General features: G+C 37.1%; 104 protein-coding genes and 2 riboswitches (1 of these 106 running past the window's edge). Of the genes, 69 read left to right on the forward strand and 35 right to left on the reverse strand.

The window, feature by feature from the left end; translation table 11 throughout:
* On the forward strand, nucleotides 1-47 hold the final stretch of the coding sequence (locus tag ACFSW4_RS03355) for a nuclear transport factor 2 family protein (RefSeq protein WP_054752061.1). The gene continues 301 nt to the left of window position 1, outside the view; 47 of the gene's 348 nt are visible here — the last part of the coding sequence; its start codon lies beyond the left edge, outside the window; the stop codon is at nucleotides 45-47.
* A gap of 306 nt (nucleotides 48-353) precedes the next feature.
* Here the strand turns inward: ACFSW4_RS03355 and ACFSW4_RS03360 are convergent, their stop codons facing one another.
* Genes ACFSW4_RS03360 through ACFSW4_RS03375 form a run of 4 tightly spaced genes read right to left on the reverse strand, consistent with a single transcriptional unit; the run spans nucleotide 354 to nucleotide 3,885 of the window.
* On the reverse strand, nucleotides 354-1,133 hold the full coding sequence (locus ACFSW4_RS03360; protein WP_377327443.1) for an energy-coupling factor transporter transmembrane component T family protein: 780 nt from the start codon (nucleotides 1,131-1,133) through the stop codon (nucleotides 354-356).
* The gene (locus ACFSW4_RS03365) at nucleotides 1,117-2,694 is read right to left on the reverse strand and encodes an ABC transporter ATP-binding protein (protein WP_377327572.1); all 1,578 of its coding nucleotides are present in this window, start codon (nucleotides 2,692-2,694) and stop codon (nucleotides 1,117-1,119) included. Before ACFSW4_RS03365 ends, ACFSW4_RS03360 begins: the two co-directional genes overlap by 17 nt.
* Nucleotides 2,678-3,283, reverse strand: coding sequence for an ECF transporter S component (locus ACFSW4_RS03370; protein ID WP_377327445.1), 606 nt, complete (start codon nucleotides 3,281-3,283; stop codon nucleotides 2,678-2,680). Before ACFSW4_RS03370 ends, ACFSW4_RS03365 begins: the two co-directional genes overlap by 17 nt.
* Nucleotides 3,284-3,297: 14 nt before the next feature.
* A complete protein-coding gene (locus ACFSW4_RS03375; RefSeq protein WP_054752059.1) occupies nucleotides 3,298-3,885 on the reverse strand; it encodes a YkoF family thiamine/hydroxymethylpyrimidine-binding protein in 588 nt (195 codons plus the stop codon).
* Between the two features lie 92 nt (nucleotides 3,886-3,977).
* A riboswitch (TPP riboswitch) is annotated at nucleotides 3,978-4,082 on the reverse strand.
* A gap of 105 nt (nucleotides 4,083-4,187) precedes the next feature.
* Here ACFSW4_RS03375 and ACFSW4_RS03380 point away from each other — a divergent pair.
* The 6 genes from ACFSW4_RS03380 to ACFSW4_RS03405 all read left to right on the forward strand — a co-directional run bounded on the left by ACFSW4_RS03380 (nucleotide 4,188) and on the right by ACFSW4_RS03405 (nucleotide 7,897).
* Nucleotides 4,188-4,826, forward strand: a complete 639-nt coding sequence (locus ACFSW4_RS03380; protein ID WP_377327447.1) for an HD domain-containing protein — start codon at nucleotides 4,188-4,190, stop codon at nucleotides 4,824-4,826.
* A gap of 67 nt (nucleotides 4,827-4,893) precedes the next feature.
* The gene (locus ACFSW4_RS03385) at nucleotides 4,894-5,406 is read left to right on the forward strand and encodes a hypothetical protein (RefSeq protein ID WP_377327449.1); all 513 of its coding nucleotides are present in this window, start codon (nucleotides 4,894-4,896) and stop codon (nucleotides 5,404-5,406) included.
* Between the two features lie 15 nt (nucleotides 5,407-5,421).
* The gene (locus ACFSW4_RS03390; RefSeq protein WP_377327451.1) at nucleotides 5,422-6,441 is read left to right on the forward strand and encodes a DUF5667 domain-containing protein; all 1,020 of its coding nucleotides are present in this window, start codon (nucleotides 5,422-5,424) and stop codon (nucleotides 6,439-6,441) included.
* 160 nt (nucleotides 6,442-6,601) lie between these two features.
* Entirely contained in the window at nucleotides 6,602-6,679 is a 78-nt protein-coding gene (locus ACFSW4_RS03395) for a putative holin-like toxin (protein WP_377327574.1), read from the forward strand.
* Nucleotides 6,680-6,912: 233 nt separating this feature from the next.
* Nucleotides 6,913-7,263 (forward strand): PadR family transcriptional regulator, encoded by a 351-nt coding sequence (locus tag ACFSW4_RS03400; RefSeq protein WP_377327453.1) that lies wholly within the window; start codon nucleotides 6,913-6,915, stop codon nucleotides 7,261-7,263.
* Nucleotides 7,253-7,897, forward strand: coding sequence for a permease prefix domain 1-containing protein (locus ACFSW4_RS03405; RefSeq protein ID WP_054752052.1), 645 nt, complete (start codon nucleotides 7,253-7,255; stop codon nucleotides 7,895-7,897). Before ACFSW4_RS03400 ends, ACFSW4_RS03405 begins: the two co-directional genes overlap by 11 nt.
* A gap of 154 nt (nucleotides 7,898-8,051) precedes the next feature.
* Here the strand turns inward: ACFSW4_RS03405 and ACFSW4_RS03410 are convergent, their stop codons facing one another.
* Together ACFSW4_RS03410 and ACFSW4_RS03415 are read right to left on the reverse strand one after the other, a co-directional pair.
* Nucleotides 8,052-8,216 (reverse strand): hypothetical protein, encoded by a 165-nt coding sequence (locus tag ACFSW4_RS03410; protein WP_279401306.1) that lies wholly within the window; start codon nucleotides 8,214-8,216, stop codon nucleotides 8,052-8,054.
* Between the two features lie 36 nt (nucleotides 8,217-8,252).
* Nucleotides 8,253-8,780, reverse strand: coding sequence for a hypothetical protein (locus ACFSW4_RS03415; RefSeq protein WP_377327455.1), 528 nt, complete (start codon nucleotides 8,778-8,780; stop codon nucleotides 8,253-8,255).
* Between the two features lie 201 nt (nucleotides 8,781-8,981).
* Between ACFSW4_RS03415 and copZ the strand changes: the two genes are divergently transcribed.
* The 4 genes from copZ to ACFSW4_RS03435 all read left to right on the forward strand — a co-directional run bounded on the left by copZ (nucleotide 8,982) and on the right by ACFSW4_RS03435 (nucleotide 12,615).
* The gene (copZ, locus tag ACFSW4_RS03420) at nucleotides 8,982-9,191 is read left to right on the forward strand and encodes a copper chaperone CopZ (protein ID WP_054752049.1); all 210 of its coding nucleotides are present in this window, start codon (nucleotides 8,982-8,984) and stop codon (nucleotides 9,189-9,191) included.
* A gap of 138 nt (nucleotides 9,192-9,329) precedes the next feature.
* Nucleotides 9,330-9,647, forward strand: coding sequence for a metal-sensing transcriptional repressor (locus tag ACFSW4_RS03425; RefSeq protein WP_054752047.1), 318 nt, complete (start codon nucleotides 9,330-9,332; stop codon nucleotides 9,645-9,647).
* 13 nt (nucleotides 9,648-9,660) lie between these two features.
* Nucleotides 9,661-12,081, forward strand: coding sequence for a heavy metal translocating P-type ATPase (locus ACFSW4_RS03430; protein WP_054752045.1), 2,421 nt, complete (start codon nucleotides 9,661-9,663; stop codon nucleotides 12,079-12,081).
* 66 nt (nucleotides 12,082-12,147) lie between these two features.
* Nucleotides 12,148-12,615, forward strand: a complete 468-nt coding sequence (locus tag ACFSW4_RS03435) for a thioesterase family protein (protein ID WP_377327458.1) — start codon at nucleotides 12,148-12,150, stop codon at nucleotides 12,613-12,615.
* A gap of 33 nt (nucleotides 12,616-12,648) precedes the next feature.
* Here ACFSW4_RS03435 and ACFSW4_RS03440 read toward each other — a convergent pair whose 3' ends face one another.
* Nucleotides 12,649-12,822 (reverse strand): YfhD family protein, encoded by a 174-nt coding sequence (locus ACFSW4_RS03440; protein WP_279401305.1) that lies wholly within the window; start codon nucleotides 12,820-12,822, stop codon nucleotides 12,649-12,651.
* 53 nt (nucleotides 12,823-12,875) lie between these two features.
* Entirely contained in the window at nucleotides 12,876-13,643 is a 768-nt protein-coding gene (locus tag ACFSW4_RS03445) for a MerR family transcriptional regulator (RefSeq protein WP_377327460.1), read from the reverse strand.
* Between the two features lie 148 nt (nucleotides 13,644-13,791).
* Here ACFSW4_RS03445 and ACFSW4_RS03450 point away from each other — a divergent pair, with 148 nt between their 5' ends.
* The 5 genes from ACFSW4_RS03450 to ACFSW4_RS03470 all read left to right on the forward strand — a co-directional run bounded on the left by ACFSW4_RS03450 (nucleotide 13,792) and on the right by ACFSW4_RS03470 (nucleotide 18,246).
* The gene (locus tag ACFSW4_RS03450) at nucleotides 13,792-14,700 is read left to right on the forward strand and encodes a hypothetical protein (protein WP_377327462.1); all 909 of its coding nucleotides are present in this window, start codon (nucleotides 13,792-13,794) and stop codon (nucleotides 14,698-14,700) included.
* A 45-nt stretch (nucleotides 14,701-14,745) separates the two neighbouring features.
* The gene (locus ACFSW4_RS03455) at nucleotides 14,746-15,441 is read left to right on the forward strand and encodes an aspartate/glutamate racemase family protein (RefSeq protein WP_054752042.1); all 696 of its coding nucleotides are present in this window, start codon (nucleotides 14,746-14,748) and stop codon (nucleotides 15,439-15,441) included.
* An 11-nt stretch (nucleotides 15,442-15,452) separates the two neighbouring features.
* On the forward strand, nucleotides 15,453-16,064 hold the full coding sequence (locus ACFSW4_RS03460; protein ID WP_377327464.1) for a hypothetical protein: 612 nt from the start codon (nucleotides 15,453-15,455) through the stop codon (nucleotides 16,062-16,064).
* A 102-nt stretch (nucleotides 16,065-16,166) separates the two neighbouring features.
* Complete coding sequence (locus ACFSW4_RS03465; RefSeq protein ID WP_054752038.1) at nucleotides 16,167-16,703, forward strand: histidine phosphatase family protein; 537 nt, start codon at nucleotides 16,167-16,169, stop codon at nucleotides 16,701-16,703.
* A 16-nt stretch (nucleotides 16,704-16,719) separates the two neighbouring features.
* Nucleotides 16,720-18,246, forward strand: coding sequence for a hypothetical protein (locus ACFSW4_RS03470; protein WP_377327466.1), 1,527 nt, complete (start codon nucleotides 16,720-16,722; stop codon nucleotides 18,244-18,246).
* Nucleotides 18,247-18,282: 36 nt separating this feature from the next.
* On the opposite strand, the gene ACFSW4_RS03475 is transcribed toward ACFSW4_RS03470, so the two are convergent.
* Complete coding sequence (locus tag ACFSW4_RS03475; RefSeq protein WP_054752032.1) at nucleotides 18,283-18,822, reverse strand: TIGR00730 family Rossman fold protein; 540 nt, start codon at nucleotides 18,820-18,822, stop codon at nucleotides 18,283-18,285.
* Nucleotides 18,823-19,020: 198 nt separating this feature from the next.
* Between ACFSW4_RS03475 and ACFSW4_RS03480 the strand changes: the two genes are divergently transcribed.
* Together ACFSW4_RS03480 and ACFSW4_RS03485 are read left to right on the forward strand one after the other, a co-directional pair.
* A complete protein-coding gene (locus tag ACFSW4_RS03480; protein WP_054752030.1) occupies nucleotides 19,021-19,419 on the forward strand; it encodes an NUDIX hydrolase in 399 nt (132 codons plus the stop codon).
* Nucleotide 19,420: 1 nt separating this feature from the next.
* A complete protein-coding gene (locus ACFSW4_RS03485; protein WP_054752028.1) occupies nucleotides 19,421-19,846 on the forward strand; it encodes a GNAT family N-acetyltransferase in 426 nt (141 codons plus the stop codon).
* A gap of 126 nt (nucleotides 19,847-19,972) precedes the next feature.
* Here the strand turns inward: ACFSW4_RS03485 and ACFSW4_RS03490 are convergent, their stop codons facing one another.
* Together ACFSW4_RS03490 and ACFSW4_RS03495 are read right to left on the reverse strand one after the other, a co-directional pair.
* Nucleotides 19,973-20,869 (reverse strand): manganese catalase family protein, encoded by an 897-nt coding sequence (locus tag ACFSW4_RS03490; RefSeq protein WP_377327468.1) that lies wholly within the window; start codon nucleotides 20,867-20,869, stop codon nucleotides 19,973-19,975.
* Nucleotides 20,870-20,937: 68 nt separating this feature from the next.
* Entirely contained in the window at nucleotides 20,938-21,234 is a 297-nt protein-coding gene (locus ACFSW4_RS03495; RefSeq protein WP_377327470.1) for a YuzF family protein, read from the reverse strand.
* Between the two features lie 164 nt (nucleotides 21,235-21,398).
* On the opposite strand from ACFSW4_RS03495, the gene ACFSW4_RS03500 reads away from it, so the two are divergent.
* Nucleotides 21,399-21,899 (forward strand): fasciclin domain-containing protein, encoded by a 501-nt coding sequence (locus ACFSW4_RS03500; protein ID WP_054752026.1) that lies wholly within the window; start codon nucleotides 21,399-21,401, stop codon nucleotides 21,897-21,899.
* Nucleotides 21,900-22,083: 184 nt separating this feature from the next.
* On the opposite strand, the gene ACFSW4_RS03505 is transcribed toward ACFSW4_RS03500, so the two are convergent.
* Both ACFSW4_RS03505 and ACFSW4_RS03510 read right to left on the reverse strand, forming a co-directional pair.
* Complete coding sequence (locus ACFSW4_RS03505) at nucleotides 22,084-22,437, reverse strand: VOC family protein (protein ID WP_054752024.1); 354 nt, start codon at nucleotides 22,435-22,437, stop codon at nucleotides 22,084-22,086.
* 77 nt (nucleotides 22,438-22,514) lie between these two features.
* Nucleotides 22,515-22,622 (reverse strand): putative holin-like toxin, encoded by a 108-nt coding sequence (locus ACFSW4_RS03510; protein ID WP_369404790.1) that lies wholly within the window; start codon nucleotides 22,620-22,622, stop codon nucleotides 22,515-22,517.
* Between the two features lie 251 nt (nucleotides 22,623-22,873).
* Between ACFSW4_RS03510 and ACFSW4_RS03515 the strand changes: the two genes are divergently transcribed.
* From ACFSW4_RS03515 to ACFSW4_RS03555, 9 genes are all read left to right on the forward strand, one after another.
* Nucleotides 22,874-24,835, forward strand: coding sequence for an aconitate hydratase (locus tag ACFSW4_RS03515; protein WP_377327472.1), 1,962 nt, complete (start codon nucleotides 22,874-22,876; stop codon nucleotides 24,833-24,835).
* Nucleotides 24,836-25,012, forward strand: a complete 177-nt coding sequence (locus ACFSW4_RS03520; RefSeq protein ID WP_279401299.1) for a hypothetical protein — start codon at nucleotides 24,836-24,838, stop codon at nucleotides 25,010-25,012. It abuts the gene before it with no gap.
* A gap of 99 nt (nucleotides 25,013-25,111) precedes the next feature.
* Nucleotides 25,112-25,588, forward strand: coding sequence for a DinB family protein (locus ACFSW4_RS03525; protein ID WP_054752022.1), 477 nt, complete (start codon nucleotides 25,112-25,114; stop codon nucleotides 25,586-25,588).
* A 169-nt stretch (nucleotides 25,589-25,757) separates the two neighbouring features.
* A complete protein-coding gene (locus ACFSW4_RS03530) occupies nucleotides 25,758-26,387 on the forward strand; it encodes a trimeric intracellular cation channel family protein (protein ID WP_054752020.1) in 630 nt (209 codons plus the stop codon).
* Between the two features lie 10 nt (nucleotides 26,388-26,397).
* On the forward strand, nucleotides 26,398-27,087 hold the full coding sequence (locus ACFSW4_RS03535) for a Crp/Fnr family transcriptional regulator (RefSeq protein ID WP_377327474.1): 690 nt from the start codon (nucleotides 26,398-26,400) through the stop codon (nucleotides 27,085-27,087).
* Between the two features lie 152 nt (nucleotides 27,088-27,239).
* Entirely contained in the window at nucleotides 27,240-27,359 is a 120-nt protein-coding gene (locus ACFSW4_RS03540) for a cytochrome c oxidase subunit 2A (protein WP_279401298.1), read from the forward strand.
* Nucleotides 27,360-27,377: 18 nt separating this feature from the next.
* Nucleotides 27,378-27,845, forward strand: coding sequence for a cytochrome c oxidase subunit II (locus tag ACFSW4_RS03545; RefSeq protein WP_377327476.1), 468 nt, complete (start codon nucleotides 27,378-27,380; stop codon nucleotides 27,843-27,845).
* Entirely contained in the window at nucleotides 27,846-29,474 is a 1,629-nt protein-coding gene (locus ACFSW4_RS03550) for a b(o/a)3-type cytochrome-c oxidase subunit 1 (protein ID WP_377327478.1), read from the forward strand.
* Between the two features lie 102 nt (nucleotides 29,475-29,576).
* On the forward strand, nucleotides 29,577-30,035 hold the full coding sequence (locus ACFSW4_RS03555) for a hemerythrin domain-containing protein (protein ID WP_377327480.1): 459 nt from the start codon (nucleotides 29,577-29,579) through the stop codon (nucleotides 30,033-30,035).
* Here ACFSW4_RS03555 and ACFSW4_RS03560 read toward each other — a convergent pair.
* Nucleotides 30,032-30,289: a hypothetical protein gene (locus ACFSW4_RS03560; protein ID WP_377327482.1), complete on the reverse strand. Its 258-nt coding sequence runs from the start codon at nucleotides 30,287-30,289 to the stop codon at nucleotides 30,032-30,034. The two genes, ACFSW4_RS03555 and ACFSW4_RS03560, sit on opposite strands and share 4 nt — an antisense overlap.
* Nucleotides 30,290-30,414: 125 nt before the next feature.
* On the opposite strand from ACFSW4_RS03560, the gene ACFSW4_RS03565 reads away from it, so the two are divergent.
* Nucleotides 30,415-31,704, forward strand: a complete 1,290-nt coding sequence (locus ACFSW4_RS03565) for a hemolysin family protein (protein WP_377327576.1) — start codon at nucleotides 30,415-30,417, stop codon at nucleotides 31,702-31,704.
* Nucleotides 31,705-31,738: 34 nt separating this feature from the next.
* Here ACFSW4_RS03565 and ACFSW4_RS03570 read toward each other — a convergent pair whose 3' ends face one another.
* The 3 genes from ACFSW4_RS03570 to ACFSW4_RS03580 all read right to left on the reverse strand — a co-directional run bounded on the left by ACFSW4_RS03570 (nucleotide 31,739) and on the right by ACFSW4_RS03580 (nucleotide 34,328).
* Entirely contained in the window at nucleotides 31,739-32,137 is a 399-nt protein-coding gene (locus ACFSW4_RS03570; RefSeq protein ID WP_054752014.1) for a hypothetical protein, read from the reverse strand.
* A gap of 128 nt (nucleotides 32,138-32,265) precedes the next feature.
* Nucleotides 32,266-33,732: a catalase gene (locus ACFSW4_RS03575; protein ID WP_377327484.1), complete on the reverse strand. Its 1,467-nt coding sequence runs from the start codon at nucleotides 33,730-33,732 to the stop codon at nucleotides 32,266-32,268.
* Nucleotides 33,733-33,947: 215 nt separating this feature from the next.
* Nucleotides 33,948-34,328, reverse strand: a complete 381-nt coding sequence (locus ACFSW4_RS03580; RefSeq protein WP_054752012.1) for a RidA family protein — start codon at nucleotides 34,326-34,328, stop codon at nucleotides 33,948-33,950.
* Between the two features lie 159 nt (nucleotides 34,329-34,487).
* Here ACFSW4_RS03580 and mbcS point away from each other — a divergent pair, with 159 nt between their 5' ends.
* Nucleotides 34,488-36,068: an acyl-CoA synthetase MbcS gene (mbcS, locus tag ACFSW4_RS03585; protein ID WP_377327486.1), complete on the forward strand. Its 1,581-nt coding sequence runs from the start codon at nucleotides 34,488-34,490 to the stop codon at nucleotides 36,066-36,068.
* Between the two features lie 101 nt (nucleotides 36,069-36,169).
* On the forward strand, nucleotides 36,170-37,162 hold the full coding sequence (locus tag ACFSW4_RS03590; protein WP_377327488.1) for a nuclease-related domain-containing protein: 993 nt from the start codon (nucleotides 36,170-36,172) through the stop codon (nucleotides 37,160-37,162).
* 239 nt (nucleotides 37,163-37,401) lie between these two features.
* On the opposite strand, the gene ACFSW4_RS03595 is transcribed toward ACFSW4_RS03590, so the two are convergent.
* Nucleotides 37,402-38,289 carry a cation diffusion facilitator family transporter gene (locus ACFSW4_RS03595; RefSeq protein WP_377327490.1) on the reverse strand — a complete coding sequence of 296 codons (888 nt, stop codon included), beginning with the start codon at nucleotides 38,287-38,289 and terminating at the stop codon, nucleotides 37,402-37,404.
* Nucleotides 38,290-38,433: 144 nt separating this feature from the next.
* Here ACFSW4_RS03595 and asnB point away from each other — a divergent pair, with 144 nt between their 5' ends.
* On the forward strand, nucleotides 38,434-40,281 hold the full coding sequence (gene asnB, locus ACFSW4_RS03600; protein WP_377327492.1) for an asparagine synthase (glutamine-hydrolyzing): 1,848 nt from the start codon (nucleotides 38,434-38,436) through the stop codon (nucleotides 40,279-40,281).
* Nucleotides 40,282-40,296: 15 nt separating this feature from the next.
* Here asnB and ACFSW4_RS03605 read toward each other — a convergent pair whose 3' ends face one another.
* A complete protein-coding gene (locus ACFSW4_RS03605) occupies nucleotides 40,297-41,397 on the reverse strand; it encodes a branched-chain amino acid aminotransferase (protein WP_377327494.1) in 1,101 nt (366 codons plus the stop codon).
* Nucleotides 41,398-41,605: 208 nt separating this feature from the next.
* Between ACFSW4_RS03605 and ACFSW4_RS03610 the strand changes: the two genes are divergently transcribed.
* The 10 genes from ACFSW4_RS03610 to ACFSW4_RS03655 all read left to right on the forward strand — a co-directional run bounded on the left by ACFSW4_RS03610 (nucleotide 41,606) and on the right by ACFSW4_RS03655 (nucleotide 51,038).
* Entirely contained in the window at nucleotides 41,606-42,355 is a 750-nt protein-coding gene (locus ACFSW4_RS03610) for a 2-keto-4-pentenoate hydratase (RefSeq protein WP_377327496.1), read from the forward strand.
* A 298-nt stretch (nucleotides 42,356-42,653) separates the two neighbouring features.
* Entirely contained in the window at nucleotides 42,654-42,968 is a 315-nt protein-coding gene (locus ACFSW4_RS03615; RefSeq protein ID WP_054752004.1) for a hypothetical protein, read from the forward strand.
* 445 nt (nucleotides 42,969-43,413) lie between these two features.
* Nucleotides 43,414-44,220 (forward strand): ABC transporter permease, encoded by an 807-nt coding sequence (locus tag ACFSW4_RS03620; protein WP_377327498.1) that lies wholly within the window; start codon nucleotides 43,414-43,416, stop codon nucleotides 44,218-44,220.
* A 5-nt stretch (nucleotides 44,221-44,225) separates the two neighbouring features.
* On the forward strand, nucleotides 44,226-45,017 hold the full coding sequence (locus tag ACFSW4_RS03625) for an ABC transporter ATP-binding protein (RefSeq protein ID WP_377327500.1): 792 nt from the start codon (nucleotides 44,226-44,228) through the stop codon (nucleotides 45,015-45,017).
* Between the two features lie 19 nt (nucleotides 45,018-45,036).
* Complete coding sequence (locus ACFSW4_RS03630; protein WP_054752268.1) at nucleotides 45,037-46,101, forward strand: ABC transporter substrate-binding protein; 1,065 nt, start codon at nucleotides 45,037-45,039, stop codon at nucleotides 46,099-46,101.
* 268 nt (nucleotides 46,102-46,369) lie between these two features.
* A complete protein-coding gene (locus ACFSW4_RS03635) occupies nucleotides 46,370-47,158 on the forward strand; it encodes an ABC transporter substrate-binding protein (protein WP_377327502.1) in 789 nt (262 codons plus the stop codon).
* A gap of 25 nt (nucleotides 47,159-47,183) precedes the next feature.
* A complete protein-coding gene (locus ACFSW4_RS03640; RefSeq protein WP_054752000.1) occupies nucleotides 47,184-47,843 on the forward strand; it encodes an amino acid ABC transporter permease in 660 nt (219 codons plus the stop codon).
* Nucleotides 47,836-48,558, forward strand: a complete 723-nt coding sequence (locus tag ACFSW4_RS03645; protein ID WP_377327504.1) for an amino acid ABC transporter ATP-binding protein — start codon at nucleotides 47,836-47,838, stop codon at nucleotides 48,556-48,558. The genes ACFSW4_RS03640 and ACFSW4_RS03645 overlap by 8 nt, the downstream gene beginning before the upstream one ends.
* Before the next feature lie 40 nt (nucleotides 48,559-48,598).
* Nucleotides 48,599-50,152 (forward strand): BCCT family transporter, encoded by a 1,554-nt coding sequence (locus ACFSW4_RS03650; protein WP_377327506.1) that lies wholly within the window; start codon nucleotides 48,599-48,601, stop codon nucleotides 50,150-50,152.
* A 112-nt stretch (nucleotides 50,153-50,264) separates the two neighbouring features.
* Nucleotides 50,265-51,038, forward strand: coding sequence for a DUF3298 and DUF4163 domain-containing protein (locus ACFSW4_RS03655; protein WP_377327508.1), 774 nt, complete (start codon nucleotides 50,265-50,267; stop codon nucleotides 51,036-51,038).
* A gap of 165 nt (nucleotides 51,039-51,203) precedes the next feature.
* Here the strand turns inward: ACFSW4_RS03655 and ACFSW4_RS03660 are convergent, their stop codons facing one another.
* The 6 genes from ACFSW4_RS03660 to ACFSW4_RS03685 all read right to left on the reverse strand — a co-directional run bounded on the left by ACFSW4_RS03660 (nucleotide 51,204) and on the right by ACFSW4_RS03685 (nucleotide 57,919).
* On the reverse strand, nucleotides 51,204-53,045 hold the full coding sequence (locus tag ACFSW4_RS03660) for an ABC transporter ATP-binding protein (protein ID WP_377327510.1): 1,842 nt from the start codon (nucleotides 53,043-53,045) through the stop codon (nucleotides 51,204-51,206).
* Nucleotides 53,035-54,765, reverse strand: a complete 1,731-nt coding sequence (locus ACFSW4_RS03665) for an ABC transporter ATP-binding protein (RefSeq protein ID WP_377327512.1) — start codon at nucleotides 54,763-54,765, stop codon at nucleotides 53,035-53,037. Before ACFSW4_RS03665 ends, ACFSW4_RS03660 begins: the two co-directional genes overlap by 11 nt.
* Nucleotides 54,766-54,972: 207 nt before the next feature.
* A complete protein-coding gene (locus ACFSW4_RS03670) occupies nucleotides 54,973-55,284 on the reverse strand; it encodes a YetF domain-containing protein (RefSeq protein WP_054751994.1) in 312 nt (103 codons plus the stop codon).
* A 75-nt stretch (nucleotides 55,285-55,359) separates the two neighbouring features.
* Complete coding sequence (locus ACFSW4_RS03675; RefSeq protein ID WP_377327514.1) at nucleotides 55,360-56,688, reverse strand: hypothetical protein; 1,329 nt, start codon at nucleotides 56,686-56,688, stop codon at nucleotides 55,360-55,362.
* On the reverse strand, nucleotides 56,681-57,247 hold the full coding sequence (locus ACFSW4_RS03680; RefSeq protein ID WP_377327516.1) for a sigma-70 family RNA polymerase sigma factor: 567 nt from the start codon (nucleotides 57,245-57,247) through the stop codon (nucleotides 56,681-56,683). The genes ACFSW4_RS03675 and ACFSW4_RS03680 overlap by 8 nt, the downstream gene beginning before the upstream one ends.
* A 75-nt stretch (nucleotides 57,248-57,322) precedes the next feature.
* Nucleotides 57,323-57,919, reverse strand: coding sequence for an HD domain-containing protein (locus ACFSW4_RS03685; protein ID WP_279401290.1), 597 nt, complete (start codon nucleotides 57,917-57,919; stop codon nucleotides 57,323-57,325).
* Between the two features lie 85 nt (nucleotides 57,920-58,004).
* Here ACFSW4_RS03685 and ACFSW4_RS03690 point away from each other — a divergent pair, with 85 nt between their 5' ends.
* From ACFSW4_RS03690 to ACFSW4_RS03735, 10 genes are all read left to right on the forward strand, one after another.
* Nucleotides 58,005-59,144, forward strand: a complete 1,140-nt coding sequence (locus ACFSW4_RS03690; RefSeq protein WP_377327518.1) for a M20 family metallopeptidase — start codon at nucleotides 58,005-58,007, stop codon at nucleotides 59,142-59,144.
* Nucleotides 59,145-59,505: 361 nt separating this feature from the next.
* Nucleotides 59,506-59,679 carry a hypothetical protein gene (locus tag ACFSW4_RS03695; RefSeq protein ID WP_377327520.1) on the forward strand — a complete coding sequence of 58 codons (174 nt, stop codon included), beginning with the start codon at nucleotides 59,506-59,508 and terminating at the stop codon, nucleotides 59,677-59,679.
* A 34-nt stretch (nucleotides 59,680-59,713) separates the two neighbouring features.
* The gene (locus ACFSW4_RS03700) at nucleotides 59,714-60,577 is read left to right on the forward strand and encodes a 5'-3' exonuclease (protein WP_377327522.1); all 864 of its coding nucleotides are present in this window, start codon (nucleotides 59,714-59,716) and stop codon (nucleotides 60,575-60,577) included.
* Between the two features lie 13 nt (nucleotides 60,578-60,590).
* Nucleotides 60,591-61,028 (forward strand): pyrimidine dimer DNA glycosylase/endonuclease V, encoded by a 438-nt coding sequence (locus tag ACFSW4_RS03705; protein ID WP_054751984.1) that lies wholly within the window; start codon nucleotides 60,591-60,593, stop codon nucleotides 61,026-61,028.
* Nucleotides 61,029-61,203: 175 nt separating this feature from the next.
* Nucleotides 61,204-61,713, forward strand: coding sequence for a GNAT family N-acetyltransferase (locus tag ACFSW4_RS03710; RefSeq protein WP_377327524.1), 510 nt, complete (start codon nucleotides 61,204-61,206; stop codon nucleotides 61,711-61,713).
* 103 nt (nucleotides 61,714-61,816) lie between these two features.
* A complete protein-coding gene (locus tag ACFSW4_RS03715; protein ID WP_054751982.1) occupies nucleotides 61,817-62,668 on the forward strand; it encodes a hypothetical protein in 852 nt (283 codons plus the stop codon).
* 72 nt (nucleotides 62,669-62,740) lie between these two features.
* The gene (locus ACFSW4_RS03720; protein WP_054751980.1) at nucleotides 62,741-63,709 is read left to right on the forward strand and encodes a ring-cleaving dioxygenase; all 969 of its coding nucleotides are present in this window, start codon (nucleotides 62,741-62,743) and stop codon (nucleotides 63,707-63,709) included.
* Between the two features lie 67 nt (nucleotides 63,710-63,776).
* Complete coding sequence (locus ACFSW4_RS03725) at nucleotides 63,777-64,499, forward strand: 3-ketoacyl-ACP reductase (RefSeq protein ID WP_377327526.1); 723 nt, start codon at nucleotides 63,777-63,779, stop codon at nucleotides 64,497-64,499.
* Between the two features lie 66 nt (nucleotides 64,500-64,565).
* Nucleotides 64,566-64,889 carry a hypothetical protein gene (locus tag ACFSW4_RS03730; RefSeq protein ID WP_377327528.1) on the forward strand — a complete coding sequence of 108 codons (324 nt, stop codon included), beginning with the start codon at nucleotides 64,566-64,568 and terminating at the stop codon, nucleotides 64,887-64,889.
* Between the two features lie 9 nt (nucleotides 64,890-64,898).
* Complete coding sequence (locus tag ACFSW4_RS03735; protein ID WP_377327530.1) at nucleotides 64,899-65,771, forward strand: EamA family transporter; 873 nt, start codon at nucleotides 64,899-64,901, stop codon at nucleotides 65,769-65,771.
* 78 nt (nucleotides 65,772-65,849) lie between these two features.
* Here the strand turns inward: ACFSW4_RS03735 and ACFSW4_RS03740 are convergent, their stop codons facing one another.
* Nucleotides 65,850-66,167 carry a YggT family protein gene (locus ACFSW4_RS03740; protein WP_279401289.1) on the reverse strand — a complete coding sequence of 106 codons (318 nt, stop codon included), beginning with the start codon at nucleotides 66,165-66,167 and terminating at the stop codon, nucleotides 65,850-65,852.
* A gap of 127 nt (nucleotides 66,168-66,294) precedes the next feature.
* On the opposite strand from ACFSW4_RS03740, the gene ACFSW4_RS03745 reads away from it, so the two are divergent.
* The 3 genes from ACFSW4_RS03745 to ytzI all read left to right on the forward strand — a co-directional run bounded on the left by ACFSW4_RS03745 (nucleotide 66,295) and on the right by ytzI (nucleotide 69,328).
* Nucleotides 66,295-67,449, forward strand: coding sequence for an acyl-CoA dehydrogenase family protein (locus tag ACFSW4_RS03745; protein WP_377327532.1), 1,155 nt, complete (start codon nucleotides 66,295-66,297; stop codon nucleotides 67,447-67,449).
* Between the two features lie 217 nt (nucleotides 67,450-67,666).
* Nucleotides 67,667-69,157, forward strand: a complete 1,491-nt coding sequence (locus tag ACFSW4_RS03750; protein WP_377327534.1) for a DEAD/DEAH box helicase — start codon at nucleotides 67,667-67,669, stop codon at nucleotides 69,155-69,157.
* 12 nt (nucleotides 69,158-69,169) lie between these two features.
* On the forward strand, nucleotides 69,170-69,328 hold the full coding sequence (ytzI, locus tag ACFSW4_RS03755; protein WP_377327536.1) for a YtzI protein: 159 nt from the start codon (nucleotides 69,170-69,172) through the stop codon (nucleotides 69,326-69,328).
* Nucleotides 69,329-69,590: 262 nt separating this feature from the next.
* On the opposite strand, the gene ACFSW4_RS03760 is transcribed toward ytzI, so the two are convergent.
* On the reverse strand, nucleotides 69,591-70,061 hold the full coding sequence (locus tag ACFSW4_RS03760; protein WP_054751972.1) for a thioredoxin family protein: 471 nt from the start codon (nucleotides 70,059-70,061) through the stop codon (nucleotides 69,591-69,593).
* Nucleotide 70,062: 1 nt separating this feature from the next.
* Entirely contained in the window at nucleotides 70,063-70,485 is a 423-nt protein-coding gene (locus tag ACFSW4_RS03765) for a disulfide oxidoreductase (protein WP_054751970.1), read from the reverse strand.
* Between the two features lie 172 nt (nucleotides 70,486-70,657).
* On the opposite strand from ACFSW4_RS03765, the gene ACFSW4_RS03770 reads away from it, so the two are divergent.
* The 3 genes from ACFSW4_RS03770 to arsC are packed head-to-tail and all read left to right on the forward strand — an operon-like array spanning nucleotide 70,658 to nucleotide 72,747.
* Nucleotides 70,658-71,002, forward strand: a complete 345-nt coding sequence (locus ACFSW4_RS03770) for an ArsR/SmtB family transcription factor (protein ID WP_054751968.1) — start codon at nucleotides 70,658-70,660, stop codon at nucleotides 71,000-71,002.
* Nucleotides 71,003-71,016: 14 nt separating this feature from the next.
* The gene (locus ACFSW4_RS03775; protein ID WP_377327538.1) at nucleotides 71,017-72,309 is read left to right on the forward strand and encodes an arsenic transporter; all 1,293 of its coding nucleotides are present in this window, start codon (nucleotides 71,017-71,019) and stop codon (nucleotides 72,307-72,309) included.
* Nucleotides 72,310-72,327: 18 nt separating this feature from the next.
* Nucleotides 72,328-72,747 carry an arsenate reductase (thioredoxin) gene (gene arsC / locus ACFSW4_RS03780; RefSeq protein WP_377327540.1) on the forward strand — a complete coding sequence of 140 codons (420 nt, stop codon included), beginning with the start codon at nucleotides 72,328-72,330 and terminating at the stop codon, nucleotides 72,745-72,747.
* Nucleotides 72,748-72,782: 35 nt separating this feature from the next.
* On the opposite strand, the gene ACFSW4_RS03785 is transcribed toward arsC, so the two are convergent.
* The 3 genes from ACFSW4_RS03785 to ACFSW4_RS03795 form a co-directional block, all read right to left on the reverse strand.
* On the reverse strand, nucleotides 72,783-73,166 hold the full coding sequence (locus ACFSW4_RS03785; RefSeq protein ID WP_377327542.1) for a hypothetical protein: 384 nt from the start codon (nucleotides 73,164-73,166) through the stop codon (nucleotides 72,783-72,785).
* Nucleotides 73,167-73,184: 18 nt separating this feature from the next.
* Nucleotides 73,185-73,721 carry a hypothetical protein gene (locus ACFSW4_RS03790; protein WP_377327544.1) on the reverse strand — a complete coding sequence of 179 codons (537 nt, stop codon included), beginning with the start codon at nucleotides 73,719-73,721 and terminating at the stop codon, nucleotides 73,185-73,187.
* A gap of 84 nt (nucleotides 73,722-73,805) precedes the next feature.
* Nucleotides 73,806-74,426, reverse strand: coding sequence for a lysoplasmalogenase (locus ACFSW4_RS03795; protein ID WP_054751961.1), 621 nt, complete (start codon nucleotides 74,424-74,426; stop codon nucleotides 73,806-73,808).
* A 111-nt stretch (nucleotides 74,427-74,537) separates the two neighbouring features.
* Between ACFSW4_RS03795 and ACFSW4_RS03800 the strand changes: the two genes are divergently transcribed.
* Nucleotides 74,538-75,035, forward strand: coding sequence for a DUF4269 domain-containing protein (locus ACFSW4_RS03800; protein WP_377327546.1), 498 nt, complete (start codon nucleotides 74,538-74,540; stop codon nucleotides 75,033-75,035).
* 11 nt (nucleotides 75,036-75,046) lie between these two features.
* Nucleotides 75,047-75,727: a class I SAM-dependent methyltransferase gene (locus tag ACFSW4_RS03805; protein WP_054751957.1), complete on the forward strand. Its 681-nt coding sequence runs from the start codon at nucleotides 75,047-75,049 to the stop codon at nucleotides 75,725-75,727.
* A gap of 31 nt (nucleotides 75,728-75,758) precedes the next feature.
* On the opposite strand, the gene ACFSW4_RS03810 is transcribed toward ACFSW4_RS03805, so the two are convergent.
* Complete coding sequence (locus ACFSW4_RS03810; RefSeq protein WP_377327548.1) at nucleotides 75,759-76,529, reverse strand: SurA N-terminal domain-containing protein; 771 nt, start codon at nucleotides 76,527-76,529, stop codon at nucleotides 75,759-75,761.
* Between the two features lie 261 nt (nucleotides 76,530-76,790).
* Here ACFSW4_RS03810 and ACFSW4_RS03815 point away from each other — a divergent pair, with 261 nt between their 5' ends.
* From ACFSW4_RS03815 to ACFSW4_RS03830, 4 genes are all read left to right on the forward strand, one after another.
* Entirely contained in the window at nucleotides 76,791-76,988 is a 198-nt protein-coding gene (locus ACFSW4_RS03815; protein ID WP_054751951.1) for a cold shock domain-containing protein, read from the forward strand.
* A gap of 84 nt (nucleotides 76,989-77,072) precedes the next feature.
* On the forward strand, nucleotides 77,073-77,540 hold the full coding sequence (locus ACFSW4_RS03820; RefSeq protein ID WP_377327550.1) for a GNAT family N-acetyltransferase: 468 nt from the start codon (nucleotides 77,073-77,075) through the stop codon (nucleotides 77,538-77,540).
* A 39-nt stretch (nucleotides 77,541-77,579) separates the two neighbouring features.
* A complete protein-coding gene (locus ACFSW4_RS03825) occupies nucleotides 77,580-78,458 on the forward strand; it encodes a GNAT family N-acetyltransferase (RefSeq protein WP_377327552.1) in 879 nt (292 codons plus the stop codon).
* A 63-nt stretch (nucleotides 78,459-78,521) separates the two neighbouring features.
* Nucleotides 78,522-78,941: an organic hydroperoxide resistance protein gene (locus tag ACFSW4_RS03830; RefSeq protein WP_054751944.1), complete on the forward strand. Its 420-nt coding sequence runs from the start codon at nucleotides 78,522-78,524 to the stop codon at nucleotides 78,939-78,941.
* Between the two features lie 96 nt (nucleotides 78,942-79,037).
* Here ACFSW4_RS03830 and ACFSW4_RS03835 read toward each other — a convergent pair whose 3' ends face one another.
* A complete protein-coding gene (locus tag ACFSW4_RS03835; protein WP_377327554.1) occupies nucleotides 79,038-79,613 on the reverse strand; it encodes a 3D domain-containing protein in 576 nt (191 codons plus the stop codon).
* A 321-nt stretch (nucleotides 79,614-79,934) separates the two neighbouring features.
* Here ACFSW4_RS03835 and ACFSW4_RS03840 point away from each other — a divergent pair, with 321 nt between their 5' ends.
* A complete protein-coding gene (locus ACFSW4_RS03840) occupies nucleotides 79,935-80,492 on the forward strand; it encodes an NADPH-dependent FMN reductase (RefSeq protein ID WP_054751942.1) in 558 nt (185 codons plus the stop codon).
* Nucleotides 80,493-80,512: 20 nt separating this feature from the next.
* Here the strand turns inward: ACFSW4_RS03840 and ACFSW4_RS03845 are convergent, their stop codons facing one another.
* Nucleotides 80,513-81,283: an enoyl-CoA hydratase gene (locus tag ACFSW4_RS03845; RefSeq protein ID WP_054751940.1), complete on the reverse strand. Its 771-nt coding sequence runs from the start codon at nucleotides 81,281-81,283 to the stop codon at nucleotides 80,513-80,515.
* Nucleotides 81,284-81,295: 12 nt separating this feature from the next.
* A complete protein-coding gene (locus ACFSW4_RS03850; protein WP_377327556.1) occupies nucleotides 81,296-82,537 on the reverse strand; it encodes a helix-turn-helix domain-containing protein in 1,242 nt (413 codons plus the stop codon).
* 106 nt (nucleotides 82,538-82,643) lie between these two features.
* A riboswitch (cobalamin riboswitch) is annotated at nucleotides 82,644-82,827 on the forward strand.
* A gap of 126 nt (nucleotides 82,828-82,953) precedes the next feature.
* Here ACFSW4_RS03850 and ACFSW4_RS03855 point away from each other — a divergent pair.
* The 4 genes from ACFSW4_RS03855 (at nucleotide 82,954) to ACFSW4_RS03870 (ending at nucleotide 86,649) form a co-directional block, all read left to right on the forward strand.
* Complete coding sequence (locus ACFSW4_RS03855) at nucleotides 82,954-83,928, forward strand: ABC transporter substrate-binding protein (protein ID WP_377327558.1); 975 nt, start codon at nucleotides 82,954-82,956, stop codon at nucleotides 83,926-83,928.
* 14 nt (nucleotides 83,929-83,942) lie between these two features.
* A complete protein-coding gene (locus tag ACFSW4_RS03860) occupies nucleotides 83,943-84,983 on the forward strand; it encodes a FecCD family ABC transporter permease (protein WP_377327560.1) in 1,041 nt (346 codons plus the stop codon).
* A gap of 13 nt (nucleotides 84,984-84,996) precedes the next feature.
* On the forward strand, nucleotides 84,997-85,761 hold the full coding sequence (locus ACFSW4_RS03865) for an ABC transporter ATP-binding protein (protein WP_377327562.1): 765 nt from the start codon (nucleotides 84,997-84,999) through the stop codon (nucleotides 85,759-85,761).
* 69 nt (nucleotides 85,762-85,830) lie between these two features.
* Complete coding sequence (locus ACFSW4_RS03870; protein ID WP_377327564.1) at nucleotides 85,831-86,649, forward strand: DUF368 domain-containing protein; 819 nt, start codon at nucleotides 85,831-85,833, stop codon at nucleotides 86,647-86,649.
* Nucleotides 86,650-86,892: the final 243 nt, after the last annotated feature.

The following is an 86,892-nucleotide window of genomic DNA, read 5'->3' on the forward strand; positions in this document are numbered from 1 at the left end:
ACGGCAAGTGGCAGATGTTTTTTCATCAAGGGACGATGACAAATTAGTACTCAACAGAAGATTATCCAATAGTTGGTGAACTAGATTCTATGCTTAGGAACGTTAACTTTAAGAGCATTCGTTGGGTGCAGACGGGACCTTATCATTGGGCTGTCGTCGCACGCAAGTCGACTTTAGAAAGTGGCCGATAAATTTTAAAAACTGACTGATATTTTTAGAAAACCGACTGATAAAATCAAAAAAGTGACCGATATTTTTGAAGAACTGAACGATAAAATCCAAAAACCGACCGATATAAGTCAAAAACTGACCGATATCAAAAGGAAAACGCGTCCGCGGACGCGTTTTTTCATTTAAAAGGTTCTTCCAAATATATTTAGATAACCTAACGTGTAAGAAAGATAGAATGCTAGAGCTAGTGCACTGACCATGGATGCAAGGAACACCCAATCTCGTTTCTGAACTCTTATATCATGATAATGTGTTCGGTTTCGGCTGCCGGTAAAACCTTTTGATTCCATTGCATTGGCGACACGTTCCGATTTTCGAATGGCGTTAGCCAGTAGCGGGATCATATAGCGTTTAAGCCGCTGAACACGTCCTTTTACCCCTTTAGTACGACTGACACCTCTAACTTGATGTGCTTGACGTAACAGGTCTAGTTCATGTTTAAACAATGGTAAAAATCTGTATCCCGCCAATATCCCGTAAGTTAATTTGGGTGGAAGTTTCAATTGTTGCATCAAACTTAACATTAGTTTAGTTGCGTCGGTTGTTAATGCAAATAGTAATGTTAGTGCAATGAAACACATCGACCTTAAAGCCAGACTAATCCCTACTTGTAAACTGCCAGTCGTAATCTCAATCCACCAAAAATGAACTAGAAGCTCGCCTCCAGCATATTTTTCATCTGTATGAAGCATCGATGTCCAAGCTAATCCAAGAGAGAACAAGGATAAGGGTATGAAGAACATAAACCACTTCTTCAAATTAATTCCTGAAAACAGAAATGTCACTACTAATAAAAACACCAAAAATACAAGTGGTGTTAATATATCAAAAGCTAAACTAAGCACGAGTCCTGGGATCACAATTGCAATGATTTTAATACTTGGGTTAATGGTTGATACCAATTGTAACCACCTCGCTTCGTTCGATCCGGTAAGGCTTGCGTAATCGGGCTTGTTTTAGAAGGTTATCATTCTTCCATAAGTCATTAGGCTTACCGTCCAATGCAATCTCACCTTGATCTAACACAATGACCCGATCAGCATATTGGTCTACTAACTCCATGTCATGAGTAACCATTGTAACGGCAGTTCCTTGCCGTTTTAATTGAGTGATTAGTTTCATCAGTTCAAGTGTAGTCGATGCATCTTGACCAAACGTTGGTTCATCAAATAATAGTAAATCAGGGTTTTCATCTAACATCGTTGCAACACTTAAGCGACGTTTCTGACCACCACTTAAAGAGAAAGGATTGCTAAACTTATGATCTGTTAGCTGAAACGTTTCTAATAACCGGTTAACGACATGTTTAATTTTATTCTCAGACAACCCATTTAACCTCATGCCGAAAGCTAACTCATCATAGACTGTATCGGCGATGAACTGATGCTCAGGATTTTGAAAAACGAATCCCGTTCGTTTTCTAAGTTCGCTTTCATTCCAGTTTTCTAATGGTAGATCTAAGAACGTCATATCGCCTCGCTCAGGCTTGAGCAGTCTCGCCATTAACTGAAGTAAGGTTGATTTCCCGGCCCCGTTCTCACCAACGATGGCGACAAGTTCTCCGCAGCGAATGTCAAAAGATATTCCATTTAGAACCTTTTTCTTTTTTCTAAAGAACGACAAGTCATTTACTGATAGGCATGGCTGTGTATTTGGCACAAACGAAGTCGGTGGTTTCTGATTAAAGAGATCATCGGATGTTTTAGGTAAAAATAATCCTTCTTCTTTTAACGTTGTGATATAGTCACGAAAAACTTTTTGAGGCTCATCGTCTACCATCAATTCACCATTATGGTTGAGAACCATCACTCGGTTCATAAGGTCAATCCAGTCATCAGCTTGGTGCTCAATAACAAGAATGCTCATATTAATTTGTTGTTGGAGTTCACCGATTAAGCCTACGAACTCCAGACTAGAAACAGGGTCGAGATTCGCCGTTGGTTCATCTAAAATTAATAGTTCAGGTTTCATTAATAAGACGGCAGCTAAGGCAATTTTTTGCTTTTGCCCGCCAGATAACTCATGGATGTTACTGTGTTTATATTCCGTCATTCCTATAAGCTCAAGCACTTCATCTATTTTTTGAATCATTTGGTTTCGAGGTACTGATAAATTTTCTAACGTAAAAGCAAGTTCATCTTCAACTTTTATCATGCAAAATTGACTTTCGGGGTCTTGGAACACAATTCCTATTCGTTGGTTCAATTCCCCTTTTTTAAATTTATCAAGATGAGTCTCTTGAAAATATAGATCGCCTGAAGCATACCCCTCGACAGTATCAGGATATAACCCATTTAAACATAACGCGAGCGTACTTTTACCTGAACCGCTTGCGCCTATTAATAAAATCGAATCACCTTCATTAATGGTCAAACTAAGGTTATTGATTACTGGTTTTTCTTGTCCTTCAAAAGAGAAGCTGAAGTTCTTGAGCGTAATTAGTGGGCTATGCGACATGATCATCACGTTTTCGCTTCTTGATCTCTTTTCCTAACGCGTAGCCTTGAAGGACACCTGTTTTCGCAAGCTGATCACTAATGAATTTACCTAAGAGGCCAGTGATGATGATGGCGCTTATGATTCGAGTGACAAATAATAAGGTTACAACCCAGTTCTCATAAGCATCAAACCCGCCTGCGAAGAAGTGGTACGGAAAGCTTAAACAAGCTGCACCCACACCAGATAACATTAAAATGTGCAGGCGATAATCTTTCCACCTTGTCGCTGCGAATGCTAACTCTGCCCCCAAACCTTGTATGGCACCAGAGATTAATAACTGAGGTCCAGTCGTTGACCCTGCTAGGACTTCAACTAATGCTGCAACCATTTCAGCTAAAAACGCCGCACCAGGCTTTCTTATAATGTAAGCGGCGATGACTGAAACAATAAACCAAATGCCATAAATGATTTCATAACCCATATCAGCAAGTCCGAACGGGGCAAAAAAGCCATATAGAACTTTTCCAACACCAAAGAATGCTAAATAAATAAACCCAAAAACAACACCTAAAATCGACATTAAAACAATCTCTTTAAGTTTCCATTGATTCATGGTTCACCTCTCCTTTAATTGTTTGATGGGCTATTAGCCGATATCGTAAATGTCATAGTCACGTGTGAAACTTCTTGTTGAACTTGGTTAAAAGATTCGCGTAACGTTTTAAAGATATTTTTAACATCACCATCTAAACGAGTGGCATAGTGTGATGCGCTCACTTTAACATCACGCTCTTTTGACAAATCGATTTGATTCATAATTTGTTCCATGTAATCTTCTCGCCCCATTGGGTATAGCGAAAACTTACATCCAGCCTTTTGCTCTAGCTCTTGGATGTTTGCTTGGTTCTGTGGTTCATTCGTCTCATCCATATAAACATCTCCAGGTGAATCCCCTGGGCAGCCAATCGAGAACGTACCACTCATGGCAACATGTTCACCTGTTTTTGCTGCGTGTAGGAAAATGGCCTCTGTCACATCAAAAATGTGAACTATTTTTCCGCGAATACACGTACTCACATCGTCTGTATCTTTCCAGACTTTTGATGTATCGACTTCTTCTAACGCCGATAAAATAATGTCGACAAATTGGTCGCTCATCGGATAAAGGGTGAACTGGCATCCCGCAATACGACTTGTTCCACATTGATTTGTCATGAAAATCTCCTCCCTATAATTTTTTTATAAATTAAAAAAACTGCACTCCCGTGGGAATGCAGTTGACCTGTACGAAAATTCACCTGTACTTCAGACAGTCTCCTACACTTCCCCACGCTAGTATTATCTAGATCGGGTTTTAAGGGTCGGGCGATTGCCCTCTCAGCCACTTGCTTGTAGCTCCCCTAGTGTTGATTCGGTTATGCAGTTTTCTTACACTTAAAAATATAACATGTAAAAATAATTTGTAAAGTTAAAAAATTTATTTAGTATTTAAAGTACAGTTAAAGGAGGGGTTACTTATGGACCCTATAAATCTTACGAGAGATTTTGTTAAAAAAGAACTGGAAAACGAGGGTACTGGTCACGATTGGTGGCACATTGAGCGTGTAACTAACTTGGCCAATCGAATAGCAGATGAAGAAAATGCTGATCCATTCATTTGTACAATGTCTGCACTTCTTCATGACCTAGCTGATGAGAAACTAAACGAATCTGAAGAAGCTGGCCTCAAACGTGTTAAAAATTGGTTAGATGATCTTAAAATTCCTCAACTACAGCAAGAGCATATTTTATACATTATTAAGACCATTTCATATAAAGGTGGCCAAGGCCCTAAGCTAACTAGTTTAGAAGCCAAAGTAGTTCAGGATGCTGACCGTCTAGACGCGATTGGAGCTATTGGAATTGCTCGTTGTTTTACTTATGCGGGTTCAAAGGGCAATCTAATACATCACCCTGATGTGGAACCTCGGGAAGGTATGACTAAAGAAGAATATAGCAAACGTGATGGAACTGCCATCAATCATTTTTATGAAAAACTCCTAAAATTAAAAGACCTTATGAATACTAGAACGGGGTATAATATCGCAAAAGAACGACATAACATGATGAAACAATTTTTAGCAGAATTTTTCGACGAATGGAGTGGAAAAAAGTAAAAAGCCCACACAAATTTTGAAGAATCCCGAAATGTATGAGTAGTTTGATTGAGGGAGAGGTACATAAATGCGTAACAAGTGGATTTATTTTTTGATTACTGGATTGATTGTTCTATCTGGTTGTGGGGCTGATGCTGAAGAAAAAAAGGATGAGCCTCAAGATAACAAAGAAGAGCAGGTAGAAAAAGACAATTCTAGTAAAGTCTTATATGAAAATGGTGCACTTATAGTTAAAGATACTTCTGGTTGGTCAGTAGGAAAAGAAGAAAAGAACCCTTTAACAGTCAGTTTCAATCACCAACACATAAAAGCAATTGTGACAATATTTGATACACAAAAAAGTTTTAATCAAATTAAAGATGAACTGATTGCAGGTGCGGGAGATGTAGAAGTGATTGAGGAAGAGGAAGATTACTTTTCCTACCAATCGAAAAATAAAGAAAGCATTAAAACAGAAGTTTATCTTAAACAAAATGGTCAGCAGACGTTGGTACTTTCTTTCTTAGCTAATAAGAATCAGTTTGATGAACTTAGTGACACCATTAAAGAATTCCAATCAGCAGTTAAATTAAAAAATTAGGAAGGGATGAGGAAATTGAAAAAGTTTTTATTTGCTCTAATAACGAGTACATTGTTAATTGGAGGGGCTGTTCAGGCAGAAGAGAATCCAACAGAAGATCAGTCTTATGTTAGTCCAGATTCAGAAGTCTACCATATGAGTCGCTTTATGGAACAAGCTGAGTATGAATTGACTGAGGACAAAACAATTAAGGCTTTGCTTCAGGATGGGTTTGCAGAAGAAAGGTTAGCAGAAATTAAAGAACTTATTGAAATGGATAGCCAAGAAGAAGTTGATGAGCTATTTAAAGAATATGAGCAGCATTTAGAAGAAATTAAGAAAAACCTTGAGGCGGCAAAGGCTGAAGGTGAAGACGTTACAGAAGTAGAAGAAACGGTGGAAAAAAATAAAGAACAGCAAGCAATTAGTCTTGAAGAACTTATAAATCATGAAGAGTTATCTCAGGAAACTAAAGACGAATTAGAACAGGTTCTAGTACAACACGACGATGATACAACAGAAGAAGAAAGTACAAGTGAAGAGGATACAACTGATGAACCTGTAGAAGAAGATGAAGAAAAAGAAAAACATGAAAGTAAAGACGAAGCAGAAAAGAAAGTTAAGGAAACTGAACGTAAGTTAGCGAAAGAAAAAGAACAAGCAACTAAAAAGTTAGATAAGGCAAAAGAAGAGGCAGATCGTGAGCTAGCTAAAGTTATCGCTGAATTAGAGCGTGAATTAGCTAAGGCTGAAAGTGAAGAAAAAGCAGAAGAAAAAATCGATAAAGCCGAGCGTAAAATTGAAAAGATTCTAAGTAAATTAGAATGGAAAACAGAAAAAGCTAAATCTAAAGCTGAAGAGAAAGCTGAGAAGGCTTTAGAAAAATTGGAAGAAAAGATAGAAGATCTAGATGAAAAAGAAGACCGTGACGATGAGGATGATCGTGAAGAAGCAGAACGCGAAGACGATCACGATGAAGAAGACAAAGAAGATAAAGACGAAGATAATGATGATGACGAAGAAGATGGCGAAGATGACGACCGTGAAGAAGATTAATGATATTAACCCTGCTAGATTATCTAGTGGGGTTTTTTATGTGAAAAATAGGTAAAGAGGTCCAGTATGTATAGTTAATTTTTAGTCAATGTTGTTAATGTACAATAAGGCTTTTAGGGTGGTGGCTCGCCCCTATTCTTACGTGGAGGGGGTGATGCCTATGACGGTGTATGAAGCCATGATGATCATGCTAGCGTTTGGATCATTGGTGGCGTTAATACTGTCAGAAAAAAAGTAACCACCCATGTGCCTGGTCAGCGTTAGGGTCGTTACGATTCTAAAAGCGAGCCGCCCCATTGAAGGGCTATTGTACGTAGCCGTTGGTGTGCTTGCACCAACGGTTATTTTTATTTTATACGAATCTGTTATTTATATTATAACCACTTATGAAAAAAAATTAAACATGTTTAACATATTACTTTGACACAAATAGTAATATGTATTATGATATAGTTCAGGAGGCGAAGTAAAATGAGTTCAAACATATCAACAGACTTGATTCGTGGTCATACGGTCACAATTATCTTAAACATCTTAAGACAAGGTGATAGTTATGGCTATGAAATATACAAGAAGATTATTGAGCTAAGTCAAAATCAATATGAGTTAAAGGAAGCAACACTGTATACAGCTTTTAGGCGTTTACAAAAAGATGGTTTAATTACGTCTTATTGGGGTGACGAAACTCAAGGCGGACGCCGTAAATATTACCGAATAACTGACGATGGCTTAAAAAAATATGAACAAAACAAAGAAGAATGGTTTTTTGCCAAAGATGTGTTAGATCAACTAATAACAGGAGGGGATTCCAATGAATCTTAATGAAGAAGTTAGAAAATATATTGATGATTTATTTAAAGATGTTGGTAAGAGTCAGCAATTATTTGATCTGAAACAAGAACTTATAACTAATATGCATGAACGAATTAAGGACTATCAAAAACAAGGCTTGTCGGATGAAGAAGCTTTTAGAGAAGCAAAGGTATCAATGGGTGATTTAAGTGGCTTAGTCGATGATATGCGTGAAGCAGGAAAAGAAGAAGCAAAAGGAGAGGTGTACAGTTCGATGACAAATCGAATTTCTACAGGTGGGATTGTCATAAGTGTGATGTTAATTTTATTTGGTCTACTCATGACTGTTAGTATGAACTTCATGGATGTACCAGGGCCAGCTAAATCAGGAACAAGTATTTTTATAGTTATTGGCGGTGCGATTTTAACCTATAGTATACTTGCGAGAGAGACAGACAAGAAGTATGCGATGAACCAAGTTCGTGCTGTGTTATATGCATTAGCCGTAGGAATTTTACTATTCGGGGCTTTTGTTGGTGTTACGTCAGGACTTGCAACTGGTGAAATGTTTATCGCATTCTCATCAAGCACCATTTTTCTTGTAATCGGGATTGGTTTATTAGTTACGTTATTGTTAACGACAAAATTCAATCGTACGAAGTAATGTCTCAATATTTTGAACTCAATGTCCTATAAAATGGCTTCAATGTCTCATAAAACGTGTTGAATACGTTTTCGACAAAACTCATGTCTCAGAAATTCAAAATATTGTCCTATAAATAATAAAAAGGCTTCCAAATTTGCTGGAAGCCTTTACTCTATGTATAATCATTTTTCTTATCAAGTAATTCAATAATCCGTTTGTTTTGTTCCACTTGTTTATGATTATAATCTCTAATCTGTAAAATCCATATGATGACCAATATTGTGAGTACAATAGGTATTAAAGTTATAATTAATCCTATAAATGAAAAACCACCCATGCTCAGTCCCTCCTCCTATGTCTATACTAGCAAATTTTAAATATCTTGACCATGATGCTCGTGTTGATTAGGGATATGCTGGTGAATTTCATCATTAGGAAATAAAAAAAATATCGTCGTAACTAAAACACATAGTAAGATTAAATAAGAATATTTTAACTCGTACTGCTTGGCAATAGAAAAAACAGTTATTCCCACCAAAAAAGCTAACCCAATCATGAGTAAGAATAGACCATCGTGCTGTTCAAACATCATAATGAGCATGATCCCCATCATCGATGCCATTAAGCCAGAGAAAAAGCCCTCAATCTGGCACTTTACTCCAAACCTCATCCCGACCCCCATGCCAACTAATGCGGATAGCACTATGGCGATTAATGTAGCCACTAATGCTTGTCCACCGAACCAAACCCATACAAGAAATCCGATGGTTAACCCATTGGACGAAGTCAGTACCATCGTTGTGATCATAGATTCCATTTGTTTGCCTGATGGATGAATAAAAAATATGATGATCAACAAATTAATTAATATAATTGCACTAGAAAAAATGACCACGCTCATAGGTGAGCCTCCTTAAATTTCATTTACTCTAATAAGATATACGCTTGTCTTTAAGTTTATGATAAAAATACTTTGAGGGGGTATCATGTAAGTAAGCTATATATTAGTTAAAGAATTATTGAGATTATTGAGCACTAACATTGAATACCTTTCGGGGGTATGATATATTGAAGTCAGAAAATACAAGAAAGGGGTTATACTATGAAAGAATTAACACTTACAGTACAAGGTATGTCTTGTGGCCATTGTGTATCTTCAGTTGAAGGTGCTTTAAAAGAATTAGATGGTGTATCAGAAGTTAACGTTAACTTAGGTGAAGGGAAAGTTGATGTTAAGTTTGACGACTCAAAAGTTTCTGTGGATCAGATGAAAGAAGCTATTGATGAACAAGGTTACGATGTCGTAGCTTAAATAGGTTCCCCGTTCAATATGAGCGGGGTTCTTTTATAAACCAATTTCTTGTATCAGAAGTTAATAAAATAAATCACCCCTTTTTTGTTGACAATATGCATTAGGGGGGTATAGTATATAACTAAGAGGTGAAAATAAATGGATCAAAAAGACGTAAAAATAGTTAATCAAGATGAACCGGTTGTTCCTCGTACGAATTCAGAAAAAGAGGGTATTAGCAACCGTTTAAAAAGAATAGAGGGTCAGGTAAGAGGGCTTCAAAAAATGGTTGAAGAAGATCGCTATTGTGTCGATGTATTAGTTCAGATTTCAGCCGTTCAAGCTGCCCTGGATAAAGTAGGTTACCAAATGCTCGAACGTCATGCGAAGATGTGTGTGACGAACGCAGTTAAGGAAGGTAACGGAGATGAATACATGGATGAACTGATGAAAGTGATCAAACAGTATTCTAAGTAAGGGAGTGAATCAGATGGCACTAGATGAGAAAGATCAAAAACAAACCCAATTAGATATAACGGGCATGACTTGTTCAGCCTGTTCGACTAGAATTGAAAAAGTTCTAAATAAAATGGATGGGGTCGATGCGAACGTAAATTTATCGATGGAAAAGGCATCGGTCTCATTTGATGAGAACCAAGCAAGTGTTCACGACGTCATTGAACGCATTCAAAAACTAGGGTATGGCGTGCAAGAAGAAAAAATTGAACTCGATATTAGAGGGATGACATGCGCGGCTTGCTCAACACGAATCGAAAAGGGCCTTTCTAAAATGGAAGGAATCTCTCAAGCTAATATTAATTTAGCCACTGAGTCCGGAACAGTTGAGTATACCCCTGGTGTGGTATCGACTGACGATGTGATCGAGAAAGTAAAGAAACTAGGATATGAAGCCGTCGTTAAACAAGATAATGAAGAAAAGGAGTCACACAAAGAGAAAGAAATTAGAGAGAAGAAAAACCTTTTTATTTTCTCTGCGATTTTATCTTTCCCATTATTATTAACGATGCTAGGTCATATGCCGATTGATTTAGGGTTTTCAGCACCAGCTTTTATTGAATACCCATGGACGCAGTTCGTATTAGCGACGATTGTTCAATTTTACGTTGGATGGCCATTTTATACTGGTGCTTATAGAGCGCTCGTTAATAAAAGTGCCAACATGGACGTATTAGTCGCATTAGGTACATCCGCAGCGTATCTATACAGCGTGGTTCAAACGTTGTTATGGCAAACGGGTACAATTGAACACGCGGAATTGTATTTTGAAACCAGTGCGATTTTAATCACACTCATCATATTAGGTAAATATTTTGAAGCACTCGCCAAAGGACGAACGACAGCAGCTATTACCAATTTATTAAAGCTACAGGCTAAAGAAGCAACAGTCCTTAGAGATGGTAAAGAGGAACGTATCCCAGTAGAACAAGTAAAAGTCGGTGATTACATCATCGTTAAACCAGGTGAAAAAATTCCAGTTGATGGTGAAGTAATCGAAGGTTCTACTTCTATTGATGAATCAATGATTACAGGTGAATCGATTCCTGTTGATAAAAGCCAGGAAGATCCAGTTATTGGTTCGACGATTAATAAAAATGGTACTATTACCATGATTGCTAAGAAAGTCGGTAAAGATACGGCACTTGCTGGCATCATTAAAATTGTGGAAGATGCGCAAGGATCAAAAGCTCCAATTCAAAGAATGGCTGATAAAATTTCAGGAATCTTTGTTCCTATAGTCGTAGGCATAGCCGTTATAACATTTTTAGTCTGGTTCTTGATTGTGGACCCAGGCGTTTGGTCATCAGCACTAGAAGCGTCTATAGCAGTATTAGTCATTGCTTGCCCTTGCGCGTTGGGACTTGCAACACCAACATCGATTATGGTTGGTTCAGGACGGGGTGCTGAAAAAGGGATTCTCTTTAAAGGCGGAGAATATTTAGAAGGGACCCAAGCCATTGAAGCCGTTTTATTAGATAAAACAGGTACAATCACAGAAGGTAAACCGCGTGTAACGAACGTTATGACTGTTTCCGGATCTGAGGATGATTTTGCTTTAGTTGCCGCAGCTGAGAAGCGTTCTGAGCATCCACTTGCAGAAGCAGTTATGGCCTATGCAACAGAACAAGACGTGGATGTTCAAGATCCAGCTACATTTGAAGCTGTATCTGGTCATGGAATTGAGGCAAGTGTGGAAGGTCATGATGTTCTAGTAGGTACAAGAAAATTATTAATGGAAAAAGGAATTAACACAGAGTTTGCCGAAGAGAAACTACAAGAGTTTGAAAAAGAAGGTAAAACATCTGTTTTAGCTGCGATTGATCGAGAGTTACGTTTCGTTATAGCAATAGCTGATACAGTTAAACCTACTTCAAAAGCAGCAATTGAAGAGCTCCAAGAAATCGGAATCGAAGTCTATATGATGACTGGAGATAACACTCGAACAGCGAAGGCGGTTGCTAGAGAAGTTGGAATTTCTGAAGAAAATGTATTCGCTGAAGTTTTACCAGAGCATAAAGCCGACCAAGTAAAAAAATTACAGGATGCTGGAAAGAAAGTGGCAATGGTTGGTGATGGGATAAATGATGCACCAGCATTAGCTATAGCGGATATTGGTATGGCAATTGGTACAGGGACAGATGTTGCCATAGAAGCAGCTGACGTAACATTAGTTGGCGGCGATTTAACCAATATATCACAAGCTGTTAGATTAAGTAAGAAAACGATGCGTAATATCAGACAAAACCTGTTCTGGGCACTCTTTTACAATAGTATGGGGATCCCAGTTGCAGCATTAGGCTTACTTGCACCGTGGGTTGCTGGAGCAGCAATGGCATTTAGTTCAGTCTCCGTAGTTTCCAACTCATTACGATTGAAAAAACAAAGAATATAATTAACATGCTTGCAGGTGGAGCCTGCAAGCATGTTTTACATCTAAAACGAAATAGGAGGAATATGAATGGCAATCCCGTTAAATTATACAGTTCAGGTTCAAGAGGGTTGGGTTGATTATAATGGACATATGAATGATGCAGAATATGCGAAAGTGTTTAGTAAAGCAGGTTTTCAGATGATGCTCAGTATGGGGATTACCAGAGAAAAATTAAATGATTATAACTATACATATTTTACTTTAGAAACTCATATTTGCTATTTAAAAGAAATCTTATTAGGTGAAAAAGTTCAATTGGAATGGCAATTAATTGATTTTGATCATAAAAGAATGCATGTATTCTTTAGAATGAAAAAAGAAGATGGTACACCTGTTGCAACGAGTGAACAAATGGTAATCGGAGTGAGTTCAGAAACCCGTAAGTCTGCTTCTTTTCCAGGAGAGTTTTTAAACTTGATTGAAGAAGCGTGGATGACACATAAGGAGTTAGACAAGCCAAAGGAAATCGGGAGAGTCATCGGTATTAAAAGGTAGAAACGCTTGGAAGAGATCCCAAGCGTTTCAATTCTATCGTTTCTGGTTCTGTTGACGTCGCTCAGCTTCTCGCGCTCTTGCTTGTGCTTCTAAGTCTTCTTGATCTGCCATTGACTGAGAAAACTCGACATCTTCAGCGCGAAGCTGATTTTTAGGCGTTTGTGCCATTGGGTTTTTGCTTTTTGTTTTGTGTTCATCTTTACCCATACGATCACCTCATTACAAAGAATTAAGGTTAGTATGTGTTAAAAAGTGATGCGTCATTCAGGGAAATTATCGCTATAAATATGCATGGCATCCCGCATAAATTCAGCTAATCCTTCACCGTACTGATCAATATTTCGTGTGAAACGTTGATCGCTAACGTACATATCCCCTAACCCTTTAAACATTTCAGGTGAACATTCATAAAAGTTGTCATGAATCAATGAATGCCACTCCCCTATAACAGTTTGAACTTCTGCATCGTTCGGTGTGTGTTCATCCATTAGGTTAGCCAATCGTTTGTAAATACTATCTGATCGCTCTTGAATGGTTTTCCAATCTTGCTTAGTATAGGCTGATGTCCGTTTTTGTGACTGTCTATAAGCATCTGTGTGACCATATTTTTCTTCAGTTTCTTTAGCGTACTTTTCTTGATGAGCATTAATCTCATCCATACTAAAATTCTCAAACATTTTCTTCTTACTCATTTTTTGATCCTCCTTTAGTGAGTAAATGGTTTCATCGACTGTTGTTAGAAGCCGTTCGAGGCGACGTTTCTTCTTTTTAAGTAAAGTTTTATGATTTTCTAATGCTTCAAGTTGGTCGAAGTTTTGGTTAATCATGATCTCCTTAATCTGATTCAGTGAAAAATCCAGCTCTTTAAAAAATAGTATTTGCTGAAGCTTTCTTAAGCTGTCGTCATCATAATAACGATAACCGTTTTTAGCTACTTTAGAAGGCTTTAAAAGTCCAATACGATCATAATGATGTAGTGTGCGCACACTTACTCCTGATAACTTTGCAACTTCTTTAACCAAATACATAACATCACCTCTGTTTTTAATATAAACTATTACGTTACGTTAGGGTCAATGAATTTGTTAGCTAATTTTAAAAGATGGTTCATTGTCAGCTCTTGAAAATGAAACTTATAAATTTATCATATATAATAAATGATAGGGAGGGGATGACATGCTCAATACGTCTTATAACCAGATAGTTAACACAGCAATGATTGGTACATACGAAAAAATTAATGTAAATGATGTTGTTTCGTTAGCACTAGATGAGCAATTAAAGCCTTCGAATGAAGATGGGGAAAGAGTGTTATTTTTAGGAATTGATCTTCAAAATGATTTTATGGAAGAAGGGGCGATAGGTGTACCTGGTGCACATCAAGATGTTGAACGGATTACTAGGTTTTTATATAACAACATGGAACGGATTACTAATATTGCTGTGTCGTTAGATACTCATGGATTGCATCAAATCTTTCATCCTACATGGTGGGTAGATCCTGAAGGGAAGCACCCTGAACCATTAACAATTATTACCACGAACGATTTAAAAGAAGATAAATGGAAACCGGTTATTAAACAAGAAGCAAGTATTGAATATGTTAAAAATTTAGAAGAAAAAGGGCAAAAAAATCTGTGCATTTGGCCTTATCATTGTATCGAGGGAACACCTGGTGCTGCTTTAGAAAATCAATTTTCAAAAATGATTCACTTTCATTCGATAGCACGTCAAACGAATGTCAAAAAGGTTGTTAAAGGTCAAGACTCCCTTAGTGAAATGTACGGTATTATTAAACCAGAATATAGTCAAAACGATCAGACTAATCATGAGTTACTTAATTATTTAGGTCAATTTGATAAATTAATAATTGCTGGAGAAGCAGAATCTCATTGTGTATATGAGTCAGTTCGACAAATTGCAGAGCACTTCTCTAATGATTTAAAATGGAAAAAGAATATTTTTGTTTTAACAGATGGAATGAGTTGCATTCCCGGATTTGAAGAAGAAAATAAAAAGGCATGGAAGGCATTATCTGACAAGTTCAATATTCAACTTGTCGAATCAACACAATTGAAGTTGTAGTTTTATGTGATTATTTCCCGGGTAATGTCGAAGAGAGGTGAGACTATGAAAACAATAGGTATAATTGGCGGAATGAGTTGGGAATCGACCGTAACTTATTACCGATTAATAAATGAAAAAGTTAATAAAGAATTAGGTGGTCTTCATTCTGCTCAAATCGTTTTATATAGTGTAGATTTTGCGGAAATTGAAGAAAATCAATCAAAAGGCGAATGGTGGAAAGCTGGAGATTCATTATGGTATGCAGCAAGATCATTGGAGTTAGCTGGTGCAGATTTTATTATTTTAGCGACTAATACGATGCACAAAGTAGTAGAAATCATAGAAGAACGTATTACGATTCCGATTCTGCATATTGCAGACGCTACTGCGCTTGCAATCTGGGAGAAGGATGTACGTAAAGTAGCGTTATTAGGTACTAAATATACGATGGAGCAGTCCTTCTATAAAAATCGTCTTGAAGAGCAAGGCCTAGAAGTGATTACTCCTGACGAAGAGCAACGCGAGAAAATTAATGACATTATATTTGATGAACTTGTTCAAGGGAAACTAAATGGAGAGTCTAAAGCTTATTATTTAGATGTCATTCAAGAGTTAGTTGACCAAGGAGCAGAAGGGGTTATACTTGGCTGTACTGAGATTGGATTGTTAATTCAAGAAGAAGACGTGAGCGTTCCTGTTTTTGATACAACTAAAATCCATGCAACTGAAGCGGCTAAAGAATCATTAAAAGATGAATAGGAGTTTAAGGATTGAGAAAGTATTTGTTATTATTGTTGCTAATTTCGTTAATGGCCTGTAGTCCAGAAGATTCAACTGAAGAAAAAGACATGAAAGTAGATGGATTAGCAACTGTCGAAGCTCTAAAAGAATTTGATACTAAGAAGGCTGCTGAACGTCTAGCTTTAGGTCCGATTTTTGAATTTGATGTAAAATTTCAAGATCCAAATGATACGAAATTGGAAGTCTGGTTAGATATTTATAAAGATGGTGAAAGACTAAATGGTAAAATGGGGCAAGTTAGGACTGAGTTTGTAGATATTAAACGAAAGTCAGAACACATTGGTTGGTCAATGATGGACCCCTTGGCAGACACTTTGGATTTAAGATTGTATAGTTATAATGCTAAAGAAAGTGGAACATATACTAGTCAACGAGAAACGATGTTGAAATCAGGGTACCCTACCTCACATAAATATTTGATTGACAGTAATATCAATCTAAAACCTGGAAAGGAATACCCTGTTGCTGCGTTTTATCAAAGTAATTCAAAAAATACGATTAGAGGCTATAATACTTTAGATCAATTAATTAAAAATAATCACGTTGTTATCTTAATGAAAGTAAAAGTTGAAGAAAAATAGGTAGTGGAGCTAACTCTACTACCTATTTTTTGTATATCTTGATATCTATGACAAGGAATTATATGTATACTTGTCGAAATGTAGGAGAGGGAGGGAAGCGGTATGGAACAAGTCATCTATTTAGTTAGGCATTGCAAGGCAACAGGTCAGGATCCAGATTGTGAGCTAACTTCGCAAGGTTATGAGCAGTCTCAACAGTTAGCTAGTTTTTTTGAAACAATAGAAGTAGATCAAATTATTACTAGCCCATATACGCGGGCTGTTCAATCCATTTTACCAACTGCAGAACAAAAGAATTTAGATATATACGTCCATGACGGGCTAAAGGAACGAGATCTAAGTAATAAAAAACTTGAAAACTGGATGGAACTTTTAGAAGCTTCTTTTCGAGATTTACATATGAAGTTATCTGGCGGTGAGTCTAGTTATGAAGCGATGCAACGATTTCTGCCAATTTTAGAAGCTATTAAACTAGGGAGAGTAAAATCAACCATACTTGTTACTCATGGCAATTTAATGACGTTAATGTTGAATCATTTTGATCGACAATATGGCTTTGAAGACTGGAAGAGCCTATCGAATCCAGATGTTTATAAGGTTACTATTGGTAGTGGATTAATAGAGAGAATTTGGCAGTGAAGAGTGGGTGTATGAAATGGATAGGCGAACGTTGATCCAATTATTAGTCGCAGCAGTGCTTCTTGGTGGTTTTTTCTTAATAGTTCAAGTAACGTCTAGTTCAGATGAAACGGAAGAAGAAATTAAAGACAAATCCGATGAGCAGAATGAACAACTGATTGACAGTGTGGAAGAACTCGCAATTGATTTAGAATTACCAAACTATAATGAGGACATGTCATTAGAGGAGTTAGAATCTCTAATAGAAATCTATAGTAACAAAATCGTCAGATTAACAGAAATGGAACATCAGTTAGATTCTAAATTTTATACTGAAACAAGAAATGACATGGAAAAAGAACGATCCGAGTTATTTAATCTTCTAAGAAAAAAACGAGATGAAGAGTTTGAATGGACAGTACTTGAAAGTAATGAGGACTTAAAAGAACATTATAACTCTATAATCCCTGGCCTAAAACGCGCAAAAAAACTAGGGGTAGTAGAAGACATCAAACAAACGTTTGTTTTAGAAGATAGTGATTATGAGTTTACGATTGATCAGGTCTGGTCCAGTTCCGAAGGTTTTTACTTACTTTATAATATTAAAGTAGGTGAAGTTCCTAAAGGTAGGTTGTTTCATTATTTACATTTGCAACAAGGAAGAAATGACCTTCGTGAATTGTGGCGTAGCAGAGAAAGTGTATATTATAATGGCCGCATTTATGGTGCTGTCAAATATTTAATGGAAAACAATAAAACTGAAGATCATGATACATTTGATATTGGAATTCAAGTGGGACAAAACCAATTACATCGTTTTCATAATAAAACAATTCCTATTAAAGAACACAAAGACATCGAAGCGAAATATAAATTCACCGTTCCGATAAAGCGCACGGTGAGCCAAAATGGTATTACTGTTACCATAGATCGTTTAGAACATCGGTTAGGTGGGAATCGGTTGTATTTAACTGCAGATGAGCACAGGATTTTTGGTATATCTGGTGAAGTTGATAACCAACGTTTTTCTAAGTTTAAGTATCAGGGTTTCAATAATGATAATGGAAACGAATTTAATCTACCCATAAAATCTTCTGATCAGCTGCCGGATCAAATGAATGTCGAGTTAAATGAATTACATTTAGTAACGGACCAAAGCCTAACATTTGAAGTAGATGCATCCAACATAGAGTACCAAGAGAAGGTGATCATTAATAAACGAATAGGTGAAGTGTTCGGATTTAGCTATTTTATTAATCATTTAGAATATAATGGTGACGGGCTATTCGTCTATTTAAGAAAAGAGAATAGAACTGGCTATCATAATTATGAAATCCCTATGCCTGTGTCTCCAAACTCTCCAGAATTTAATAACATTACTATTATTAACTCTAATGGTGAGGAAATTAAAGACCAGTACTTCAGAACAGATGTAAGGCCGCATGAGAATTTAATAGGCTTTACAATACCTAGTGATGGCGAAAAGTATCAAATTAAATTTAGCGATATATTAATCCGTACTAAGTTTTACGACAAATTTAATGTGGAAATTAAAAAACAATGAGTTTTGAGGCATTTGGCGAAGCACCAAATGCCCCCTTTATTTTTCGGTTAAAACTTCAATTAAATGCTGAGGGCTTTCTTCAATTATGATATGTTCCTTGTAATGTCGATCGGCAAAGCCTTCCTTAATCATATGGTCGAATAATTCTACAAGGGGTGAATAATAACCGTTTGTATTAAGCAAAGCGCAAGGTTTTTCGTGATAACCAATTTGCGACCAAGTAAAAACTTCAAACCACTCTTCTAGAGTACCCACTCCTCCAGGTAAGGCTACGAAGGCATCTGATAGTTGTGCCATCATAGCCTTTCGTTCATGCATGTCCTTAACAACATGTAGCTCAGTTAAATTTTGATGAGCTATTTCCACTGTTTTAAGTCTTTCTGGAATGACGCCAATAACAGTACCATTTTGTTCAAGGACACCTTCTGCAACAGCACCCATTAAACCAACAATAGCTCCTCCGTAAACAAGTTCAAGGTTATGATTAGCAAGCAATTTACCTAGCTTTTTGGCCTCTTTCATATAGGAATCATCTATTCCATGTCTTGAACCACAGAATACTGCTATACGTTTCAATTATTTCACAGCCTCTCAGTTTTTGATAATAATACTTATTCTAATTTATCCATTCATATGTAAGTTTTCAAGGTTAAAAGAATTTATGAAACAAACGTTTGTTTGAAACTAGTTTTACTTTAACAAAATGTTCATATGTATTAAATAGGAGTTTACCTGAATGGTCTCGAACGTTATATGTAAGTGAGGGGGGATCGTATGTGTAAATGGAAAGGTTCGGCAGCGGTTTGTGTTAATGAAAATCAGGAATTACTAATGATTCAGCAAGGCTTACCTCATGAAGGAAAAAGGTGGTCAGTTCCATCAGGGGGAGTTGAAACAGACGAAACATTTGAACAATGCTGCATAAGAGAAGTTTACGAAGAAACGGGCTATCACGTAGAAATAGAAAATGAACTGTTTACTAAAGACTCTGAAGTGTCGACAGTTAAATATTTCAGTGTCAATATCATCGGGGGTCAGATTAGATTGCATGATCCGGATGGACTTGTGCAAAGTGTTGAATGGAGAGATCCAAAGTTAGTACCTAAAGAGGACTTTCAGTACAAAGAAGATATTGAGTTCTTGCAAAACTATGTAAAGGAGACCGTGAAGTGACATGATTAGAAAGGCAACAATGGAAGATGTACAAGGTCTAGCAGAATTGATGAGTGAATTAGGTTATCCGACGAGTTACGAAAATATGAAGCAACGTTATTCGAAAATTAATCAACATCCTGATTACTATACGTTAGTTTACGAAATTGAGGGACAACTTGTTGGCATGACAGGTATGATTAGAGCTTTTCGATATGAAGACGATTATTCTTATGTACGCATCGTTTCAATGGTAGTTAAGGAGTTTGCTCGTGGTAAAGGAATTGGGTATGAGCTATTAAAAGCTTCGGAATCATGGGCGAAGGGACAAGGTTGTCATATGGTTACTTTAAATAGTGGTAACAGGGAAGAACGATCAAAAGCACATGAGTTTTATAAAAGAAATGGTTTCGTTGGCTCTGCAACCGGTTTTTATAAGAAATTATAAGTAAATATGATTTTAATCTGATTTGACTAAAAAATCATGGGAGCATCTAAACGAGGTCCTCCCATGATTTATGAAATTTATAAGTTTTGACCATAATCATCCAGTCAATCTTGAATTAAATTCACCTCACAAACCAGCCTTCTTTTGCAACCGTTTTGAAATTTCAAGGAAATCTTCGTATGAGATTCCTGGAGCAAATGTTTCTTCTGCTTCGGGATACTCCGGAACAGGTGCCCCTTTTGGTGCTCCTTGAATGACCTCAAGTGGTAAGCCATCTTCCGGGTGGTCACCTTTCCATATTTGGACAACATCTTTATAATCCTGGTCACTAAAAGTATATAACTTTCTACCTTCCCCAGCATCTTCCCATTTTCGTGCTGCATCAAATTTTCTGTTACTTAAATTTGGGATTGGAACCATTTTCGTCATATCTACCCCTGTAAGAATCTCAAGTGCTTTAGCGTATGCAACGATATGCACTCCTCCACGGACTAATAAATAACCAATCATTTCTCTAGCAACTGGATGTTCTGTCATTTCGTAAACTCTCATTTTATGTGTTCTAGCTCCAATCTCAAGGAAAAAGTTATGAAGCAAATCCTGTACGAGATTCCCGCTTTTAAATGTGTAATCACCTGTCCAAGCTGCCCCCATCGAGTCAAAAGGTCTTGCCATTTGATCTGTAGCAATAAAGTGATAAGTATTACGTTTGTCCTTTCCATCACGCATAGGTGTTTGATCAGGTTCTTCAGGGTAAGTAGATCCTACAAGCATTAAATTTATTGTGTGAGAAACTAACTCTACGTGCCCAAACTCTTCTCCTGTAATACTACATATGAGGTCATAAAATGGTTTAAGCTTTTTACTTTGTCTGAAACCAAATGATTGGAACATATAATTATTTAAAGTCGACATTTCTCCAAATCGACCACCAAGTAGCTCTTGTACAGCTGCGGCAGCATTAGGATCTGGCTGGTCGGGCTTTGGTAATTCAATCGCAATACGGTCAAACCGTTTAATCATTGGTACCCCTCCTTTAGTAGTCATACCATTAGTAAGTTTATGAGTGAGGAGGGTTGTATTATCAATAATTATTTGGAGTCATGAAATTGAGTTGGCATGACCCAACTAATTTCCTGTATGCGAACAAAGTATATGTTTCCGCTAATTTCTAAAGCTATATGGTCAATTTTTACATCGATTAATTGTCCACGTAATGCTCCTTTGTCTGTTTCAACGACAACATGTTGATTGATTAACGATATTAATGTTTGGTACATAAAAGGTTCAAATAATGTAAATAATTGAATTTGATGATTATCAGCTTGACTTGGCAATTGAGGTTGATTACCCCACGAAAAACCTTGGTTACCATAATACATACTCATACTAATCCTCCTAAATAAATTGCTTTTTTATTTTATGATGATGCATACCCGGGAGTGATTGTTTAACCGTATGTAAAAATTTCCACTATTATTTTTGGATAGATTCATTGATTTAACAAATACTACCTTCCAGTCAATGAACTATCTAAAGGAGGAAATAGTATATGAAACGGAAATGGATTGTATTAAGTGTTTTAACGCTTTTCATAGTGAGTTCGTTCTCTTTAGGCGCTTTAGCTAAAGATCAATCAGTAACTGAAAAAGATATTGTGGATACAGCCATTGACTCAGGCGACTTCACAACACTGGTTGCTGCATTAGAAAAAGCCGGTTTAGTTGAAACTTTAAAAGGAGAAGGACCATTTACAGTTTTTGCTCCGAATGATGAAGCATTTGAAGCACTTTTAAATGAACTTGATATTACAGCTGAGGAATTATTAGCTAGAGAAGATTTAAAAGATATTCTTTTATATCATGTAGTAGAGGAAAAAGTTATGTCAGAGAGTCTAGAAGATGGCATGGAAGTAAAAACGTTATCTGGTAAAACTGTGAAAATTTCACTAAATCCAACTCAAGTTAATGAGTCAAAGGTTATTTTAGCTGATGTTGAAGCTTCTAATGGTGTTATTCATGTCATTGACAAAGTTTTAATTCCTGAAAACTAAATAGTTATAAAACTGAGAAAACAATATAATTAACAAAAATCCAGACTGTTCATTTATTGGCCTGGATTTTTGTTAGTTTTAAGTAATATTGCTTGTCAAAATACTTACTTTTTATGAGTTCAAGTCTATTCAGTTAGTTTCAGTTAAAATCTTAAATCATCTAGGATTTATACAGTGCAGTGTACTATTTTACCTTAGAAAACTCTAATAACTCTATATGATTACCATCTGGATCTTTAAAAATGGTGTAGCGACCTGGCGGGCAAGGTTCTACGTCAAGTAGAAATGGTACTTCTCTAGATTGTAAGTCACTCATATCTTTCTCCAAATTTTCTGATTGAATGGCAAGAACAACGTTATTACCTGACTCTAAATCATGATGTTCTTCTAAAACAATTGGTATGTTGGAATGCTTTAAACTTACGATGGTATCTCCGTAATATTGATCAACTTCAAATCCTAAAACTTCCGTATAAAAGTAAACAGATTTCTCCAAGTCTTTTACTCGAATTGTCATTACGCAAACTTGATTTAGCATTTAATACATCTCCCTTTATTTTTCAACCTAAATTATATAATTCAACAATAATGGTGTATGACCTTTAAGAATGTGCATTATTTTTTCTTTGTGATTGCTATAATAATTTGAACAATAAGTGATATTAATCCTACGATAAAGGATCCAAAGGCGAACAATATTAGGATGTATCCCGGTCCGTCCATAAGAACACCTCCAAATTATTCCACTAAATGACTGGTTGTCCACATTATAAAACACGAACACATGTTCGTAAACTATTTTTGAGAAAATCCTACAATGTCACTATTTTTCGGTGTAAATTTATAAGATTTGCATAAAATATAAATTGTTATATAGACTGTATGGTTTGATTGATCTTGTTTATGGGTAAATTTTACATAGAAGCGTTTATAAAACGTGGATATGTACGGATAATTTGGAAAGGAGTTTTCAAATGAAATTGAATGTAGCTCAGAAGTTAATTAAAGAACATCTAGTTTCAGGTGAAATGAAACCAGGTACGGAAATTGGTTTAAAAATTGATCAAACATTAACTCAGGACGCAACAGGAACTATGGTGATGCTTGAGTTAGAAGCAATGGGCGTGGATCGAGCAAAAACAGAAGCCTCAGCTCAATATGTAGACCATAACTTAATTCAATCAGATCACCGTAACCCTGATGACCACCTATTTTTACGTAGTGCAGCTAAAAAGTTTGGACTTTATTTCAGTCGTCCTGGTAACGGTGTAAGTCACCCTGTCCATATGCAAAAGTTATGTATGCCAGGTCGCACATTATTAGGCTCAGACAGTCACACGTGTGCTAATGGTTGTATGGGTATGTTAGCTATGGGAGCTGGTGGTATTGATGTTGCCATGGCTATTGCAGGAGAACCATTTTATGTGAAAATGCCTGAAGTCTGGGGTGTGAAGCTAACAGGTAAACTACCTGATTGGGTAAGCGCTAAAGATGTTATTTTAGAAATGCTTCGCCGTCACGATGTTAAAGGTGGCGTAGGAAAGATTATTGAGTACTATGGTCCTGGTTTAAAAGATTTATCAGCGATGGACCGACACGTTATTGCGAATATGGGAGCTGAGCTCGGAGCAACTGCTACCGTGTTCCCATCTGATAAAGAAGTTAAGCGTTTCTTGAAACAACAAGGACGCGAAGACGATTGGCAGGAGCTTACGGCAGATCGCGGAGCCACATATGATTTACACGATGAGATTGATTTATCATCATTAGAGCCTCTAATTGCTAAACCATCTAGCCCGGGTAATGTCGTACCTGTGAGTGAAGTTGCTGGAGAGTCTATTTATCAATCTTATATTGGTTCTTCGGCGAACCCTGGTTATCGTGATTTTGCCATTGCAGCTGAAATCGTGAAAGGTAAGCAAATCGCAAACGGTGTATCCTACGATATTAACCCTTCTTCTCGTCAGATTCTAACTCAACTAGTTGAAGAAGGTCATATTGCAAGTTTACTTAGTGCAGGTGGCCGTCTGCACCAAGCTGGATGTAACGGTTGTATCGGAATGGGGCAAGCGCCTGCATCAGGTCGAAACAGTTTAAGAACAACACCACGTAACTTCCCAGGTCGCTCGGGTACTAAAGAAGATAGCGTGTTCTTATGTAGTCCTGAAACTGCTGCCGCGTCAGCTTTAACAGGTGTTATTACCGACCCTAGGACTCTTGAAATGGATTATCCAACAATTAAAGAACCTAAAGTGAATTTCGATAAAGAACAAGGTATGTTAGAAGAACCAATTGATCCAGCTGAAGGTTTAAATGTAGAGCTTGAAAAAGGGCCTAACATTAAATCAATCCCTGATTTATCCCCAATCGAAGATAATTTCGAAGTACCTGTATTACTTAAAATGGGTGATAACATTTCTACAGATGAGATTTTAGCTGGTGGTTCACGCGTCCTACCATATCGTAGTAATCTACAAAGAATTAGTACTTTCACTTTCGAAATTGTAGATGACACCTATTATGAACGGGCAATGAAACAAAAAGATGAAGGTGGGCACGCAGTCGTAGCTGGTCACAACTACGGTCAAGGTTCTTCACGTGAGCACGCAGCTTTAGCTCCGCGTTTCTTAGGATTAAAAGCTGTTCTAGTTAAAGACTTCGCGCGTATTCACTTACAAAATTTAATTAATTTTGGGGTGCTACCTATTCAATTTGTTGATGAACAAGATTATGAAAAGCTTGAAAATGGTGACGTGCTCGTGTTTGAAAGCGTAAGGGATAAAATTCAAAATGATAATGAATTTGAAATTGGAATAAAAGGTAAAGATGAGAAAATCCGAGTGAAACACGGATTAACAAGCAGACATCTGGACATAATATTAGAAGGTGGAGTGATTAATTGGATCAAGAATAAACAACAAGAAAGTGGGGTATAAATGGGATCACAAGAGCACAGATGTAAAGCTTGTGAAGGTAGCGGCCTATTAATGGATGATGAGGAATGGCATTACACTTGTACAGTCTGCGGCGGAGATGGATATGTCTCGGATTATGAGAGCCGGGAGGAAAACCGCATCAGTAATGTCGATGAGAATAATCGAATATTAGACTAACATTCAGAGCTGTCCCTTTTTGAAAAGGGGCAGTTTTTTATGTGTTAAGAAGGGATATTTATATTTGTATAGAATAATGAATTAAAAAGGAGTGAGTGCATGAATGTAAAAGTAGCACTAACTGAAGAGTCGGTCATTAAACATTTTAAATTATGGAGAAGTTGGGTGATTGGACTCGTCGAGCGTATACCTGAAGAACGATTTGATGAAGTCCCAAAACCATTTCGGAACAACATTCGCTGGAATGCAGGTCATTTGGCAGCAAACTTGGATTCGAAGTTGTGTTGGGTCTTAAATGATGAGCCTCGCGTCCCAAAAATTTATCAAGATATGTTCGACCGAGGTACAAGTCCTTCTGAATGGACGACTTCACCACCTTCTAAAGAGGAAATTTTAAAAGTGCTTGAGCAGCAATTAGATGAAGTTGAAGAGCGTGTAAATGGGAAGTTAGACATGGAGCTACCAGAGGAATTTATAGGTATGCAAACGTTAGGAGAGGCATTAGAATTCTTCGCGGCCCACGAGGCACTTCATTTAAATACGATGAATACAATGCGAAGGATGCTAAAAAAGTGAATTTATATGCCACGCGTTTTTGCGTGGTATTTTTTATGAGGGAAATTATTCAAATTTATAAGGAAATTTATAATTTTATGAGGAAAAATTCAATTTAATAAGTAATTTTTCGTATATCAAACAAGATATATTTTGTTATGATAGTTTTGTACCAAGTGGGGGTGCAAAGATGACCTGGGATATTTTAAATATTATTGGTACGATGGCATTTGCGATTAGTGGTGCCATTGTGGCCTTAGAAGAAGAATATGATTTATTCGGAGTTTATCTATTAGGGTTCGTAACGGCATTTGGTGGCGGGACGTTTAGAAATCTTTTACTGGATTTGCCTATTTCTGATATATGGAATCAAAGTATGCTTTTTACGGTCGCATTTATTACCATGACACTTTTATTTTTCATTCCATTTCATTGGGTGTTAGGTTTTAAAAGATTGTGGGGAGTGTTTTTCGATGCGATTGGTCTTGCCACCTTTGCAGTACAAGGGGCATTATTTGCCGTTATGGCTGGTTATCCGATGAGTGCTGTGATTGTAGGTGGCGTTTTAACAGGGACAGGTGGGGGCATGATTCGCGATTTATTAGCAGGTAGAAAACCACTTGTTCTGCATCAAGAGATCTATGCGATGTGGGCAGTCATCGGTGCAATGGCGATTGGTTTTGGTGTTGCTGATACCATGTGGCAATACATTCTACTCATTGTTGGAATTGTATCGCTAAGGATGTTATCCGTTATTTATGGGTGGAGCTTACCGACCCGATTTGATTGGTTAAAACAGTTACGAAAGCTTAAACGTTAGGAGGAGTTTGGTGTTTCGTTCAGAAGCTTTTTTTAGACAGTTTCCGATTTTTACAGAACTCACTGAAGAAGAACTAACTAGATTAAGACAGATTTCAATTGAGCGTAATCTTGAGAAAGGAACCACGTTGTTTCGTCAAAATGACCAGCGTCATTCTGTTTATTTTATACGAACGGGTTTAATTAAAGTGTTTAAGGTGGACCAGGAAGGGACTGAGCAAATCGTCAATGTTTTACATTCAGATGAAATGTTTCCTCATGTAGGTTTTTTTGATGAAACGCCTTATCCTGCTACTGCTATTACTTTAACAGAGGCGAAGGTTGTATGTGTGCCAATTGAAGAATTTGAGCTGTTATTAATGGAAAAGCCAGGTATGGCAATCAAAGTAATGAGAGTGATTGGTAAGAAGCTGTTAGAGCTTCAAGAACGCCTTCAATCGATGCAGACGCAGGATGTGTTTCACCGTATTGTGATGGAACTTATTAGATTCACAAATGAACTAGGCGTGAAGAAATCGACAGGCGAGATTTATTTACAATTACCGATCACAAATTCAGAATTAGCGAGCATGATTGGGGTGTCTCGTGAGACAGTTAACCGAGCATTTAATCGACTGAAGAAAGAAGATATTATAACTTACAATCGTAAAGAAATACATATATTAGACATTGAAAAACTTAAAACCTATTGGATTCATTAGCGCCATTCATTATGGCGTTTTTATTTTGGATTAAATGTGAAATATTTCACAAAAACGTCAACAATTTATTTCAGATTTGTGATTTGAATCACAAACTTTAGATGTTTTTACCAATAAGATAAAAGTAGAAATAGAGATAAGGAGGGCTGCCGATGAAGAATTTAAAACATGACCACGAGAAATTGTATGGCGCTTTCGTTTCTGTGTTATTAGTTGGGGCATTTATAGTCGGATCTTGGCTGTTTATTTATTATCTTTTCATTACGCGTTAATTCTAAGGGGGGATTTATATGCACATGCACAAGTTAGAAAGGGTTTGGCTTATAATCGGTGTATTAACGTTAATTGCCTTTTTATCGACAGTAGGCTATCAGGCATTTGCTTCTGGTCATGCACCGCCGAGTGATTTAACAAAAATTGACCCTGAAAAAGTTCACGATACGCCTCCGTTTGATGAACCAGGGTTAAAACAAATTGGGGACAACGAATACGAATTAGTGATGGTGCTTCAGTCATTTGGGTTTACACCAAATAAAGTTGAAATTCCACAAGGTGCAACCGTAAAATTCATTGTAACGTCTGTGGATGTTGTACATGGCTTTGAAATAGCAGGAACAAGGGTTAATATGATGGTCACACCAGGGCACGTGAACTCTATGACTTATAAGTTTAATGAAAAAGGTGAATACCTCATTTTATGTAACGAATATTGTGGAACTGGCCACCACGTGATGAGTGCCCAACTGGAGGTGAAGTAGATGAATATATTAGATCGCAAGTTAAGTATGGCTCACTTTTATATCGCTTTTTTTGCAATTGCAGTCGGAGGACTGTTCGGATTACTTCAAACATTAGTCAGAAGTGAAATGATTACATTACCTAATTCAATCAATTACTATCAAATCTTAACAGCCCACGGGGTTCTAATGGCAATTGTATTTACTACTTTTTTTATCTTTGGATTTTTATACGCTAGTGTAATTAAAACGACCGGCGCTTTTAGTAATGGGAGAAGACGGGCAGCATGGATCGGCTACTGGATGATGGCTATTGGTATGGTGCTTGGTGTCATTATGATTATGCTTGGTGAAGCGACTGTGCTTTATACGTTTTACGCACCACTTGAAGCGCATCCACTATTCTATATTGCATTAGCTTTAATTATTGTTGGAACTTATTTCGGATCATTTGCTATTATTCGTCAATATAATCTCTGGAGAAGAGAAAACAAAGGCAAAACTAGTCCGCTACTAGCTTTTATGGCAGTAGCAACATTAGTACTCTGGTTAATCGCAACTATTGGCGTCGTTGCAACAGTCGTTCTTCAATTCATTCCATGGTCATTTGGGTGGGTAGATGAGATCAACATTGCATTAAGCCGGACTTTATTTTGGTATTTTGGTCACCCGTTAGTCTATTTCTGGTTACTTCCAGCTTACATGGCATGGTATGTCATGGTCCCGAAAATCATCGGTGGAAAAATTTTCAGTGACTCACTAGCAAGATTAGCGTTCTTACTGTTTATTTTATTCTCAATCCCGGTAGGTTTTCACCACCAACTACTTGAGCCTGGAATTAGTCACGAGTGGAAGTTCATCCAAGTCGTCTTAACATTTGCTGTTATTATTCCATCATTGATGACAGCATTCGCACTTTTTGCTACCTTTGAAATGAGAGGAAGAAGCTTAGGTGGTAAAGGATTATTTGGGTGGTTTAAAAAACTTCCATGGAAAGACGTTAGATTTTTTGCTCCATTTATGGGAATGCTTATTTTCATACCGGCTGGAGCTGGTGGAATTATCAACGCTAGTAACCAGTTAAACCAAGTTGTTCATAACACGATTTGGGTTACGGGTCATTTCCATTTAACAATTGGGGCAACGGTCGCCTTAACCTTTTTCGGAATAAGTTATTGGCTCGTTCCATATCTAAAAGGCAGAGTTCTTACAAAACAGCTTAATGGGATTGCTATTTATCAAACCATTCTATGGGTTGTTGGAATGTTAATTATGTCAGGTGCGATGCATTTCTCTGGATTATTAGGAAATCCAAGAAGAACACAAGTGACAACCTATTTTGACCACCCGGTCGCATCAACCTGGGGCGCTTATGAGACAGGAATGGCTATTGGTGGATCACTGCTTTTCATCTCTCTAATTCTATATTTAATCTTAATGATTAATTTATCGTTTTTTGCACCAAAAGGCCAGGAAGAATTCCCAATTGGTGTTGAGGCAGATGAATCCTTACAACCACCTGCCATTTTAGAGAATTGGAAGGTATGGGTAGGAATTGCCTTCGCATTAATTTTGTTTGCTTATACCATTCCAGTTATTGATATTATTCAAAATGCACCTCCAGGATCTAAGGGATTTAAGTTTTGGTAAGTTTTAAAAACAAAAAGGAAGTCTAAGTTTGAATAAAGAATAAATATATATAGCCTCTATCTAAAAGGTAGGGGCTATATAAAATTAAAGGGGTGAATGTTGATGAAAAGGCATGAAGCGTTGAATCCGTTATCCCACCACCATCATCATGCATTAGTCATGGCGTTAGAGATGAAACGAGCAGGTACGGAGCAGAGTTCAAAAACTTATAAACAATTAGTCCGTGATATGATTGATTTCTGGATAAAAGATGGCCGTGATCATTTTAGAGATGAAGAAGAAGTGTTGGTGCCATTATACTTACAATTTGCGAGTGAACCTAAAGAGAATTTAATTAAAGATATGTTATATCAACACGCTCAAATTCGTGGTTTAATAGAGGAATTGCGGGAAAAGGGTGAAACGGACTATGAAAAGATGAGGTCATTAGGTGAGTTATTAGATGAACATGTTAGGTTAGAAGAACGAACCTTGTTTCCTCTAATGGAAGAAGCAATACCTGAGAACTATTTGTATCAAGCAAATGGCCGCTTTCACAGAGATTCATACAGCGGGTTTTAGCGTAATTCTTTATACCAATATGAGACAGCTAAACTGATTAAAGAGCCGATGAAAAAGAGAAACCCATACCCCATAAAAAATAAGTGATAATTAAATTCAAAAAAGTACCCTAATACAAATGCAAGTACACTTAAGATCATGGTAAACGTAAAAATATAAAAGTTGTAATCGCGACTAACACCTATTCCTTTTTGAATATAGTGGATTAAAATCGACACGACGAAAAAACCGACTAAAATAAATAGATAAACCACATTTGTTCACCTTTTTTCACATTTTGTTAGTTCCATTATACCACAATGAACGTGTGTTAAAGTCGTGATTGGTGGGGTAAGATAGAGTTGATGTCCTTAAAAAGTTGGTGTCGTTGATGTCAGTTATGACGTTTGTTTATATTATTTTAATTATAGTATTAATAGCCTTAACTGCTTTTTTTGTTGCCTCGGAATTTGCGATTGTCAAAATTCGAAGCAGCAAAATTGATCACTTAGTTGAACAAGGTGATCAACGAGCAATTGCGGCTAAAAAAATTGTCGGTGAACTTGATGCTTATTTATCTGCTTGTCAATTAGGTATTACGATTACAGCTCTTGGATTAGGGTGGGTTGGAGAACCTACAGTCGAGAGGCTTCTACACCCTGTATTTGAGTACCTTGATCTGCCATCTACTTTAACCCATCTACTTTCGTTCAGTATAGCTTTTGCCATAATTACGTACTTACATGTCGTAATCGGAGAGTTAGCACCGAAAACACTGGCCATTCAAAAAACAGAATCCATTGCACTATTAACAGCAAGACCACTTCTTTTGTTTTATAAAATAATGTTCCCATTCATTTGGTTACTAAATGGTTCAGCTCGTTTGTTGACAAGAATGGTAGGCGTGAGCCCAGCTTCAGAGCACGAAATCGCACACTCTGAAGAAGAACTGCGAATTATTTTGTCTGAAAGCTATCAAAGTGGTGAAATTAATCAAGCTGAATATAAATATGTGAATCGAATTTTTGAATTTGACAATCGGTTAGCAAAAGAAATTATGGTGCCAAGAATGCAGATTGAGGCGTTAGAAAAAGATACGACTATCCTAGAGTTTCTTGAATGCGTTCGAGATGCGACCTTTACTCGTTACCCTGTCATTAAAGGAGACCATGATCATATTCTAGGTATGATTAATGTGAAGCGGGTGATGACAAATTTTTTTGATATAAAAGATTTTGAGAGTGAAACAATTGAATCATTTATTAGACCTGTTATAAAAGTAATAGAGACGATTCCGATTGAAGAGCTACTTAAAAAAATGCAAAAAGATCATATTCATATGGCTGTTTTAGTTGATGAGTATGGCGGAACATCAGGAATCGTGACTGTTGAAGATATTTTAGAAGAAATCGTGGGTGAGATTCAAGACGAATTTGATCAGGAAGAGGAGAATTTAATTCAGGAATTAGAACGAAATGTATATTTAGTTGAAGGTCGCGCTTTGATTAGTGATGTCAATGATTGGTTTGATATAGATATTGAAGCATTTGATGTTGATACGTTAGGTGGCTGGTTGCTAACAGAAAAACACGATCTCAAAGAGGGCGACAGTATCAAATATGAGAACGTGACTTTTGTGGTTAAACAAATGAATGGTTATACAGTTAGTAAAGTAGAAGTAAGTAAATAAGGACCTGGCTGCATTCGTGACAGCCAGGTCTTTTTTACCATCTTAAATCCATCGTTAAATGACAGCAGTCAGCACCTTCCACATTCGCTTGCATAATCAACGTGATGCCATCCGGATTATAATCAACTTCTACATTATTGTGAATCCCTGTTGACTCAAGTAGTTCACGTACTCGGTCAATGTCATTCTTCTGTGCTGCATCCATTACTTGATGAGCGAAGTCCTCTGATTCCGAGAGCTTTTGCAGAATTCCACTTGCATCATTAAGTAAATCGCGAAAAGCCTCAGCGGATTCTTTGAAAACTGTAGGGTCCACATCAGGGTATCCATTTCCGTTAGGTAGACGCCCTGACTGATACGTTTGATAAATGTCATACCAAGGATAATAGTAATATGGATTGTTTGGAACATTTGGATTGTAACGATGTCTCATCTTGACCCTCCTAAACCATTGTCATAATATGTATATGCTAGAGTATAGTTATAATGTGAGGTAAAGATGATGACGACTAACATTAAAAAATCCAGCCGCAAACATTGCGACTGGATTTGCTAATCATTTTACGCTTTTACTTCATCTGGCACATGAAGACCTAAACCTTCAGCAAGACGTTCACCGAATTCTGAATCAGCTTTATAGAAATGGCCGATTTGGCGAAGTTTAATGTCTTCAATTGTGCACTGACCTAGGTGATCAACCACGTTCTGAACAAGACGGGTTTTCTCATCGTCACTCATTAAGCGGTATAAATCACCGGCTTGAGTGAAGTGGTCGTGTTCATTGTAAGATACTTGAGCTGCTTCACCCTCAACATCAAACGGATTAACTTGGTTTGAAGGGTCTTCTTTAGGTGTTTCTTCAAATCTATTTGGTTCATAGTTAAGTTCACTACCATGTCCAGTTCCCATTTGCATGTAACCTGCACGTTGGTAGTTTTTAGGTTCATTAATAGGGCGGTTAACAGGTAGTTGTTCATGGTTAACACCTAAACGGTAACGCTGAGTATCAGAGTAAGAGAACAAGCGTCCTTGTAACATCTTATCTGGAGACGGCTCAATACCAGGCACTAAGTGTGCTGGAGATAGGGCAGCCTGCTCTACATCGTTAAAGTAGTTTTCAGGGTTACGGTTTAGTACCATCTTACCAACTTCGATTCTAGGATAATCTTTTTGACTTACTGTTTTGGTAACATCAAAAATATCCCATTTGTAAGTTTTATAGTCTTCGTAAGGGATAATTTGTACGTAAAGTGTCCAAGAAGGATAGTCACCTTTGTCGATTGCGTTGAACAGATCTTCTGTATGATAGTCAGGGTTTGTACCTGCTAATTCATCCGCAACGTTAACGTCCATTCCTTTAACACCTTGATCACTAACAAAGTGATATTTTACCCAAAATGCTTCTCCTTCTTCGTTAACCCACTTATAAGTATGGCTACCATAACCGTTCATGTGACGGTAAGTCGCAGGAATACCACGGTCACCATGCAAGTAAGTTACTTGGTGTAGTGACTCTGGTGATTGTGACCAGAAATCCCAAACTGCGTTTTTGTCTTTTAGGTTTGTTTGTGGATTACGCTTTTGTGTATGGATAAAGTCAGGGAACTTAATCGCATCACGAATAAAGAAGATCGGTGTGTTGTTACCGACTAAATCATAGTTACCTTCTTGAGTATAAAATTTCACTGCGAAACCACGTGGGTCACGTACAGTATCAGCAGAACCTAGTTCACCAGCAACTGTTGAGAAGCGGATAAACATAGGAGTACGTTTACCTTTTTCATTTAAGAAATCTGCTTTTGTATATTTTGAAATTTCATCGTTTGTCACTTCAAAGTAACCGAAAGCGCCAGCACCTTTTGCGTGTACAACACGCTCTGGAATACGCTCGCGATCAAAGTGAGCTAGTTTTTCTAATAAATGTACATCTTGAATTAATGTTGGTCCACGACTTCCAGCGGTAATAGAGTTTTGGTTATCACCAACTGGAGCACCACTTGAAGTGGTAAGACGATTCTTGTCTACCATGAATCATTCCTCCTCTTAAAAAGATTACACGAATATAATAACCTATTAATAATGATTTGTAAATTAAAATGATTATAATTTGCTAGAAAGTATAAAAAGTAGGAAATAAGTAGGGTAAAAGGCGAAAATTCAGTGTTTTATATTCATCTTACTATGTACGATTTCATTTGGCTAATATTCCACCTAATAATTGAGAGTAGAGCGTAGAGGTAGCTCTACGCTTTGGATGCAATGGCTTCGATTTCTACCTTTGCACCTTTAGGTAATTTACTTACCTCAAATGCTGCTCGGGCAGGATAAGGCTCGTCTAAAAAACTAGCATAAATGTCGTTAACAGTTGCAAAATCATCCATCGAATCTAATAGAATAGTCGTTTTGACAAGATGTTTATAATCTAAGCCGGCTTCTTTTAGAATGGCGCCTAAATTTTTCATAACCTGTCTAGTTTGTTTACTAACATCATCGCTTACCATTTCCATTGAGCTAGGGTCAAGTGGAATTTGGCCAGATATAAATAGTAATCCACCAACTTCAACGGCTTGCGAATATGGACCTATCGCAGCTGGTGCTTGGTTTGTAGAGTATACATTCTTCATTTTACTACTCCTTTCTATAATTTTCATTTTAACATAATTTAATAAAAAGGTAGGAATATAAAGCATGTAAATTTTCACATTTTAAATTTTTCTGAATTTTTGATATAATAAGAGCCGAGTTGAGCGGATGCTCAATAAATTATAACCGGAGGGGATCGAATGAAGAGAGAAGAATTAATTGCACCAGATCAGTACAACATCGTTTCAGAGTTTGAAAAATTTGCGACAGAAGGTAGTCGTAAAGCGGTTCTCTGGGAAGATGATCAAGGTAATCGGAAAGATATTACTTATGTTGAATTAATGAAAAATGCGAATAAAATTGCAAACGCTTTCTTAGATAATGGTTTGAAGAAAGGCGATAAAGTTTTAATTATTGTTCCAAGATTAATCGAGGCTTATCAAATCTATATTGCAGCATTGAAGGCAGGTTTGGTTGTCATTCCAGGTTCTGAAATGCTCCGGGCGAAAGACATTGACTATCGCCTAACTCATGGTGAAGCTAAGGCAGTGGTTAGCTATTACCCATTTGTTTCAGAGTTTGAGAAGGTTAACCGAGTTAGTGACTTACAGCGATTTGTAGTTGGAGCGGAGCATGACGACTGGCTACATTTAGAGACTCTAATGGACAAAGCGTCAGATCAGTTTAAAATAGCTGATACGAAACGCGATGATATGGCATTTTTATCTTATACATCTGGTACAACCGGCAATCCAAAAGGGGTTGTACATACTCACGGCTGGGGTTATGCTCATCTTAAAACCTCTGCATCTAACTGGTTAGGGGTTGAAGAAGGAGATGTTGCTTGGGCAACGGCTGGTCCAGGCTGGGCAAAATGGCTATGGAGTCCGTTTTTATCTATATTAGGCTCGGGAGCTACTGGATTAGTTTATAACGGTAAATTTGAACCTAAGAAATATTTACAGCTTTTACAAAACTACAAAGTGAACGCACTTTGCTGCACACCAACTGAATACCGTTTAATGGCAAAAGTAGACGGTCTTGATCAATATGATCTTTCGAGTTTAAAGAGCGCGGTTTCTGCAGGTGAGCCACTTAATCGTGAAGTGATTGATACGTTCCGACGTTATTTTGAGGTAACCGTTCGCGATGGTTATGGGCAGACCGAGAATACGCTGTTAGTTGGCATTACGAGAGATATGGAAGTTCGTCCAGGTTCAATGGGTAAACCAACTCCAGGGAATCATGTTGAGATCATTAATGAAGATGGTGATCCGGTTGGGGCTGATGAAGTAGGTGATATCGCGGTTCATAAATCAACACCTGCATTATTTAAAGAGTATTATAAAGATCCGGAGCGTACTCAAGCGGCATATCGCGGTGAATTTTACTTAACGGGTGACCAAGCGAAGAAAGATGAAGAAGGTTACTTCTGGTTTGAAGGCCGTAGTGATGATATAATCATCAGCTCAGGTTACACGATTGGACCATTTGAAGTAGAAGATGCTTTGGTTAAACACACTGATGTTCAAGAGTGCGCAGTTGTTGCGAGTCCTGATGAGGTTCGTGGAGCCGTCGTTAAAGCCTTTATCGTATTAAAAGACGAAGTCAATCCGGAACGTGACGGCTTGGTTGAAGAGCTACAAGATCATGTTAAGCGTCTAACCGCACCATATAAGTATCCACGAAAGGTTGAATTTGTTAAAGATTTACCGAAAACGACATCAGGTAAGATCCGCCGCGTTGAGTTAAGACAACGTGAAAAAGCGGCAGTAAAATAATTCAAAATAGCCTCTTTAAAGGGGCTATTTTTATGTTGACTTAATAGTAGGGATTTTTATAATAAAAATTAGAGAGTGAGAAAGGAGATTTTTATGAAACGATGATATTAAAAGAATTACAAGTCTCTTCCTATTTACTTCAACTTGAGTCACTTATCCGACGGCTTCCTCAGCAGCATGAAAGTTATTCAATTGTTCAGGACCAGATTGCCCGCGAGCACGCGGGTTACTATGGTGAATGTCAGTTGATATACCCCTTATCAAAACTAAACTTCCCCACCGATTTAATCTATCAACTTCGGTTACCCTACAATCATAGCTTTTTTCAAATCGATTGTTTGCTCATGACGCCAAGGTTTTTCCTAATTATCGAAGCTAAAAATTACCGAGATCTCGTTGTGTTTAATGAATTTGATCAAGTGTTGCATAAAGACAGGGTTTACCAAGATCCAGTCATGCAGGTTGAAGAACAGAAGTATCAACTTGAAATGTGGCTACAAATGAAAGGAATCCCTCCCATCCCTATTGAGACCTTAGTCACCATGACCAACTCCCAAGCTTTACTGAAGGCAGCTTCCCCAAATCATAAAGAAAAAGTCGTTACCCTTCCTAAGTTATCGAGCAAAATTAGAGAACTATCAGAACAGTATAAAGCGCAACTATTGAACGTCAGCGACTTGAGATGGCTCGGGAACCAAATGATGATGGAGCATCAGGATTATGTTGCGGATGTCTTGATGAAGTTTCGGGTAAATGAAAAAGCGTTACGCCAAGGTATAGTTTGTCCTGAATGTGGGGTGTTGGGGGTGAAGATGGTTAAGAAGCGTTTCGAATGTCCTCAATGCAAAACTCGTACATCAGATGCATACCTTACGGCTCTAAAAGATAGCTTCTTGCTAGGGAAACGAAATATTACCAATAGTGAATTTAGAGAATTCAGTGAAATTCAATCACATAGTACAACTAGAGATCTTCTGGTTAGATCAAACCTTAAGAAAGAAGGCACAAAAAGATATACAAAATACCAGTTATGTTTTGATTATAAAAGAGATTTTGATTATTTGAAGAGAAGAAAAAGAAGTAAGAAATTATAAGGGAGATAACTATATAGAGAGCGTAAAACCGCTTATAGAAAATGAGGATACGTTCATAGAGGGAAACAACCGTTGATAGAATGAAAAGTTACGTTCATAGAAAAAGAACAACCGTTGATAGGATGAGAAGTTACGTTCATAGAAGGAAAACAACCGTTTATAGAACGAGAAGAACCGTTCATAGAGAGTCGAACCACATGGTAGGGAGTGGAATATTTCCGCTCCCTATCATGTTCAACTTAGTGATACGGATTCACATGTACGTAAACGTCTTGAACTTCTTCGTGGTCGTCCATGAGTCGTTCTTTGACGCGGGCGGCAATGGCATGTCCGTCGTCAACGGTAATTTCAGGGGCGACGCTGATCTTAACGTCAATGATAACGTAGGAACCGTGGGTGCGTGCGTTCAAAGTGTCAACGCGTTTAACCCCATCTACCTTTAACACACACTCGAAAAAGTGCTCTGTATCATCGTCATCTAGAACGGTTTCAAGAGTAACGTTAACTGCATCTTTTCCTAACTTAAAACCCATCCACATGACTAAGACAGCAATTAACGTTCCAGCAACAGGGTCAAAGTATTGCAGAAACGTGATTTGATACTCTCTGCCCAAAATTGACAGTCCAATCCCTGCTAAAGCAATGACTGAAGACAAGGCGTCTGATCGGTGATGCCATGCGTCAGCAATGATCGCAGGACTGTTGATTTTATTTCCGAGTCGATATTTATACTGGAATAAGGCTTCTTTAGCGATGATAGAAAAAATGACTACATATAACGCGTAGATGCTTGTCTGTTGGGTTGTTCGATCCCAAATCGATTGGACCGAATCAAGTAATATTTCAAAACCAACAATAATTAACAGAATAGATACGATTAATGTGGCAATGTTTTCTGCCTTTCCGTGACCATATGGATGTTCTGGATCCGGCGGTTTACGTGCTGCTCGAATCCCGATTAACACGGCAAAGGAGCTAACTACATCTGAGGCAGAGTGAAAGGCATCAGCAATTAACGCTTTACTATTGGTTAAAACTCCTGCGACACCCTTTATAATAGCTAAAAGTAGATTCGCTATAATTCCGAGTATTGAGGCGAATTGTGCTTTTGAGTAACGTTGATCCATTTAGATAACCTACTTTTTATACGTATTTATAGAGTAATTTTCATTTTAACAATAAAATACATTAACGTCTATTTGAGCACTATGTAAGCCTATCTACATATAATAATCCATAAGTGCAATTTTGACGAAAAGGGAGATGGCAATATGTGCGGTATAACTGGATGGGTTGATTGGGAGGGGATTAATCAAAGAGAGCATGATCAAACGATTAAAAAAATGACGAATCAACTCATAAAACGTGGTACGGATGATGAAGGGTACTTTCTCAATCAACATGTCGCGTTTGGCCATAGGCGTTTAGCAGTCATTGACATAGAAAATGGAAGGCAGCCGATGATTGTGACGCATGTCGGTCATACTTATACAATTGTTTATAATGGAGAGTTATACAATACCAATGACATAAGAAAAGAGTTATTGAAAAGAGGTTATCGGTTTAAAACTACGTGTGATACTGAAGTGCTGCTTAACGCATATGTTCACTGGGGACCGGATTGCTTAGATTATTTAAATGGGATTTTTGCGTTTGCTATTTGGGATGAGAAACGAGAACGAGTCTTTATCGCGAGGGATCGGCTTGGCGTTAAACCGTTATTTTATGCTAATGCAGGTAAAAAAATAATCTTTGGTTCTGAGATCAAGTCTATTTTGGAGCATCCTGATATAGAACCCGTAGTAGATCGAGATGGGCTCGCTGAAGTTTTTGGTCTAGGACCTTCTCGTACACCGGGTCATGGAATTTTTTCTCAAATTGACGAGCTACGTGCTGGTCACGCCATGTTAGTAACAAGGCAGGGAGTAAAAACCTGGCGCTACTGGAATGTTCAAAGCGAGAAGCACGAGGACTCATTTGATGAAACAGTCGAAAAGGTTCGTCATCTTTTTGTTGATGCTGTAGAACGTCAGTTAGTGTCTGATGTTCCCATCTCAACTTTTCTATCAGGTGGTGTTGACTCAAGTGCTATTACAGCCATCGCTGCGAATTATTTTAAGGAAACTAATCAAGGACAGCTGCCAACCTTTTCTGTTGATTATAAAGGAAATGAAAAACACTTTGAAGAGAGTGTTTTTCAGCCGTCTAATGACCGAGATTTTATCAAAATCATGGTCAATCAATTTAAAACGAATCACACGGACTGTGTAATTACCGAGCAAGAACTCTTTGATACTTTAAAAGAATCTGTCATACTCCGCGATCAACCTGGAATGGCAGATGTGGACTCGTCACTTCTTTGGTTCAGTCATCAGATTAAAAAAGAAACGACTGTTAGTTTATCTGGAGAATGTGCAGACGAAATTTTTGGTGGGTATCCGTGGTTCCATAATCCTGAGTTAAATGGAGAAGATGGTTTTCCGTGGATACGTTCATTAGATCATCGAGAGAATTTACTATTACCTGAATGGAAGAAAAAATTAAATATTAAAGATTACGTAAAAGAGCGTTTCAACGAGACGGTCACTGAAACGCCTATATTAGATGGGGAATCTAAGGTTGACCGTAAACGAAGAGAGATGTTTTACCTTAATATGCAATGGTTTATGGCGCAGCTGCTAGATCGAAAGGATCGAATGAGTATGGGAGCAACACTCGAAGTTCGGGTACCATTTGCCGATCATCGTTTAGTAGAATATGTTTGGAACGTTCCTTGGGAGATGAAAAATGCTGGTGGATTAGAAAAAGGTCTGCTCCGTAAGGCCTTAGAGGGTATTTTACCACATGACATTTTATATCGAAAAAAGAATCCGTACCCCAAAACGTTCCAGCCACAATACGAGAAACTAGTTATGAATTGGATGAAGGACATCTTAAACGACCCTAATAGTTGCTTATTTGAAATCTTGTCGAAAAACCAGGTTCAAAAGCTGCTCGAATCAAATGGTAACCTGTTTAAAGAGCCTTGGTACGGTCAGCTTATGCAAGGGCCGCAATTAATCGCGCATCTTTGTCAGATAGATTACTGGATGAGGCACTATAACATTAAAATAAAGTAGGTTAAGGCCTGTGCCTTAACCTACTTTGTTCATGGTTTGCTGAGTTGCCACTTTCTCAATCCAATTAAATGGATCATTGAGACGGCCATATTGAATACCTGTTAATGTTTCATAAAGTTCTTTAGAGAGCTTACCAGTTTGACCATTATTAAAAAACATTTTATGATCGTTCCAGTCTAACTGCCCAATCGGAGAGATGACAGCGGCAGTACCAGAACCAAACACCTCTTCAACATTTCCCTTTTGATACTCTTGATAAAGCTCGTCGATTGTGATCTTGCTCTCGCGTACACTAATTCCCCAATGTTTTAACAATTGAATAACTGAACTTCGCGTTATACCACTTAAAATACTTCCATTAAGTTCAGGAGTTACAACTTCATCTCCAATCTTAAAAAATACATTCATGCTACCAACTTCTTCAATGTACCTCTTTTCAACGCCGTCTAACCAAAGTACCTGAGAGTAGCCTTCCTTACCGGCAACTTCCTGCGCCTTCAAACTAGATGCATAGTTTCCGCCCGTTTTCGCTTCACCAGTACCCCCACGTACAGCACGAACAAAGTCATTTTCCACCGCGATTTTTATTGGATTGATTCCCTCTTTATAGTAAGCACCAACAGGAGATAGAATAATTACCAATTTATATTCTTTAGATGGTGCAACTCCTAAAAATGGTTCCGTTGATATAATCATTGGGCGAATATAAAGAGATGTACCATCAGCTTTTGGAATCCATTCTTTCTCAATATAAATCAGTTGTTTTAAGGCATGTAGCAAAAAGTCTTCATCAAGTGTCGGGATACATAAACGTTCGTTTGAGCGGTTTAATCTTGCAATATTTTTCCGTGGGCGGAAAAGAAGAGGTTCACCTTGAGGATTAAGGTAGGCTTTGAGTCCTTCAAATACGGATTGACCATAATGAAATACCATGGCAGCCGGATCGATTTTAAGTGGTTCATAAGGAACAATTTTGGCATCGTGCCAGCCTTCTGCATCTGAATAGTCCATTACAAACATGTGGTCAGTAAATGTTCGGCCAAAAGCAAGCTCTTCACTGTTTGGTTTCTCACGATAGGACATTGTTTTAAATACGCGTAGTGTACGATTTTCCATGTTGTCATCTCCTTATTATCTGAAAATTTTAATAAAAATGATAATACAGGTTTGACAGGATTTCAACCCCTTTTTCTAAATGTAAGCGTTTTTATTTGAATTTTTAAAATATTTTGATGATAAAGGTTGATTTGGACTATTTTGAGGAGTAGAATACAGGTTAAAAATTTTAAAGTAACTAAGTGGTGCTTTAAAGGGAGTGATTTTAATGAGTTATTTAGATCAATTAACACGTGCTCACCAAGGCGGTCCAAGACTACATAAATCTATAGAGGTAGCACAATCACTAGATGAAGCTTACCAGTTTCAGAGTAAACTTATTAAATTAGAAACTCAAAACCATAATCATTTAAAAGGCTATAAAATCAGCCTGACTAGTAAAGAAACGCAGGATTTATTTGATGCAGAGGAACCTCTATATGGCGCACTTACGGAAGACTCCGTGATTGGCGGCCAATTACAATTAGAGCATATGTCTGAACCATTAATAGAAGTGGAACTTATGTTTTTGGTTAAAGAGGATATTCATCCTGAAGATGATGAGATGGATATAATAAGGAAAACCCAAGTCGCTCCAGGTATTGAAATTCCAGATTCCCGGTACGAAGATTGGTTCCCTCATTTATCTTTGAATCAAATTGTAACTGATCGAGCAGTTGCAGGGAAAGTAGTGGTTGGTGAGCACAAACATGATTTAACCTTTGAACAATTAAATTCAATTAATGTATCAGTAACTTTAAACAATGAACTCATTGCGACTGGCCATTCAAGTGAAGTGCTGGGAAACCCGGTTTATGCTGTTAAATGGTTAGCTCAACAATTAGCTAAAACAGGTGAGACATTACAGTCTGGTATGGTTATTTCATCAGGAACATTTATGATGCCCCAGCAACTAAAGAAGGGTCATTATAATGTTCATTTTGAAGGTGTAGGCGAGGTAAGTTTAGAAGTTAATTAAACTTTTTATAGAATAAAACATCAATTTTAATCCAATTCGGTTTAAATTGGTGTTTCTTTTTATATTTTGAAAAGTTATTGTAAAGTTATTTCGGTTTTTAGTAGTATATTCCAACTATTAGAATGATTAAATCCTTATTTATATAGGACTAAAGATTCTTTTAAATTAACCAAAACATTACTTTATTTACAAATCAGTAACATGTGTTTTGGCTCTGTTTGAAGCGGGTATCTGATTAGTGCAACGAAAAAATAGTTGCAAAACACATAATCAAAACATAAAAAAGGAGTGTTTTGAAATGAAAAAATTAATTATCAGTTCATTACTAGTAGGTACAGGTTTCTTAGCAGCTTGTGGTGGCGGCGGTGAAGAAGATCCGGCCACTGAAGATCCAGCAACTGAAGAAGATAGTGGTACAGAAACTGAAGACGGTTCAACTTCTGAAGATGGCACTACTGGTACTGGCGAAGAAGGTACAACTGATGATAGTACATCAGAAGATAGCTCAACAGATTCAACAGAAGGTAGTAGCGATGAAATGGAAGATAGTGAAAACGAAGATGGTACTGAAGGCTCAACAACAGAAGGTTCAGAAGAGGACTCTGAATCATAATTAATTAGATTAACTCTCACCCTTTAAAAAGATAGCTTTAAGCATAAACTCCCCCTAATTTTATAGATTCGGAAAATCCTAAGGTTCCAAAAATGAACCTTAGGATTTTTTATTTTTTGATGTGTGGATGTCTTATATTTTAACCAGAATGTCTTATAAACTAGATTAAATGTCTCATAAAATCAGTCGAATACCCATTTTCGACAAAATTCGATGCCTTAACTTTCACTCCAATGTCCCATAAACGGGTTTTTATGTCCCATAAATGTTATGTTTTTTCGTATTAGTCAAGATCATTATAGGTAGTTGATGACCACCAGAGTCAAGCTTTCTACTTAACATATTTTTTGCGTGTGGGCTACTGCACAGTTTTTTAAAAACAAAAAAATTAGGACAGACACGGTTAAACGCCCAGTGCATAGTATGAAGCGTAGAGGTGAGAGCAGTGGAAGAGTTAAGTAAAGCGGTTGAGGTGGAACAAGAAGATCTGAGGCGTAGGCAACGTAATAATCGAATTAAACAGCTATTAACGATCTCATCCCCAGTATTAATGTTGTTAATTTGGGAGTTGTTATCAAGAACAGCTGTAATTGACCCAAGATTTTTTCCAGCACCAACGCTCATTATTGAAACATTATTTTCAATGGGGGCATCAGGTGAATTGTTTGAACACGTCAAAGTGAGCTTGATTCGCATTCTAAGCGGATTCTTATTAGGCGTTATTCCAGCAATTACATTAGGGCTCATTATGGGGATGTATTCATCCATAAGGCATTTCTTTTCACCTTTAATCATGGCATTAATGCCAATTCCAACACTTGCGATGTTACCAATCATTTTAATTATTTTTGGAATTGGTGAGTTTTCAAAAATGGTGACAATCGCCTTAAGTGTCTTTTTCCCAGTGGTGATTAATACGGTCGCTGGTGTGATGAGTATCGATAAGGTGTATGCAGATGTGGCTAAAAACTATGGAGCTAACCCGAAAGACTTCTTTATGAAAATTGCCCTTCCCGGTGCCATGCCAGTTATGATGGAAGGCATCCAAATGGGGCAGGCAATTGCACTTTTAACCATTGTCGCTGCAGAAATGATCGGTGCTAGGTCAGGAATCGGATATGTTATTTGGATGAATTATAAGGCATTTCTTATTCCTGAGATGTTTGTAGGGCTTTTGTTAATATCGTTTTTTGGCTACTTGTTCTCGTTATTACTACGTGGCCTACAAAGTAAGCTAATTCCATGGAAATAGGAGGAATGACGTTGTCTCATCTTGGAAAAATTCAAGTCGATGGATTAACAAAAGTGTTTATCAAAAATAAGGAGCGCGTCATGGCCCTTGAAAACATAGATTTTTCAATTAAGGATGGGGAATTTGTATGTATTTTAGGCCCTAGTGGATGCGGGAAGACGACATTACTTCGAATTTTAGCTGGACTTGAAAAACCAAGTTCAGGCGAGTTTAACATTCAATCGAGTGAATCAGCACGCCACCCATTACAATCTATGGTTTTTCAAGAACAAGGAGTTATTCCATGGATGACTGTTGAGGAAAATGTGGCACTGGGTCTACGAATGCGTCACGCACCCAAGAAAGTTATAAATGACAGAACTAATCATTACTTAGAAAAAGTTGGCTTATCTAAATATAAAAACTTATATCCGAAAGAATTGTCTGGGGGTATGAAACAGCGAGTTAGTATCGCTAGGGCATTCGCGAATGATCCAGAAATATTACTAATGGATGAACCGTTTGCTGCTCTAGATGAGCAAAACAAGTTTATTTTACAAGAGGAATTACTTGCGATTTGGGAAGAGACAAAAAAGACAGTGATATTTATCACGCACAGTATTGATGAAGCTATTTTACTTAGTGATCGAATCTTTTTAATGACCTCTCAGCCTGGAACGATTAAAGAAGAGGTCACGATAGACCTGCCGAGACCAAGGCAGATGACACAAGTTAGGTCAGATCCAAAGACAGCTGATATTTTCTTAAAAATATGGACCCATCTACAAGATGAGGTTCAAGAATCACGAAATCAATAAGAAAGGTAGAGTGAACATGATTAAAAAGTGGTTTGCACTTCCGCTTTTGCTTCTCGTCTTGACGTTAGGCGCTTGTAGTCAAGAGGAGGGTAAAACAGGTTCAGGTGGTGAAATAGAGGAAGGCCTTGAACCATTAGAAGAAAGAGCGACTGTAGTAATAGCTGAAGATGGTGCTGCATCTGGTGCAGGTTTTTACATTGCTAATGAGATGGGCTATTTTGAAGACTATAATATAGAAGTAGAATTTGCGACTTTTGGCAACAGCGATGAAATGTTACCTGCCATTGCAGCAGGTGAGGTAGATGTAGCAGGCGGCATTTCAACAGCTTCGTTCTTTAACTCGATTGCTCAAGGTATAGATGTTCGCATGATTGCGGATAAAGGACATAACGTAGAAGGTAGTTCTTACTTCACATTTGTTATTCGTGAAGACCTTAAAGAAGAAATTAAAGATTACTCAGATTTAAAAGGAAGAACGATTGCCGTATCATCTCAAAATGCCGTGGATGATTATATTTTCGGTGAGATGCTTAAGCACGCTGGCCTTACAAGAGACGATGTTGAGTTTGTTCTTATGTCGGACTTCGGTAATATGTTAGCTGCTATGGGTAATAAACAAATTGATGCTGCTCTACAAATTGAACCACTGATCACTCAAGGTGAATCGCAAGGTCTACACCTTCGATTTAAAGATGCAACAGATTATGCACCAGAGGCTCAAATTGCAATGGTGCTTGGCTCGCCAAAATTTTTAACTGAAAAGCGTGATGTTGCCCAGAGGTTTATGGCTGCCTATCTAAAAGGCGTGCGTGACTACAACGATGCGTTTATTAAGGAGACTGGAGATGTTGACCAGGTCATTGAAATCATGACTGAATATACAGCACTTAAGGATCCTGAACTGTGGAAAAAAGTTGGCGTAACAGGACTTAATCCAAATGGTAGAATGTTTGTTGAAGATATTAAGAATCAATATGAAGTATATAAAGATAACGGCGCCATCAAAGGTGAGGTTGACTTTGAGCAAGCAATTGATACGTCTTTAGTGGAAGAGGTTTTAGAGAAGATCGGTGAATATGAGTAAGGATAATGAACTGCCCATGCCCCTGGGCAGTTTTTTTATGACCAAATGGATTGAACAGAGGACCACTAATAGAAGAGATGAAATGTTGTCTTATAATAGAGGTCTAGATATACATAAAAATACAAAAGTACGCTCACCGCGAAACTATTGTAGACCCTTTCAATTATCTGAATTATTTTTCTTTAATCGAAAGGGTATTTTTATGCATAATTATGTGTTAATATGCATTTAATCGTATAAATATACAATTTTGGAGAGGGGATCTACAATGTCTAAAAAGGTTATGTTTTCGGCGTTATCTATTATTCTATTAATCGTTCTTGCTGCGTGTGGTGGGAGTGAAGGAAGTGGAAGTGCTAATGCAGAAAGTGAATCAAGTGAAAGTAAAGGTACGTTAGTGATGGGAACATCTGCTGATTTTCCTCCTTTTGAATCTTTTAATCCAGAAGGGGAATTTGAAGGGTTTGATGTTGATTTAGCTCATAAGATTGCGGAAGAACTAGGTTATGAACTTGAAATTAAAGATATGAAATTCGATGGATTAATCGGATCTCTTCAGTCTGATCGTGTTGATATGGTTATGGCAGGTATGTCAGCAACGGAAGATCGTCAAAAAAACGTTGATTTCTCTACGGAGTATCACCATTCAGGTGAAATGTTTGTTACTACAAAAGACTCAAATATTAAGAGTTTAGAAGATTTAGAAGGTAAAGTCGTAGGCGTTCAATTAGGGACCATTCAATACGAAGGCGCTGAAGAGTTAAAAAAAGAATATAACTTCGAGCTTAAATCGATGGACCAAGCAACGACTCTAATTCAAGAGTTAAAAACAGGACGCATTGACGTTGGTTACATGGATAAAACAGTTGCAGAAGGCTATATCGAAGAGCAAGGTTTAGCTGGATTTGATGATCCGACTACGAGTTCACCAGGGATGGCAGTTGCTTTTCCAAAAGATAGTGATTTAAAAGAAGATGTTAATGCTGTAATTGAACAATTCTTAGAAGATGGAACGATTGATGAACTAGCTAAAAAATGGGAGCTAACAGAAGACTAAACAAATAGAATTGAGGTGTTAAGGCATGAATTTGGATTTTACCCAAATCGTGCCTTATATTCCTTTTATGCTTGAAGGAATATGGGTTACGTTAAGATTTGTCATTATTGCAATCATTATTGGTTTTATTTTGGGCGCAGTGATCGCGCTAGTAAAAATATCTGATGCTAAATATCTTAAATGGCTTGCTGATTTCTATACATCAGTGTTTCGGGGGACACCGTTGATCTTACAACTAATGCTAGTCTATTATGGTGTTCCGCAGCTTTTGGGTTACGACATACCAGAGTTTCTAGCAGCTATACTAACATTTGGCTTGAATTCATCGGCTTATGTTTCGGAAATTATTCGTGCAGGTATTCAAGCTGTCGATAAAGGACAGAAGGAAGCGGCACAAGCTTTAGGTATCCCTTACAGGCAGACGATGGTCAAAGTTATTTTACCTCAAGCGATGAAAAATATTTTACCAGCACTCATGAATGAATTCATTACATTAACAAAAGAATCGGCCATTGTGTCGGTGATTAATTACTTAGATTTAATGCGCCGCGCGTCTGTTGTTGGTGCCGACATTTACCGTAACTTTGAACCGTATTTATTTGTCGGCTTAATTTATTATGGAATGGTTATGATTTTAACATTATTAGGCAAGCTGCTTGAACGGAGGCTGAGTCAGAGTGATTAAGGTTGAACATTTATATAAAAATTTTGGGGATTTAGAAGTGTTGCAAGACATTGTAACGGAAGTAAAACAAGGTGAAGTGGTGGCTGTGATTGGACCATCTGGATCTGGTAAATCCACGTTATTACGATGCATGAATTTGCTTGAATCCCCCTCAAGTGGTCAAGTGTTAATGGATGATGAAGATTTAATGGACCCTAAAACAAACATTTTAAACGTCAGGCAAAAAATTGGCATGGTATTTCAGCACTTTCATCTTTTCCCGCATATGAAGGTGATTGAAAATTTAACCTATGCACCTATGACAGTTAAAGGGTTAAATAAAAAAGAAGCAGAAAAAAGGGCGAAAGAGTTATTAAATCAAGTTGGTCTAAGTGACAAAGAACAGGCTTATCCAAATAAGTTATCTGGAGGTCAAAAACAACGTGTCGCCATCGCCCGCGCTTTGGCGATGGAGCCCGAAGTGATGCTCTTTGATGAACCGACATCAGCATTAGACCCCGAAATGGTCAAGGAAGTGCTCGATGTCATTAAGTCACTTGCCAATACTGGTATGACAATGGTTGTGGTAACTCACGAAATGGGTTTTGCAAAAGAAGTAGCAGATAGAATTATTTTTATGGATTACGGAAAAATAGTAGAGGAAGCTAAACCAGAAGAGTTTTTCTCCTCTGCTAAAACAGAACGTGCGAGAGATTTTCTAGACAAAGTTCTATAAGCAGTAGGAACTCTTCTATTCATTGGAATAGGAGGCGCTTATGGACACAAAACATTTTAAAAACCCAGTTTTTTATGTATCTGCTATCGTGATCGCGCTGTTAGTTATAATTGGAGCCATTATGCCTAAACAATTTGGTGAGGTTGCGAATAGATTATTCTTATTTACAACCTCTAAATTCGGGTGGTTTTACCTAATTGCGGTATTCGTTTTAGTCATATTTTTGGCTGTGTTAGCTTTTAGCCGGTATGGAAAAATTAGATTAGGCGGAGAAGAGGAAAGGCCAGATTATCCATTTTTTACATGGATCGGGATGTTATTTTCAGCAGGCTTTGGGGCGGGACTCGTCTTCTGGGGTGTTGCGGAGCCGATGTCTCACTTTTTAGAGACACCATTTGAAGGTGTGGAGCCTTTAACAGAAGAAGCAGCTCGCTTAGCAATGGGCTATTCCTTTTTCCATTGGGGCGTCAGTCAATGGTCTGTTTTCGCAATCGTTGGATTAGTCGTAGCCTTCATGCAGTTCAGGCGAAGAGATGCTGGACTAATCTCTAAGGCGATGGAACCTGTGACTGGTCATAAACCTGTTGTCACTAATACGATTGATACGTTAGCCGTTATTGCGACTGTAATGGGGGTTGCGACATCATTAGGTCTCGGTGTTTTACAAATTAATGGGGGATTATCAACTATTTCAGATATTCCTTCAGCTGTTTGGGTACAGCTATTAATTATTGTGGTTATGTTCGTAGCTTATATGACATCCACCTTTACGGGGCTTGATAAAGGGATTAAATACTTAAGCAATATTAACTTAGGGTTATGTTTACTGTTATTAGTGTTTGTGCTTATATTTGGCCCAACAATCTTTATCTTAAATGCATTTACTCTAGGTATTGGCGATTATATTTCTAACTTTATAAACTATAGCTTAAGGCTTCAGCCATATAAAGGCGGGACTTGGGTGCGAGATTGGACTGTGTTCTACTGGGCATGGGCGATCGCATGGTCACCTTTTGTCGGTGCATTTGTGGCTCGCGTATCAAAAGGACGCACCATCCGTGAGTTTATTTTAGGTGTTATGGTGGTACCGCCCGTCATTGCTTGCGTGTGGATTGCAGCATTTGGTGGGACAGCACTAGATGCCGATTTAAATCATCAAGCAGGCATTGCTGAAGCGGTTAATAATGATATTGCTGTTGCGTTATTCCAAGTTTATAATCACATACCTTTAACATTCATTATGTCAGTTTTGTCAGTGTTATTAATTTTTACATTCTTAGTCACATCAGCCGACTCAGCTGCCTATATACTAGGAAGTATGACATCTCGAGGAAGCACTACTCCACCTTTATCACATAAATTTGTGTGGGGGATCTTAATATCTGCTATTGCAGGTGTTTTGTTATTAGCAGGTGGATTAGACGCATTGCAGACGGCATCGTTGGTGTCGGCTTTACCGTTTACGGTTATCATGCTCATTATGTTAGTAGCGATTATGAACATGTTAAAGCGGGAGACGATTCCTATTTCTAAGAGAGAAGTTAAAAGGCACGAACGAATTCAAAAGAAAATTAACGCACGGAAAAAGGATTAATTACTTTATCGCCTTCGAAATCATTCGAGGGCTTTTTTGTGTAATAATGCATATTTCTCCTAATATTGGTTTAACTAAAACTATATAACAAAAACTAGAAAGAGGAGTCGGAATGAATCACAATGCCAAACAAACTGTTAAGTATTTCGTTATTGCTTTTATTATTAGCTTTATTATTGGTCAAGTACTCTCGTCTATTTTCTCAAATGCAGAGGAAGTGGATGTTGACCAAGAAAAAGGCTTCGATATTGTGGAAACGGATTTTGATGGAATTAGATTATTAACTTATGAAACAAGTGAAGATATTTATAGTGTTAAATTCGAATTGCCAGTGTTTAAGTCAGACGGGCTTAACAATTTTTTTAAAGACTACATGAAACGTACGATCAATCAATTCATGTCAACCATTGAAGGAAATGTAACTAAAGAAAGGCCAGGGAATTTAACGGTTAATTTAGATATTTACCAGGCTGGTGAAGATTTGTACTCGCTTGTCTTTACTGAATCCGAATATACAGGCGGAGCAAACGTCAATGAAACTGGTCATACATGGCTAGTAGATGTAAAGACGAACAGAGTGATTAAGCAAGGAGAGTTATTTAAAAACGTTCGTAAAGCAAGAGATATCATTAGACCTAAAGTCCAAGAAGCTCTATTAGAACAGACGGATTTAGGCATTTTTGAAGAAGAGTTAGAGGAGTGGGTTAATAAGCCGAAGTACATGTTTGAGAATATGTATATTAATGATGGAAAATTGATCTTCAGGTTTGATAAATACGAGATTACACCTGGTGCAGCTGGAATGCCTGAGGCAGAGATTCCCATTGATAATGAAATTCAAACATTGTTGAAAAAGAATTGGTCCCAGAGATTAGGGTTTAATTAAAAAGTTAGAAAAATTCTTTTCAAGGGTAGATAAAATGAGCTTTTTTACTTCGTCGACAAAATTCGCGGTAGATAACTCACAAAAAGGGTAGATATATTGTTATATGGGGTAGATAAATTCACGAAAAAACAACCCATGATGCGGAAAGAGCATCATGGGTTGTTTTTAATTAGCCAAGTTATCTAGTTGACTTTGATATAGCTCAGCATAATGACCGCCTTGTTTGATCAACGATTCGTGTGAGCCTTTTTCAATGATTTGACCATGTTCAAGCATGATAATTTGGTCAGCGCTTCGGATTGTATTTAGTCTGTGGGCGATTACAAAACTTGTGCGGCCTTTCATCAAGCGTTGTAGCGCCTCTTGGATTTTAACTTCTGTCACGGTATCAATACTACTCGTCGCTTCATCTAAAACTAAAATTTTTGGATCAGCAAGTAACGCACGAGCAATCGTTAATAGCTGCATTTGACCTTGGCTAATGCCACTCCCATTAGGGTCCAATACAGTGTCATACTGATTAGGGAATTTCATAATAAATGAATGAGCATTAGCATTTTTGGCTGCTTCAACAACTTCTTCATCTGTTGCATTTAACCTGCCGTATCTAATATTTTCTTTAATTGTTCCCTCAAATAAAAATGCATCTTGTAAAACAAATGCCATATGTTGCCTCAAACTAGAACGTTTAATGTTTTTAATCTCTGTACCATCCAACAAAATTTTTCCGCTATCGTAATTATAAAACCTCGATATGAGATTGATGATTGTCGTTTTACCAGCACCTGTGTGACCAACAAAGGCAACGGTTTCTCCAGCTTCTGCTTTAAATGAAACATCTTTTAAAACAACATCATCCTCATCATACGAAAAAGTTACGTGATCAAACTCAACTTCCCCTTTAGGTTCACCAATCTTAATCGCATTACCTTCATCTAATTCTTCACTGTCTTCATCTATAATATCAAACACTCGCTCTGCACCTGCAACGGCAGAGAGGAGCTGGTTGAACTGGTTCGATAATTCGTTTAAAGGTCTTGTAAACTGTCTAGCAAGCTCAGTGAAAATGACGATCGTTCCAACTGATGCCATGTCGTATACGACTAAAACTCCACCAACAAAGGCGATAATCGCAAAACTAAAGGAGTTTAACATGTTCATCAGTTTTGGGATAAAACCAGATATAGCAGCAGCCCAGAAGCTGGATTTCATGACTTGATCATTTTTTAAATCAAACGTTTGTTTGACTCGATGTTCTTGAGAGAATGTCTTAACAATTTTCTGACCAGAAATGGTCTCTTCCACATAACCGTTCATGTCCCCTAAACGTTTCTGTTGTATTTTAAACAAAGGCCCAGTACGTTTCGTAATCCATTTCATTCCTAGAACCATCATTGGAATAATTGTTAATGTGACTAAAGCTAATAACGGACTTAGGTACAGCATAACAGCAACGGTTCCAATTAATGTTAGAACACTTGAGAAGATTTGAATAACAGATGAGTTTAACGTGTTACTTACATTATCTACGTCATTAGTTACTCGGCTCATGATTTCTCCAAATTGTCTTTTATCAAAAAAGGCAATAGGAAGGAGGTGTAATTGGTTAAATAATTGCTTTCTTAAGTCATAGACCGTATTTTGAGCAATTCCAATCATCACGTATTGTTGTAAGAACATAGCTAAGGAATAAAAAACGTAAATCCAAAATAACCAAATCATCACTTGGCCAAGACCAGCTGATTCGCGATCTGTATTAATGTAATCATCGACAGCTCTTCCAATCATGGTTGGTCCAAGGATGGCAAGAGCGGAGGAGATGACAACCATTAGAAACACAAATAGTAGTCTCCATTTCTCAGACATCATCATATTCCAAATACGCTTCAAGGTTCCTTTCCAGTCACGAACTTTTGGTTTAGCTCTAGGGTCGTCAACTCTCTTAGCTTCACTGAGATCAATTTTGTCATGTTTAAATGGCTCTGTTAAAAACTGCTTAACGCTCATGCACACCCTCCTTTCCGAATTGTGACTCAACAATTTTGCGATAAAGATCAGAAGTCTTCAGTAATTGATCATGCCTGCCAACATCTAATAATTGACCATCATCCATTAGAAATATTCGGTCTGCATTCATAGCCGTCGTGATTTTTTGTGTCACAATCAGTGTGGTGCACTCGTATCGTTCGATGGCTTCTAGTAATTTTGATTCTGTTTTTAAATCCAGTGCACTAGTACTATCATCTAACATTAGAATCTTAGGTTTTCTAACTAATGCACGAGCAATGGAGACGCGTTGTTTTTGACCACCAGATAAGTTAACGCCTTTTTGCCCAATTTTGGTGTCATAACCTTTTTGTAAATCTTTAATCGTATCGTGAATTTGAGCATCTTTAGCGGCTTTTACGATATCATCTTCTATTGCTTCGTTTTTACCCCAGCGTATATTTTCACGAATAGAACCGGTAAAAAGTAGCGGAGCTTGAGGTACGTATCCGATCGTTTGGCGTAAATGATCTAATTTATAATCACGAACGTCATGACCATCGACATAGACCTCACCATTTGTCACATCATATAATCGTGGGATTAATTGAAACAGTGACGTTTTCCCGGAGCCAGTCGCGCCGATGATTGCAATTCGTTCTTTTGGTTTAACTGTAAATGATAAATTTGATAAGACATCTTCTTTTAAACTTGGGTAACGGAATGACACATTAGAAAATTCAATAGAGCCATCGTTCACACGATACTGCTTCTGTACATCTTCAGACTCGGTTAAATCAATTTCAGCATCTAATACATTTGAAATGCGGTCTGCTGAGGCCTTCATTCGAGCAATTGCCATCGTCAAAAAGCCGAACATGGAAATGGCCATCGATACTCTTAGGGCGTAGTTAATAATTGCAACTACATCCCCAACCTGAGCGTTGTCGTTACTGACTTCAATACTTCCGTACCATAAAATAAATAGTAAGCTCATGTTCATGACGAAAAGAAGAACAGGCATGGAGGTTTCAATTAATCGTAAAGATTTCTTAGTGTAATTCATCAGTTCAGAGTTCGCGCCAATGAAGCGGTTGGTTTCGTGCTTCTTACGTAAAAAAGCCTTGATTAGACGGATTCCAGAAAGATTTTCTTGCATAACACGGTTCACGTTATCTAATCGTTCTTGTACTTTCCCAAATAACTTTCCGGCTTTCCGAACAACAATGAGTAAGAATCCGATTAACAACGGAACAGTAATTAAGAAGATCAGTGCTATTCTCCAGTTAACGATGAACGCCATCACAACGCCGCCTATGACTAATAATGGGGCTCTTAACATGATTCTTAGACCCATAAAGATTCCGTTCTGAATCATACGGATATCATTAGTAAATCGAGTAATTAAGGATGAAGTCGGATATTCGTTTAAGTTTTTGAATGAAAAGGCTTGAACTTTCTCGAACAACTTCTGCCTAACATCATATCCGAATTTAAACGTCACGTGCGCAGAATAAAATGAGTTAATGATTCCTGCGGCAAATGATAATATAGCTAATCCGACCATGATGGATCCCCAGTAGATAATGGTATTTAAATCTTGAGTTTGAATCCCTTCATCAATCATCTTTCCTAAGAAGAATGGAAGAAGTAATTCGACCGTTAACTCCGTTAACATGAGTATCCAAGCGATAATCATATGTATATAATAAGGCTTTAAATAACGAGCAATATATCTCATGATGAGTCCTCCAAGTATAAATCCTAAGTAACCATTATTTTACCGAAAAATAATAAAAATAAATAGTACGGGGCTCGAAATTTTCAGTAAAATTAAAAACCTACCTCAAGAGGTTTTGAGGTAGGAATTGTTTAACTAATGATTTTGTTTTGTATTTACAAATAAGGTTCCGTCAGGTGATAATTCTGCATAAAAAACATCGCTAATTTAGTCTATGCCATGACTTTTTAATTGTTCGTTCAACCACTCTACAGTTAAATTGAGTTTTGTTAAATTAGTTTTATTAACTTTTCCATCAGATACTAGTTCGGTTGATAGTGGGTCTATCAATTGGTTTGGACTGGCGCCAATGTTTAAATCTCCTTTAGTAGCTGCAGCAGCTATTGCTCCTATAGAAATCGCAGATACAAAATTAAAAAAGGTAAGTTGACTAATTTCTTTTCTTCCCATAATTCTGGTTAGGATAAACAATATAAAAAATGAAAGAAACAGCCTCAATAAAAGTTGAGATAGATCCATTTTCTCACTACCTTACAATACAATGATAAGGTTAGTTTTAATTAGAAAAGAAATATTATTCGTATTGACCTTTTATTAATCGGTTACCTTGTTATAGCTACCATTTTCGTATTGAAAAATTAGTGTTAGTTCATTTGTAGCTACTTCGTATTCATAAATCGATCTATTGTCCATATTGATATAATACCAACCGTAAGTTGCTCTCGCATTATCGTTTTCCTCATAGACCTGAATGCGAGCTAAGTTTTGGTCCGCATAGTCCTCGGATGGTGGCTCTTGCCCATCATAACTGGCTTGATAACTTTCGCCTAGCTGGAGTGCTTTGAGAACCTCTTCTTCGGCTTGCACATCAGAATCAATTTTAGCTGAATTTTGATCTAAATTATTGACATTTACTTGGTCAACAATCCATGCGTCTTGTCTTTTATTAATTGTGAATGTGATTTCTAAATGCCCTCTTAATTCACTGTCATTTTCTTGCGTTACTTGATAAGTTTCATCATCTATTTGAGACGTTTGATAGTCTTCATTGGTATTAATAAAAACAGGAAATTCTGATGCAGATAAATATAGCTCACCATCTCGCTCTTCAATCAACGTGTCGATATGGTCTTCAGCCAGTGATGATGACATCGCTTGGGTTAGATAGTTTTTAACTTCATCTTTTGAGTCAAAATTAATTTCTTGTGTGTTTTCGTTTTTTAATGACGTAATCGTCTCTTCGTAGTTGGTTAATACTTCATCTAAATTTGGATCCTTTGCTTCAGGATGCTCTTCAGAAAGAACTTCACCTGTTTGATCGTCGATGTTGATAATAATCGCAGAATCATTGGCGTCAATTCCGATACTCCAAAATTGTTCGTTCTTATTAAAAATAACGTTACGAATCACGATTTTCTCATAATCACTAGTATTAGCTTCTGTCAGTGCTATTCTGACTGCTTCATCCTTTGTCATTTGAGAATCATCAACTGTTTCATTATTTGTAATTTCGTATTCATCTAATACATTGGCTGATTCCTCATGATCTTCATATGAACCTTCTATTTGATGCCCTATATCAAGTGAATCGGGTATGTCAGTAATCCAAATTGATGTTTCATTGTTTGAATTTGTTATTAAAGCCTGTTGATCTTCCATTTTGACAATATACCCTTCAACGGACTCAGAACTTGGAGATGCGGTATTTTGCTTAAATAATTGATCGTAATTGTTTATAAAAAGAAAACCAACTAATAAGGTCGCTATTAAAGCGGACGCTACTGGAAAGGGATGAAAGATTCCCTTTTTAGACTTAGTATGCCTGGCTTCAGTGATTTTCTCTAAGACTTGATGACGGTCCTCGTCAGTAAATTGAATTTGATTTTGATAGTCTTCTTTAGCCTTTTGCAACTTTTTATCCAAGTTGATCACCTCCATCATGTTCTAGTTTAGGTTTTAACTTTTTGCGTGCTCTTTGAAGTCTCGCCTTCGCAGTGTTTAACTTGACCGACAATGCCGATGCAATTTCCTTTAGCGATAAATCCTCGAAATAATATAAAATAATGACCTCTCGATATTTTAAAGGAAGTTCATTTACAGTCTGTAAAACCTCTTTAGAATCTTCTTCCTGTATGGAATGCTTTTCAGGTGATTCTTCATCTTTGTTTCGCCAAAGATTCACAACCTTCTCGCGATAAATTCGCTGCCGATTTTTTACAGACCTTAAGTGGTCTTTGCTTTTATTAATAGCAATGGAATAAATCCAGCTTCTTAGCGATGACTGACCTTTAAACGTATTTAAGTTCTCGTAGACTTTAACAAATACATCTTGAGTTATGTCGTCTGCATCTGATTGATTTTTGACATAAGAATAAACAACACGTTTTATTTCATGTCCATATTCCTTCATGCATTCTTCTAATAGCCTGAGGCTCTCTTCTTCGGATAATGGATTAGATTGTGCCTCTAAGTTATTTGACATGATCTGCCTCCTTTCTTCTATAACTTAAGACGGATAAGCTTTGAAGATGGGTGCAAAAAAAGACCTGGTTTTAGTTTAACCAGATCTTGTTGATTGTCTTATTTTCTTATCAGCTTCTTCTTCAATCACGTCTTTCAGCTGATCGAGAACGGGGCTGAATTGAGTATGTCGTCCAAGCATATAGCTCATGTCATACTCGATTGGTAGCCATGTGTCTATGTCGGCTTCGTTATGTTGAATTTGGGCTTCTAGTTTATCTAAAGCATTGGCAACTTTGGCTTCATAGGTTTCTTTTGCTTCAAATTCGTGCCAGAGATGATACCACTCAGCTCCTTGCTCACCACTAACTAATTCTCTTATATTTAGAATAGCTTGTTCTTCATTCTGTTCTTTTAGCTCTTTCGCTTGTTGATCGTTCTGTGTATCAAAAGCGGGAATATCCCCTGCTTCAGCCTCCACTAAGTCGTGGATAATAGTCATTTTTAATAGTTTAAGAGTGTCGACTTCTCTTTCTAAGTGTGGTCCAACTAACATAGCCATCAGTGATAGTCGCCATGTGTGTTCCGCAACACTTTCTTGCCTTCCATTTGACAGCCAACTGTGCCTAAGCTCGTATTTAAGTTTTTCAGAAAGGTGAATGACTTCCATCATTTGTTTAAATTTTTCTTTCATATTCTTATCACACCTTATAACCGTTTGTTATGAAAAAGTGTATAATAATAATGAAAGATTGTATAGAGCGTCGGGGGAGAATTTGTTGAAGGAAATAGTGGATTATTTACATCAGATAGAAGAAGAGATGGTTGATTTGTTAGAACAGTTAGTCTGTTATGAATCACCATCGACAAGACCTGATTTAACTGAAAAAATAGGGCGATATTTATCTAATATATTTATAGACATGACAGGCGGTAAGGTTGAAAAGTTATTTAGCGATTGCTACTCAACTCACTTAAAAGCCGTTTGGGGAGAAGGCGACAAACAGCTATTAATCATTACACACATGGATACGGTTTGGCCAGAGGGTACCTTAGAGGTCATGCCGTTCTCTATTACAGACGGGAAAGCCTACGGGCCAGGTACTTTTGATATGAAAGCAGGTATTGTTCAGGCGTTATTTGCAATTAAAACTTTAAAAGAATTAAATATTCATTTAGATAAAAAAATAGTTTTAATGATGACAAGCGATGAAGAATTAGGAAGTCCGACGTCAAAGGATTATATAATAGAAGAAGCTAAAAAGAGTGATGGAGTGTTTGTGCTAGAACCATCTCAAGGTAAAGAAGGGGCACTAAAGACAGCGAGAAAAGGTGTTGGCACGTTTGAAATCCGTGTGCATGGCGTTCCATCTCACGCTGGAATTGACCCTGAGAAAGGGGCTAGTGCCATAGAAGAACTAGCTGAGCAGATTACCTATTTGTCGAGTCTTACAGATTTAGAAAAAGGTACGACGGTGAATGTTGGCTTAATCGATGGTGGCTCTCAAAAAAACGTCATCGCAGAAGATGCGCACGCGGTAGTTGATGTCCGTGTGCAAACGAAAGAAGAAATGAACCGTGTTGTTCCACTCATTCAAAATTTAAAGCCACATGATCCAAATATTGAGATAACAGTAACCGGTGAAATTTACCGCCCGCCTTTAGAGCGAACAGATGACATTGAGCGACTTTTTGAAAAAGCTAAATCTCTAGCGCATGATTATTTAGGTATTGAATTAATTGAGGAATTTACAGGCGGCGGAAGTGATGCAAACTTCACAGCATCACTTGCCCCTACGTTAGACGGGCTGGGAGCAGTTGGAGCGGGGGCGCATGCCCACCATGAGCACTGTGTGGTCAGTGAAATGCCTAAACGCAGCGCTCTGTTGGCATTGTTATTAATTGAATATGGAAAGTAAGGCTGGAGCAAATACGCTTCAGCTTTTTTTGTTTAGAAGATTCAATGAATAGTACTTTATTGCCGTTAGGGGCGAGCTGAATGTCGTTAGGTGAAGTACGATTGTCGTTGGGACAACTTGAATTCAGTTAGCCATGATGAGTTTCGCTAGCAACCATACTATTAGCACATCCTCTGTAACTAACATTTAACGAGACATCGTACAAGTTGAATGCTATAATATTGGCAGTACACGGAAGGGAGTTTTATCGATTTTACACAAACATCCCTACTTTAGCATTAGGCGTGAAATAGATCATTTTAAGTTTCAACAAAATAGAATTGAAGAAGAGCATTGGATCGAGTTATATGATGATAAAATTGTGACGTCAGATCAAGAATACTCAATCGAACAAGTGCTTGATGTCTCATATAAAATGTTATCTAAACGGTACGGCTTTTTTTATCTACACACCATAAAGGGTGTCATCACTTTGCATGTCAAAGAGGCTCCAGAAGAATTTGTCCGATTGTTTAGAACGGTTGAAAGAAAATAAATGCACAGTGTCTTTAAATAATGGAGGATTTAAAATGGATAAAAATAAAGTATTACTAGTTGATGGGATGGCTCTACTAATCCGAGCATTCTACTCAACAGCCATGTCGGGTTATTTTATGGTAAACAGTAAAGGGATTCCGACAAATGGCATTCATGGTTTTGTTAGACATTTACTTACAGCTACAAATACTTTTAAACCAACTCATGTGGTTGCATGCTGGGACATGGGAAGTCATACGTTCAGAAATGACCTTTACTCTGAATACAAAGCCAATCGAGGTGCTCCGCCAGAGGAGTTAGTTCCTCAGTTCGATCTTGTTAAAGAAGTAACAGAAGCAATGGATATCCCGAATGTCGGGGAAGTTGGCTACGAAGCCGATGATTGTATCGGTACGCTGGCCAATCACTATAAACAAGATTCAGAGGTTTATATTTTGACAGGAGATCAGGACATTTTACAGTTACTTGATCAAAATGTGAATGTTGTCCTCCTAAAAAAAGGTTATGGTAATTATGATATTTACCATGCTGAACGATTTACAGAAGAAAAAGGAATTACACCGCAGCAAATGATTGAGTTAAAAGCGATGATGGGGGATTCTTCAGATAATTATCCAGGTGTACGAGGAATTGGTGAAAAAACAGCTTTAAAACTATTAAAACAGCACGGTTCACTCGATAATATTTTAGCTAACCTAGATTCACTAACAAAAGCTCAACGTTCTAAATTTGAAACAGATCTTGAAATGGTTTATCTATCACGCAAGTTGGCTGAGATCTACTGTGAAGCTGGAGTCACTTGTGATCTTAAAGATGCAGAATTTCGTATTAATCGCAACCGGGCGATGGAAAAGTTCCAAGAGTTAGAATTTAAACGTTTAGATCAAATGATATAGAGGTTGATGCAAAGTGCGTTTATGGTCCATTCATCCAAGATATTTAGATGCAAAAGGGTTAGTTGCTTGCTGGCGCGAGTCTTTATTAGCTCAAAAAGTGTTGCTTGGAGAAACAAAAGGCTACAAGAAACACCCTCAGCTAGTCAGGTTTCGTGAACAAGCTGATCCTATGCAAGCAATAGGAATCTACTTAGAATATGTGTATATTGAAGCAAAAGCGCGTGGTTATAACTTTGATCATTCTAAAATTATTAAAGTTGAACCAGGCGAACAATTAATGGTAACGACAGGGCAACTTGAATATGAATGGGCACATTTACGTGCTAAGTTAAGACAGCGAGACCCTAATCGTTTAAAAAAATTAAAAACATTAGTCGCAAAAGACATTATTCCGCATCCGTTGTTTAAAGTCATCGATGGACCTGTGGAGGAATGGGAAATAGTAAATTAGTAAAAAGTGAGCTGAAGAAGCTCACTTTTTTCATATCAATAGTTCGATAAATCGCAGTGAAGGGTAGATAAAATGGCAAAAAAGTTAGATAAACTATGAAAATGGGTAGAAAAACCAGTGATTGGGGTCGATAAATCACATAAAAGGGTCGATAAAAAGAGTGAGGAGGGTCAATATGAAATTGGTAAAACCAACACTTGAACTAAAAGAATCATTTTATGAATACCTAAGAGAATGGGAAAAACATAATGAAAAAGTTGTGCCTACTACTTTAAGGAAAGTTAATGACCAATACGAAGCGTATGTTAAACGATGGCAAAACGAATCGCAAGGTATCATTCGTGAAGGCTGGGTTGCTAACACGACTTATTTTCTTGTGAATGAAGAAGGACGAATTCTAGGAAGCTGCAATATGCGCCATGAACTTAATAAAACATTGCTTCAAATCGGAGGGCATGTCGGGTATGGCGTTAGACCAACTGAACGAGGAAAAGGGTATGCAACATTTATGTTAAAAGAGTGTTTAAGACATCTAAAGAAGATGGGAATTCAAAAAGCTTTAATCACGTGCAATGACGATAATATTGGATCAAAAAAAGTGATTATGAACAATGGTGGTATTCAAGATCAGTCTTATACTGAACAAGATGGGACCATTGTTAATCGATTTTGGATAAAACTATAGTTAGAATATCGTTCTATACAATAGAATCAAATGATATAATAGGAAAAAGTTGGTGGGTCTTACTTGTAGGAAGCGCCTTTTTTACAACGAAAAGGGGGATTAAATGAATCGTCATCAGAAAATAACGTATAGCGTTTTAGGATTGATTATTTTATTAAATATCTTTTTCTTTATTCGTTTGGAACTTAAACTGTCTGAGAGTCATAACCAAATTGAACAAAATGTCATCAATTCAATCCGTTCAGTCGATAGTAGTGTCAGTTCAATTAATCATGAAATACATAATATGAAAGAAAACAGTGAGTGGATTACAGATACTCAATATGATGTTAACCTTGAAAAATCAAATGCCAGCTTGGTTGCAGTAAATATAAACTGGTCATTTAAAGAAATTGAAAATAAAGCGAAGATAAGTGTTGTCTATAGAGAAAGAGATAAAAATTGGCAAAAAGTAACCGCTGAAAAGAGCGAAGGTAATAATTTTGTTGCTTCTATTAAGGCCCAACCTTTTAAAGAATATGAGTATCAAATTCTAAGTGAAGGTGATGTCAACCGCACCTCGAACATTCAGCCTCTCCCGCCGGATCTGCACACGCCAGCGCATCTCGAAATAAGAGATCGTCATCAAGGAGACAACTTTACAATTCTTGGATTTGACCACATAGACGAACGGGATTTGCCGTTTTTTAAGATTAAAAAGATCACAGCCATTTATCAATATGTAGACGGTAAAAAAGAGAGTAAAGAAATCACAAAAGGAGACCTTCCATCAGTCATTGAAAACCAGGAACATCAAACCGTAAATGATCCTAACCTATATTACGTAGTGGTTGAACCTGCAGATCAAGTGTTAAGTGTCGACTTAAAAGTAGAGTATGCGAATGGATATGCACACGAGGGAACGGTTTACCCTGAAACTATTGATTTTTATCAAAGTATTTATAAAGAAAAGTAGTATTTATTTTAAATTCAAGATACATTTTGTTACGATAAATCTAACAAGAAGCTTTCAGGAAGGGGCTTATATATGCATCTTTTAGGAATTCACCACTTATCAGCCATCACGGCAAATGCTCAAAAGAATGTTGACTTTTATACGAAAATATTAGGAATGAGAATGGTGAAGAAGACCGTTAACCAAGATGATCCGTCCGTGTATCATTTGTTTTACGGAGATGAAGTTGGAAATCCTGGAACTGAGCTAACGTTCTTTGAAATACCACGTGCAGGGCATAATCATAATGGAAATAATAGCATTTCAACCACTTCCTTACGCGTGCCTAATGATGAAGCACTCAAGTATTGGAAAAATCGTTTAGATCAGCATGATGTTGAAAATGAAGGCATTGTAGAACAGTTTGGACGAAACGTAATCCCGCTAAAAGACTTTGAAAACCAGCGTCTGATTCTTGTGTCAGATGAAACAAATCATGGTGTTTCAGGTGGAACGCCATGGGAACGTAGTGCAGCTGAGCCTAATTATGGCATCATTGGCTTAGGTCCAATTCATCTAACCGTACCAGATTTAGAGCCGACTGAAGCTATTTTAACCAAATTAATGGGTTTCACTATAGCAGGTGAATATAAGCACCATGATACAGGAAGAGAGGTACTAGTGTACGAAACAGGCGAAGGTGGTACGGGAGCTGAACTGCATATTCATGTTAGAACAGATCTACCACCAGAACGTTTAGGACGCGGGGGTGTCCATCACGTTGCATTTCGAGTAGAAAATGAAGAAAAAATTCGTCAGTATTTAGATGAACTCAACCAAATAGGAATCGGGAACTCTGGTTTTGTTGATCGTTTTTATTTTAGATCCGTTTATTTTAGAGAGCCAAATGGTATTCTATTTGAGCTTGCCACAGATGGGCCAGGTTTCGCAACGGATGAAGATGCAGACCATCTAGGTGAGTCATTAGCGCTTCCACCGTTTTTAGAAGATAGACGTGACCAAATTGAACAAAGCTTAAAACCAATTGACTATAAGCCGTGATCATTGCTCGCGGCTTTTCTTTTTAACCTAAAACGTTAATATCACTTTACTTGAAAGGATGATCAACATGGGTCAAAACATTAAAGGAAAGATCGCATATGTAACTGGAGCTGGTTCTGGAATTGGACGTGCAACAGCTAGGGAACTAGCGAAAGAGGGAGTTCATGTAGGCTTAATAGCACGCACTGAAGAAAAGCTGGAAAAGCTAGCAAACGAACTCAAAGAATACGATGTAAAAGTAGAGTATGAAGCGGTCGACATTTCTGACATGGATGCCGTGAACAAGTCGATCGACCAACTTAGAAATCGCCTTGGCAAAGCTGACATTCTAATCAATAATGCAGGTGTTGGTTCAAAAGGGAATTTAGTTGATGCAGATCCAGATGAATGGAAAAGGCCTATTGAAGTCAACGTTTTTGGTACTTACTATGTCACGCGTGCCGTTCTTCCAGATTTGATAGAAAAAAATAAAGGTGACATTATTAACATATCATCTAGTAATGGACTAAAAGCAACAGCTGGGTCTTCTGCTTATAGCGCTTCAAAATTTGCCGTTCAAGGTATGAGTGAAGCACTTATGCAAGAAGTGCGACCTTATAATATTCGAGTATTTACAATGAACCCAAGCCTTGTTGCAACAGAGCTTGTTTTTGGAGATCAATTAGATGAAAAAAATGAAGATAAGTATATGCAACCTGAGGATTTAGCAGAATATATGGTTGCTCAGCTTAAATTAAATCAACGAATTTTTATAAAGCAATCCTTACAATGGGCAACAAACCCTTTTTAACAGTCATTTCTTCCCCTAATTTTTGAAAAATGGTAGAATTTAATAAGAAAGACTGGGGGAACAATTATGGGAAAAAAAGCTATTTGTGAGGAATGTGGTAAAACAATCACGTCTAAAAATGACTTGGTTACCACAACAGCATTATTAAAATTAACAACTTATTGTAAAGATTGTTATGTAGAACGAATTAAAAGTTTTTCATCATTATTTGTTAGCAACACGCCTCTTAATGGAAAATACTCTAACGTTATGTCCGTCATAGTTTTAATTGCACTAATTCCAATTATGTTTATACAGGATCCGTTAAAATATTTGCTAATTATATTAGTGGCCGTTTATTTACTGTATCGATTAGCATCTTATCTTTTGTACGAACGACATTTAGATTAGGGTGTATTTATGAAGATAAACGTATTACTCGTATTATTAGCTGCTGTGCTTTGGGGAACAACAGGAACGGCTCAAGCTCTTGCACCTGATAAAGCGAATCCTTTAACGGTTGGTGCATTGCGTCTCTTCATTGGAGGAGGCGCATTATTTGTATACATTAGTCTTCAAAAGAATATTGATTTCAAAAGCATTCCAAAAATGCCCTTATTAGTAAGTGCATTGGCGATGGCATTATATCAACCGTTCTTTTTCACAGGGGTCGATTTAACGGGTGTTGCAATTGGAACAGTTGTTGCCATCTGTAGTGCCCCAATTTTTGCAGGATTTATAGAACTGTTTTTTTATAAACGATTTCCAGATTGGGTATGGTTGCTTTCAACGATTTTTGCCGTTATTGGATGTGTGTTACTACTTCAATCTGGTGAGGAGGTAACATTTAATCCATTCGGCATGTTATACTCTTTAGCTGCTGGTGGGTCGTTTGCTACTTACACGTTCGTAAGTAAAACATTAGTAGCTAAGCATCCACCAGATGTCGTCGTTGCTTTAGTTTTTACAACGGCAGCAATTATGCTCCTCCCGATCCTATTAACATCTGATTTGACTTGGACATTAGAGCGGTCAGGAGCGATTTCAGTTCTACATCTTGGCATTGTAGCAACTGCGCTTTCCTATGTGTTGTTTGCAAGAGGTTTAAAAGGTATCACAGCCTCAACTGCAGTCACATTAGCACTAGCTGAACCATTAACAGCAACCTTATTAGGAGTCTGTGTTCTTAACGAAAAAATAAGTGTCATAGCTAGCTTCGGCCTAGTTTTATTAGTCATGGGTCTATTAGCTCTATCATTTAAAGAACATATAAAAAAACGCACGGTCACATAACGTACCGTGCGTGCCTACAAGTAGGGAACCATTCTACTTGTAAAATCACTTAACCGGGCAATTTTGCTGGTCATGTGACTACCTTTGACTATTCCACTTACGGTCAAACCCCAAAATAAGACTCGTAAGGAAATAGCCAATGATCGTATAGATCAAAAAGGCAAATATAGCGGAGAATTCGACCACGAATGTCCCATCTAACACTTTAGTCGGAAAGATCCCTTCAAACGGGTGTAGTAAAGGTTCACTAGTATTATATGTCCACTCGACAAATGGAGCCGATACAGATGCCCCAAATAACTTCAAAATAATTCGAAGGCCTAGAATCAATTGCACTAAACCAATCACGAGATTAATGAGGTAATTGATAAAACGAATTCCTTTCACTTGAATCACCATCCTCTCTCATTATTTTTCCTACTGTTAATTAAATCTAAACATTTTAAAATTTTGTGTAATTGTATTAAGCTAATCCCTAGTATAGACATATGATATCTTATACTTAAGAAGGGAGCTTAACATAATGTCACAAAATCAACAGTTATTTTTAAAAAACGAACGACATATTGACTTATATAAGCGAGCGGAACAATTATCATCTGAATTAAAAGAACATGCGAATAAAGCTGATCGTGAAGGCCGCTTTTTAAATGAAACGGTACAGACATTAAAGAATCATCAATACTTGTCATTAGTATTACCCGAAACATATGGGGGTATGGATTTATCCTTGTACGAATGGTTACTAATGCAAGAGAAGATTGCTGAAGGAGATGCTGCAACTGCTTTATCTGTAGGTTGGCATAATGGGATATTAATGGAGTTAAAAGAAGGAAACCTCTGGTCACAAGAACATTTTAAATGGATTGCAGGAAAGGCTCAGGAACAAAAATTATTTAATCGCGCTTCAACGGAAAAGAACACAGGGAGTCCAACACGCGGCGGTCGTCCTGAAACTGTTGCTAAAAAGGTGGAAAAAGGTTTTATAATAAATGGACGAAAAACATTCACCACTATGGCGGAAGTATTAGATTATGCAATTGTTGCAGCCTGGATAGAAGACGAAGAACAAATCGGATGGTTTGTAGTCGATATGAAAAGCAAAGGTGTGTCTGTAGATCAAACCTGGGATACACTGGGTATGCGCGGTACAGCGAGTGATGACCTAGTTTTATCAAATGTAAAATTAAGTGAGGACAGTTTAGTTGAATTAAAAGGGAAGCGGTCAGGTCCCAAAGGGTGGCTATTGCACATTCCAGCTTGTTATTTAGGAATTGCCCAAGCGGCTTTGAATGATGCAGTCCTATTTGCAAAAGACTTTAAGCCCAACAGTTTAGACCATCCCATATCTAAGGTATCTCATATTCGTCAGAAGATCGGTGAGATGAATATGATTTTAAGACGCGCAAGAACGTATTTATACCGTGTTGCTGAAGAATGGGACCGTCATCCTGATGGTCGTCATCAATTGGCTAAGGAACTAGCAGTTGTTAAAGTAACTGTAACAAATGATGCAAATAAAGTAGTTGATTTGGCAATGCGTGTTGCAGGTGGAAGAGGATTATCTAAATCATATCCCTTCGAACGCTACTATCGTGATGTTAGAGCTGGACTTCATAATCCACCTATGGATGATATGATCATTGAACAGTTGGCTTCGGAGCTCCTTGATGATTAAAAAGTTGACTTTTAATGACTGAAACAGTTATACTGAATTGTCTTATGAAAAGTTCGGAGATTAATTTTGATTTAGTATTCCTTCATAAAATTATCTATATTAAGGAAAGCTATTTTTAGAATATATGACGTGTTCTTTTTAGTCCATGCCTAAAAGGAAAGTCAGACGAGTTTTTCATAATCAAGATAATTTTACTTAATTTTTAGGAGGAAACAGATTGATCGCATTTAAAGATTTTAATATTGGTGAAGAAATTGTCAAAGCACTATCGAATATGGGTTTTGAGAATCCAACACCGATTCAAGAGAAAGCTATTCCGGTTGCATTAGAAGGCCGGGATATGATTGGACAAGCACAAACAGGTACAGGGAAAACAACAGCATTTGGTGTTCCAATGATCGAGAAAATGGACATGAGCCAATCAAAGGTTCAAGGTCTAGTCATTGCACCAACCCGTGAACTAGCCATTCAGGTTGGTGAAGAGTTAAACAGAATTGGACAGAACAAAGGTGTTAGAACCGTTCCAGTCTATGGTGGGCAAGACATTCAACGTCAAATTAAAGCGTTGAAGAAGCGTCCTCAGATTGTGGTGGCGACACCTGGTCGTTTATTGGACCATATTCGTCGTAAAACGATTCGTTTAGATGAAATTCACACGTTAGTGCTGGATGAAGCTGACGAAATGTTAAACATGGGCTTTATTGAAGATATTGAAGCTATTATGGCTGAAATTCCTTCAAAATACCAAACACTTCTATTTTCTGCAACGATGCCGAAACGAATCCAGAACTTAGCTGAACGATTTATGGATCAACCAGAAGTTATTCGTACAAAATCAAAGCAACTGACTGTTGAGAATATTGAGCAGTTTTATTTAGAAGTAAAAGAGCCTCAAAAGTTCGATGTGTTATGTAAGCTTTTAGATATCGAATCGCCTGAACTGGCCATCATCTTTGGTCGTACAAAAAAGCGTGTTGACGAATTAACAGAAGGTTTATTAAAACGTGGCTATTCTGCTGAGGGTATTCACGGAGATATTACTCAAGCAAAACGTGAACGTGCGATAAAACGTTTTAAAGATCAGACAACGGACATACTAGTTGCAACAGATGTTGCAGCACGTGGTTTAGATATTTCAGGTGTTACACATGTTTACAACTTTGATTTACCTCAGGACCCTGAAAGCTATGTTCACAGAATCGGACGAACAGGCCGTGCAGGTAACAAAGGTCAAGCCATCACATTCGTAGTACCAAGAGAATTTGAACATCTAAAGAATATTGAAGAACTAACAAAGCATAAAATGACTCGTAAAATAGTTCCTTCATATGATGATGTTTTAGAAGGTATACAAAAAGCAACTCGTGATGAATTACTCAATGCGATTGAGGAGCAAGATCTACAAAAGTATAAACGTGTAGCTGAGAATTTATTAGACGAGTATCACTCCGTTGACGTAGTTGCAGCTGCAATAAAGTTATTAGCTAAAGAACCAGACCGCACACCGGTTAAATTGACTGCCGTTTCACCATTAAGAGTGAAAAAAGTAGGTCATAAAGGCGGTAAAGGCGGCGGTGGCAACCGTAACCGTGGTCGCCGCGGCAGGCAAGGTGATCGTAAACAAGGTGGAGGTCGCAGGCGCGATGATCGCCGATCAAACAACAGAGGACAAAAAGGGAACCGTAAACGTCGCAACTCAAATCAATAGAGGTGTTTAAAGATGTTAAAAGTTCTTATCATTTCAATTGCGATTGTATTAGGTGTATTGGCATTAACAGTGTTTGCCATTTCTAAGGGTTATGCTTACAATCATAAAGTTGACCCAATGCCTGATCGTCATAAAAAAGACGACGATGATGATTCAGACAATCAGCAATGAATAGACTAAGCCCCAGTTAGTAAAAACTAGCTGGGTTTTTCTTATTCTTGTTAATGTATGAATGTCTCATAAATTAGCTGGAATGTCCTATAAACTTGATTGAATGTCTCATAAAATAAGACGAATACCCATTTTCGACAAAATTCGATTCCTCATCTTTGCCCCTAATGTCTCATAAACATTTTCTAGAGTCCCATAAATTTTGATATTGAGAAAAGAGATTAAAAAAAGCGATCCCCACCAAGGAATCGCTCTTAAATAATTATTCAACCACGTGCTCATTAAAAAATGCTTCGAACTGTTCAGTCGGAACAGCACCTTTCACTCGGGCAACTTCTTCACCGTTTTCAAATCGGACTAAGGTTGGTGTTGCTTCAATGTTATATTCATTCCAACCTTCCTCAAACTCTAACACATTATACTGCTGAACTTCTACACCCATATCTTCTGCAAGTGGCATTAATCGTGGAGTTGCTTCACGACAATATTTACAAGTTGGGCTAAAGAAATATACCGTTACATCTTCACCAGCATCAAGCTTTTCTTGGAGCTGATTAGGAGTAATGATGTTTTGATAATGAGGATCATCTAATAAATCTATTGTCGCTTGATCTAATTGTGATTTCCCATATGGGTTGTCCTCACTAACGTCTTCTTGAGCCATATTTGTCAAAACAGCCGTTGCAGCGAATAGAGCTACAATGATAACGCCAAATATAATGAGTTTTTTCATATTAATCCTCCTTAATATTCCTTAAAACAAAAATTGATGTAAATAAAATGATCAAGAAAGCTAGTCCAGCTAAAAATGGAATCGTGATAAAGCCTAACCAATTAATATAAGCGCCAGTACAAGAAACCTGTCCGCACGCTGGTGATGATTGTTGTAATGCTTCCACTTTTTGAATGGAATAATGATAAGTCGATATCAAGAAGCCGATAAGAGACAATGTGATGGTATAGTAAACCACTTTAATGTCTTTAAGGGCAATACCCACAAATAAAATGATCACCATCGGATACATAAAAATCCGCTGGACCCAGCAAAATTTACATGGTTCAAAGAGTTTAATTTCTGAGAAGTAGAGTGAGCCTAATGTTGCGACTAGTGCAACAACCCAAATAAATATTAATAAGTTCTCATTAATTTTTTTCATGTACACACCTACTTTTATTCAAAAAAGATTATATTATGAATTTTACTAGATTGTAAGTGATTTGTACTGAGAATATGTAAATAAATTTTGAAGTTTATATAAATACAGTTGAAAGTTAATTAAAACAATTATATTATTATATAAGCAATAACTTATATAAGTGGGTGATGCAATGGAAAAGACATACCTTGAAGTTGAAGAGGTAGCTAAAATTCTTAAACTTATGGGCGATCGCACCCGTTTATCCATAATGCGTTATGTGAATGTGGATGAATGTTGTGTTTGTGAATTGGTGGAATTACTTGAATTATCCCAGCCCGCCATCAGTCAGCATCTTAGAAAGTTAAAGGATGCTAAATTAATTAATGAAAAGAGAAAAGGGCATTGGGTGTTTTATTCAATAAACCGTGAGCATCCAGCCATTGAAATAATCAATGATATTTTAGGTTATTTACCTAATGGGAAAAAGGAACTTGAAGAGCTTTCTAACAATAATTTACGCATCATTTGTGACTAGAGAGGGAGTTTTACGTGGATATTTTAGCAGCAAGTCTGATTTTCTTAATCACACTTACGCTTGTCATCTGGCAGCCCAAAAACTTAGGGATTGGCTGGTCAGCTTGTGGGGGTGCTATCTTAGCACTCATATTTGGAGTCGTGACATTTGGTGATGTCATTGCAGTTACAGATCTTGTCTGGAACGCAACATTAGCGTTTGTAGCAATCATACTTATTTCATTAATACTAGATGAAATTGGGTTCTTTGAGTGGGCGGCTCTTCACATGGCTCGTATGGCCAAGGGAAGCGGCCTTAAAATGTTTATTTATGTTACGTTACTCGGTGCAGCAGTAGCAGCATTATTCGCCAATGATGGTGCCGCACTAATCTTAACGCCAATCGTATTATCAATGGTTCGAGCATTGAATTTTAAAGAGGCTATGATTTTGCCATTTATTATGGCAAGTGGATTCATCGCTGATACCACTTCATTACCATTAGTTATTAGTAACTTAGTCAACATTGTATCAGCTGACTTTTTTGGATTAGGTTTTACAGAATATTTAGTTCGTATGGTTATTCCGAACTTATTTTCTTTATTAGCCAGTATAATTGTTCTTTATTTATTCTTTAGAAAATCACTACCTAAGGATTACGATTTATCTAAACTCAAACAACCTCATGAAGCGATCAAAGATCAGAAAATGTTCCGCTTATCCTGGGTTGTCTTAGGCATCCTATTAATTGGATATTTTGTCAGTGAATTTCTAGAGATTCCAGTATCGTTTGTAGCTGGAGTTATTGCATTATTCTTCTTATGGATGGCCAAAAGAAGCCCAGCTGTTCCTACGACTGAAGTTGTAAAAGGTGCCCCATGGGATATCGTGTTTTTCTCTATCGGGATGTATGTCGTCGTTTACGGACTTCGTAATGTTGGACTGACAGATTTACTAGCACAAGTCATAGATTCTGCAGCCAATTATGGATTACTGGCTGCGACTATGTCGATGGGCTTTATTGCTGCCATATTATCGTCCATCATGAACAATATGCCAACTGTTATGATCGATGCTTTAGCCATTGCAGAGACGAATACAACTGGTTCTATAAGAGAAGCCTTAATTTACGCAAATGTAATCGGAAGTGATTTAGGGCCTAAGATTACACCAATTGGTTCACTAGCCACTCTATTATGGCTACATGTTCTATCTAAAAAGGGGATTCATATCTCTTGGGGATATTATTTTAAAGTCGGAATTATTCTAACCATTCCAGTATTGTTTTTCACCTTACTAGGGTTGTATGTATCATTATTATTGATTTAACAAAGCGAGGGATTCAGAATGTCTGATCAACCAGTATTATATTTTTTATGCACAGGTAACTCATGCCGTAGTCAAATGGCTGAAGGATTAGGAAAAGACATATTAGGAAATCATTGGGAGGTCTATAGTGCAGGGATAGAAGCGCATGGCCTTAATCCTAAAGCGGTCGAGATCATGGATGAAATTGGGATAGACATATCTGATCAGGAATCATCTGTCATTGATCAGAATCTCTTAAACAAAACCGATCTAGTCATTACGCTTTGCGGAGATGCTCGTGAGAACTGCCCAGTATTACCACCAAATGTTAAATCTGAACACTGGGGGTTAACTGACCCAGCTAAGGCTGAGGGTACAGAAGAAGAAGTGAATCAAGTATTTCGTGACGTACGAGATGAAATTAAAAAAAGAATTAAAGAGCTAAAAGACAGAACTTAAACAAATTGCCTAAGACAATGAATGGTCTTAGGCAATTATTTATCTTTTCCAAAGTTAAAATGAGTTTGCACTTCCCAATAATCAGAAATCACGTTCGCTTGGTCATTCTTTTTATAGACGAGCGTTAATATCTTTTGGTTTTTATCATTTTCAAAGATCATTCGTCCGTGTGGTAAATAATCATATTTAAGCCCAGAATTATTATAATAAAAATCTCTTGGTTGACTGTTAATTTGTTCAATGATGTTATTTATTCTGTCTAAATTATGTATCGTCTCGGTTATTTCACCATTTTTAATAATTGTTACCTGCTCATAACGATCATTGATTATATTTGAGTGGTATAACGTAATGTAAATACCTAAACCTACAGTCAACAAGGCTAATAAGATGAGGGAATAAATTTTAATTGATTTCATCACTAATTCCTTTTCACTTTAATTAGAGTCATGCTGTGCTTCCAAATACTGTTGCATTGCTTCTTTTTCAAATTTAGTGTGGTTTTCCCAATCTCGTGTGATTTTCCATCCATTGTCGTTATTAATCGTAGTCAGTTCACCATTTTTTTTAACGATGTTTTCAGATTCGTCATCATAGTACTTAATTTTCATCGTATAGTCATAGTTGATAGATCCATCCTCGTTTTCCTTTACCTTTTCTAATGATATATCTTGTAGCTTCACTTTTTTCCCAAGTGCTTGAGCTATTTGGGGGATGATGATTAACTGACGATTAAGGGTTAAATCCTCAAGAACTTCATTAGTCTCATAAGGTTCAATTTTCCTAGAGAATTTTTGACTTACTTTAGTAGGATGTTTTTCATTTAATAAGTTAGGGTTTTCGATATTATAAAGTTTCGACTTATAGTCTGTCACGAATTCTTTTAACTCTTTTTCATCATCTGAAGTATCATCGCAGGCGGCTAATGTTAGAATGAAAGATCCTAACAAAAGAATAATCATCACCTTTTTCAATTAGTAAACGCCCCTTTATCAAAACTTATCTAAATTTTAACACAATTTCATGCGACTTTCTAACTACCTGGCCTGTCAATCATGTTATGAATCGTATGATCTTAAACTAAAGACTATCAAAAATTGTGCCGAGTAATAAGTACTCATAACTAAAATACTTGATAAAGGAATTGTTGTGACAAATAAGTTCCAAGCTAAAATCGAATCTGATATCACAAACAATACAGCTCCAATAGCAGCATAGAGGTTTCTCGTCATAATGGCTGTCCATGCCATAGCAGATATTACTATAATGTATAATGTAATAGGGAAACTTAGAGAACTGTCTGTTAAGGAGTTAAGGATGCCGTTTCCCAAAATATAGCTATATATGACGAGTGGAACAATAGTCATACCACGAACTAAGGATGGCTTGAACTTTGTGATAAAACCAGCCATATAGAAAATGTGACCGAGCAAAAATGCCGAAAGACCAATGACAAACCAGTGTAATGTTACGTCACCAATTAAACTAAAAATTAAACCAATAACCACAGCATAATGTATAAAAAAGCGTTGTTTTGGAAGGTTTATAAGAGCATAGATAATCATGAGTACCATTGGCAATGCTTTAAACAGTAGCTTTATGGCAAGAGGGGATTCAGGTAAAATAAAAATATAAAAGATAGCCGTTAGTAGAATCAATAAAGGAAGGACTTTCTTCATCGTTATGCACTCCTTTTTAATAGTGTACGAAAGTGAAGTTAATTTACACAATATGAAAGAATAGTAGAATATATGAGTCATTTGTGAATTTGATGTATGGGAGTACTTAGATTGAAGCGTAAAGAAGAGGCAATAGATGCTATTAAAAAATTAGATATTTGTAATCAATTAAGTGAATACAAACCTGAGCTTTGTGGAACAATCCCGCTTGGAATAGACGTGTCAACTTCTGATTTAGACATCATAATGGAAGTGAAAGACTTAACGTCTTTTGAAGATAAGATAAAGCTTCTGTATAGTGATCAACCCTATTTTAAGATCAATAGAAAAATAATAAGAGGAAAGCATGTTGTTAAAGCTAACTTTGTTTATAAAGGATTTGAATTTGAGCTATTTGGTCAAGACGTACCAGTACATGAGCAGTATGCTTATTTACATATGGTTATTGAGAAAAAAATTTTACTAAAGAATCCTGAATTAAAACCAAAAATGATCTCACTTAAACAGCGTGGGTATAAAACGGAGCCTGCTTTTTGTAAGGTATTAGGGATAGCAGGCGATCCGTACGAAGCACTTATTCAGTACGGAAAAGATCAATCATACATTTAGGAGGCGTACTAATGGCTAATACATGGCATGAGCAAGCAAAAATAATGTGGAATCATAATGCAACGTTTTGGAATTCAAGAAGTCAAAACATGTGGGATGAAGGAAGCAGAAAATCAATTGTTCCTTTCTTTACAAAATATGTTGAGCCGAATTCTAAAGTGTTAGATCTAGGATGCGGAGATGGTTATGGGTCATATAAACTGTGGAAAGAAGGTTATGATGTATCGGGCGTCGATTTATCTGATGAAATGGTCAAGTTATGTCAAAGTCGATTAACAAAAGAACAAGACCGATTATCATTTCAACAAGCTGACATGATGAAGTTACCGTTTGAAGACCAATCTTTTGATGCTTTAATGGCTATTAATGCACTAGAATGGGCAGAAGTTCCAATTAAAGCATTTAATGAAGTTTCCAGAGTTGTCAAACCTGGCGGAACATTATGTATCGGAATATTAGGACCAACAGCAGCACCAAGAGCTAATAGCTATAACCGCTTGTATGGTGAAAGTGTGATCATGAATACCATGATGCCGTGGGAGTTCGAACAGCTAGCCAAAGAGCAATCCTTAAATGTTTTAGATCAAGAGAAGGTATATAAGCGAGGTGTGGATTTAAAACATGTCGGCAGTTTATCAGAAGATATGCAACAAGCACTAACGTTTATGACAGTTTTTATGTTAACAAAATAGCTACCGCAATTTTGCGGTAGCTAAGTTAACATTAAATTAAGATTTCAACTTCAGCTTTTTCACGAAGCTGTTTTAAGTGTTCCATTTCTTTTTCACTAGACTTTTGATTTTTAACTTGTTGTTTTAACTGGTCTTTCATATCTTCTAGGCTTTTATCAACTTTTTGTCCTTGTTGCTCCATAGCCTTTTTATAACTGTCATAAGCCTTCTGTAGGTCTTTATCAGTTACTTTAGGCTCTTCAACATTTTGTTCAAGGTACTTCGTTGTAATTAAGTTCTGACGAATATTTTCTTTAACTTCTTTTTCAGAAGTGTCATTTTCTTTTAGAATTTCTTCTTCGCTCTCTAAATCAGTTGCTTCTTTAACTTGATCGATTTGTTTCTTATATTCTTCTTGAATTTTATCTTCACTAGGTTTAATGCCTTGTTCTTTTGCTGCTTGTTTTACTAGTTCAATGCTAATTAAATTATCTAAAGCTTGTTTTTGAATTTGATCAGCCATTTTCGATGGGTCTTGTCCCATTTGTTGGTATCGTTGTTCAAAGAAACTAACGCTTGATTTAAGGTCAGCTCCTAGTAGTTCAGTGCCATTAACTTTAGCAACTACTTGATCGTCTTCTATATCTTTTGTAGCAGTCGTATCTTCATTACCTTCTTTATTATTTTCTTGGTTATTCTCTTCACCATTTTGTTCTTCTTGATTGGTTTCTTCTGAATTATTTTCTCCTTCGCTGTCGCCTCCGCAGGCAGCTAAGAAAGCCGTTAACATCACGAATAAAATCGCTGTTAAGAACTTCTTCATTCAATAACACTTCCTTTTGTAAATAAATATTAGGTTTCGAGTATGAATTGTAGCATACTGTCAGACCATGATACAAGTTATAGTAAACATGTAAAGAAAATGTAATGTGTGTCGAATCACTTGCTTTTTCTGAACAAAAAGAGTAAAGTATAAATTGAACGAAGTAATTGGGATCGATGTTTACTGAATGACCTCTTTAAGGAAGTCAAAGTAACAAGATTCAATTGTTTTGTCGTAATACTTTTAAGGAGGTCATTTTAAATGACAGGTACAGTAAAATGGTTTAACGCAGAAAAAGGTTTTGGATTTATCGAGCGTCCAGACGGAGATGACGTATTCGTACACTTCTCAGCAATTCAAGCAGACGGTTTCAAAACTTTAGCTGAAGGTCAAAACGTTGAGTTCGAAATCGTTGAAGGCGATCGTGGACCACAAGCAGCTAACGTTGTTGCTAAATAATATACGTTAACAAACTGACTTTAAACGCGCGTAAATATTCATTTACGTGCGTTTTTCTATATTTACATATAAAGAGGTGACACCATGAACTGGGAAAATAAGTCATTCAGTGAACTAACAAACGATGAATTGTATCATATTCTAAAACTTCGAGTAGATGTATTTGTCGTTGAACAGAATTGTCCATATCCAGAAATAGATGGATATGACCAAGAATCACGACATCTGTACTTGATTAATGAGGGACAAATTTTGGCCTATTGTCGCATCATCCCACCAAATGTAAAATTTGAAGAAGCTTCAATTGGACGTGTCATTACTCATGACAGTACGAGAAGAACTGGAATTGGAACAGAATTAATTAATCGAGCCCTAGAATATATTAGTCAAACGTATAGTGACTCAAATGTCAAAATCGAAGCGCAAGCTCATTTACAACAATTTTACGGTAACTGCGGATTTCAAACCATTTCTGATGAGTTTTTAGAAGATGGCATCCCTCATGTTGAAATGATTTTTTTAGGAAAAACAGCAGAAAAGCAGGATTTATAAATGCTTTTGTTTAAAGTAACACAATAGGATGTGATCATAATGACCCAAATTAAATTTAAAAAAGTTTCGGATTGTTCGTTAAGTGAAGTGGTTTCTGTCTGGAATCGTGGATTTGAAGGTTACTCAGTCGATGTTACCATGGATACACAAACGTTTTTAAGGCGTATGGTGACAGAGGATTTAGTCGCCGAGGCATCGATTATAGCATTAGATGCTGACTCACCCGTAGCGATTGTAATGAATGGTTTTAGGAAGCATGATGACAAAGTTTATGCATGGAACGGTGGTACAGGTATCCTTCCAGAGTTTAGAGGGACGGGGCTGAGTCATACGCTTATAGAAGAAGTACAAGCGGTATATCACGAACAAGGTGTTAACGTCGCTAATCTTGAAGCCATAACGACAAATGAAAGAGCCATTAATCTATATGAAAAACATGGTTATGAGTTAATAGAACGTTTGGGTTTTTATGCAGGGCCTCAAGAGAATCAAGATATCACGGTTATTCATGATTACGAATTAGAATGTGTTAGAGTTCCAAGAGAAAAGATACGATCACTTTCATTTTTTCAGCAAGACATGCCTTGGCAGAATCAGATGGAGAGTTTAAAGGAAGGAATCGGTTATATTTTATATGACAGGGAACGACCAATTGGGTATGCTATGACAAAGGAACGGTATGATGTTTACGGCAATGTGGAGTCAGTTCAGCTGTATCAAGTTGGAATTGAACCCATTTTAGAATATGATTTACTCTTAATGTTAACGTTTTTACATAAAATTTTTAAGTTGGATCGCGATGGTGTTAAACGCCATGTTATTAATTATCCAAATCGAGATACAGTTCTTTTAAATGCTTTAAATGAACTGGGCTTTAATAAGACTATCGAACAAGTTCATATGCAAAAGATTTTATAGTTGATGAATGAGAATGGTAATTTTAGGGTATGAAGTAACTAGAACATAAAATGAAGGAGTGGTATTTTGAGTACACTATTTACATCTAAAGCAACAGCTAAAGGTGGTCGTGGTGGTCACGTTAAATCAGACGATGGCATCATTGATTTAAATGTCGTTATGCCAACAGAGAATACAGATGAAACAGGGACAAATCCTGAACAATTATTTGCTGCTACTTATTCAACTTGCTTCGATGGTGCGTTAAACTTAGTTGCCAAGAATAATGATAAAGATATTGATTCTACAACGACTGCTGAAGTAAGTTTTATGAAAGATTCTTCAGATGGAGGCTTTAAGATCTCAGTTAAGCTTATTTCTGAAATGAGCGGTGTTTCCCAAGAAGAAGCTGACGAATTAATGAAAGAAGCACACCAAGTTTGCCCTTATTCAAAAGCGACTAGAGGCAATGTGGATGTTGATTTAGAAGCAAAAGCTAAATAGTTATTATAGTAAAACCGAGGGGGTGCCCTCGGTTTTTTTACTTTATAGTGGTTTATAAAATAACAAGCCTCTGCATTCTCAGCAGAGGCTTGTTTATTAATCTAAAATTCTAATTCGAATTTGTTTGACGCCATATCTCAAAGCATCTGCTTCTTTTGGCATGAAGATATCTATTTCATTACCGTTAATGGCACTTCCGATGTCAGCAGCAATTGCTGTTCCATATCCCTCAACCCATACGCGAGAACCTAACGGAATCACATCTGGGTCTACGGCGATCACTTTTTGATCAGGGTTTGCCCTTAAGTCTACGCCAGTATAGGTTGTACCGCTACACCCGTCACAGTATGCAGTGTAGGCAGTTGCTTTGACGTACATTTGTTTACCGTTCTGGCTTTCTTTACTAACTTGTTGTATGTCTTGATTGTTTTGTTTTTCTTGTGTTTGCTGAGCTTTCTCTTTTTTGGGCTCAGGCTTTATTAATTTTATCTCATCTTTTTTAGCCAATTGGTGATTGGCTTTTGAAAAGAATTGTACATGATGTTCTTGTGCTCCAGTGTTATTATCTAATGTTGTCGGTTGTATCTTAGCTGCGCTTAATGGAGTACTCAACATCATTAGTGCACCAAACGTTAATAAAAACGCGAAGGCACTAACTAGTCGTATACTCATAAAAAAACCTCCATTTATTATGTCAATATGACAAAAGTCTATATTTACTTTCTCGTCCCCAAAAATGGCCCTATAGGAACACTCTTCCTTTAGACCATTGCCAAGTATAACAACTTAGAATGCTAAGTCAATTACAATGCTTGTACAAGAATGTAACATTGTGATGACAAAGTACCACTATGAAGTGTGACAATAGACTTAGATAAGTTATATGAGTTGACGTTTAGTAGTTATTTGGTTTTATACTTTTATTACAAACACAGTAAAACTTAACTTTAATATAAATAGGACAGATATAATGGTTAGGAAGGGGAAGTCACCTTGAAGATTCTACTGATTAATGGCACAGTTGCGGGAGAGAAGACAAAGCATTTATTAAAAGAAGCAGAAAAGCATCTAACAAAGAGAATCACTTCGCACCAAATAGAGACACTTTATTTAGAAGATTTCAAAATGGAATTTGCCGATGGTCGACCTAAAGATGATTATAACGAGGATACAAAGAAGCTAATCGATATGGTTGAACATGCAGACGGTTATATTATAGCAACGCCTGTTTTTCAAGGGTCGATTCCTGGAGCATTAAAAAATATGTTTGATTTAGTATCACCAAAATGTATGCGTTATAAGCCGGTTGCACTAATGGGGAACGGTGGAACGTTTCAACACCATTTAGTTATTGAAAATCAGCTTAAACCTATATTAGATTATTTTCGCTGTTTAACAACGCCGAATTATGTTTATACCCACTCTGCTCATTTTTCAGAAACAAAAGAATTAGTAGATGAAGATGTAAAAAAGCGTATTAAGGACTTAAGCGAAGTATTTGTTAAATACCTAGACTTAAGCCAAGACATAAAAAAATCGACTGACCTCTAGTAAAGTCAGTCGATTTTTACTTATTCCCCTATAAATTGTGGTTCGCGTTTATTTAGAAACGCGTCAATACCTTCTTTGTGATCATGTGTTTGTCGCATTTTTGCTTGTCCTTGAGTCTCTTGGTTAAGCACTTCCTCAAGTTGTGGAAGCTGCTTATTATTAATAATTAACTTAGTCGTGATCATGGATTGTAATGGTGATTGCTGTAGCTTATTTAAATAGTGACTTAAGGCTAAGTCAAGTTGATCTGCTGTGAAATCGACTAGGCCGATTGACTGCGCTTCCTTAGCTGTCATCATTTTACCTTCCCAAATGGTCTGTTTAGCTTTAACAGCCCCTAGCCTTTGTTCCATAAAGAAGTGACCTCCCCCATCAGGAATGAGGCCGATTCCAATAAAGTTCATTGCTACTTTAGCATCTTCTTTAGCAATCACATAGTCAGCAGCTAATGCAACACTTAAACCTAAGCCAGCAGCTGCTCCGTTTAAAGCCGAAATCGTAACTTTTGGCATTGAATAAACGGTAATCACAATATTTTTTATAATACCCATTACTTTTTGAAAGCCTTCAGGATCTGATTCTTGCAGCATGGTTTTCATATCGCCGCCTGCAGAGAAAGCCTTCCCTTCGCCGGTTAACACTAAAATTTTTGAGTCATCTTTTTTAATTTTTTGAAGCTCGTCATTTAACTCTGTTAGTAATTCGACATCCATTGCATTTAATTGATCAGGACGATTAAGTTTAATTGTTGTTATAGGGCCTTCTTTAAGAATATTAATTGTTTTATTCATATACTCACCTCATTATATTTTGATTTCATTAAGTTGTTTGTAATAGTCAATAGCTTTTTCATAATCTTGTTTTTCGGTAAATATTTCTGCCAGTAAATGAAGCAGTTCTTTCATAAGGCCAGTCTCACCAATTGTTTGATAATGTGGGAGAATCACTTTTTCGCATCTTTCAATGAACTTCTCGTTATGAGTTTCATCTGATAACTGATGCCTTAGAATATAATAACGATGGCGGACCTTCGTTAAATTGGTGCCTTGAAGTAAATCTTCTCCCTTTGTTAAATATTCTCTAGCTAAATCTGATTTTCCTTGTTCGTAGTATACTTTTGCAATAATTAAGTTGGAATGAACAATGTCATAAAGGTGAGAATGATGCTCTAGTGCTTCATGAAGTAGCTTTAAGGCGTGTTCAAAATTGCCTCTTCGGTAGTAAAGAATTGCTAAATTGTGAGTGGCTCTCGACCTAACTTTTGGTGAATCACCCATTGGTTTTGACTTAAGCACTTGGTTGAAGTAAGTCTCTGAAATGTCATAAGCACCTAAGTTTAAATAGTTAATACCTAGTAAGTGGTAACAATCTGTCACCTTACGATATTTTAAGTCATTCGCATACTGCTCAAGAGCAATTCCGACGTAATAATTCGAATAAATAGGCTTCTGCATACCCATATATGATAATGCGAGCAGGTAATAAATTTCTGGATCTTTAAGGTTAAAATCTTCTAAGATCTCAACTGCTTTGTGAAAATATTCATTCGCTCTTTTAGAATTTAAATGGCAGTTATAATAAAAGCCTACGATTTTATAAAAATAAAATAGCTTCTTGCCTTCAAAGTGATTTTCTAATCTAAGCAACTCTTGAAAGTTCAAGTTATATTTTTCAGTTGGATTAACGGTAATTAGGTAATAAAAGTGAATGAGCTCGAAATAGTTCTGAACATATGGTTCGTGAAAAGGTGTTAATACTTCTTCAAGTTCATCTGAAAAGTCCTTTGCTTTATCTAATTTCTGTTCAGTAATATTTTGATAAAGTAAATCAATCTGTTCATGAATTTTCTTTTCATCATAAGATGTAATCTTCTCATAGTCCATGTCTAGACGTTCAAAGATTAATTGGATAGTATCGGTCTTAGGCTCAATGGCTCCACTTTCTATTTTACTGAGATACGAAATTGAACATACTCCACTGGCAAGATCTTTTTGAGTCAGTCCATGTTTCGTACGATAAAACTGTATGATGGCCCCGATATCCATTATAATCACCCGTTTCTATGTATCTAGATTGATTCTACCATAAATAATAAAGTTTTATAGAATTGACTTCATAAAAGAATAAGATTAAGATAGATATATCAAATTGAATAAATTGGAACAAGTTGGTGTAAACAGTTTATGTTTACTTAAAAGGGAAGTTCGGTTAGAATCCGACGCGGTCCCGCCACTGTGTATGGGAAGCGACTAATTAACCACTGTCCATAAAGGATGGGAAGGGATTAGAAGCTATGACCCTAAGCCAGGAGACCTGCCCACTTGTTTTAGCTCGTTTTCCTTCGGGTTTAAAGGAACGGCTATGATAGATGTTCTAATCGTAGTTTTGTGGCATCATGCCCTCGTTTTCCAAAGATTCGTTGGAAAGCGGGGGTATTTTTAATTTAGAAAGGGAGATTTAGATGCAGAACAAGATATGGCTATGGTTAGTAACATTGGTTTTAGTTGTCGGGTTAACAGCTTGCCAAGGAGAAGAAAGTAACAATAATGAGAGTACGAATGAAAAAGACCAAGCAACAGAACAAGAGAATAGTGAAGAGTCTTCAAGTACGGGGTTTGAAAGTGTTACCTTAACGGATAAATCAGGAACAGATGTAACCATTGACGAAAAACCTGAAAAGATTGTATCGGTTATTCCGAGTGCAACTGAGATTGTATTTTCAGTTGGAGCTGGTAATGAGGTAGTCGGTGTGTCACAATGGGCTAATTATCCTGAAGAGGTTCAAGATATTGAAAAAGTAGGCGATCAACAGCTTAATATTGAAAAAATTGTTTCTTTAGAACCTGATTTAGTGGTGGCTGATGTTAATAATGCTGATGACATCGATGCTATGCGCAACGCAGGACTTAAAGTGTTAGTGCTAGGTTCACAAAATTTAGATGAAGTGTATAAAGATATACAACTAGTTGGGCAGGCAACAGGTCATACAGATCAAGCTGATGAAATTATTTCAAATATGAAGCAAGATGTAGAAGACGTTCAAAATGCAGTTAACGGGTTAAGTGAAGATGAGAAGAAGCGTGTATGGGTTGAAGTTGGCCCTGAATTATTCTCAGGTGGCGAAGGTTCCTTTATTAATGAATTAATTAATTTAGCTGGTGGTAGAAATATCATTTCAGATCAAGAAGGATGGCCACAAGTCAGCGAAGAGGTTATTTTAGAAAAAGACCCTGAATTTATATTCACGACTTATGGTTATTATGTAGACAATGCCGTTACGAAAGTGATGAAAAGAGAGAATTGGCAAGATGTAACGGCTATTAAAAAAGAACAGGTTTATGACATGCATGGAGATTTATTAACAAGACCTGGACCAAGGTTAACTGAAGGCTTAAAAGAATTAGCCAAAACATTGTATCCAGATTTAATGAAGTAAAGGACGTATAAATAGTGAAAAATAGACATTCCCTTTGGTTATGGATACCTGTATTCTTAATAATATTAATGGCTATGATGAGTCTGTCCGTCACACTAGGAGCTGCGAATATAACTTGGCAGCTTGTCTGGCAAATTATACTTTCGAATATTCCAGGATTTGATCAATTAATAGGTGAAACATGGGATACATCAACGGAGACAATTGTTTGGAATATTCGATTGCCTAGAGTATTATTGGGTGCAGCCGTCGGGGCAGCTTTAGCATTAGCTGGGGCGATTTACCAAGGTGTTCTAAGGAATCCGTTAGCAGATCCCTTTATTTTAGGTGTATCATCAGGAGCATCATTTGGAGCGGCTTTAGTTATTGTATTTGGATTGCAGACATTGTGGCTAGGTCAATTCACTCTTCCAGCAGTTGCATTTTTATTCGGCTTTGTAAGTTTACTTGTTGTCTATTTTTTATCACGAGTGAATCAAAAAGTGCGACTTGAGACGATTATATTAGCTGGAGTAGTCGTACAATCGTTTGTCGGAGCTTGTTTGTCATTAGTTTTAGCTTTATCAAACGAACAATTACAGACGATTGTTTTCTGGATGATGGGCAGTCTGGCGCTAACTGACTGGAGTTATAATCAAATTATTTTCCCGATTATTCTAGTTGTCTCGGTTGTATCGTTGTTTTTTATTAAAGAATTAAACATGTTAGGTCTTGGTGAAGAAGCGGCTCATCATAGTGGAGTCTCAGTACAGCGTACAAGATTCCTGCTATTAATTTTAGCTTCCATCGTCACAGGTGCAGCTGTCTCTGTCTCTGGTGCAATTGGATTTGTTGGGTTAGTCGTACCTCACATCATTCGCCTTATGTTTGGTGCAGATTATCGTGTGATTTTGCCATTATCAATTATAGGTGGTGCGATCTTCTTAGTTGGGGCGGATGCAGTAGCCCGCACGATTTTAGCACCACGTGAACTACCACTAGGTGTTATTACGGCTTTCTTAGGTGCACCGTTTTTCGGTTATTTATTAAGGCGTGCTAAACGAGGGTTCTTTTAGGAGGTAAATTCTAATGCTTGAGATCATAAACGTTAGTAAACAAGTTGACGGAAAGCCAATACTTGAAAATATTAATCTCAATGTTCAAAAAGGTAAGTGTATAGGGCTAATTGGTCCTAATGGTGCAGGGAAGTCAACGATTATAAAGTTAATCTCTGCATTAGAAAAGCCAAGTTCAGGCCAGATTAATTTTATGGGAAAAAATGTTCAAGGGTGGTCTGTGAAAAAACTAGCTAAACATATGGCAGTGTTGACGCAAGAAGGTTTAGCACCATATCCGATTACGGTATATGATTCGGTTTTAATGGGACGCTACCCTCATTTAGGTTTTTTTCAAAGGGAAAGTAAGCATGACCATGATTTAGTAAGTAACGTTTTACAGATAACAGGACTTTCTAATTTGCGTGATCAGCTAATCGACACGTTAAGCGGTGGGGAGCGTCAACGCGTTGCGATTGCAAAAGCAATGGTTCAGCAACCTCAGCTTTTATTACTAGATGAACCAACAACCTTCTTGGATATTGGGCATCAGATGAATATATTAAGGTTGGTTCAAGATTGGCAAAAGCGTGAAGGGCTAACTGTCATCATGGTTCTTCACGATCTGAACTTAGCTGCTCAGTTTTGTGATGAATTGGTTTTAATGGACCACGGTAAAATTGTCCGCACTGGTTCCAGTGAACAAATTATAGCCAAAGAGACATTAGAAAACGTTTATCACGCGCATCCAGAAATCGTGAGACATCCTAAAACCAATATTCCCCAAATTTTATTGTAAAAAGCATTCTTAAAACGTAGCTTGTCTAGTATAATGGATACGAGTAACGAAACGAAATGGGGAAGACAGATGATCGAATGGAGAAACCTTTATCGTGGATTAATAATGGGAGCGAGCGATGTAGTTCCAGGTGTAAGTGGTGGGACTATGGCAGTGCTTCTTGGGATTTATGAACGATTTATTGATGCGTTAAACGGAATTTTTACAAGAGAATGGAAAAGGCATTTAGCGTTTTTAATCCCACTAGGTGTGGGGATTGTTGCAGCCATGGTTTCATTAGCTAAAGTCATAAACTGGGCATTTGAAAACTACCCAAATCAAATTCTATTTTTATTCTTAGGATTAATTGCTGGTGTGATTCCATTTTTAGCTAATAAATCAAATTATAAAGAAACGTTTAGTGGGATACATTATGTGATATTAATAATAGCAGCTGCCTTAGTTGGCTCTATGGCACTATTCGGTGAAGGGCCTGCTGAAACGCCAGTTATAACAACTTATAACATGGAAACGTATATAAAATTATTCTTATCAGGCTGGCTTGCTAGCTCTGCTATGATTTTACCGGGAATTAGCGGATCATTCTTGTTGTTGTTAATTGGTATGTACAGTACCTTTACACATGCGCTAGAAAATTTTGTGTTTGAACCACTTATTCCTCTTGGGTTAGGTATTGTGTTTGGGTTACTCATCATGAGTAAGGTTTTAAACTATTTATTTAATAAGTTCTATTATCAAACATATGCCTTAGTGATAGGATTAGTCATAGGTTCAATCTTTGTTGTTTATCCAGGGTATGAATCTGATCTGATGTTAAATATTATGAGTTTAATTTGCCTAATCATAGGTTTACTCGTAGCATATGGCTTAGGAAAAATAGAATACTAAATATGAAAAAACCACCTGCTCGCAGGTGGTTTTATTCTTCAATTAAGATTGTTTTTTCGCTAGTTTTGTAGAAATATTCTCTACTTCCACAAGTTTATTCGCCACATTTATTAATTTATTCTCCAGTTTGAAAAAATTATGGTGTTCTGTAAAGAAAGTGGACACAATTACTCAAAATTTTTTTGATGAGATGATCAACCATCGCAACTTGACATTGAGCCTCTGATTGCGTGCTGTTTAGCC

The sequence above is a fragment of the Piscibacillus salipiscarius genome, assembly GCF_042685285.1.
In the GTDB taxonomy this organism is placed as follows: Bacteria; Bacillota; Bacilli; order Bacillales; family Alkalibacillaceae; genus Piscibacillus; species Piscibacillus salipiscarius.

What these genes read in the sequence shown, in the direction of transcription:
- ACFSW4_RS03365 (WP_377327572.1), bottom strand. Translation starts at nt 2,694, where the DNA reads ATGATCATGTCGCATAGCCCACTAATTACGCTCAAGAACTTCAGCTTC.
- ACFSW4_RS03370 (WP_377327445.1), bottom strand. Translation starts at nt 3,283, where the DNA reads ATGAATCAATGGAAACTTAAAGAGATTGTTTTAATGTCGATTTTAGGT.
- ACFSW4_RS03375 (WP_054752059.1), bottom strand. Translation starts at nt 3,885, where the DNA reads ATGACAAATCAATGTGGAACAAGTCGTATTGCGGGATGCCAGTTCACC.
- ACFSW4_RS03380 (WP_377327447.1), top strand. Translation starts at nt 4,188, where the DNA reads ATGGACCCTATAAATCTTACGAGAGATTTTGTTAAAAAAGAACTGGAA.
- ACFSW4_RS03385 (WP_377327449.1), top strand. Translation starts at nt 4,894, where the DNA reads ATGCGTAACAAGTGGATTTATTTTTTGATTACTGGATTGATTGTTCTA.
- ACFSW4_RS03395 (WP_377327574.1), top strand. Translation starts at nt 6,602, where the DNA reads ATGACGGTGTATGAAGCCATGATGATCATGCTAGCGTTTGGATCATTG.
- ACFSW4_RS03400 (WP_377327453.1), top strand. Translation starts at nt 6,913, where the DNA reads ATGAGTTCAAACATATCAACAGACTTGATTCGTGGTCATACGGTCACA.
- ACFSW4_RS03405 (WP_054752052.1), top strand. Translation starts at nt 7,253, where the DNA reads ATGAATCTTAATGAAGAAGTTAGAAAATATATTGATGATTTATTTAAA.
- ACFSW4_RS03410 (WP_279401306.1), bottom strand. Translation starts at nt 8,216, where the DNA reads ATGGGTGGTTTTTCATTTATAGGATTAATTATAACTTTAATACCTATT.
- ACFSW4_RS03415 (WP_377327455.1), bottom strand. Translation starts at nt 8,780, where the DNA reads ATGAGCGTGGTCATTTTTTCTAGTGCAATTATATTAATTAATTTGTTG.
- copZ (WP_054752049.1), top strand. Translation starts at nt 8,982, where the DNA reads ATGAAAGAATTAACACTTACAGTACAAGGTATGTCTTGTGGCCATTGT.
- ACFSW4_RS03425 (WP_054752047.1), top strand. Translation starts at nt 9,330, where the DNA reads ATGGATCAAAAAGACGTAAAAATAGTTAATCAAGATGAACCGGTTGTT.
- ACFSW4_RS03430 (WP_054752045.1), top strand. Translation starts at nt 9,661, where the DNA reads ATGGCACTAGATGAGAAAGATCAAAAACAAACCCAATTAGATATAACG.
- ACFSW4_RS03435 (WP_377327458.1), top strand. Translation starts at nt 12,148, where the DNA reads ATGGCAATCCCGTTAAATTATACAGTTCAGGTTCAAGAGGGTTGGGTT.
- ACFSW4_RS03440 (WP_279401305.1), bottom strand. Translation starts at nt 12,822, where the DNA reads ATGGGTAAAGATGAACACAAAACAAAAAGCAAAAACCCAATGGCACAA.
- ACFSW4_RS03445 (WP_377327460.1), bottom strand. Translation starts at nt 13,643, where the DNA reads ATGTATTTGGTTAAAGAAGTTGCAAAGTTATCAGGAGTAAGTGTGCGC.
- ACFSW4_RS03450 (WP_377327462.1), top strand. Translation starts at nt 13,792, where the DNA reads ATGCTCAATACGTCTTATAACCAGATAGTTAACACAGCAATGATTGGT.
- ACFSW4_RS03455 (WP_054752042.1), top strand. Translation starts at nt 14,746, where the DNA reads ATGAAAACAATAGGTATAATTGGCGGAATGAGTTGGGAATCGACCGTA.
- ACFSW4_RS03465 (WP_054752038.1), top strand. Translation starts at nt 16,167, where the DNA reads ATGGAACAAGTCATCTATTTAGTTAGGCATTGCAAGGCAACAGGTCAG.
- ACFSW4_RS03470 (WP_377327466.1), top strand. Translation starts at nt 16,720, where the DNA reads ATGGATAGGCGAACGTTGATCCAATTATTAGTCGCAGCAGTGCTTCTT.
- ACFSW4_RS03480 (WP_054752030.1), top strand. Translation starts at nt 19,021, where the DNA reads ATGTGTAAATGGAAAGGTTCGGCAGCGGTTTGTGTTAATGAAAATCAG.
- ACFSW4_RS03485 (WP_054752028.1), top strand. Translation starts at nt 19,421, where the DNA reads ATGATTAGAAAGGCAACAATGGAAGATGTACAAGGTCTAGCAGAATTG.
- ACFSW4_RS03490 (WP_377327468.1), bottom strand. Translation starts at nt 20,869, where the DNA reads ATGATTAAACGGTTTGACCGTATTGCGATTGAATTACCAAAGCCCGAC.
- ACFSW4_RS03495 (WP_377327470.1), bottom strand. Translation starts at nt 21,234, where the DNA reads ATGAGTATGTATTATGGTAACCAAGGTTTTTCGTGGGGTAATCAACCT.
- ACFSW4_RS03500 (WP_054752026.1), top strand. Translation starts at nt 21,399, where the DNA reads ATGAAACGGAAATGGATTGTATTAAGTGTTTTAACGCTTTTCATAGTG.
- ACFSW4_RS03505 (WP_054752024.1), bottom strand. Translation starts at nt 22,437, where the DNA reads ATGCTAAATCAAGTTTGCGTAATGACAATTCGAGTAAAAGACTTGGAG.
- ACFSW4_RS03510 (WP_369404790.1), bottom strand. Translation starts at nt 22,622, where the DNA reads ATGGACGGACCGGGATACATCCTAATATTGTTCGCCTTTGGATCCTTT.
- ACFSW4_RS03515 (WP_377327472.1), top strand. Translation starts at nt 22,874, where the DNA reads ATGAAATTGAATGTAGCTCAGAAGTTAATTAAAGAACATCTAGTTTCA.
- ACFSW4_RS03520 (WP_279401299.1), top strand. Translation starts at nt 24,836, where the DNA reads ATGGGATCACAAGAGCACAGATGTAAAGCTTGTGAAGGTAGCGGCCTA.
- ACFSW4_RS03525 (WP_054752022.1), top strand. Translation starts at nt 25,112, where the DNA reads ATGAATGTAAAAGTAGCACTAACTGAAGAGTCGGTCATTAAACATTTT.
- ACFSW4_RS03530 (WP_054752020.1), top strand. Translation starts at nt 25,758, where the DNA reads ATGACCTGGGATATTTTAAATATTATTGGTACGATGGCATTTGCGATT.
- ACFSW4_RS03540 (WP_279401298.1), top strand. Translation starts at nt 27,240, where the DNA reads ATGAAGAATTTAAAACATGACCACGAGAAATTGTATGGCGCTTTCGTT.
- ACFSW4_RS03545 (WP_377327476.1), top strand. Translation starts at nt 27,378, where the DNA reads ATGCACATGCACAAGTTAGAAAGGGTTTGGCTTATAATCGGTGTATTA.
- ACFSW4_RS03550 (WP_377327478.1), top strand. Translation starts at nt 27,846, where the DNA reads ATGAATATATTAGATCGCAAGTTAAGTATGGCTCACTTTTATATCGCT.
- ACFSW4_RS03555 (WP_377327480.1), top strand. Translation starts at nt 29,577, where the DNA reads ATGAAAAGGCATGAAGCGTTGAATCCGTTATCCCACCACCATCATCAT.
- ACFSW4_RS03565 (WP_377327576.1), top strand. Translation starts at nt 30,415, where the DNA reads ATGACGTTTGTTTATATTATTTTAATTATAGTATTAATAGCCTTAACT.
- ACFSW4_RS03570 (WP_054752014.1), bottom strand. Translation starts at nt 32,137, where the DNA reads ATGAGACATCGTTACAATCCAAATGTTCCAAACAATCCATATTACTAT.
- ACFSW4_RS03575 (WP_377327484.1), bottom strand. Translation starts at nt 33,732, where the DNA reads ATGGTAGACAAGAATCGTCTTACCACTTCAAGTGGTGCTCCAGTTGGT.
- ACFSW4_RS03580 (WP_054752012.1), bottom strand. Translation starts at nt 34,328, where the DNA reads ATGAAGAATGTATACTCTACAAACCAAGCACCAGCTGCGATAGGTCCA.
- mbcS (WP_377327486.1), top strand. Translation starts at nt 34,488, where the DNA reads ATGAAGAGAGAAGAATTAATTGCACCAGATCAGTACAACATCGTTTCA.
- ACFSW4_RS03590 (WP_377327488.1), top strand. Translation starts at nt 36,170, where the DNA reads ATGATATTAAAAGAATTACAAGTCTCTTCCTATTTACTTCAACTTGAG.
- ACFSW4_RS03595 (WP_377327490.1), bottom strand. Translation starts at nt 38,289, where the DNA reads ATGGATCAACGTTACTCAAAAGCACAATTCGCCTCAATACTCGGAATT.
- asnB (WP_377327492.1), top strand. Translation starts at nt 38,434, where the DNA reads ATGTGCGGTATAACTGGATGGGTTGATTGGGAGGGGATTAATCAAAGA.
- ACFSW4_RS03605 (WP_377327494.1), bottom strand. Translation starts at nt 41,397, where the DNA reads ATGGAAAATCGTACACTACGCGTATTTAAAACAATGTCCTATCGTGAG.
- ACFSW4_RS03610 (WP_377327496.1), top strand. Translation starts at nt 41,606, where the DNA reads ATGAGTTATTTAGATCAATTAACACGTGCTCACCAAGGCGGTCCAAGA.
- ACFSW4_RS03615 (WP_054752004.1), top strand. Translation starts at nt 42,654, where the DNA reads ATGAAAAAATTAATTATCAGTTCATTACTAGTAGGTACAGGTTTCTTA.
- ACFSW4_RS03625 (WP_377327500.1), top strand. Translation starts at nt 44,226, where the DNA reads ATGACGTTGTCTCATCTTGGAAAAATTCAAGTCGATGGATTAACAAAA.
- ACFSW4_RS03635 (WP_377327502.1), top strand. Translation starts at nt 46,370, where the DNA reads ATGTCTAAAAAGGTTATGTTTTCGGCGTTATCTATTATTCTATTAATC.
- ACFSW4_RS03640 (WP_054752000.1), top strand. Translation starts at nt 47,184, where the DNA reads ATGAATTTGGATTTTACCCAAATCGTGCCTTATATTCCTTTTATGCTT.
- ACFSW4_RS03650 (WP_377327506.1), top strand. Translation starts at nt 48,599, where the DNA reads ATGGACACAAAACATTTTAAAAACCCAGTTTTTTATGTATCTGCTATC.
- ACFSW4_RS03655 (WP_377327508.1), top strand. Translation starts at nt 50,265, where the DNA reads ATGAATCACAATGCCAAACAAACTGTTAAGTATTTCGTTATTGCTTTT.
- ACFSW4_RS03660 (WP_377327510.1), bottom strand. Translation starts at nt 53,045, where the DNA reads ATGAGCGTTAAGCAGTTTTTAACAGAGCCATTTAAACATGACAAAATT.
- ACFSW4_RS03665 (WP_377327512.1), bottom strand. Translation starts at nt 54,765, where the DNA reads ATGAGATATATTGCTCGTTATTTAAAGCCTTATTATATACATATGATT.
- ACFSW4_RS03670 (WP_054751994.1), bottom strand. Translation starts at nt 55,284, where the DNA reads ATGGATCTATCTCAACTTTTATTGAGGCTGTTTCTTTCATTTTTTATA.
- ACFSW4_RS03680 (WP_377327516.1), bottom strand. Translation starts at nt 57,247, where the DNA reads ATGTCAAATAACTTAGAGGCACAATCTAATCCATTATCCGAAGAAGAG.
- ACFSW4_RS03685 (WP_279401290.1), bottom strand. Translation starts at nt 57,919, where the DNA reads ATGAAAGAAAAATTTAAACAAATGATGGAAGTCATTCACCTTTCTGAA.
- ACFSW4_RS03700 (WP_377327522.1), top strand. Translation starts at nt 59,714, where the DNA reads ATGGATAAAAATAAAGTATTACTAGTTGATGGGATGGCTCTACTAATC.
- ACFSW4_RS03710 (WP_377327524.1), top strand. Translation starts at nt 61,204, where the DNA reads ATGAAATTGGTAAAACCAACACTTGAACTAAAAGAATCATTTTATGAA.
- ACFSW4_RS03715 (WP_054751982.1), top strand. Translation starts at nt 61,817, where the DNA reads ATGAATCGTCATCAGAAAATAACGTATAGCGTTTTAGGATTGATTATT.
- ACFSW4_RS03720 (WP_054751980.1), top strand. Translation starts at nt 62,741, where the DNA reads ATGCATCTTTTAGGAATTCACCACTTATCAGCCATCACGGCAAATGCT.
- ACFSW4_RS03725 (WP_377327526.1), top strand. Translation starts at nt 63,777, where the DNA reads ATGGGTCAAAACATTAAAGGAAAGATCGCATATGTAACTGGAGCTGGT.
- ACFSW4_RS03730 (WP_377327528.1), top strand. Translation starts at nt 64,566, where the DNA reads ATGGGAAAAAAAGCTATTTGTGAGGAATGTGGTAAAACAATCACGTCT.
- ACFSW4_RS03735 (WP_377327530.1), top strand. Translation starts at nt 64,899, where the DNA reads ATGAAGATAAACGTATTACTCGTATTATTAGCTGCTGTGCTTTGGGGA.
- ACFSW4_RS03745 (WP_377327532.1), top strand. Translation starts at nt 66,295, where the DNA reads ATGTCACAAAATCAACAGTTATTTTTAAAAAACGAACGACATATTGAC.
- ytzI (WP_377327536.1), top strand. Translation starts at nt 69,170, where the DNA reads ATGTTAAAAGTTCTTATCATTTCAATTGCGATTGTATTAGGTGTATTG.
- ACFSW4_RS03760 (WP_054751972.1), bottom strand. Translation starts at nt 70,061, where the DNA reads ATGAAAAAACTCATTATATTTGGCGTTATCATTGTAGCTCTATTCGCT.
- ACFSW4_RS03765 (WP_054751970.1), bottom strand. Translation starts at nt 70,485, where the DNA reads ATGAAAAAAATTAATGAGAACTTATTAATATTTATTTGGGTTGTTGCA.
- ACFSW4_RS03770 (WP_054751968.1), top strand. Translation starts at nt 70,658, where the DNA reads ATGGAAAAGACATACCTTGAAGTTGAAGAGGTAGCTAAAATTCTTAAA.
- arsC (WP_377327540.1), top strand. Translation starts at nt 72,328, where the DNA reads ATGTCTGATCAACCAGTATTATATTTTTTATGCACAGGTAACTCATGC.
- ACFSW4_RS03785 (WP_377327542.1), bottom strand. Translation starts at nt 73,166, where the DNA reads ATGAAATCAATTAAAATTTATTCCCTCATCTTATTAGCCTTGTTGACT.
- ACFSW4_RS03795 (WP_054751961.1), bottom strand. Translation starts at nt 74,426, where the DNA reads ATGAAGAAAGTCCTTCCTTTATTGATTCTACTAACGGCTATCTTTTAT.
- ACFSW4_RS03805 (WP_054751957.1), top strand. Translation starts at nt 75,047, where the DNA reads ATGGCTAATACATGGCATGAGCAAGCAAAAATAATGTGGAATCATAAT.
- ACFSW4_RS03810 (WP_377327548.1), bottom strand. Translation starts at nt 76,529, where the DNA reads ATGAAGAAGTTCTTAACAGCGATTTTATTCGTGATGTTAACGGCTTTC.
- ACFSW4_RS03815 (WP_054751951.1), top strand. Translation starts at nt 76,791, where the DNA reads ATGACAGGTACAGTAAAATGGTTTAACGCAGAAAAAGGTTTTGGATTT.
- ACFSW4_RS03820 (WP_377327550.1), top strand. Translation starts at nt 77,073, where the DNA reads ATGAACTGGGAAAATAAGTCATTCAGTGAACTAACAAACGATGAATTG.
- ACFSW4_RS03825 (WP_377327552.1), top strand. Translation starts at nt 77,580, where the DNA reads ATGACCCAAATTAAATTTAAAAAAGTTTCGGATTGTTCGTTAAGTGAA.
- ACFSW4_RS03835 (WP_377327554.1), bottom strand. Translation starts at nt 79,613, where the DNA reads ATGAGTATACGACTAGTTAGTGCCTTCGCGTTTTTATTAACGTTTGGT.
- ACFSW4_RS03845 (WP_054751940.1), bottom strand. Translation starts at nt 81,283, where the DNA reads ATGAATAAAACAATTAATATTCTTAAAGAAGGCCCTATAACAACAATT.
- ACFSW4_RS03850 (WP_377327556.1), bottom strand. Translation starts at nt 82,537, where the DNA reads ATGGATATCGGGGCCATCATACAGTTTTATCGTACGAAACATGGACTG.
- ACFSW4_RS03855 (WP_377327558.1), top strand. Translation starts at nt 82,954, where the DNA reads ATGCAGAACAAGATATGGCTATGGTTAGTAACATTGGTTTTAGTTGTC.
- ACFSW4_RS03865 (WP_377327562.1), top strand. Translation starts at nt 84,997, where the DNA reads ATGCTTGAGATCATAAACGTTAGTAAACAAGTTGACGGAAAGCCAATA.
- ACFSW4_RS03870 (WP_377327564.1), top strand. Translation starts at nt 85,831, where the DNA reads ATGATCGAATGGAGAAACCTTTATCGTGGATTAATAATGGGAGCGAGC.